The sequence below is a fragment of the Nonomuraea sp. 3-1Str genome (genome assembly GCF_031570565.1).
Classification (GTDB): Bacteria; Actinomycetota; Actinomycetes; order Streptosporangiales; family Streptosporangiaceae; genus Nonomuraea.
The window spans coordinates 1-113,806 of the sequence record NZ_JALHBK010000029.1 but is presented as its reverse complement, the minus strand read 5'-3'; the positions used below and the strand labels follow the sequence as shown (position 1 = coordinate 113,806).

103 protein-coding genes, 1 tRNA gene and 5 pseudogenes (1 of these 109 cut by a window edge) are annotated in these 113,806 nt (G+C 70.1%); 54 read left to right on the top strand and 55 right to left on the bottom strand.

Annotation, left to right across the window (positions count from 1 at the left end; genetic code table 11):
* Both MTP10_RS34000 and MTP10_RS33995 read left to right on the top strand, forming a co-directional pair.
* Window positions 1-443 carry the 3' end of a sensor histidine kinase gene (locus tag MTP10_RS34000; RefSeq protein WP_310714772.1) on the top strand. The gene continues 712 nt to the left of window position 1, outside the view, so only the last 443 of its 1,155 coding nucleotides appear in the window; its start codon lies off the left edge, out of view; it ends in the stop codon at window positions 441-443.
* Window positions 440-1,099, top strand: coding sequence for a response regulator transcription factor (locus MTP10_RS33995; protein WP_310714771.1), 660 nt, complete (start codon window positions 440-442; stop codon window positions 1,097-1,099). Before MTP10_RS34000 ends, MTP10_RS33995 begins: the two co-directional genes overlap by 4 nt.
* Window positions 1,100-1,172: 73 nt before the next feature.
* Here MTP10_RS33995 and MTP10_RS33990 read toward each other — a convergent pair whose 3' ends face one another.
* A complete protein-coding gene (locus MTP10_RS33990; protein ID WP_310714770.1) occupies window positions 1,173-1,625 on the bottom strand; it encodes a MarR family transcriptional regulator in 453 nt (150 codons plus the stop codon).
* Window positions 1,626-1,813: 188 nt separating this feature from the next.
* On the opposite strand from MTP10_RS33990, the gene MTP10_RS33985 reads away from it, so the two are divergent.
* The 3 genes from MTP10_RS33985 to MTP10_RS33975 all read left to right on the top strand — a co-directional run bounded on the left by MTP10_RS33985 (window position 1,814) and on the right by MTP10_RS33975 (window position 4,583).
* Window positions 1,814-2,236: a VOC family protein gene (locus MTP10_RS33985; protein ID WP_310714768.1), complete on the top strand. Its 423-nt coding sequence runs from the start codon at window positions 1,814-1,816 to the stop codon at window positions 2,234-2,236.
* Window positions 2,237-2,425: 189 nt separating this feature from the next.
* On the top strand, window positions 2,426-3,352 hold the full coding sequence (locus MTP10_RS33980; RefSeq protein WP_310714765.1) for a zinc-binding alcohol dehydrogenase family protein: 927 nt from the start codon (window positions 2,426-2,428) through the stop codon (window positions 3,350-3,352).
* 10 nt (window positions 3,353-3,362) lie between these two features.
* Window positions 3,363-4,583 carry an FAD-dependent monooxygenase gene (locus MTP10_RS33975; protein ID WP_310714763.1) on the top strand — a complete coding sequence of 407 codons (1,221 nt, stop codon included), beginning with the start codon at window positions 3,363-3,365 and terminating at the stop codon, window positions 4,581-4,583.
* Between the two features lie 127 nt (window positions 4,584-4,710).
* On the opposite strand, the gene MTP10_RS33970 is transcribed toward MTP10_RS33975, so the two are convergent.
* From MTP10_RS33970 to MTP10_RS33955, 4 genes are all read right to left on the bottom strand, one after another.
* Window positions 4,711-5,601 carry a GntR family transcriptional regulator gene (locus MTP10_RS33970; RefSeq protein WP_310714762.1) on the bottom strand — a complete coding sequence of 297 codons (891 nt, stop codon included), beginning with the start codon at window positions 5,599-5,601 and terminating at the stop codon, window positions 4,711-4,713.
* A gap of 11 nt (window positions 5,602-5,612) precedes the next feature.
* Window positions 5,613-6,872, bottom strand: coding sequence for a carotenoid oxygenase family protein (locus tag MTP10_RS33965; RefSeq protein ID WP_310714760.1), 1,260 nt, complete (start codon window positions 6,870-6,872; stop codon window positions 5,613-5,615).
* Between the two features lie 519 nt (window positions 6,873-7,391).
* Complete coding sequence (locus tag MTP10_RS33960; protein WP_310714758.1) at window positions 7,392-8,231, bottom strand: hypothetical protein; 840 nt, start codon at window positions 8,229-8,231, stop codon at window positions 7,392-7,394.
* Complete coding sequence (locus MTP10_RS33955; protein ID WP_310714756.1) at window positions 8,228-8,806, bottom strand: RNA polymerase sigma factor; 579 nt, start codon at window positions 8,804-8,806, stop codon at window positions 8,228-8,230. Before MTP10_RS33955 ends, MTP10_RS33960 begins: the two co-directional genes overlap by 4 nt.
* A gap of 372 nt (window positions 8,807-9,178) precedes the next feature.
* Between MTP10_RS33955 and MTP10_RS33950 the strand changes: the two genes are divergently transcribed.
* Window positions 9,179-9,577 (top strand): hypothetical protein, encoded by a 399-nt coding sequence (locus MTP10_RS33950; protein ID WP_310714753.1) that lies wholly within the window; start codon window positions 9,179-9,181, stop codon window positions 9,575-9,577.
* A gap of 146 nt (window positions 9,578-9,723) precedes the next feature.
* Here MTP10_RS33950 and MTP10_RS33945 read toward each other — a convergent pair whose 3' ends face one another.
* Genes MTP10_RS33945 through MTP10_RS33930 form a run of 4 tightly spaced genes read right to left on the bottom strand, consistent with a single transcriptional unit; the run spans window position 9,724 to window position 15,252 of the window.
* Entirely contained in the window at window positions 9,724-11,112 is a 1,389-nt protein-coding gene (locus tag MTP10_RS33945) for a glycoside hydrolase family 43 protein (protein ID WP_310714751.1), read from the bottom strand.
* Window positions 11,113-11,143: 31 nt separating this feature from the next.
* Window positions 11,144-12,697, bottom strand: coding sequence for a lectin (locus MTP10_RS33940; protein WP_310714749.1), 1,554 nt, complete (start codon window positions 12,695-12,697; stop codon window positions 11,144-11,146).
* 50 nt (window positions 12,698-12,747) lie between these two features.
* Window positions 12,748-13,869 (bottom strand): lectin, encoded by a 1,122-nt coding sequence (locus MTP10_RS33935; RefSeq protein WP_310714791.1) that lies wholly within the window; start codon window positions 13,867-13,869, stop codon window positions 12,748-12,750.
* A 51-nt stretch (window positions 13,870-13,920) separates the two neighbouring features.
* Window positions 13,921-15,252, bottom strand: coding sequence for a PHB depolymerase family esterase (locus tag MTP10_RS33930; RefSeq protein WP_310714747.1), 1,332 nt, complete (start codon window positions 15,250-15,252; stop codon window positions 13,921-13,923).
* A 460-nt stretch (window positions 15,253-15,712) separates the two neighbouring features.
* Between MTP10_RS33930 and MTP10_RS33925 the strand changes: the two genes are divergently transcribed.
* The 7 genes from MTP10_RS33925 (at window position 15,713) to MTP10_RS33895 (ending at window position 27,868) form a co-directional block, all read left to right on the top strand.
* Window positions 15,713-17,173 carry an endo-1,4-beta-xylanase gene (locus tag MTP10_RS33925; protein ID WP_310714746.1) on the top strand — a complete coding sequence of 487 codons (1,461 nt, stop codon included), beginning with the start codon at window positions 15,713-15,715 and terminating at the stop codon, window positions 17,171-17,173.
* Between the two features lie 431 nt (window positions 17,174-17,604).
* Window positions 17,605-20,331: a beta-L-arabinofuranosidase domain-containing protein gene (locus tag MTP10_RS33920; RefSeq protein ID WP_310714744.1), complete on the top strand. Its 2,727-nt coding sequence runs from the start codon at window positions 17,605-17,607 to the stop codon at window positions 20,329-20,331.
* The gene (locus MTP10_RS33915; RefSeq protein WP_310714742.1) at window positions 20,328-22,352 is read left to right on the top strand and encodes a family 43 glycosylhydrolase; all 2,025 of its coding nucleotides are present in this window, start codon (window positions 20,328-20,330) and stop codon (window positions 22,350-22,352) included. Before MTP10_RS33920 ends, MTP10_RS33915 begins: the two co-directional genes overlap by 4 nt.
* A 29-nt stretch (window positions 22,353-22,381) precedes the next feature.
* Window positions 22,382-23,830 (top strand): non-reducing end alpha-L-arabinofuranosidase family hydrolase, encoded by a 1,449-nt coding sequence (locus MTP10_RS33910; protein WP_310714741.1) that lies wholly within the window; start codon window positions 22,382-22,384, stop codon window positions 23,828-23,830.
* Window positions 23,831-23,937: 107 nt separating this feature from the next.
* Window positions 23,938-24,960, top strand: a complete 1,023-nt coding sequence (locus tag MTP10_RS33905; RefSeq protein ID WP_310714740.1) for a LacI family DNA-binding transcriptional regulator — start codon at window positions 23,938-23,940, stop codon at window positions 24,958-24,960.
* Window positions 24,961-25,151: 191 nt separating this feature from the next.
* Window positions 25,152-27,083 (top strand): endo-1,3-alpha-glucanase family glycosylhydrolase, encoded by a 1,932-nt coding sequence (locus MTP10_RS33900; RefSeq protein ID WP_310714739.1) that lies wholly within the window; start codon window positions 25,152-25,154, stop codon window positions 27,081-27,083.
* 152 nt (window positions 27,084-27,235) lie between these two features.
* Window positions 27,236-27,868, top strand: coding sequence for a hypothetical protein (locus MTP10_RS33895; protein ID WP_310714738.1), 633 nt, complete (start codon window positions 27,236-27,238; stop codon window positions 27,866-27,868).
* Window positions 27,869-27,873: 5 nt separating this feature from the next.
* Here MTP10_RS33895 and MTP10_RS42140 read toward each other — a convergent pair.
* Window positions 27,874-28,164: pseudogene (locus tag MTP10_RS42140) on the bottom strand (nuclear transport factor 2 family protein); the annotation flags it as partial.
* A 145-nt stretch (window positions 28,165-28,309) separates the two neighbouring features.
* Here MTP10_RS42140 and MTP10_RS33885 point away from each other — a divergent pair.
* Window positions 28,310-28,909 carry a TetR/AcrR family transcriptional regulator gene (locus tag MTP10_RS33885; RefSeq protein ID WP_310714736.1) on the top strand — a complete coding sequence of 200 codons (600 nt, stop codon included), beginning with the start codon at window positions 28,310-28,312 and terminating at the stop codon, window positions 28,907-28,909.
* Here MTP10_RS33885 and MTP10_RS33880 read toward each other — a convergent pair.
* Window positions 28,889-29,206 carry a hypothetical protein gene (locus MTP10_RS33880; RefSeq protein WP_310714735.1) on the bottom strand — a complete coding sequence of 106 codons (318 nt, stop codon included), beginning with the start codon at window positions 29,204-29,206 and terminating at the stop codon, window positions 28,889-28,891. The two genes, MTP10_RS33885 and MTP10_RS33880, sit on opposite strands and share 21 nt — an antisense overlap.
* A gap of 269 nt (window positions 29,207-29,475) precedes the next feature.
* Between MTP10_RS33880 and MTP10_RS33875 the strand changes: the two genes are divergently transcribed.
* The 4 genes from MTP10_RS33875 to MTP10_RS33860 are packed head-to-tail and all read left to right on the top strand — an operon-like array spanning window position 29,476 to window position 33,475.
* A complete protein-coding gene (locus tag MTP10_RS33875) occupies window positions 29,476-30,123 on the top strand; it encodes a TetR family transcriptional regulator (protein WP_310714734.1) in 648 nt (215 codons plus the stop codon).
* A complete protein-coding gene (locus MTP10_RS33870) occupies window positions 30,116-31,036 on the top strand; it encodes an ABC transporter ATP-binding protein (protein WP_310714732.1) in 921 nt (306 codons plus the stop codon). The genes MTP10_RS33875 and MTP10_RS33870 overlap by 8 nt, the downstream gene beginning before the upstream one ends.
* A complete protein-coding gene (locus MTP10_RS33865) occupies window positions 31,033-32,628 on the top strand; it encodes an ABC transporter permease (protein ID WP_310714730.1) in 1,596 nt (531 codons plus the stop codon). The genes MTP10_RS33870 and MTP10_RS33865 overlap by 4 nt, the downstream gene beginning before the upstream one ends.
* A gap of 25 nt (window positions 32,629-32,653) precedes the next feature.
* The gene (locus MTP10_RS33860; protein ID WP_310714728.1) at window positions 32,654-33,475 is read left to right on the top strand and encodes a class I SAM-dependent methyltransferase; all 822 of its coding nucleotides are present in this window, start codon (window positions 32,654-32,656) and stop codon (window positions 33,473-33,475) included.
* A 114-nt stretch (window positions 33,476-33,589) separates the two neighbouring features.
* On the opposite strand, the gene MTP10_RS33855 is transcribed toward MTP10_RS33860, so the two are convergent.
* The 3 genes from MTP10_RS33855 to MTP10_RS33845 all read right to left on the bottom strand — a co-directional run bounded on the left by MTP10_RS33855 (window position 33,590) and on the right by MTP10_RS33845 (window position 41,089).
* Complete coding sequence (locus tag MTP10_RS33855; protein WP_310714726.1) at window positions 33,590-37,444, bottom strand: S8 family serine peptidase; 3,855 nt, start codon at window positions 37,442-37,444, stop codon at window positions 33,590-33,592.
* A 180-nt stretch (window positions 37,445-37,624) separates the two neighbouring features.
* Window positions 37,625-40,504, bottom strand: a complete 2,880-nt coding sequence (locus MTP10_RS33850; RefSeq protein ID WP_310714723.1) for an AAA family ATPase — start codon at window positions 40,502-40,504, stop codon at window positions 37,625-37,627.
* Between the two features lie 90 nt (window positions 40,505-40,594).
* On the bottom strand, window positions 40,595-41,089 hold the full coding sequence (locus MTP10_RS33845) for a hypothetical protein (protein ID WP_310714722.1): 495 nt from the start codon (window positions 41,087-41,089) through the stop codon (window positions 40,595-40,597).
* A gap of 178 nt (window positions 41,090-41,267) precedes the next feature.
* Between MTP10_RS33845 and MTP10_RS33840 the strand changes: the two genes are divergently transcribed.
* Complete coding sequence (locus MTP10_RS33840; RefSeq protein ID WP_310714720.1) at window positions 41,268-42,182, top strand: YihY/virulence factor BrkB family protein; 915 nt, start codon at window positions 41,268-41,270, stop codon at window positions 42,180-42,182.
* Between the two features lie 16 nt (window positions 42,183-42,198).
* Here the strand turns inward: MTP10_RS33840 and MTP10_RS33835 are convergent, their stop codons facing one another.
* A complete protein-coding gene (locus MTP10_RS33835) occupies window positions 42,199-43,203 on the bottom strand; it encodes a LacI family DNA-binding transcriptional regulator (RefSeq protein ID WP_310714717.1) in 1,005 nt (334 codons plus the stop codon).
* 248 nt (window positions 43,204-43,451) lie between these two features.
* Here MTP10_RS33835 and MTP10_RS33830 point away from each other — a divergent pair, with 248 nt between their 5' ends.
* The 4 genes from MTP10_RS33830 to MTP10_RS33815 all read left to right on the top strand — a co-directional run bounded on the left by MTP10_RS33830 (window position 43,452) and on the right by MTP10_RS33815 (window position 47,947).
* Complete coding sequence (locus tag MTP10_RS33830; protein ID WP_310714715.1) at window positions 43,452-44,729, top strand: ABC transporter substrate-binding protein; 1,278 nt, start codon at window positions 43,452-43,454, stop codon at window positions 44,727-44,729.
* Between the two features lie 80 nt (window positions 44,730-44,809).
* Window positions 44,810-45,736, top strand: a complete 927-nt coding sequence (locus MTP10_RS33825; protein ID WP_310714714.1) for a sugar ABC transporter permease — start codon at window positions 44,810-44,812, stop codon at window positions 45,734-45,736.
* 1 nt (window position 45,737) lies between these two features.
* Complete coding sequence (locus MTP10_RS33820; RefSeq protein ID WP_310714713.1) at window positions 45,738-46,589, top strand: carbohydrate ABC transporter permease; 852 nt, start codon at window positions 45,738-45,740, stop codon at window positions 46,587-46,589.
* On the top strand, window positions 46,586-47,947 hold the full coding sequence (locus MTP10_RS33815; protein ID WP_310714711.1) for a GH1 family beta-glucosidase: 1,362 nt from the start codon (window positions 46,586-46,588) through the stop codon (window positions 47,945-47,947). Before MTP10_RS33820 ends, MTP10_RS33815 begins: the two co-directional genes overlap by 4 nt.
* A 100-nt stretch (window positions 47,948-48,047) precedes the next feature.
* On the opposite strand, the gene MTP10_RS33810 is transcribed toward MTP10_RS33815, so the two are convergent.
* On the bottom strand, window positions 48,048-48,695 hold the full coding sequence (locus MTP10_RS33810; protein WP_310714710.1) for a hypothetical protein: 648 nt from the start codon (window positions 48,693-48,695) through the stop codon (window positions 48,048-48,050).
* A 432-nt stretch (window positions 48,696-49,127) separates the two neighbouring features.
* Here MTP10_RS33810 and MTP10_RS33805 point away from each other — a divergent pair, with 432 nt between their 5' ends.
* Together MTP10_RS33805 and MTP10_RS33800 are read left to right on the top strand one after the other, a co-directional pair.
* The gene (locus MTP10_RS33805; RefSeq protein WP_310714708.1) at window positions 49,128-49,637 is read left to right on the top strand and encodes a hypothetical protein; all 510 of its coding nucleotides are present in this window, start codon (window positions 49,128-49,130) and stop codon (window positions 49,635-49,637) included.
* A 405-nt stretch (window positions 49,638-50,042) separates the two neighbouring features.
* Window positions 50,043-50,813 (top strand): transposase family protein, encoded by a 771-nt coding sequence (locus MTP10_RS33800; protein WP_310714707.1) that lies wholly within the window; start codon window positions 50,043-50,045, stop codon window positions 50,811-50,813.
* A 108-nt stretch (window positions 50,814-50,921) separates the two neighbouring features.
* Here MTP10_RS33800 and MTP10_RS33795 read toward each other — a convergent pair whose 3' ends face one another.
* Window positions 50,922-51,650 (bottom strand): endonuclease/exonuclease/phosphatase family protein, encoded by a 729-nt coding sequence (locus tag MTP10_RS33795; protein WP_310714706.1) that lies wholly within the window; start codon window positions 51,648-51,650, stop codon window positions 50,922-50,924.
* 665 nt (window positions 51,651-52,315) lie between these two features.
* Between MTP10_RS33795 and MTP10_RS33790 the strand changes: the two genes are divergently transcribed.
* From MTP10_RS33790 to MTP10_RS33780, 3 genes are all read left to right on the top strand, one after another.
* The gene (locus tag MTP10_RS33790) at window positions 52,316-52,468 is read left to right on the top strand and encodes a hypothetical protein (protein ID WP_310714704.1); all 153 of its coding nucleotides are present in this window, start codon (window positions 52,316-52,318) and stop codon (window positions 52,466-52,468) included.
* Between the two features lie 153 nt (window positions 52,469-52,621).
* On the top strand, window positions 52,622-53,359 hold the full coding sequence (locus tag MTP10_RS33785) for a DUF899 domain-containing protein (protein WP_310714702.1): 738 nt from the start codon (window positions 52,622-52,624) through the stop codon (window positions 53,357-53,359).
* 35 nt (window positions 53,360-53,394) lie between these two features.
* Window positions 53,395-54,021, top strand: a complete 627-nt coding sequence (locus MTP10_RS33780) for a DUF5134 domain-containing protein (protein ID WP_310714700.1) — start codon at window positions 53,395-53,397, stop codon at window positions 54,019-54,021.
* A 109-nt stretch (window positions 54,022-54,130) separates the two neighbouring features.
* Here the strand turns inward: MTP10_RS33780 and MTP10_RS33775 are convergent, their stop codons facing one another.
* Window positions 54,131-54,358: a hypothetical protein gene (locus MTP10_RS33775; RefSeq protein ID WP_310714698.1), complete on the bottom strand. Its 228-nt coding sequence runs from the start codon at window positions 54,356-54,358 to the stop codon at window positions 54,131-54,133.
* Between the two features lie 238 nt (window positions 54,359-54,596).
* Between MTP10_RS33775 and MTP10_RS33770 the strand changes: the two genes are divergently transcribed.
* Window positions 54,597-55,346 (top strand): SDR family oxidoreductase, encoded by a 750-nt coding sequence (locus tag MTP10_RS33770; RefSeq protein WP_310714697.1) that lies wholly within the window; start codon window positions 54,597-54,599, stop codon window positions 55,344-55,346.
* A gap of 15 nt (window positions 55,347-55,361) precedes the next feature.
* Window positions 55,362-56,522 (top strand): epoxide hydrolase, encoded by a 1,161-nt coding sequence (locus MTP10_RS33765; protein WP_310714695.1) that lies wholly within the window; start codon window positions 55,362-55,364, stop codon window positions 56,520-56,522.
* A gap of 438 nt (window positions 56,523-56,960) precedes the next feature.
* Here MTP10_RS33765 and MTP10_RS33760 read toward each other — a convergent pair whose 3' ends face one another.
* From MTP10_RS33760 to MTP10_RS33740, 5 genes are all read right to left on the bottom strand, one after another.
* Window positions 56,961-57,557, bottom strand: coding sequence for a TIGR03086 family metal-binding protein (locus tag MTP10_RS33760; protein WP_310714693.1), 597 nt, complete (start codon window positions 57,555-57,557; stop codon window positions 56,961-56,963).
* Complete coding sequence (locus MTP10_RS33755) at window positions 57,548-58,546, bottom strand: sigma-70 family RNA polymerase sigma factor (protein ID WP_310714692.1); 999 nt, start codon at window positions 58,544-58,546, stop codon at window positions 57,548-57,550. The genes MTP10_RS33760 and MTP10_RS33755 overlap by 10 nt, the downstream gene beginning before the upstream one ends.
* Before the next feature lie 608 nt (window positions 58,547-59,154).
* Complete coding sequence (locus MTP10_RS33750; protein WP_310714690.1) at window positions 59,155-60,732, bottom strand: hypothetical protein; 1,578 nt, start codon at window positions 60,730-60,732, stop codon at window positions 59,155-59,157.
* A 189-nt stretch (window positions 60,733-60,921) separates the two neighbouring features.
* Window positions 60,922-61,515, bottom strand: coding sequence for a hypothetical protein (locus MTP10_RS33745; RefSeq protein WP_310714688.1), 594 nt, complete (start codon window positions 61,513-61,515; stop codon window positions 60,922-60,924).
* A gap of 93 nt (window positions 61,516-61,608) precedes the next feature.
* Window positions 61,609-62,034, bottom strand: coding sequence for a helix-turn-helix domain-containing protein (locus MTP10_RS33740; protein WP_310714686.1), 426 nt, complete (start codon window positions 62,032-62,034; stop codon window positions 61,609-61,611).
* A gap of 117 nt (window positions 62,035-62,151) precedes the next feature.
* Here MTP10_RS33740 and MTP10_RS33735 point away from each other — a divergent pair, with 117 nt between their 5' ends.
* Window positions 62,152-62,778, top strand: a complete 627-nt coding sequence (locus MTP10_RS33735; protein WP_310714684.1) for a lactate utilization protein — start codon at window positions 62,152-62,154, stop codon at window positions 62,776-62,778.
* Between the two features lie 126 nt (window positions 62,779-62,904).
* On the opposite strand, the gene MTP10_RS33730 is transcribed toward MTP10_RS33735, so the two are convergent.
* Complete coding sequence (locus MTP10_RS33730; protein ID WP_310714682.1) at window positions 62,905-63,144, bottom strand: hypothetical protein; 240 nt, start codon at window positions 63,142-63,144, stop codon at window positions 62,905-62,907.
* Between the two features lie 208 nt (window positions 63,145-63,352).
* Here MTP10_RS33730 and MTP10_RS33725 point away from each other — a divergent pair, with 208 nt between their 5' ends.
* The 3 genes from MTP10_RS33725 to MTP10_RS33715 are packed head-to-tail and all read left to right on the top strand — an operon-like array spanning window position 63,353 to window position 66,963.
* Window positions 63,353-64,231, top strand: a complete 879-nt coding sequence (locus MTP10_RS33725) for an ABC transporter permease subunit (protein WP_310714681.1) — start codon at window positions 63,353-63,355, stop codon at window positions 64,229-64,231.
* Window positions 64,232-64,262: 31 nt separating this feature from the next.
* Window positions 64,263-65,297 carry a glycine betaine ABC transporter substrate-binding protein gene (locus tag MTP10_RS33720; protein ID WP_310714679.1) on the top strand — a complete coding sequence of 345 codons (1,035 nt, stop codon included), beginning with the start codon at window positions 64,263-64,265 and terminating at the stop codon, window positions 65,295-65,297.
* Window positions 65,281-66,963 carry a TauD/TfdA family dioxygenase gene (locus tag MTP10_RS33715; protein ID WP_310714678.1) on the top strand — a complete coding sequence of 561 codons (1,683 nt, stop codon included), beginning with the start codon at window positions 65,281-65,283 and terminating at the stop codon, window positions 66,961-66,963. Before MTP10_RS33720 ends, MTP10_RS33715 begins: the two co-directional genes overlap by 17 nt.
* A 180-nt stretch (window positions 66,964-67,143) precedes the next feature.
* Here the strand turns inward: MTP10_RS33715 and MTP10_RS33710 are convergent, their stop codons facing one another.
* From MTP10_RS33710 to MTP10_RS33700, 3 genes and pseudogenes are all read right to left on the bottom strand, one after another.
* Entirely contained in the window at window positions 67,144-68,247 is a 1,104-nt protein-coding gene (locus tag MTP10_RS33710; protein ID WP_310714675.1) for an LLM class flavin-dependent oxidoreductase, read from the bottom strand.
* Between the two features lie 122 nt (window positions 68,248-68,369).
* A complete protein-coding gene (locus MTP10_RS33705) occupies window positions 68,370-68,579 on the bottom strand; it encodes a hypothetical protein (protein ID WP_310714798.1) in 210 nt (69 codons plus the stop codon).
* Between the two features lie 70 nt (window positions 68,580-68,649).
* Window positions 68,650-68,859, bottom strand: a pseudogene (locus MTP10_RS33700) (FAD-dependent oxidoreductase); the annotation flags it as partial.
* Between the two features lie 82 nt (window positions 68,860-68,941).
* Between MTP10_RS33700 and MTP10_RS42135 the strand changes: the two are divergent.
* On the top strand, window positions 68,942-69,022 hold the full coding sequence (locus MTP10_RS42135; protein ID WP_355451062.1) for a putative leader peptide: 81 nt from the start codon (window positions 68,942-68,944) through the stop codon (window positions 69,020-69,022).
* A gap of 65 nt (window positions 69,023-69,087) precedes the next feature.
* The gene (locus MTP10_RS33695) at window positions 69,088-70,044 is read left to right on the top strand and encodes a TauD/TfdA family dioxygenase (RefSeq protein ID WP_310714673.1); all 957 of its coding nucleotides are present in this window, start codon (window positions 69,088-69,090) and stop codon (window positions 70,042-70,044) included.
* Between the two features lie 111 nt (window positions 70,045-70,155).
* Here MTP10_RS33695 and MTP10_RS33690 read toward each other — a convergent pair.
* From MTP10_RS33690 to MTP10_RS33680, 3 genes and pseudogenes are all read right to left on the bottom strand, one after another.
* Window positions 70,156-70,353: pseudogene (locus tag MTP10_RS33690) on the bottom strand (F420-dependent methylene-tetrahydromethanopterin reductase); the annotation flags it as partial.
* Between the two features lie 72 nt (window positions 70,354-70,425).
* Window positions 70,426-70,794, bottom strand: a complete 369-nt coding sequence (locus MTP10_RS33685; RefSeq protein ID WP_310714671.1) for an Mth938-like domain-containing protein — start codon at window positions 70,792-70,794, stop codon at window positions 70,426-70,428.
* Window positions 70,795-71,208: 414 nt separating this feature from the next.
* Entirely contained in the window at window positions 71,209-71,916 is a 708-nt protein-coding gene (locus MTP10_RS33680) for an SDR family oxidoreductase (RefSeq protein WP_310714670.1), read from the bottom strand.
* Between the two features lie 58 nt (window positions 71,917-71,974).
* On the opposite strand from MTP10_RS33680, the gene MTP10_RS33675 reads away from it, so the two are divergent.
* The gene (locus MTP10_RS33675; RefSeq protein ID WP_310714668.1) at window positions 71,975-72,382 is read left to right on the top strand and encodes a MerR family transcriptional regulator; all 408 of its coding nucleotides are present in this window, start codon (window positions 71,975-71,977) and stop codon (window positions 72,380-72,382) included.
* Window positions 72,383-72,664: 282 nt separating this feature from the next.
* Here the strand turns inward: MTP10_RS33675 and MTP10_RS33670 are convergent, their stop codons facing one another.
* Window positions 72,665-73,060 (bottom strand): hypothetical protein, encoded by a 396-nt coding sequence (locus tag MTP10_RS33670; RefSeq protein WP_310714796.1) that lies wholly within the window; start codon window positions 73,058-73,060, stop codon window positions 72,665-72,667.
* On the opposite strand from MTP10_RS33670, the gene MTP10_RS33665 reads away from it, so the two are divergent.
* Complete coding sequence (locus tag MTP10_RS33665) at window positions 72,978-73,922, top strand: GntR family transcriptional regulator (RefSeq protein WP_310714789.1); 945 nt, start codon at window positions 72,978-72,980, stop codon at window positions 73,920-73,922. The genes MTP10_RS33670 and MTP10_RS33665 overlap by 83 nt on opposite strands.
* 9 nt (window positions 73,923-73,931) lie before the next feature.
* On the opposite strand, the gene MTP10_RS33660 is transcribed toward MTP10_RS33665, so the two are convergent.
* Window positions 73,932-74,312, bottom strand: coding sequence for a hypothetical protein (locus tag MTP10_RS33660; RefSeq protein ID WP_310714667.1), 381 nt, complete (start codon window positions 74,310-74,312; stop codon window positions 73,932-73,934).
* Window positions 74,313-74,380: 68 nt separating this feature from the next.
* Here MTP10_RS33660 and MTP10_RS33655 point away from each other — a divergent pair, with 68 nt between their 5' ends.
* Both MTP10_RS33655 and MTP10_RS33650 read left to right on the top strand, forming a co-directional pair.
* A complete protein-coding gene (locus tag MTP10_RS33655) occupies window positions 74,381-74,530 on the top strand; it encodes a hypothetical protein (RefSeq protein WP_310714666.1) in 150 nt (49 codons plus the stop codon).
* 229 nt (window positions 74,531-74,759) lie between these two features.
* The gene (locus MTP10_RS33650) at window positions 74,760-76,049 is read left to right on the top strand and encodes an FAD-dependent monooxygenase (protein ID WP_310714665.1); all 1,290 of its coding nucleotides are present in this window, start codon (window positions 74,760-74,762) and stop codon (window positions 76,047-76,049) included.
* Window positions 76,050-76,640: 591 nt separating this feature from the next.
* Here MTP10_RS33650 and MTP10_RS33645 read toward each other — a convergent pair.
* The 4 genes from MTP10_RS33645 to MTP10_RS33630 all read right to left on the bottom strand — a co-directional run bounded on the left by MTP10_RS33645 (window position 76,641) and on the right by MTP10_RS33630 (window position 84,220).
* Window positions 76,641-80,636, bottom strand: a complete 3,996-nt coding sequence (locus tag MTP10_RS33645) for a S8 family serine peptidase (RefSeq protein ID WP_310714664.1) — start codon at window positions 80,634-80,636, stop codon at window positions 76,641-76,643.
* A 93-nt stretch (window positions 80,637-80,729) separates the two neighbouring features.
* Window positions 80,730-80,855, bottom strand: a complete 126-nt coding sequence (locus MTP10_RS33640; protein ID WP_310714662.1) for a hypothetical protein — start codon at window positions 80,853-80,855, stop codon at window positions 80,730-80,732.
* A 73-nt stretch (window positions 80,856-80,928) separates the two neighbouring features.
* Window positions 80,929-83,787, bottom strand: a complete 2,859-nt coding sequence (locus MTP10_RS33635) for an AAA family ATPase (RefSeq protein WP_310714661.1) — start codon at window positions 83,785-83,787, stop codon at window positions 80,929-80,931.
* Window positions 83,788-84,031: 244 nt separating this feature from the next.
* Entirely contained in the window at window positions 84,032-84,220 is a 189-nt protein-coding gene (locus tag MTP10_RS33630; protein WP_310714659.1) for a hypothetical protein, read from the bottom strand.
* Between the two features lie 107 nt (window positions 84,221-84,327).
* Between MTP10_RS33630 and MTP10_RS33625 the strand changes: the two are divergent.
* A pseudogene (locus MTP10_RS33625) lies at window positions 84,328-84,450 on the top strand (hypothetical protein); the annotation flags it as partial.
* Between the two features lie 67 nt (window positions 84,451-84,517).
* Here the strand turns inward: MTP10_RS33625 and MTP10_RS33620 are convergent.
* On the bottom strand, window positions 84,518-85,156 hold the full coding sequence (locus MTP10_RS33620; RefSeq protein WP_310714658.1) for a TetR/AcrR family transcriptional regulator C-terminal domain-containing protein: 639 nt from the start codon (window positions 85,154-85,156) through the stop codon (window positions 84,518-84,520).
* A 69-nt stretch (window positions 85,157-85,225) separates the two neighbouring features.
* Between MTP10_RS33620 and MTP10_RS33615 the strand changes: the two genes are divergently transcribed.
* From MTP10_RS33615 to MTP10_RS33600, 4 genes are all read left to right on the top strand, one after another.
* On the top strand, window positions 85,226-86,185 hold the full coding sequence (locus MTP10_RS33615; protein ID WP_310714657.1) for a zinc-binding alcohol dehydrogenase family protein: 960 nt from the start codon (window positions 85,226-85,228) through the stop codon (window positions 86,183-86,185).
* A 34-nt stretch (window positions 86,186-86,219) separates the two neighbouring features.
* The gene (locus MTP10_RS33610; RefSeq protein ID WP_310714654.1) at window positions 86,220-86,429 is read left to right on the top strand and encodes a hypothetical protein; all 210 of its coding nucleotides are present in this window, start codon (window positions 86,220-86,222) and stop codon (window positions 86,427-86,429) included.
* A complete protein-coding gene (locus tag MTP10_RS33605; RefSeq protein WP_310714653.1) occupies window positions 86,426-87,787 on the top strand; it encodes a carotenoid oxygenase family protein in 1,362 nt (453 codons plus the stop codon). The genes MTP10_RS33610 and MTP10_RS33605 overlap by 4 nt, the downstream gene beginning before the upstream one ends.
* A gap of 234 nt (window positions 87,788-88,021) precedes the next feature.
* Entirely contained in the window at window positions 88,022-88,222 is a 201-nt protein-coding gene (locus tag MTP10_RS33600) for a hypothetical protein (RefSeq protein ID WP_310714652.1), read from the top strand.
* On the opposite strand, the pseudogene MTP10_RS33595 reads toward MTP10_RS33600, so the two are convergent.
* Together MTP10_RS33595 and MTP10_RS33590 are read right to left on the bottom strand one after the other, a co-directional pair.
* Window positions 88,199-89,257, bottom strand: a pseudogene (locus tag MTP10_RS33595) (IS1380 family transposase); the annotation flags it as partial. The gene MTP10_RS33600 and the pseudogene MTP10_RS33595 sit on opposite strands and share 24 nt — an antisense overlap.
* Before the next feature lie 193 nt (window positions 89,258-89,450).
* Complete coding sequence (locus MTP10_RS33590; RefSeq protein WP_310714650.1) at window positions 89,451-90,290, bottom strand: SDR family NAD(P)-dependent oxidoreductase; 840 nt, start codon at window positions 90,288-90,290, stop codon at window positions 89,451-89,453.
* Here MTP10_RS33590 and MTP10_RS33585 point away from each other — a divergent pair.
* Window positions 90,281-91,150 carry a LysR family transcriptional regulator gene (locus MTP10_RS33585; RefSeq protein WP_310714649.1) on the top strand — a complete coding sequence of 290 codons (870 nt, stop codon included), beginning with the start codon at window positions 90,281-90,283 and terminating at the stop codon, window positions 91,148-91,150. The genes MTP10_RS33590 and MTP10_RS33585 overlap by 10 nt on opposite strands.
* A 192-nt stretch (window positions 91,151-91,342) precedes the next feature.
* Here the strand turns inward: MTP10_RS33585 and MTP10_RS33580 are convergent, their stop codons facing one another.
* The 3 genes from MTP10_RS33580 to MTP10_RS33570 form a co-directional block, all read right to left on the bottom strand.
* Window positions 91,343-91,708, bottom strand: a complete 366-nt coding sequence (locus MTP10_RS33580; protein ID WP_310714648.1) for a hypothetical protein — start codon at window positions 91,706-91,708, stop codon at window positions 91,343-91,345.
* 243 nt (window positions 91,709-91,951) lie between these two features.
* Window positions 91,952-92,431 carry a deaminase gene (locus MTP10_RS33575; RefSeq protein WP_310714647.1) on the bottom strand — a complete coding sequence of 160 codons (480 nt, stop codon included), beginning with the start codon at window positions 92,429-92,431 and terminating at the stop codon, window positions 91,952-91,954.
* Window positions 92,428-92,961, bottom strand: coding sequence for a dihydrofolate reductase family protein (locus MTP10_RS33570; RefSeq protein WP_310714645.1), 534 nt, complete (start codon window positions 92,959-92,961; stop codon window positions 92,428-92,430). Before MTP10_RS33570 ends, MTP10_RS33575 begins: the two co-directional genes overlap by 4 nt.
* Window positions 92,962-93,030: 69 nt before the next feature.
* On the opposite strand from MTP10_RS33570, the gene MTP10_RS33565 reads away from it, so the two are divergent.
* Window positions 93,031-93,300 carry a hypothetical protein gene (locus MTP10_RS33565; protein ID WP_310714643.1) on the top strand — a complete coding sequence of 90 codons (270 nt, stop codon included), beginning with the start codon at window positions 93,031-93,033 and terminating at the stop codon, window positions 93,298-93,300.
* Between the two features lie 222 nt (window positions 93,301-93,522).
* On the opposite strand, the gene MTP10_RS33560 is transcribed toward MTP10_RS33565, so the two are convergent.
* Window positions 93,523-93,596, bottom strand: a tRNA-Arg gene (locus MTP10_RS33560).
* A gap of 142 nt (window positions 93,597-93,738) precedes the next feature.
* On the opposite strand from MTP10_RS33560, the gene MTP10_RS33555 reads away from it, so the two are divergent.
* Both MTP10_RS33555 and MTP10_RS33550 read left to right on the top strand, forming a co-directional pair.
* A complete protein-coding gene (locus MTP10_RS33555; RefSeq protein WP_310714641.1) occupies window positions 93,739-94,521 on the top strand; it encodes a phosphotransferase in 783 nt (260 codons plus the stop codon).
* A gap of 162 nt (window positions 94,522-94,683) precedes the next feature.
* Window positions 94,684-95,739 (top strand): cobalamin biosynthesis protein, encoded by a 1,056-nt coding sequence (locus MTP10_RS33550; protein ID WP_397334560.1) that lies wholly within the window; start codon window positions 94,684-94,686, stop codon window positions 95,737-95,739.
* A 15-nt stretch (window positions 95,740-95,754) separates the two neighbouring features.
* On the opposite strand, the gene MTP10_RS33545 is transcribed toward MTP10_RS33550, so the two are convergent.
* Window positions 95,755-95,991 carry a hypothetical protein gene (locus tag MTP10_RS33545; protein WP_310714636.1) on the bottom strand — a complete coding sequence of 79 codons (237 nt, stop codon included), beginning with the start codon at window positions 95,989-95,991 and terminating at the stop codon, window positions 95,755-95,757.
* A gap of 101 nt (window positions 95,992-96,092) precedes the next feature.
* Complete coding sequence (locus MTP10_RS33540) at window positions 96,093-96,749, bottom strand: hypothetical protein (RefSeq protein ID WP_310714787.1); 657 nt, start codon at window positions 96,747-96,749, stop codon at window positions 96,093-96,095.
* Window positions 96,750-96,769: 20 nt separating this feature from the next.
* Between MTP10_RS33540 and MTP10_RS33535 the strand changes: the two genes are divergently transcribed.
* Window positions 96,770-96,934 carry a hypothetical protein gene (locus MTP10_RS33535; protein WP_310714794.1) on the top strand — a complete coding sequence of 55 codons (165 nt, stop codon included), beginning with the start codon at window positions 96,770-96,772 and terminating at the stop codon, window positions 96,932-96,934.
* A gap of 4 nt (window positions 96,935-96,938) precedes the next feature.
* Here the strand turns inward: MTP10_RS33535 and MTP10_RS33530 are convergent, their stop codons facing one another.
* On the bottom strand, window positions 96,939-98,507 hold the full coding sequence (locus MTP10_RS33530; RefSeq protein ID WP_310714633.1) for an ABC transporter substrate-binding protein: 1,569 nt from the start codon (window positions 98,505-98,507) through the stop codon (window positions 96,939-96,941).
* Between the two features lie 162 nt (window positions 98,508-98,669).
* On the opposite strand from MTP10_RS33530, the gene MTP10_RS33525 reads away from it, so the two are divergent.
* Both MTP10_RS33525 and MTP10_RS33520 read left to right on the top strand, forming a co-directional pair.
* On the top strand, window positions 98,670-100,598 hold the full coding sequence (locus tag MTP10_RS33525; RefSeq protein WP_310714631.1) for a nitrate- and nitrite sensing domain-containing protein: 1,929 nt from the start codon (window positions 98,670-98,672) through the stop codon (window positions 100,596-100,598).
* Complete coding sequence (locus MTP10_RS33520) at window positions 100,591-100,947, top strand: DUF742 domain-containing protein (RefSeq protein WP_310714629.1); 357 nt, start codon at window positions 100,591-100,593, stop codon at window positions 100,945-100,947. Before MTP10_RS33525 ends, MTP10_RS33520 begins: the two co-directional genes overlap by 8 nt.
* Here the strand turns inward: MTP10_RS33520 and MTP10_RS33515 are convergent.
* On the bottom strand, window positions 100,925-102,328 hold the full coding sequence (locus tag MTP10_RS33515) for an MFS transporter (protein WP_310714627.1): 1,404 nt from the start codon (window positions 102,326-102,328) through the stop codon (window positions 100,925-100,927). The two genes, MTP10_RS33520 and MTP10_RS33515, sit on opposite strands and share 23 nt — an antisense overlap.
* Before the next feature lie 69 nt (window positions 102,329-102,397).
* Between MTP10_RS33515 and MTP10_RS33510 the strand changes: the two genes are divergently transcribed.
* Window positions 102,398-102,871: a MarR family transcriptional regulator gene (locus MTP10_RS33510; protein ID WP_310714626.1), complete on the top strand. Its 474-nt coding sequence runs from the start codon at window positions 102,398-102,400 to the stop codon at window positions 102,869-102,871.
* Window positions 102,872-102,885: 14 nt separating this feature from the next.
* Here the strand turns inward: MTP10_RS33510 and MTP10_RS33505 are convergent, their stop codons facing one another.
* From MTP10_RS33505 to MTP10_RS33470, 8 genes are all read right to left on the bottom strand, one after another.
* Window positions 102,886-103,758: an ABC transporter ATP-binding protein gene (locus tag MTP10_RS33505; RefSeq protein WP_310714624.1), complete on the bottom strand. Its 873-nt coding sequence runs from the start codon at window positions 103,756-103,758 to the stop codon at window positions 102,886-102,888.
* Window positions 103,755-104,492 carry an ABC transporter ATP-binding protein gene (locus MTP10_RS33500; RefSeq protein WP_310714622.1) on the bottom strand — a complete coding sequence of 246 codons (738 nt, stop codon included), beginning with the start codon at window positions 104,490-104,492 and terminating at the stop codon, window positions 103,755-103,757. The genes MTP10_RS33505 and MTP10_RS33500 overlap by 4 nt, the downstream gene beginning before the upstream one ends.
* Entirely contained in the window at window positions 104,489-105,340 is an 852-nt protein-coding gene (locus tag MTP10_RS33495; protein ID WP_310714620.1) for an ABC transporter permease, read from the bottom strand. Before MTP10_RS33495 ends, MTP10_RS33500 begins: the two co-directional genes overlap by 4 nt.
* Window positions 105,337-106,353 carry an ABC transporter permease gene (locus MTP10_RS33490; protein WP_310714618.1) on the bottom strand — a complete coding sequence of 339 codons (1,017 nt, stop codon included), beginning with the start codon at window positions 106,351-106,353 and terminating at the stop codon, window positions 105,337-105,339. The genes MTP10_RS33495 and MTP10_RS33490 overlap by 4 nt, the downstream gene beginning before the upstream one ends.
* Window positions 106,354-106,357: 4 nt before the next feature.
* Window positions 106,358-107,992, bottom strand: coding sequence for an ABC transporter substrate-binding protein (locus MTP10_RS33485; RefSeq protein WP_310714616.1), 1,635 nt, complete (start codon window positions 107,990-107,992; stop codon window positions 106,358-106,360).
* A gap of 24 nt (window positions 107,993-108,016) precedes the next feature.
* On the bottom strand, window positions 108,017-109,591 hold the full coding sequence (locus MTP10_RS33480; protein ID WP_310714614.1) for a hydantoinase/oxoprolinase family protein: 1,575 nt from the start codon (window positions 109,589-109,591) through the stop codon (window positions 108,017-108,019).
* Window positions 109,584-110,702, bottom strand: coding sequence for a DUF917 domain-containing protein (locus MTP10_RS33475; protein ID WP_310714612.1), 1,119 nt, complete (start codon window positions 110,700-110,702; stop codon window positions 109,584-109,586). The genes MTP10_RS33480 and MTP10_RS33475 overlap by 8 nt, the downstream gene beginning before the upstream one ends.
* 69 nt (window positions 110,703-110,771) lie before the next feature.
* Window positions 110,772-111,206: an RpiB/LacA/LacB family sugar-phosphate isomerase gene (locus MTP10_RS33470; protein ID WP_310714610.1), complete on the bottom strand. Its 435-nt coding sequence runs from the start codon at window positions 111,204-111,206 to the stop codon at window positions 110,772-110,774.
* Window positions 111,207-111,384: 178 nt separating this feature from the next.
* Between MTP10_RS33470 and MTP10_RS33465 the strand changes: the two genes are divergently transcribed.
* A complete protein-coding gene (locus MTP10_RS33465; RefSeq protein WP_310714609.1) occupies window positions 111,385-113,781 on the top strand; it encodes a Tex family protein in 2,397 nt (798 codons plus the stop codon).
* Window positions 113,782-113,806 lie beyond the last annotated feature (25 nt).

Genomic DNA, 113,806 nt, shown 5'->3' with positions numbered 1-113,806 from the left:
TGCGGCACATGCTCGACCTGCTCAAAGCCGATCACGACACCGACGTCAGCGTGCCCTCCGCCGGCGAGCTGCACACACTCGTGGAGCAGACCCGCCAGGCCGGGCAGCCGGTGGAGTTCGCCGAGGAGGGCAGTCCGGCGGAATCGGCGGGCAGCGCCGAGTTCGTGACCTATAGGGTCGTCCAGGAGGCCCTGACGAACGCCCTCAAACACGCCCACGGCACCCGCACAGTGGTCCGGGTGCGTTACGGCGAGAAGGAGATCAGCGTGGAGGTCAGCACCGACGGCGCCGGCTCCCGGGCCGTCTCTCCCGGCGGGAGCGGGCGGGGGCTGGCCGGGCTCCGCGAGCGGGTGGACGCCCTGGGCGGCGAGTTCAGCGCCGGCCGGCAAGCGGGTGGCGGCTTCGTCGTACGGGCCCGCATCCCCGCGGAGAGCCCGTCGTGACGGCGCCGGTCCGGGTCCTGGTCTGCGATGACCAGGCGCTGATCCGCACCGGGTTCGCGACGATCATCGATGCGCAGCCGGACCTGGAGGTGGTGGGCGAGTGCGGCGACGGCCGTGCCGCGGTGGACCTGGCCCGCCGGCTGAGCCCCGACATCGTGGTGATGGACGTGCGGATGCCGGTGCTCGACGGCATCGACGCGACCCGCCTGCTGGCCGGCGCCGGGGTGGAGCATCCGGTCAAGGTGCTCGTGGTGACGACGTTCAACCTGGACGAGTACGTCTACGAGGCGCTGCGGGCCGGCGCGAGCGGGTTCCTGCTCAAGGACGCCCCACCGGCGCAGCTGCTGCACGGCATCCGCACCGTCGCGGCGGGCGCCGCGCTGCTGGCGCCCGAGGTGACGCGGCAGCTCGTCGGCAGGTACGCGTCCCGCATCCGCCCCTCCCGCGACAGGCCGGACGACACCGCGCTGACGCCGCGCGAGCTGGAGGTGCTGCGCCTGATCGCCGACGGCCTGTCCAACAGCGAGATCGCCGCCACTCTGGTGATCAGCCAGGAGACGGTCAAGACGTACGTGTCGCGCATCCTCACCAAGCTCGGCCTGCGTGACCGCGTGCAGGCGGTGGTCTACGCCTACCGCAGGGGCCTGGTGACCTGAGGCGCTCGGCCCGGCCACCTCGATGGGGCGAACGCCGCAGACATCAGGAACCGTACGTGGCCCTGTGCGACCATCAGCGCTCGGCCGTCGGCCCCTCCACGGCCTGTGCGGGCGACGAGCGGGCCGAGACGACGTCGAGCAGGCTGACGAGCCGATCGAGCTGTTCCGGATTCAGGCGGCCGGTCGCTGGCGTCAGGGCACGCCGGATGTCGTCCTCCACGCGTTCGGCGAGTTCGTGCCCGGCAGGGGTCATGTAGACCTCGACGACCCGGCCGTCATAGGGGTTCTTGCCGCGCGTCAGCAGCCCCCGGCGCTGGGCGCGGTCGATGAGGCCGGACATCGTGGACTTGTCCAGGCCGAGGTAGTCGGCCAGCTCGGTGATGCGGGCCCGGCGGTCGCGGAGGATGCCGAGCACCCGTAGCTGGGTGAGCGACAGATCATGCTCGCCGCCGATGCGGGTCAGCACGCCCGCCACCTCGAAGGTGGTCCGGACGAGGGCGTCCATGGCATCGTCGGCGGTCCTCATGCCGTCATGCTAGCCCGGCATGGTTGGCAATACCAACCATGCCGGGGCGAGGGCATCCTGGTCGTCGACCAGCGTGTTCCCGGCACGTTTTCCGCTCTCCCGCAGTAGCGGCCACTTCCTGACCCCTACCCCTGTGACTGTTGCCCCGTGCGAGGCGCTGCACAGCGTCCAGAACCGATAGGAGCGACATGTCCGTCCAGTCCGTCACTCATCTGAACTTCCGGGGCGACGCCCGCGCGGCGCTGGAGTTCTACCAGTCCGTCTTCGGCGGTCACCTGTCCGTCGTCACGTACAAGGACGCCGGGAACCCGCAGGACGCGGCCGAGGCTGACCAGGTGATGTGGGGCCAGGTGGTCTCGGACCGCGGCTTCCACGTGATGGCCTATGACGTGCCCTCGCGGCTGCCGTGGGACCGGGGTGAGAACTCGTTCTTCCTGTCCGTGCGCGGCGACGGCGCGGAGGAGATCACCGCCTACTGGGAGAAGCTCTCCGAGGGGGCGAGCATCGCGCAGCCGCTCGGACCCGCGCAGTGGGCTCCGCTCTACGGCATGCTGACCGACCGCTTCGGCGTCGTCTGGGTCGTGGACGTCGCGAGCGAGTACAACGGCTGAGCAGCGGCAGCGACCAGCCCTGCGGCGGACTGGGATCCAGGTCCGCCCATGCCGCCTGCCGCACGGGAGGCGACTCCGCAGGGGGCGTGATCGACGGATACGGCATCGAGCACGCCGCAGCGGTTGACAAGGTTTGTATTACCAACAATCATAGGAGTAGTTGGTAAAACAAACTTTCTGGAGATCACCATGCACGCTGCCGTCATCCAGGCCGCCGACGCCCTGCCGGTCTATCGCGACCACCCCGACCCCAGGCCACGCCACGGCGACGAGATGGTCGTCGAGGTCCTCGCGACCGGCCTGCACCATCTGACCAGGGCCAAGGCGAACGGCTCGCACTACTCCGCCGACGGCGTGTACCCGCTGGTCCCCGGCGTCGACGGCGTCGTACGGGACGAGGAGGGCAACATCCGCTACGTGGTCGTGGACGACACCCCGCTGGGGACGTTCGCCGATCGCACCCTCATCGACCCTCGCCGCAGCGTGGTCCTGCCCGGCGACATCGACCCCGTGCGGATCGCCGCCGCGATGAACCCGGCCATGTCGTCCTGGATCGCGCTGCGCCGGCGCGTCGACTTCCAGGCCGGCCGGCGCGTCCTCGTCCTGGGCGCCACCGGCAACGCCGGACGGATGGCGGTCCAGATCGCCAAGCTGTTCGGCGCCGCCCAGGTCATCGCCGCCGGCCGTGACACCACCCGCCTGAGCGCGCTGACCGCGCTCGGCGCCGACGAGACGATCACGTTCGACCAGATCGGCCGCGCGGCCGACGTCGATGTGGTCATCGACTACGTGTGGGGTGAGCGGGCCGCCGGCGCCATGATGACGATGCTCACCGCCCGCGCCGACCGCTCCGCCCCGCTGGCCTGGATCCAGATCGGATCCATCGCCGGCCAGAGCGCGCCGATCCCCTCCGTGGCGCTGCGCTCCGCCCGCCTGCAGATCGTCGGCAGCGGCATCGGCTCGGTCCCCGCCCGGGACATCCTCGCCGAACTGCCGGAACTGGCCTCAGCGGTCGCCGCGGGCGCGATCGACGTACAGGCCCGCGCCGTCCCCCTCGCCCAGGTCACGCAGGCGTGGACCGCCGAGACCGACGACCGCGTCGTCTTCGTCCCCTGAGGAGCGAGCCATGACCTCGTTGAGCAGCAGCAGGAAACGGGCCCTGGTCGTCGGCCTCGGCGTCAGCGGCATCGCCACGGCGATCGGCCTGCGGCGCATCGGCTGGGAGCCGGTGATCGTGGAGAGAGCGCCGGGCCGCCGATCGGGCGGCTACTTCGTCGGGTTGTTCGGCGCCGGCCAGGCCGCCGCGCGGCGACTCGGCATTCTCGACGCCCTCCCCGACCGATCGCCGCCCGGAGGCATCACCTACACGGTGGATCGCGCCGGCGTCCGCAGGCCCGGCGTGGGGTTCGGGGACCTGCCGGTCTCACCGCGCACGATGCTGCGCGGCGACGTGGAACGGGCCGCCTTCGCCGCGCTCCCGCACGACGTGGAGATCCGTTACGCGACGACCCCCACCCACATCGAGCAGGACGCCTCCGGCGCCGAGGTGACCCTCGAACACGACGGTGGATCCGTGACCGAGCGATACGACCTCGTCGTGGGCGCCGACGGGTTGCGGTCCACGGTCCGGCGTCTCGTCTTCGGCCCGCACGACAGATATCTGCACCGGCTGGGCTACATGATCGCGGCGACGATGCTGCCGGGTCCGGTCGGCGGGCTCTCCCCGCACGAGGGAGCGAGCCTCCTTGAGCCGGGCCGGGCCATGTGGGTCTTCCCGTTCGCCGATCACCCGCCCACCGTGCTCTTCTCCTACCGCACCGACGACGTCGACGCCGAGTTCACCGGCCGGCCCGCCGAACGGGTCCGCGCCGCGTACGGACCTCAGCCCACGGGCCGGCTGCTCGGCGAGGCGCTCGACACGCTGGACTCCGCCGACGAGTTCCTGTTCGACTCGGTGGAGCAATCCCGCATGGACGCCTGGTCGCACGGCCGGGTCGTGCTGGTCGGCGACTCCGCGTGGTGCCCCAGCCTCTACGCCGCCATGGGGATCTCCGCCGGGCTCGCCGGAGCCGACCTGCTCGCCGGCATGCTGCACCGCCACCCCGGCGACATCCGCGGCGCTCTGCGCGCCTGGGAGGCACAACTCCGCCCGCACATGACCTACTACCAGGCCGACGGCGTCGAACAGCGGTATTTCTTCACCCCGGACAACCAGCGGCAGGTCGCCCTCCGGCCCCTCATGGGGCACAGCCTCCGGCTTCCGGTGATCGGCAACGCCTTGCGCTCCCTGCGAAGCGGCAGCAAGTCCATCCGGGAACGGGAACGGGACATCGCCCACGCCGGCTGACAAGAGCCCGGTCCGCGGGCTCGCACTCGGACGATCAGGCCAGTCCGGCCCTCTGCGCGTCCGTACCACTGTTCGTGGCCACCAGTCGGCAACGAGCAGCCCGCGTCCCGGCGGCTTCCGCCTGCGCTCACCGGCGGATCTCCCGGGGCGCGATCACGGTGGCCAGGCCGTCCAGCAGGCGTTCGAGGCCGAAGGTGAACAGTGATTCCAGGTCGAGCTCCGCGCCCGGCTCCGCGACCTGGGCGATCAGCGGCCCGTCAACGGACAGCTTGGCCTTGCCCCACTGCCTGCTGGTCATCCCCGTGTCCAGCTCGGCGATGGCCTCGCTCTCGATGTTGATCGCCGTCCCCCGGACGTAGTTCACCATCGTGCCGTAGACGTGCACGCGGGTGATCGGGTCCAGGCCGAGGCCGTCGAGCGCGCGCAGGGCCCATACCCCGTACGCGAGCTGCCCGGGCAGCGTGGCCGGCCGGGTGATGGACACGAGCCGTGGCAGCCAGGGATGGCGCTGGTAGGCCGCCCACTGCAGCTGGGCGGCCACCCGCAGGTGGGTACGCCATCCCGGCGGCGGCTCCGGATATTCGATCTCGGCGAACGCGGCGTCGGCGATCAGCTGGGTGAGCTCGGCCTTGGCCTCGAGGTGCCGGTAGAGGGCCATGGTGGCGACGCCGAGCTTGGCCGCCACCGCCCGCATGGACAGTGCGGCCAGGCCGTCGGCGTCGGCGATCTCCATGGCCACGCGGACGACGCGGTCGCGTTCGAGACCCCCGGCCGAACGCGAGGGCAGTCTCCGGGGAGCGACCACGGCGCCGACCCGAGACACCGACTCGATGGCGCCTGCCTGCTTGAGCGCGGCCAGCGCCTTGGTGGCCGTCGCCATCGCGACGCCCCACTCGCGCATGATCGCCCTGGTCGTCGGAACGGGAGCGCCGGGCTGCAACTCCCCGTCGGCGATGCGCCGCTCGATGGCGGCGACGATCCGGAGGTACGGCGGTTGCGGATCGTTCACGACGGCCATGCTGCCACGTCTCAGCGGTCAGGCAGCCAGTTGCCGTGCAGACCGAGCGGCACTCTGACAGGGAGGTGGACGCGCGCGACGGGCTCACCGGTGAAGTCCTGGGCTGAGAGGATCACCAGGTCGCTGGCGCTTCGGCGAGGATTGTGCACGTATGTGAGCAGGTACCCCTCGTCCTCCCCTTGCCCCGCGGCGGCGAACACGGCCTCTCCGACCGCCTCGTCCCTGCCGAACCCGTGTACTTCTTTCGTCCCTCGTACCAGGTCGTGCTTGACCAGGGCGTTGGTGAAAGCGTCGTCCGGCGCGATGCCCTCGGGCGCGAACGGAATCCCGTACAGGGCTGTCGCGGCCGAGTAGCCGTATCGGTACGGGCGGGTGGTACGTGCCTCGTTCACACGCGGGAAATCCTGTGGCCGGTCGTCGATGCGCTGCTGGCGGATCTTGTCCGGTGTGATCGTCCAGCGGTCCAGCGTGGGCCGGATCGCTCCGGGGTCGGCGGGATCGAACGGCCCCTCGGCCGTGATCAGGTCGACCACGATCGCGTCGCCGTCGTCGTAGGCGTTGAGCGTGTGGCTGACATGGATCGGGTCGATGTCGAGCCAGCGCACCTCACCACCGGTCCGCGGCATGACCCCGACGCGCGTCGGGTGCCCCGGCAGCCACCGGCACTCGAACCCGTCGAAACCCAGCGGCGTGTCCCACAGCACCACGTGCTTCTCGGTGAGCGCGAAGTCGTGCATGAACGGCGTCCGCGCCATGGGGACGGTGGTGGTCTGGACGACGCTTCCTTCGGGGTCGGTCACGATGTACTGGACGTAGTCGCGGCCCGGCATGTACGACAGCGAATGCAACTCGCCGGTGAGCGGGTCGTGCTTGGAGTGCGCCCCCGCCGTGAACCCCTCCGCGGTCCCACCCAGCTCACACACGCCCACGGTGTTCAGCTCCTCGTCCAACTCGGCGGGCGGCAGGCCACCCTCCGCCAAGGCGAAGGTGCGCTGAGCGTGCTCGATCACGTGCACCATGGGCGCGAAGCCCGGTGTGCGCACGAAGCGGTTGCGGTACCACTCGGCCCGGCCGTCACGCAGCCGCACCCCGTGCACCATGCCCTGGCCCATGCCCCAGATGTGCACGACGGGGTCTTCCACGCCCAGCGGGTTGGGCCCGTTGCGCAGGTAGCGGCCGTTGAGCTCGGCCGGGATCCGCCCGGTGACAGGCAGGTCGTAGGCGGTGACTTCTTCAGTAAGGGGCGCAAAAGGCCCTTCCAGATACTTCATGTGGACACCGTACGCAGGAGAACGCCTGATCCCACGGCAGCAGCGGGAAATGCCCTACTGTGCACTAGTGCAACAGCACGAGCCCACCCGAAAGGAACCCTCGCAGCGTCGCGGTTCCGGGCACCGGATCGAGGGCACCACCCGCCAGGACAATCTCGCCATGCGGGCCGTCCTGCGCAAGAGCGGGTTCGTCAAGGAGGCCCATTACCGGGAGGCGTGGCCCGCCGGCGACGGAACGCGCCGCGCGCCGACCTCGGCAAGGTCGTCAAGGGGATCCAGGTCAAGTAGCCCTGCTGGCCTGGATCGACCGGGCCTGACCGAGGCTCAGCCCGGCGGCCGCCGCTGGTGTGACCTGCAACGTACCTCGGCCGGGGATCTGCACCATTATTTGGCCGGATGTCACTCGTAGTGACGGGCTCCCGAGCCAGATCACGTCAGGTGGAACGTGACCGCGGCGGCCGGCGTACGTATGGCGCCGCACCTTCTGCTGCGGCGCCATAGGCGCTCATGCGGGGGCGGTCAGCCTTGTGGGCATCCGGCCATCTTCTTCTTCACGTCCGCGATCAGCTCGGGAGTGAACTTCACTCGCTCCGGCTGCGCCCAGACGAGCACCTGCCCCGGGGCCGTCGGCACCGCGTCCTTGACGAACCAGTTCCCCGGCACCTGCTGAGCGCGGTCCGACCTCTTGCCGACTCTGAACTCCTCGATCGAGCCGTCCCGCTCGGCCAGCACGGCCCGTACCTCGTCCACGGTCATGCCGCGATACGGGACGCAGTGCAGCAGCTCACCGGTGGCATCGACGTCACCGGCCGATTCGTACCGCTCGCCGGGACGGGCCGGACGGGCGAACCAGATCGCCGCGCTGCCCTTGAAGTCCGCGGGAATGCGGAACGCGACCGCGCACCGGCCACCGGGGGACTCGCACTCCGCCGACTCCTCCTCGATCCGAGCTCCCTCCGAATTCTCCCCGCCCGTGACATGGCCGACCGCGCTCGGCGAGCCTGGGGCGATCGACAGCCGGATGTCGAGCCCGCGGGCCTTGAACTCGGACGCGAAGCGTTCAGGGTCGGCGTAGAGGTCCTTGACGGTGACGATCCAGTCGTCGCCCGAGCGCTGGAACGCCAGCGCGGCGGACGGCGCGATGCCACTCGGCGCGTCGGCGGGGAGGAAGGCCACGCCCAGGACGGCCGCCGCCGCCAGCACCGCGGCGACGGGGAACAGCACCGGCCAGCGCGCCCTGCGACGTGCCTTGATCGGCGTCTCGATGATCTCGTGGAGCAACTCCCGCGCGCCCTGCCCCTGTTCCGGCGCGTGGGGAGCGGGGTCGATGGCGGCCACCATCCGGCCGATCTTGATCACAGGGTCTCCCCTCTCAGTTCCGCGATCGCCTGGTCTTCTTCCGTGAGCCCCAGCGCCTTGGCCAGCCGCTTGCGTGCACGGTGCAGTCTGATCCGTGCCGCGGTCGCCGTACAGCCGAGCACTTTGCCGATCTCCGGGCCGGTCAGGTCTTCCCAGAAGGCCAGCGCGAGCACCTCGCGGTCACGGGCGGGCAGGTCATCGAATGCCTCCCGCACCCGGTCGGGCCCGGCCGGCTCGGACGGCCGAGTGGCCGACAACTCGTCCTTGAGCCGTTCAGCCAGCCCGGTCCTGCGGGACTGGCCGCGCCGGTGGTTGGCCAGGACACGACGGGCCACGCCGTACAGCCACAAGCGGGCGGCATCGCCGTCGGGGACGTCGGCAATGCGCCGCCACGCGGTGAGGAACGTCTCAGAAATCACGTCCGCCGTGTCGTCGGGCGAGTCCGTACGGCGGGCGGCGTACTGGTGGATGGCCGGGTAGTGCGCGTTGTAGATCGCTTCTAAGCGGTCTCGCGCTCCCGGGGAATGGCTCACGGATGGCTCTCCTCGTGCCAAGGTGTCGGACATCTCGTACATGTCCGGCACCTTTTCCGAGTGTTTCACCCTGTCGTCCTGGACCGCCGTTCGCAGGGGCCTCCCCGTTCGGTCGCACGTAGCGTGGCCCGTCGATGCCGACAAGCCCGATCCGAGGGATTCCGCAAGCCAGGTCACGACGTCTACTGGTGCCGGCTGACGCGACCTGGCTCAGCCCCCGCTCGTCCGAATCCATGCTTTCGAGGCGAGCCGCTGCTGGCATGGCCGGCCAGGCGCGCGCACGCGTGGGGTGCCCGGAAAGTCTGGAGACTCGCGGTGAGATCTCACGGTGAGATGGGGCTTTCGTCGCCCGCCGCGGTGCGCGCCGGCGCGCGACGAATCCCGGCGAGCCGGGCAGCACCGATGATGAGGTGTATGACTGCTGTCACACGTCTGGTGACGTTCGTCGATGTCGATGATCAGGCGGCTGACACCATCTCGGTGTCGGCGCGTCACGAAGCGGAGCTCGTCGACGGAACCCGCGTGCTGCTGCTGAATGACCGAGGTTGGGGCTCATCGCAAGGCTGGGCCGCGACATCGGCAGCAGAGATACAAGAGACGACACGGGCGGTGGTCGGGCCCGATGAGCCGTTCGATGGCCGTTCCCAGGAAGCCATGGAAGCAGACCATTGGGACGCGCTCCAGCAGATCGCCCAGCGGCACGGAGTCGTTGTCGACGCGGCCGCGCTCAGGCGGCTGCCGCACGACGTCGTGCTCAGCCAGCAGGTGCTCGCACGCATCGGCGGCAACCCGGACACCGGCGCCTCCGGCTGAGCCGGGCAGACCTGCTCACGCCATCGCCGGCCAGATGCGCGAGCACGACGACCGCGACCAGTTCGTCACCGGCATCGCCGCTCTCCAGCCACCCAGGTGCGGGCCGTCCTCAGGGATCGGTCCTGAGGACGGCCCGCACCTCGGCTTCAGCTGAACTGCCACCAGTCCACGTTGAACAGGTAACCGCTTCCGCCGGTGAACTTCAGGTACAGATCGCGGGTGCCGGTCGCGCCGGTGACCGAACAGGAGACGGTGGTCCAGGTCTGCCAGCCGCCTGTGCCCGGGACGGTGCACGTCCCGGCCGCCGCGCCGTTGACGCCGTCCAGGCGTAGTTCGAGCCTGCCGCCGCTGGACGCCGCAGCGACCCGCGCGGTGAAGGTCCTGGCGCCGGCCCCGAACGCGACGCCCTTGACCTTGACGTAGTCGCCGTTCTCGATCCAGCCGACGTTCATCCCGCCTTCGCTGGAGGTCTCGGTCTCGACTCCGGACGCCCAGGCGATCGTCTCGGCCTCCTGGCGGACGTACGGGTTGAGGGTGCCCACCTGCGGCGCCCCGGACGTGGTCATGTTGATCGTCGGGATCGTGCCGCCGGAGCCGTAGGTGAACTTCTCCACAGCCACCGAACGGGTGAAGCCGCCGCCACCCGTCAGTGCGCCGTTGTGGTAGAAGAAGTACGAGCCGCCCTGGTAGTCGACGATGCCCACGTGGTTGGTGAAGCTGCTGCCCTGCGTAGGCATGATCGTCCCTCGGTAGGTCCAGGGCCCGGTAGGACTGGTGGCCGTCGAGTAGGCGATGAACTCCGAGCAGCACTTGGCCGCGAATACGATGTAGTACAGGCCGTTCCGCTTGTAGACCCAGGGCCCCTCTTCGAACAGCGTCGGACGGTTGGCATCACCCGTCCGGGTGCCGAACCCCGCCGTGGTGAGCGGGATCTGCGTCGCGCTCCCCGAGTACGAGATCATGTCGGCGTTCAGCTTCACGTACCACAGATTCGGGTTGCCCCAGTACAGATAGGCCTGCCCGTCGTCGTCGATGAAGACCGTGGGGTCGATCTCGCCGTTCTCGACCAGTGGCCGTCCGAGCGCGTCCTTGAACGGCCCGGTCGGACTGTCGGAGACGGCCACCCCGATGGCCATCCGGCCGGTCGCCCGGTTGGTCGTGGGCACGTACCAGTAGAACTTGCCGTTCCGGCGGATGGCCTGCCCCGCCCAGGCGTCGGACTTCGCCCAGCTGAAGGTGGTCAGGCTCAGCGGGGAGCCGTGGTCGGTCCAGTTCACCATGTCGGTGGAGGACCAGACCCGCCACTCCTTCATGGTGAACCACGTCGAGCCGTCCTCGTCGTGGCCGGTGTAGAGGTACACCCGGCCGTTGTGCACCAGCGGAGCCGGGTCGGCGGTGTAGATGGTCTGGATGATCGGATTGTCGGCCCTGGCCGCGTGGGCGGGCAGGAACGCCACGAGGCCGAGCAGGACCAGCACCCCCGCGATTGCGCGTCCGGCTCTTGCGGTGGCCGGCAACCGTAATGCCACTCTCACGATCGCTCCCGAGGTGATGCGGCGGATGGGGTCAGGTACGGGTCCAGCGTTGGTTGGCGTCGCCGTTGCACGACCAGATGGTCAGCTTGGTGCCGTTGGCGGTGGCGTTGTTCGGCACGTCCAGGCACTTGTTCGCCCCGACGGCGGTGATGGTGCCGTCGGCGTTGAAGCGCCACTGCTGGTTGCTCTGGCCGTTGCAGTCCCAGATGATGACGTTGGTGCCGTCGGCGGTTCCCCGGTTGTACACGTCCAGGCACTTGCCGCCGTAGACCCGCAGCTCCCCGCTCGCGGAGGGCGTCCATTGCTGGTTGGGCTGGCCGTTGCAGTCCCAGATCTGCGCCTGGGTGCCGTTGGCCTGCGCGGCGCCGGTGACGTCGAGGCACCTGCCCGAGCCCACTCCCTTGATCGCGACCGTGGTGGGCTGGACGATGCCGCCTCCGGTCACGACGTACATGGCCGCCCCGTGCCCGGGGACCGACGCGCTGATCGTCCCGGAGGAGGACGACGTCGTGTGCGCCCACAGGTCACGTACCGAGTAGGAGGACGCCGAGCCCAGCCCCAGGGCCGCGGCGGTGGTGGAGACGGTCGAGGTCGAGGTGCCCCGGTTGAGCAGGACGACCGCGACCGAGCCGTTCTTCATCGGCTTGCGCCAGACCTCCAGGTTGCCGTTGTCGCTGATCTTGTGGCCCTGCCGGCCGCCCCAGTCCTGGTTGACCGCGATGACCTCGGTGTTGGTGAGGATGGTGCGCGTGTCGGCGCTCATCGTACGCAGGTCGTTGCCGGCGATGAGCGGAGCGTTCAGCAGCGACCACAGGCTGAAGTGCGCGCGGCCCTCGGTCCCCGTCACCCCGCCGACACCCACTTCCAGCATGTCGGGGTCGTTCCACCCGCCCGGGCCCGAGTACGACTCCAGCCCGACCTGCTGGTCCAGGATGCCCATGATGGAGCTCCAGTTGGCCGCGATGTCGCCGGTGTTGCGCCAGGAGTTGCCCACCGGCATCCCCCACGTCCACACGCTCTCCTGGCCCCAGTTGCACAGGCTGTACACGATCGGACGGCCGGTGGCGGCCAGCGCGTCCCGCATGGCCGTGTACCGCTGCTGTCCGTTCATGCCCAGGTGGTCGCCGCAGTTGTCGTACTTCAGGTAGTCGATCCCCCAGGACGCCCAGAGAGCCGCGTCCCGCCGCTCGTTGCCCAGGCTGGCCGGGTAGCCGGCGCACGTCGTGGTGCCGGCGGAGGAGTAGATGCCGAGCTTGAGCCCTTTGGAGTGGATGTAGTCGGCCAGGGCCTTGATGCCGTTGGGGAACTTCTGCGGGTCGGGCACCAGGTCGCCGTTGGCGTTGCGGCTCTTGGTGGACCAGCAGTCGTCGATGTTGACGTAGGTGTAGCCCGCCGCCGCCATGCCGCTGGAGACCATGGCGTCGGCCGTCTGACGGATCAGGCCGTCGTTGACGTTGCAGCCGAAGCTGTTCCAGTCGTTCCAGCCCATCTGGGGTGTGCGGGCCAGGCCGTTGTCCAGGGCGAGGGCCGGTGACGTGGCACCGCCGATCGCGACGAGGGAGCCGGCCGCAAGTAACGCGGCCATCGTCAGGCCAAGGATTCTGCGCATCTGATTCTCCACCTGCCGAAGTGATGTCATGAGCCGGTGCGGGTCCAGCGCTGGTTGGCGGCGCCGCTGCACGACCAGATCTGGAGCTTGACGCCGTTGGCCGTGGAGTGGTCGGGCACGTCCAGGCACTTGTTCGCGCCTACCGCGGTGATGGTGCCGTCGGCGTTGAAGCGCCACTGCTGGTTGGACTGGCCGTTGCAGTCCCAGATGACGACGCCGGCGCCGTCGGCGGTGCTCCGGTTGGACACGTCCAGGCACTTGCCGCCGTAGACCCGCAGCTCCCCGCTCGCGGAGGGCGTCCATTGCTGGTTGGACTGGCCGTTGCAGTCCCAGATCTGCGCCTGCGCACCGTTCGCCTGTGACGCGCCGGAGACGTCCAGGCACCGGCCCGAGCCCACGCCTCTGATCGCGATCCCGCTGGAGGTGCCGCCCCCCGGCTGGCCGATGCTGCCCGCGACCGACTGCAGCGCCGCGTACCAGGCGGCGGCCATCTTGTCGTAACCGCCGGCGGTCGGGTGGATGCCGTCGATCAGGTCGGAGGTGGTCAACCTGCTGTGCATGTCGACCAGGTGAACGTGCTTGCCGCTGTTCACCTTGCTCTGGACGATGCCGGGGATCGCCGCGTTGAAGGTGCGGGCGGCGGACTCCTGGCCGGAGTTGGACAGCGGGATGATGGTCGCGACGAAGACGTCCGCGTCGGGCACGGCCGTGGTGATGTGGTCGATCAGCGTGGACAGCCGTTGCGGGGCGCCGGCCACGTTGTAGTTCTGCAGGATGTCGTTGGTGCCCAAGTGGAGGAGCAGCGTGCGCGGTGTGTACGTACGCAGCCAGCCGGTGATGTTCGCGTCGATCTGGTCGATCCGCCAGCCCGGATGGCCCTCGTGGTCGTGATCGCCCAGGCTGCCGGGCCCGTTGAACTGCGAACCGACGAAGTCGGCTGTGTAGCGGCCGCCGATCAGGCGCTGCCACAAGCCGATCCGGTACCCGCCCGGCACCTGCGTGCCCTCGGTGATCGAGTCGCCGAGCGGCATGACCCGGACCCCGCCGTTCGACTCGGCCTCGGCGACCCCCGTCCCCATCGCCGTGCCGGCCGCCAGTAACGCCACCGCCGTGAGCACGGCGGCCCACCCTTGCCTCCAGGTACGCATGGTGGACACCAGGACCTCCCTGTGGTCATGTTCGGAAGCGACGCCACCGGCTCAGGAGCGGGTCCAGCGCTGGTTGGCGCCGCCGTGGCAGGAGTAGAGCTGGAGCCGGGTGCCGTTGGCGGTGCCCTGGCCCACGGCGTCCAGGCACAGCCCCGACTGCGCCCCGGTGATGCTGCCGTCGGCGTTCAGGCGCCATTTCTGGTTGGCGCCGCCATGGCAGGCGTAGATCTGGACGCCGGCGCCGTTGCCGGTGCCGGCCGCGTCGAGGCATTTGTTGCCGTAGACCCTGAGCTCATCGGCCGAGGTGGCGGCCCACTGCTGGTTGGCACGCCCGTTGCAGTCCCACAACTGCACCGCGGTGCCGTCGGCGGTGGCGGCGCCGGGCACGTCGAGGCAACGCCCCGAGCCGACTCCCTTGATCTGCCCGGCGGTCGGTGGGGTCGGTGTCGTGGTGGACGAGCCGCCGTCCAGGCCGAAGAAGCGGATGGCGTAGGCGGCCATCCCGGGGTGGGGCAGGTCGTGGCCGGCGCCGCTGATGGTGTACGCCTCGACCTGCCCGGACCCGAAGACCCGACGGGTCCAGCCGGATTGCGGGCTGTCGGTGGAGGCGGGGGTCTGGCTCAGTCCGTGCACGTTGGTCCACTGGTCGACCTCTTCCTGCAACATCGTGTACGGCAGGACGGAGTCGGCGGTGCCGTGCCAGGCCATGACGCGCGGCCGGGGTCCGGTGTAGCCGGGGTAGGCGTTCCTGGCCAGGTCACCCCACTGCTGCGGCGTCTTGTCGCCGCAGCCCGCGGGGCCCAGGCAACCGTAGGGAACCCCCGAGAACGGCGCGCCGGCCCGGAACACGTCCGGATACGTGGCGAGCAGGTTGAGGGTCTCCATCGCGCCGGAGGAGAACCCGGTGGCGAACACCCGTTGCGGGTCGCCGTCGTAGCGTTGCAACACGTAGTCGGTCATGGAGACGATCGACACCGGGTCGCTGCCGCCGCCGTGGCGCAGGGCCTCGTTCGACCAGACGTCGAAGCAGTTCGACATGCCGTTGGCGCTCTTGTTCGCCTGCGGATAGATGACGATGAAGCCGTACCGGTCGGCCAGCGAGGCGAACTCCGTGCCCTGGTGGAAGCCGGGAGCCCATCCGTTGCAGCCATGCATGGCCACGAGGACCCCGGGCCGGGGCGCCACCCTGTCGGGGACGTAGAGGTACATCCGCAGACCGCCGGGATTGGCGCCGAAGCTCGTCACTTCGGTCAGGACCGCCGCCGACGCTCCCGGCACAGCCGTGAGGAACACGGACAGAGCGGTGGCCACCGCCGTGATCACAGCCGCCAGGGCGGCTCCGATGCCCGCGTACCTTCTCGTACGCGGTTCGCCTCGCTTCATTGCTCCGCCTCTCCGCTGTTAGCGTTAACAATCCGCTGACCAGTCGAACTGCCTCGGGCCGGTGGAAGTGGTGGCAGGTCGGAGCAAATATGAGGCAGAAAGGTACTGTCAAGAGCGCCTTAGCTTGCTGCGGGCCGGAGGGGCGCCGACCGAACGCGTTCACCTCGGATTATTCGATCTGGACGCGACGACGCAGCGAGAGCGTCGCCATGAAACTTTCACATGGCCCCAGCTACCAGGCCCGATCGAAACATTTCAAGGCCACCGCCAGTACAGCAGACACAGGCGGGCCGGGCATCTCCGAAAGTTTTCATGGCATTCTTGACAACTTTCGGCGAGATTCACACACTGAGTGCCCGAAGGTGAGCTCCCCTGCCGGCTCCGGCGCCGGTGGAGCGCGCACCACCGGGGGTGTGCCCCGCACGATCCCTCCCCACGATTCGCCGATGGAGGCTCAAGCATGCGTGTCAACGCCATGTCCCCACCGACCACCAGGCGGCCGCTCGGCGCGCGCCGCCGGGCGCTGATCACCGGCGCGCTCGGCGCACTCGGCCTGATCACGGCACTGGCGACGGCGATTCCGGCCGATGCCGCGGCGAGCACGCTCGGCGCGGCCGCCGCGCAGAGCGGCCGCTACTTCGGCACCGCCATCGCCTCGGGCAAGCTCGGCGACTCCGCCTACACGACGATCGCCAATCGCGAGTTCAACATGGTGACGGCCGAGAACGAGATGAAGATCGACGCCACCGAGCCGAACCGGGGGCAGTTCAACTTCACCAGCGGGGACCGGGTCTACAACTGGGCCGTGCAGAACGGCAAGCGGGTGCGGGGGCACACCCTGGCCTGGCACTCCCAGCAGCCGGGCTGGATGCAGTCGCTGTCGGGCAGCTCGCTGCGCCAGGCGATGATCGACCACATCAACGGCGTCATGGGCCACTACAAGGGCAAGATCTACGCCTGGGACGTGGTGAACGAGGCCTACGCCGACAGCGGCGGCGGCCGCCGCGACTCCAACCTCCAGCGCACCGGCAACGACTGGATCGAGGTGGCGTTCCGCACCGCGCGCGCCGCCGACCCGGCCGCCAAGCTGTGCTACAACGACTACAACATCGACAACTGGACCTGGGCCAAGACGCAGGGCGTCTACAACATGGTCAGGGACTTCAAGTCCCGAGGCGTGCCGATCGACTGCGTCGGCCTGCAGTCGCACTTCAACGGCAACAGCCCCTACAACAGCAACTACCGCACGACCATCCAGAGCTTCGCCGCGCTGGGGGTCGACGTGCAGATCACCGAGCTGGACATCCAGGGCGGATCGGCCACCACGTACGCCAACGTCGTCAACGACTGCATGGCGGTGCCGCGTTGTGCCGGCATCACGACGTGGGGCGTCCGCGACAGCGACTCCTGGCTGGGCGCGAACGCCGCCCCGCTGCTCTTCGACGGCAACGGCAACAAGAAGGCCGCCTACACCGCGGTACTCAACGCGCTCAACGGCGGCAGCACGACGCCGCCGCCCGGCGGGGGCGATGCGGGGCAGATCAAGGGCGTGACCTCCGGCCGCTGCGTGGACGTGCCCAACGCCGGCACCACCGACGGCACCGCGGTGCAACTGTGGGACTGCAATGGTCAGAGCAACCAGCAGTGGACGCAGACCTCGGCAGGGGAGCTGAAGGTGTACGGCAACAAGTGCCTGGACGCCGGGGGCACGGGCAACGGCGCCCGGATCCAGATCTACTCCTGCTGGGGCGGCGACAACCAGAAATGGCGCGTCAACTCCGACGGCACGATCGTCGGTGTGCAGTCCGGGCTGTGCCTCGACGCCGTCGGCAGCGGCACCGGCAACGGCACGGGGCTGCAGCTGTACAGCTGCTGGGGCGGCAGCAACCAGAAGTGGACCTACAACGCGGGCACCGCGTGAGCTGCACCTGCTGATCCGGTGCGCCCTCCCCCAGCCTGGCGAAAAGGCCGGGGGAGGGCGAGCCGCGCCCGCCCGTGCGACAGCAACTTAACCAGCACTCTGTCGCAATTTACGGTCTTGCCAGTCGGTAACTTATGTGAAACTTTCACATGCACGAGCAGTGCGGCGCGATCTCCTAGGACAGAGAACTCCAGGAGGAATGGCGTTCCGATGGCGACACCCAGGCCGGCGCGGGGCCCCTTTCGTTGACGGCGAGCGGGCCGTCGGATGTACTCCGCGACAAGACGCTCCACGGAGGAGGCCAAGACAGCTCCACAGGATGTGATGTTAACGCTAACAATCGACCGGAGAGCGGCCTCTCCAAGGCCTGACCTGCTGAACACGTGACCGGCTGCGGCCGGTCACCGCCCCCCACCCCCAAGGAGCTCCGCATGTCCTTGAGCCGTCGTCAGCTCTTCCAAGCCACAGGCGCGACCGCCGCGCTCTCGGTCGTCGGCCGGACAGCCGGCGCATCCCCCGCTCCGGCCGCACTCCCCTGGGCCAGACCCGACATCGGCGTCTCGGCCTACGAGTTCGACCTCGGCCAGGTCCGGCTGACCTCCGGCCGCCTGCTGGACAACCAGAACCGCACCCTCACCTACCTGCGCTTCGTCGATGTCGACCGGTTGTTGTACGTCTTCCGGGCCAACCACCGGCTGTCCACCGAAGGCGCGGCCGCCGACGGCGGCTGGGACGCGCCCAGCTTCCCGTTCCGGTCGCACGCGCAGGGCCATTTCCTGACGGCGTGGGCGCAGGCCTACGCCGTGCTCGGCGACACCACCTGCCGGGAGAAGGCCGACCACATGGTCGCCGAGCTGGCCAGATGCCAGGCCAACAACGGCGCCGCCGGATTCACCACCGGCTACCTGTCCGGCTTCCCCGAGTCGGACATCACCGCCCTGGAGAACCGCACCCTGACCAACGGCAACGTGCCGTACTACTGCATCCACAAGACCCTGGCCGGACTGCTGGACGTCTGGCGGCTGATCGGCAACACCCAGGCCAGGACCGTGCTGCTGGCTCTGGCGGGGTGGGTGGACACCCGCACGTCGCGACTCGGCTCCAGCCAGATGCAGGCCATGCTCGGCACCGAGTTCGGCGGCATGAACGCCGTGCTGACGGACCTGTACCAGATGACCGGCGACTCCCGCTGGCTGACCACGGCCCAGCGGTTCGACCACGCGGCCGTGTTCAACCCGCTGGCCGCGAACCAGGACCAGCTCAACGGGTTGCACGCCAACACCCAGGTGCCCAAGTGGATCGGGGCGGCCCGCGAGTACAAGGCGACGGGCACCACCCGCTACCGCGACATCGCGGCCAACGCCTGGTCCATCACCGTCGGCGCGCACACGTACGCGAACGGCTCCAACAGTCAGGCCGAGCACTTCCGCGCCCCCGGCGCGATCGCCTCCTACCTGACCAGGGACACCGGCGAGGCGTGCAACACCTACAACATGCTCAAGCTGACCCGGGAACTGTGGACGCTGTCACCGACCCGGGCCGACTACTTCGACTACTACGAGAACGCCCTGCTCAACCATCTGCTCGGGCAGCAGCACCCCACCGACGCACATGGGCACGTCACCTACTTCACCCCGCTCAACCCCGGCGGACGCAGGGGCGTCGGCCCGGCCTGGGGCGGCGGCACCTGGAGCACGGACTACAACTCGTTCTGGTGCTGCCAGGGCACCGGGATCGAGACCAACACCAAGCTGATGGACTCCATCTACTTCCACAACGGCACGACCCTGTTCGTGAACCTGTTCGTGCCCTCCACGCTCGACTGGAGCCGGCGCGGCATCACGGTCACCCAGACGACCTCCTACCCCGTCGGCGACACCACCTCGCTGCGGGTCACCGGCAACGCGAGCGGATCGTGGACGATGCGCATCCGCATCCCCGCCTGGACCCAGGGCGCGACGATCAGCGTCAACGGGGTCGGGCAGGACATCGCCACCGCGCCGGGCTCCTACGCCGAGCTCACCAGGTCGTGGACCTCGGACGACACCGTGACCGTACGGCTGCCCATGCGGGTGGTCATGAAGGCCGCCAACGACAACCCCGACGTACAAGCCGTCACCTACGGCCCGGTCGTGTTGTCGGGCGACTACGGCGAGACCAGCCTGTCAACGGCCCCCGCCCTGACCCCGTCCTCGATCACCCGGACCAGCACCTCCTCCCTGGCCTTCACGGCCACGGCCAACGGAGCGTCGGTGCGGCTGGGGCCGTTCTACGACGCGCACGACCACAACTACGTCGTCTACTGGAACACCGGTGGCCAGAGCGGCGCAGGCCCGGCGAGCTTCCGGCTGGTCAACGCGGCCACCGGGCTGGTCCTCGGCATCCAGAACATGTCCACCGCCGACGGCGGCCTGGCCCTCCAGTGGACCGACAACGGCACCGACGACCACGACTGGGTCCCGGTGGTCGACGGCGGTGCCCTGCGGCTCCGCAACGTGCACAGCGGCAAGGTGCTCGGCGTCGAGAACATGTCGACCGCCGACAACGCCAGGGTGCTCCAGTGGGGCGACACCGGCACCGCCGACCACCGCTGGACGATCACCGACGCCGGCGACGGCTCCGTCAAGATCCGTAACGTCAACAGCTCCAAGCTGCTGGCCGTCCAGAACGGCTCGGCCGCCGAGGGCGCCCAGGTGGTCCAGGACTCCGACAACGGCAGCCCGGACAACCAGTGGCGGTTCGTGCCGAACGGCGCGCGGCGTATCCAGAACGTGGGCTCCGGCCTGGTGCTCGGCGTCACCGACATGTCGACGGCCGACGGCGCGCTCGTCGTGCAGTGGGGCGACACCGGCACCGCCGACCACCTGTGGACGGCGATCGCCGACACCGGCGGGTACCTGCGGCTGCGCAACGCCAACAGCCAGAAGGTGCTGGGCGTGACGAACATGGGCACCGCTGCCGGGTCGCGTGTCGTGCAGTGGGCCGACAACGGCACCGCCGACCATCGCTGGCGGCTGCGCTACGGGTCAGGCGCCGCCTTCCGCATCCAGTGCGCCAACGGCGGCCGGGTCCTCGGCCTCGCCGGCACGTCGCAGGGGGCTCAGGCCGTCCTCGCCGACGACAACGGCGCGAACGACAACCTCTGGAGGTTCCTGTGAGGCGCGTGCTCGCGGCTCTGTCGGCCCTGCTCCTGGTGGGCGTGTTACTCACGGCCCAGGAGGCGTCGGCCGCGACGGTCGACACCAACACGTGGTACGTGCTGGTCAACCGCAACAGCGGCAAGGCCCTGGACGTCTACAACCTGTCCACCGCCGACGGCGGCCGCATCACCCAATGGACCCGTAACGACGGCAACCAGCAGCAATGGCAGTTCGTCGACTCCGGCGGCGGCTACTACCGGCTCAAGTCCCGCCACTCCGGCAAGGTCCTGGACGTCTACAACTTCTCCACCGCCAACGGCGGCGCGATCGTGCAGTGGGCCGACGGCAACGGCACCAACCAGCAGTGGAAACTCTCCGACTCCGACGGCGGCTACATACGCCTGATCAACCGCAACAGCTCCAAAGCCCTCGAAGTACAGGGCGCCTCCACCGCCGACGGCGCCAACATCGTCCAGTACGACGACTGGGGCGGCACCAACCAGCAGTGGCAGCTCGTCCCCATCGGCGGCACCCCGAATCCGGGCGGCACCTACACCAACCCGGTCGTCTGGCAGGACTTCGCCGACGGCGACATCATCCGGGTCGGCGACGCCTACTACTACTCGGCCTCGACGATGCACTACTCGCCGGGCGCGCCGATCCTGCGCTCCTACAACCTGGTCGACTGGGAGTACGCCGGGCATTCGGTCCCGAGGCTCGACTTCAACTCCAGCGCCTACGACCTCAACGGCGGCCGGGCGTACGTGAAGGGCATCTGGGCCTCGGCCCTGAACTACCGGCCCAGCAACAGCACCTACTACTGGATCGGCTGCGTCGAGTTCAACCGGACCTACGTCTACACCGCCTCCGCCGTCGACGGCACGTGGACCAAACGCTCGCAGATCAACAACTGCTACTACGACGCTGGCCTGCTGGTCGACACCGACGACACCATGTACGTCGCCTACGGCAACAGCACCATCAGCGTCGCCCAGCTCTCGGCCGACGGGCTCAGCCAGGTGCGCGCCCAGCAGGTGTTCCAGACCCCGAGCAGCGTCGGCACCCTGGAGGGCTCCCGCTTCTACAAGCGCGGCGGCTACTACTACATCTGGCTGACCCGCCCCGCCAACGGCCAGTACGTGCTGCGCTCCACCTCGCCGTGGGGCCCGTACGAGATGCGCCAGGTCCTGCTCGACATGCCCGGCCCCGTCTCCGGCGGCGGGGTCCCGCACCAGGGCGGGCTCGTCCAGACCCAGAACGGCGACTGGTACTACATGTCGTTCGTCGACGCCTACCCCGGCGGCCGTGTCCCGGCGCTCGCGCCGATCACCTGGACCGGCGACTGGCCGACCGTGCAGACCGTCAACGGCGGCTGGGGCGTCAACTACCCGCGCCCGAACATCCAGACCAGCCGGACCGTCGCGTCCATGATCGGCCCGGACACCTTCACCTCGGGCACGCTGGGCCCCCGCTGGGAGTGGAACCACAACCCCGACACCAGCCGCTTCTCCACCGGCAACGGCCTGCGCCTGCAGACCGCGACCGTCACCGGCGACCTCTACAACGCCCGCAACACCCTGACCCACCGCATCCAGGGCCCGTCCTCGACGGCGACGATCGAGCTCGACTACTCGCAGATGGCCAACGGCGACCGCGCCGGGCTGGCGATGCTGCGCGACCAGTCGGCCTGGATCGGCGTCAAACGCGACAACGGCGTCAACCGGGTCGTGATGACCAACGGCCTGACCATGAACACCTCGTGGCAGACCACCGGCACCGGCACCGAGGCGGCGAGCGCGAACATCTCGGGCGGCCGGCTCTGGTTGCGGGTCAGCGCCGACATCCGGCCGGGTTCCGGCAGGCAGGCCCGCTTCTCCTACAGCACCGACGGCAGCACCTTCGTGAGCCTCGGCCCGGCCTTCACGTTGAACAACGCCTGGCAGTTCTTCATGGGCTACCGCTACGGGATCTTCAACTACGCCACCCAGTCCCTCGGCGGCGCGGTGACCGTCCGCCGCTTCGACCTCACGACCCCGTGACGACCCGACCCTACGAATCGGAGCACATCGTGAAACCCAGATTGCCGGCCGTCCTCGTGACGGTGGCCACCTTACTGGTGAGCCTGTTCGTCGCCGTCCAGTCCGCCCACGCGGCCACCATCGACACCAACGCCTGGTACGTGCTGGTCAACCGCAACAGCGGCAAGGCCCTGGACGTCTACAACCTGTCCACCGCCGACGGCGGCCGCATCACCCAGTGGACCCGTAACGACGGCAACCAGCAACAGTGGCAGTTCGTCGACTCCGGCGGCGGCTACTACCGGCTCAAGTCCCGCCACTCCGGCAAGGTGCTGGACGTCTACAACTTCTCCACCGCCAACGGCGGCGCGATCGTGCAGTGGGCCGACGGCAACGGCACCAACCAGCAGTGGAAACTCTCCGACTCCGACAGCGGCTACGTGAGATTCATCAACCGCAACAGCTCCAAAGCCCTCGAAGTACAGGGCGCCTCCACCGCCGACGGCGCCAACATCGTCCAGTACGACGACTGGGGCGGCGCCAACCAGCAATGGCAGCTCGTCCCCGTCGGCGGCGGCGGCAACCCCGGCACGTGCGCCCTTCCGTCGACGTACCGCTGGACCTCGACGGGCTCGCTGGCGAACCCGAAGTCGGGGTGGGTCTCGCTCAAGGACTTCACCGTCGCGCCCTACAACGGCCGGCATCTCGTCTACGCCACGACGCACGACACGGGGACGAAGTGGGGTTCGATGAGCTTCAGCCCCTTCACCAACTGGTCCGACATGGCCTCGGCCGGACAGAACACGATGTCGTCCGCCGCTGTCGCACCGACGCTCTTCTACTTCGCCCCGAAGAACGTCTGGGTGCTCGCCTACCAGTGGGGTGGGACCGCCTTCTCCTACCGCACCTCCAGCGACCCCACCAACCCCAACGGCTGGTCGGCGCAGCAGACGCTCTTCTCCGGCAGCATCTCCGGCTCCGGTACGGGCCCCATCGACCAGACGGTCATCGGTGACGGCACGAACATGTACCTGTTCTTCGCCGGCGACAACGGCAAGATCTACCGCGCCAGCATGCCCATCGGGAACTTCCCCGGCAGCTTCGGCACGACATCGACGGTGGTCATGAGCGACACGACGAACAACCTGTTCGAAGCCGTCCAGGTCTACAAGCTCCAGGGCCAGAACCAGTACCTCATGCTCGTCGAGGCGATCGGCTCGCAGGGCCGCTACTTCCGCTCGTTCACGGCCACCAGCCTGAACGGTTCGTGGACACCCCAGGCCGCCACCGAGGGCAACCCCTTCGCCGGCAAGGCCAACAGCGGCGCCACCTGGACCAACGACATCAGCCACGGCGAGCTGATCCGCACCAGCGCCGATCAGACCATGACCGTCGACCCCTGCAACCTGCAGTTGCTCTACCAGGGCCGCAGCCCCAGCTCCGGCGGCGACTACGGCCTCCTGCCCTACCGGCCGGGCCTGCTGACGCTGCAGCACTGAGGGCGTTGACAGGCGGCCCGGCGGGCCCGGGCCGCCTGTCGAACGGCGCTCGATCCCGGCAGGACGGGACCGCCCGTCTTCCCGCGCCCCGTGGCTAGACTGCCGCCATGACCACGGAGTCGTCCGCTCTCACCATCGCCCAGCTCGCCGAGCTGGCCGGTGTCTCCACCGCGACGGTCTCCAAGGTCGTGAACGGCCGTTCCGAAGTGTCGTCCGAAACCCGCGCCGCCATCGAAGAGCTCATCCGCCGGCACGGCTACCGGCGCCAACGCCGCCGCTCCACGCCGACGGCCCTGGTGGAGCTGGTCTTCCACGCGCTGGAGGGCGACTATCCCGTCGAGATCACCAAAGGAGTGGCGGAGGTCGCGCGCGAGCACGGCCTCATGGTCGGGATATCGGACCTGGGCCATGACCGCACCGCCGGGGACGCCTGGCTTGAGGACGTGCTGCGGCGCCGCCCGAGCGGCGTGATCGCGGTGTTCTCGGGCCTGACCGAGGCCCAGCACGAACAGCTCGCCTGCCGCGAGATCCCGCTGGTTCTGCTGGATCCGGCCGACGCTCCCGCGAGGAACATCCCGTCGGTCGGCGCCGGCAACTGGAACGGCGGGCTCACGGCCACCCGCCACCTCCTGGAGCTCGGGCACCGCCGCATCGCCATCATCACCGGGCCCGACTCCGCGCTGTCCAGCCGGGCCCGCCTCGACGGCTACCGCACCGCTCTCGACATGGCCGGGGTGCCCGTCGACCCGGAGCTGATCGGCCGGGGAGACTTCTACATCGAGGGCGGTCTGGCCGAGGCACACCGCCTGCTGCGCCTGCCCCACCGGCCAACCGCGATCTTCGCCACGAACGACGGCCAGGCCATCGGCGTCTACCACGCGGCCCACCAGCTCGGCCTGCGCATTCCGGACGATCTCAGTGTGATCGGCTTCGACGACATGCCGTCGGTGAGATGGGCCATCCCACCGCTGACCACCATCCGCCAGCCCTTCACCGAGATGGCCGCCGCGGCCACCTCGATGCTGCTGAGACTGGCCCATGGCGAGCCACCGCCACAGAGCCGCGTCGAGCTGGCCACCGAACTCGTCGTACGCGAAAGCACCGCGCCTCCCCCACCTCCGGCCGCCTGAGCCGAAACAGCGAGAAGAGACGTCGCGGTGACGCGTTATGGAAAGATCACCAATCACAGCGGCGTGCCAGGCCGCGCCTGAGAACGACGCAGAACGTCTTTCCCCGTCCTGGGTCGCACCCACGCGCCAGGAGCATGGCCATACCCGAAGACAGAGGAGTCTCTTTGTTCCACCGATATCGGTCCTTATTCGTGGCGGTGGTGGCCCTCACCACGTTGGGGTCCGTCACCGTCACCGCCTCCCAGGCGTCGGCCGCAACGCCGGTCAGCGTGACCTTCGCCGCCGCGGAGGACGTGTTCGTCAGCCAGGCCGAGCCGGCCAAGAGCTTCGCCACCGCGACGTGGCTGAGCGTCTGCGGCTCCGGCTGCGGCGGCGCCGGCGCGGGACAGCGCCTGGCCCTGACCCGCTTCAAGGTCACCGGGATCCCGGAGGACGCCGAGGACCTCAAGGTCACCCTGGACGTCGTCTCGGCCCGGACGACCGACACCACCATCTCCGCCCATCAGGTGACCGGTACGTGGTCGGAGGCGGCGACCACCTGGAGCAACCGGCCGGCGGTCGACGGGACGGCGATCGGCTCGAAGACCGGCTTCACGACCGGTTCGACGACCCGGCTGGACGTCTCCTCCGCCGTCAAGGGCGACGGCACCTACGCGTTCGCCCTCACCGGAACGTCCGACACGACCACGGTGCTGATGTCCTCACGCGAAAGCGGGAACCGCGGCCCGAAGCTGACCGTCACCTACACCGAGGGAGCCGGCGGGCAGGAGCAGACCGACGGGCCCCTGCCCTTCACCCTGGCCGGCACGGCGGCGCTGCGGGCGTCGGGCAAGAAGGTGTTCGCGCACTACTTCACCCCGTACCCGGTCTCGCTGGACAACCAGGCGCCCGCCGGCGACTACTACGCCAGGAACTACCTGAAGCCGGAGGGCGAGAGCGGCAAGCATGCCGCCTACGGCGGGCTGCTGCGCGACCGGCCGATCGGCCGCGCGCCGCTCAGCGGCGACTACGCGCTGGCCGACTTCAAGACCGAGGTCAAGCAGGCCATCGCCGCCGGGCTGGACGGCTTCACCGTCGACATCCTGTCGGTGACCAGCGCGCACTGGACGCGGGTGCAGAACCTCATCAAGGCCGCCGAAGCGGTCGACCCCGGCTTCAAGATCGTGCTCATGCCGGACACCAACGGGCTGGCCTCGGTCGACAGCGCCACCTTTGCCTCCTCGATCGCCAAGCTGGCCGCCTCGAAGTCGGTCTACCGGCTGGCCGACAACCGCCTGGTCGTGGCGCCGTTCAAGGCCGAAGGCCGCACCGCGGCCTGGTGGGCCGACTGGATGAAGACCATGGAGACGAAGCACGGCATCAAGGTCGCCCTGGTGCCGACGTTCCTGGACTTCAACAAGAACCGCGCGGCCTTCGCCTCCATCAGCTACGGCTTCTCCAACTGGGGCAACCGCAACCCGGCGGGCAACGCTTCGCTGACCGCCAACATCACCACCGCGCACGACATGGACAAGATCTGGATGCAGCCGGTGTCGGTCCAGGACGAGCGGCCCAACCAGGGCATCTTCGACGAGGCCGGCAACACCGAGAACCTGCGCGCCTCCTGGAAGGGCGCGATCGACGGCAAGGCGGACTGGGTCCAGCTCACCACCTGGAACGACTACTCCGAGAACACCCAGTTCGCCCCCTCCGCCAATGCCGGGTGGACCTATCTGGACATCAACGCCTACTACCTGACCTGCTACAAGCTCGGCTGCCCGAAGATCACCAACGATGTGGCCTACCTCACCCACCGGATCCAGCCGGTCGCGGCCACGCCGACGTACGCGCAGACCAAGCTGATGAAGCTGCGCGGCGGCAGCACGGCGGCCCGTGACACGGTCGAGGTGCTCAGCATGCTCACCGCGGCCGGCAAGGTGTCGGTCACGATCGGCGGCACGACGCAGACCTACGACGCCCCCGCCGGAGTGTCGGCCAAGACGTTCCCGCTCAAGGCGGGCACCGCCTCGGCCACCGTGACCAGGAACGCCGCCACGACGGCGAAGGTCGTCTCGCCCTACCCGATCACCACCACACCGCACGTGCAGGACCTGCACTACCGCGCGGCCTCCAGCGACCGCTGATCAGAACGCCGGGTCCCTGAGCCCCAGGGACCCGGCTTCGCCCGGAGCCTGCATCGAAGTCCGCCGTGGGGTGACTCCATCCCCTGCGAGGCGAAGAGCATGGTGCAAGAACGTCCAATATTCACTCGGCGCGGCTTTCCTACCGTGGTGGCATGACCTCCCGGAATGAACGCCTGCCTTTGGACCTTCCGCCCGGCACATCCGAAGCTCTCGGCAGGCAGGCCCTCGATTTCGTCGTCCGGCAGCTCGGCGAGCTGCCGGACGCGCCGGCCAGCGACTACCGGGCCCCCGCCCGTCTGTCGGCGCGGCTACGCCGCCCGCCCGCCGACGACCCCGGCGACTTCGCCGCGTTGCTGGAGGTCTTCCGCCAGGCCGCCGCACAGGGCGTGAACACCGCAGGCGCGGGCTACCTCGCCTACTTCCCCGCTGGAGGTCTCGTCTCCTCCGCCCTGGCCGAGCTGCTGGCTCAGGTCGCCAACCGCTACACCGGCGTGGCGCAGACCGCCCCCGCGCTGGTGGAGATGGAGGAGGGCGTTCTCGCCTGGCTGGCCGGCCGGTTCGGCGCTGCACATCATGCGATCCGCCTGCTGAGCGGTGGCGCGATGCGGGGTTTGCCGGCCGGTCATGCTCCGGGTTCGCCGAGCCTCTGGGCGCCGGCCTCGGAGTGGCCCGCCTCCACCAGACGCCGACTGGCCCGTTGCCACGTCAGAGTGTCCTCCAGGATCAGGTCCTCCACCACCTTGCCCCACCGCATGGTGAGGAACTGGGCGAACTGGTTCTGGTAGGGCTCGCCGAGGACGGTACTGCGAATGATCACGTGTGCGGCCAAGCGCTGGTTCCACAGGGGGCCACCGACGACGAGGCGTCGGATCTCGAAGCGTGGATTCGGAAGCAGTCGTCCGAACCGCTCGAACCAGCGTCGCAGGTCGGCGCGAGTGGAGAGACGGGCACCGAGCGCCGTGTCACTGATGAAGATCAGCTCACAGTCGGCCCGGAAATTCGCGAGAAGGGTGTCGATGTCGCCTTTCTCGACCGCGGCCAGCCCGCGCCGGTAGACCGCCGCCGCGATGCGGCCGATCATCTGACGTTCCGCTGCCGTGCTGCGAAGGTGCTCATCATCGGGGTCCTCCGTTAGATTGACAGTGTCAATCTAACGGAGTTGGACAGTGTCAATCAAGCATGATTCGCAAGCTGATAATCGTCCGGCGCGCGCTCGCAACGTCGGCGTGCACTTCGACGGAGACCTCCGCCACGCCTTGATCCAGGCCGCCGTGACCGCTCTGGACGAGGTCGGCGCCGACCACCTCAGCCTTCGCGACGTCGCACGACGCATCGGGGTGTCGCACACCGCACCGGCCCACCATTTCACCGACAAGGCCGGGCTGCTGACCGCCGTCGCCGTCGAGGGGTTCCATCTGTTCGCCGAGCATCTGGGCGAGGCGCTCGCGGCCACGCGCGACGGGCAGCCGCTCGACCAGCTTCCCGCCCTCGCCCGCGCCTATGCCGAGTTCGCCGAGCGGCATCCCGGCCGGTTCGAGGTGATGTTCCGCCCTGCGCTCATCCGTCCCGATGACCCTGACTATCAGCGCGCCGGCGATGCGGCCTTCGCGGCCCTGCGCGAGCACATCGGCCTGTGTCAGCGCCAGGGGTGGCGGCCTGACGTCCCCACCGCGACCCTGGCCGCCGCCACCTGGGCGTTCAGCCACGGCATCGCCACCTTGCGCATGCACGGCGCTCTGGCCCGGCACCATCTCGACTCATCCCTCGACGGCGTGGAACTCCTGGTCACCACCATGCTGGGGCGATCAGGGCAGGGTCCTGCGTGATCCTTCGACGTCTTCGCCATGCTGAGCCGTAGGCCGCGGCGGGCCTGATCGCGGCCGGGATCGCTCCCACTGGACGACGTAGGCGTGCGGCGGCAGCCCGTAGGCGCGACGGAACGAGCGGAGCAGCGCGAACGGCGTGATGCCCGCTGCCGCGGCCGGCTCCTGCAGATCCGGCGGGTCGGTCCAGGACGCGTGCAGCAGCTCGCACGCCCTGGCGGCGGCGCCGGAGCCGGCCTCTGCTGCACGGGCCGGAGACCGGCGGTTGCCGTAAGCGCCGATCAGCCGGGCCAGCAGCACGCGCAGCAGGGAATCCGCCGCCAGTCGCTGCCCCCGCTCCGCCGCGCGGTGGGCGGACAGCAGGAGCCGGGCGGCGTGCTCGTCGGGTGCGGACCTGCGGCGGAAGGATGGCGGTCCACCGTTGGTGCCGGCGTCGCCGGCGATGGCTTGGAGCTGTTCGGGAGCGGCCAGAGGCCCGGCGACGCACTACGCCGGATCGCCTACACATTTGTGTAGTACCTTGGCCATATGAATAGTCAAATACATGATCGTGTAGGGAGCCGGGAGTCGTGACGACGCCTCTTCCCGACCCGGAAGACCTCACCGCGCGGGCCCGCATCCGTGACGCGGCTGCCTGGCATTTCGGTGAGTCCGGGTTCGAAGGCGCCACCATCAGGGGCATCGCCGAGACCGCCGGCGTCTCCTCGGGTCTGCTACGCCACCACTTCGGCTCGAAGCAAGCCCTGCGGGAAGCGTGCGACGAGCACCTGGTCAAGCTCATCCGCAGGCTCGACGACAGCGCCCGGGCCGACCCGGTGCCCGGCATGAACCCGCTGGCCGCCGTCCGCCTCGCGATGGGCCCGTACCAGCGCTACCTCACCCGGGCGCTGACCGAGGGGTGGGCGGCGCCGGTGTTCGACCAGATGGTCGAGGTGGGCGAGACATGGCTCACCGAAGCCGACAGCAAGCGCCCCGACCAGCCCTACGCCGACCGGCGGGTGCGGGCGGCACTGATCGTCGCCATGGCACTCGCGGTACCGGTCCTGCACCAGCACCTGTCACGCGTCCTGGGCATCGACGCGCTCGGCGCCGAAGGCGACGCGACACTCGCCAGAGCCCTGCTCGACATCTACTCCCACCCCATGCTCAGCCCGGACGAGGCCGCCACCCACCTCGACCTCCTGAACGCGACCGTCAAGGAGTACGACCATGACTGACGCCATCGCCGTGGCCGACCTGGTCAAGAACTTCGGGTCCACCCGGGCCCTGGACGGGCTCGACCTGACCGTGCGCACGGGCGAGGTGCACGGCTTCCTCGGCCCCAACGGCGCGGGCAAGAGCACCACCATCCGCATCCTGCTGGGACTCATGCGGGCCGATGCCGGCACAGTCCGACTGCTCGGCGGCGATCCGTGGGCCGAGGCGACCACGCTGCACCGCAGGCTCGCCTACGTCCCCGGCGACGTGACGTTGTGGCCCAACCTGTCCGGCGGCGAGGTGATCGACCTGCTGGGCCGGTTACGCGGCGGCTTCGACCGGGCCCGCGCCGATGAGCTGCTGGAGCGCTTCGACCTCGATCCCCGCAAGAAGGGCCGCGCCTACTCCAAGGGCAACCGGCAGAAGGTCGCCCTGGTCGCCGCGCTGGCCTCCGACGCGGAGCTGCTCGTCCTCGACGAGCCCACCTCCGGCCTGGACCCGCTCATGGAGGAGGTGTTCCGGCAGGCGGTGGGCGAGGAGAAGCAGCGCGGGCGGACGGTGCTGCTGTCCAGCCACATCCTGTCGGAGGTGGAAGCCCTGTGCGACCGGGTCACCATCGTCAGGGACGGCCGTGCGGTGGAGACCGGCACCCTGGCCGGACTACGTCACCTGACCCGCACCGTCATCACCGCCGAGCTGGCCGGCCCCGCCGACGAGCTGGCCGGACTGCCCGGAGTGCACGATCTGCGCGTCGAAGGCGAGCAGGTGCGCTTCGCCGTCGACACTGCCGCCCTGAACTCCGCTCTGAGCCGGCTCACCGCGATCGGCGTGCGCGGTCTCACCAGCCGGCCCCCCACGCTGGAGGAGCTGTTCCTGCGGCACTACGAACGCACCGGCGCGGGGCAGGGACGGCACGCGGAGGCGGCGAGATGAGCGCCCTGACCGGCATGGGAATGATGATCCGCCTCGCCTTGCGGCGCGACCGCGTCGTGCTGCCGCTGTGGACCCTCCTGCCCGCCCTGTTCCCGGTCGCGTTCGTCACCGCGTTCACCACCGGCTACCCCACGGCGCAGGCCCGGCAGGAGTACGCCGAGACGAGCGTCCACAACGTCGCCTTCACCGTCGTCTACGGCGCCCTGCACGGCTCCAGCCTCGGCGAGCTGGTCACCTGGCGCGCCGGCTTCATCCCCGTCGTGGTGGGACTGTCCGCCCTGCTGACCGTCATCCGGCACACCCGCACCGAGGAGGAGCAGGGCCGGCGCGAGCTGCTCGGCGCGACCGCGCTGGCGCGCCACGCCGGCCTGGCCGCCGCGCTGATCATCGCCGCGTGCGGCAGCGCGGTGCTCGGCCTGCTGTCCGCGCTGCTGCTGATCGGCCAGGGCCTGCCCGCCGCCGGCGCCCTGGCCTACGGCTGCCGGCTGTTGATCGCCGGATGCGTCTTCGCCGCGGTGGGAGCGGTCGCCGCCCAGCTGACCACCAGCGCGGCCGCCGCCCGCGCTCTGGGCATCGTCGCCCTGGCCGGCGCGTTCCTGCTGCGCGGCATCGGTGACGGCGGCGGTTCCGAGTGGCCGGCCTGGCTGTCGCCGTTCGGCTGGGCCGGTCGGCTCCAGCCGTTCGGCGGTGAACGCTGGTGGGTGCTGGCCCTGCCCGCCGTCGCGTCCGCCGCGCTCGTCGTCCTGGCCGTGGTCCTGTCGCAACGGCGCGACCTCGGCGGCGGTCTCCTGCCCGAGCGGCGAGGTCCCGCCGGTGCGGCGTCCGGACTCCGCAGCCCTCTGGCTCTGGCCTGGCGGTTGCACCGCGGCTCGCTGGCCGGACGGACCGGCGGCCTGGCGCTGGTCGGGCTGGCGCTGGGCGGCATCACCGAGAGCCTGGGCGAGCTGATGAACAACAGCACCCCGGCCGCCCGCGAGGCGCTGGCCCGGCTGGGCGGTCCCGGCACCGTCGTCGACCAGTTCCTGGTGGGCATGATGACGCTGCTCGGCGTGGTCTGCGCCGGCTTCGCCATCCAGACCGTGCTGCGGCTGCGCGCCGAGGAGAGCGGCGGACGGGCCGAACCGGTGCTGGCCACCCCCGTCGACCGGTCGCGCTGGGCGGGCAGCCATCTGGTCCTGGCACTGGCCGGCCCGGCCGCCGGGCTGGTCGTCTTCGGAGCTGCCCTCGGTCTCGCCCATGGTCTCGGCACCGGCGACCTGTCCGGTCAGCTGCCCCGGGTACTGGGCGCCGCCCTCATCCAGCTGCCCGCGGTATGGGTGTTCACCGGTCTGGCCTTCGCCCTGTTCGGGCTGCTGCCCCGCTGGGCGGCCACCGCCCTCGCCATCCTCGTGGCCAGCCTGCTGTGCGGCTGGGCCGCCGAAGAACTGCGGCTCAGCCCCTGGGTGACCGACCTGTCGGTGTTCGCCCACCTGCCGCGCCTGCCCGGCGCCGACGTCACGCCGCTGCCGCTGATCGTGCTGACAGCGCTGGCGCTGGCCCTCGCCGCCGCGGGCTGGGCGGGCCTGCGGCGGCGCGACATACCGATCAGCTGATCCCCATGATGGAGGAGACCCACCCATGGACAAGATCCCGGCTCATCTCACCGGCGTGCCCGCCACCGCGCTGCTGGAGCAGTACCTGCGCGCCCTCGACAGCGACGCCCGGCACCCCATCCTCGCCGACCCGTGGGCGCCCAAGGCCGTACGGCGGTTGGACTACGACTTCGCCTCGTTCCGATCGGCCGCCATGGGACGGTTCGCGGTCGCCCTGCGCAGCCGGGTCATGGATCTCTGGATCACCAGATACCTGGCGCGCCATCCGGACGCCACCGTCGTGGACCTCGGGAGCGGTCTGGACAACCGGTCCTTCCGCGTCGACCCGCCGCCCGGCCACCTCTGGTTCGACCTGGACTTCCCGGACGTCATCGACCTCGCCCGCCGGCTCTACCCCGAACGCCCCGGCCGTACCGGCATCGGCGCCTCCGTCCTCGACCCGGACTGGCTGAAGCAGATCCCCGGCGACAGGCCCGTGGTGGTCGTCGCCGACGGCCTGTTCGGCTTCCTCGCCGAAGAGGAGGTCCGGGAGGTATTCCGGCGGATCGTGGACCACTTCCCCACCGGCGAGATCGTCTTCAACGACATCTCCACCAGAGCCCGGGACCGGCACGCGAAGCAGCCGCCCGCGCTCTTCGAGAGGCTCGGCATCGAGGAGAAATGGGCGCTGCAGGACGCGCGGGCGGCCGAGAGGCTGGACGAGCGGCTGCTCCTCGTGGAGAAGCTGGACCAGACCGACATGCCGCTGCTCGCGCTGAGCCCGCCGCACTACCGGCTGCTGTGCTCGTTGATCACCATGGTGCCGGCCTGGAGGGAGAGCGGCTGGATCCTGCGCCATCGCTTCTGACGCGCACCGCGCGCGGAGCCGCCGATGCGCCCGGCAAGCGGTGGCACGGCGAGGGCGCCTTGAGACGCGGAGATGTCGGGAGCGCGATACGCTCCCGACACCTCCGTGGCGGGACTAGCTCAGCGTGAACGCCCGGGCCGTGGTCTGCTCGACCTTGTTGCCGTCGGCGTCCCACGCCTCGGCCCTGAGGCTGACGGCCCCCTTGGTACGGGCGAGCGCGGGGTAGGTGAGCGTGGTGGTGTACGCCCCGTCCCGGCCCTTCCTGACCGTGGCGTTCTGCCAGGTCCGGCCGTCATCGGTGCTGTAGGAGAGCTTCAGCCCGGCGATGGCCGGCAGCCTCTCGGTGGAGGGCGCGTGGCTCACGTCGATCTCGAACGTGTGCCGGCGCCCGGCCGGGACGCTGTTGTCCAGCGCCTGCGTGTCCCCCAGGTCGTAGCCGACGAACACCAGCGGCTGGGGCCCGCACGCGCCGGTCAGCTGCGGCAGGGACAGGCAGATGTGGGTGCCGGTGACGGTGTCCGTCGGACGGCCCTTGGACCGGAACGTCCAGACGTTGGTGTTGCCGCGAGCAGTCTGTTCGAGCCGGTAGACGCCTTCCTCCTTCGGCAGGCTGTACATCGGGTACGGGCTGCCCTGGTGGCGCGGGAGTTCCTTGGCGTCCTTGTACAACTTCGCGAGGCCGCTGAGATAGGTGTCTTCTCGTCCCTGCCGTCCGTTGCCGTTCACGAGGCTGAAAGAGGCCAGGAAGACATCGCCGGCCCGGCACATCGGACATTCCAGCCGGTAGTTGATCCCGGGCAGCGAGGGCATGATCTGGCTTCCGGGGGTGAGCACGCCCGCATTCCAGTTCCGCGTCTCCCTGCCGGCCTTCTCGACCGTCGTGGCGATCCTGGCGGATTCGGTGCTGCCGGCGTCCACGGTGCCCAACCGGAGCGTGTCCGTGGAGAACCCGCCGAAGTACTCGGGCCGCTGGGCAGGTCCGGCGAAGCCGAAGGCGGCCGAGAACGACACCATCTCCAGCGGCTTGAAGCTGTGCCAGACCTCGAGCTGCCGGCCAGGGCCGTCCGGGCCGTGGAAGCCGGTGTCCACGGTGCGCAGCCGGTTCTGGGAGTAGCGGTAGGTGAGGTCGGCGGGGATCCTGCCTTCCTCGTACTCCTGCAGCTGGTAGGTGTAGTCGATGGTGGGAGTACTGGTGACCTCGAGGGTGAGGGGGCCGCGGGCCAGCTGTGCACGCAGCTTCTCACCGGCTGTCCTGAGTATCTGCGCCACCGGGAGCTCCGCCGTGCCGGCACCATGCGTCGAGGTGGGGACCTGGCACTGGGGGGCCGAGCCGTTGGGGAACAGCACGATGCCCACGGCGCCGGCGGCCTTCAACCGCCGGACGCGCTCGATGTCGATCTCGCACGCCTGGGGCGGGCCGACGACGAGCAGCGCGAGTTTCCCGCGAAGGTCGGTGGCGGCGATCTCCTCGGGACTGGCGGCGCCGACGTAGGCCGGTTTGTAGCTGCGGGTCCCGGGCGGGAAGGGGATGTCCTCCACTCCCATGCTCTGTCCCTTGTCGAAGTACTCGTTCGTCCAGGATCCGATGGGGTACTTCTGGGGGGCCACGGCGCGCACGGCCAGCTGCTCGTTGAACGCGGTGAGCCGGGTCGAGAACAGGAACTTCCCCTTGGTGACCTTCTGGGTGGGGCTGACATACCGGTCTCCGCCGGCGATGAGGCCCATCTCTCCCGAGGCCACCGGCATGCCGTCCCATGCCGTGCGCACAGACGTGATGGCGCCGACGGCGTGTCCCAGGTCGATCGGCTTCGGGGTCTCGTAGCGAAGGAGGACGGCCTTGCGGGCGTCCAGGGTGATCTCGCGCCCGCCCTCCGGCACGACGACCTCGGGATCCATCAGTGTGGCCGTCGGGCCGGCTCCGCCGTCGACCGGCTGGTGCACGATTCCGGCGGAGACGGCGTAGGTGCCGGGCTCGACCATGTACCGATAGGTCCCGTCACCGAGGTAGGAGGCCCCCTTGACGCCGTAGGTGCCGGGGACGTCGACCGCGGTCGCCGCGACGTAGAACTCCAGGGGCCCCGGCGCCTGACCGTACCTGTTGATGGTGTGGATGGTCAGCGGGACCCGCTTGGGCCCGCGTACCAGGCCGATCGGGGTGGTGACGTGCGCACCCGCGGCGTCGGTGGCCACCAGGGCGCCGGTGTAGGCGCCTCTGGCGAGACTCTCCGGGTGCAGGGTGACGGTGGCCGAGGCGGTCCCGCCCGCCGGGACGGTCACCGTCGGGGCGCTGACCGTCAGCGCGTCCGCCGTGTCCTTCATGGTGGCGTCGAGCGTCAGGGTCACCTCGGCGTCGCCGTCGTTGGCGTAGGTGACGGTCCTGTCCACGGTGTCGTTCTGGCCGACCGCGATGGAACCGAAGTCGGCGTTGGGGGTGGTGGCGCTCACCTTCTGGGAGATGGCCCGGGCCACGTCCACCCGGCCGGCGCCCTGCTGGTAGACGGTGTGCCCGGCGTCCTTGGCGGTCGACATGAGGGCCGCCTTGAGCCGTTCGCCGCGCCAGTCGGGGTGTTCCTGGGCGAGGATGGCCGCGGCCCCGGCGACGTGCGGGGTGGCCATGGAGGTGCCCGAGAGCGTGGTGTGGAGGTCGTCGACGGGGGTGCCCAGGCTGGTGCCGGCCGCGCGGGCGGCGATGATGCCCACGCCCGGTGCGGCGATGTCCGGCTTGAGCGCGCCGTCGGAGACGCGCGGACCCCGGCTGGAGAAGCTCGCCAGTGCGTCGGACTTGTCGGTGGCGGCCACGGTCAGCGCCGACGCCGCGGCGCCGGGTGTGCCGACGGTCTCCTTCTCCGGCCCCGAGTTGCCGGCGGCGATCACGAACAGCGCGCCGGTCGATTCGCTGAGCTCGTTGACGGCCTGCGAGAGCACGTCCGTGCCGTCGGTGGGGTCACCGCCGATGCTCATCGAGACGATCTTCGCTTTGGCCTCGCCGACGGCCCACTCCATGCCGGCGATGATGGCGGAGCTGTCACCGGATCCGGCGTTGCCGAGAACCTTGCCGATGGCGAGCTTGGCGCCGGGTGCGACGCCCTTGCGGGAGCCGCCGGAAGCGGCGCCGGAGCCGGCGACGGTGGCGGCCACGTGGGTGCCGTGGCCGTGGCCGTCGGCCACTTCCTCGCCGGGGACGAAGCTGCGGCTGGTGACGATCTTTCCGGCCAGGTCGGGATGGGCGGCGTCGACCCCGGTGTCGAGGACGGCGACGGTGGTGCCGGAGCCGTCGAACCCGGCCTTCCACGCCTCCGGCGCGCCGATCAGCGGCACGCTCTCCGCGAGGTCGACCTTGACCTTGGCGTCCAGCCACACCTTCCCGATTCCGCCGGTCAGCGACGTGAGCTGCTTGTCCGGTGTCGCGGCGCTCCGGCCGCGCAGGGTGGACCAGAAGTCCAGCGCGCCGTCCTTGTCCACCGCCACCGCGGCGCCGTGGATGCTGGGCAGCGAGCGCTGGGCGGTGCTGGCGGGCAGTGCCTGCGCGGTGGCCGCGACCGAGGCCTGCGGAGCGCTGCCCTGGTACTGCACGATCAGCGGCAGTTGCCTGGCCGCGTCGTCGGCGAAGCCGTTGGTCGCCAGGTACCGCACGTCGAACAGGCGGCGCTCCAGGACCCCCGCCTCGATGGCGGGCCGCGCGTCATCCGGGATCACGAAGATCCCTTCCGGGCTCGCCTCGCTCCGGAACATCGGCGTGCTGCCGTCCGGGCGGCGGACGGCCTCAGGGGTCGCGGTGTAGCGGCCGCTGCCGTCCCGGGTGAGCCGGACGGTGTCACCGGTGATCAGAGTGACGTTCCACCGGCCACCGCCGGAACCGGCCGGCGTGACGACGTCGCCGTCATCCCCGGAGGCGGCGCTCGCGGCCGCCGTCGTGAGCAGTCCGGCGACCAGCGCCGTGACGACGGCTCCGGCTAACAGTCTGGGCATGCTGCGTTCCTGCCTTCTTGCGGGATGGGGGACGGGGCAGCGCTACGGGCGCGCCTCATGCGTCGACCCAGCTGTCGTCGAGCTCCGGCGCCGGTGTGCCGTCGGCACCCTGCTGGTCATCGTCCTTGTCTTCGGGAGCATGGTCGGGCATGCGACAAGGGTCGAGGCTCCGGCCGCGGGTTACCTATGGGGCGAATGCCCCATTTGTTGTACGTCGGCCAGACGGTTGGCGATCGCGGCACGCGAGTGCAGGCCCAGTTTGCGCATCGCGGCGCCCAGATGCTTGTCGACGGTCTTCGCCGACACGAAGAGCTGCCTGGCGATCTCCTTGTTGGTCAAGCCGGTGGCCGCCAGCCTGGCCACCGCGCTCTCCCTCGGCGACAGCTCGGAGCCGTAACCGCGGGGGCCGCCCCGATGGCGGGCCGGTGAGGACAGGCCCCACTGCCTGCCCGCTCGGGTGGCGCGATCGAGATCCCAGCGGGCGCCCAGCCTGCCGTACCCCTCGATGGAGACCGCCAGGAGGTTGGCGGCCCGCTCGTCACCCACGGCGAGCAGTCGCGTGGCGGCCTGCTCGCGCGCCTGCGCCGCCTCGTAGGGCGCGGGAAGCCGGTCATAGGCGGCCGCGGCGGCCGTGAACCGTTCGGCGTCGCCTGTCAGGAAACCTCTGGCGTGCTCGAGCGCCGCCGGCGCGAGAGGGGCGTCCAGCTCGGCGAGCTCACGATCGAGACGCGTCACCAGCTCGGCGGCCTCGTCGGCGCGGCCCACACTGACCAGAGCCTCGGCCAAGGCCGGAACCGCCCGCACGCCGACCGGCCACAATCCCTTGTCCGCCCACAGGGCGAACGTCGCGGCGGTGCCCGCCACCGCGGCGCTCGCCCCGCCCCGGGCCGTGGCGAGCCGGAGCAGCGCGCTCACCGGCAGCGGCAACATGTCCACGGCGCCCGTCTCGAGGTTCTCGCGCACCAGGTCGTCGAAGCGGATGCCGTCGAGCCTGCCCTGGGCGAGTGCCAGGCACGCCGCGACGGTCTCGGCCAGGACGTGGTAGGTCCGCTGCCCGGCGAACAGGTCCAGCAGGACCTCGACCTCTTCCCTCAGCCCCTGCCACGAACCGCTGCAGTAGGCGTGGACGGCCAGATCCACCCGGCACCTGAACTCGGTCAGGCGCGTGACGTCGTGCCTGACGGCCTCCGCGAGAGCGGTGTCCAGCAGTTCCTTCGCGGTGTCATGGTGTCCGGCGAGTGCGGCGATCGCGCCGACGGAGTCGTAGGCCACCACCTCCCACCGATTGACCGGACGGTTCCCGGTCTGCTCCAGCATCTGCCCGGTCAGCGCGGCCCGGCGCGGGTCGCCGATGGAGGTCAGGACCATGGCGGCCTTGCCGAGGACGGAGACCCTCCGCTCGGGTTCGTCGATGGCCGGGATCAGGGCGAGTGCCCGGTCGAGCCACGACAGATGCTCGGCGAGCGGGATGCCGGGGCCGTTCGGAATGCTCAGCCCCACCATCGCCGAGGCTGCCAGAAAGGGGTTGTCCAGCAGCTCGGGAACGGCATCGGCGATCTGGCGGAAGCGTTCCCGCAGTGCGCCCGATCTTTCGAGCTGCAGGCCGATGAGGAAGTTCAGCTCACCGCGCACTGGGCCTGCCGGCTGCCGTTCCGCGGCCTCGCGCAGCAGGTCGATGACCTCGCCCGCGGACAGCGCGTAGCCGGCCGCCCATCCCAGCCGCACCGCGATCCGGCCCTGCCGGACCGGATCCAGGGGCGCGTGCCGAAGCACCGCTTCCAGCAGGCGCTCCGCCTCGGCGTCGTTGGCCAGCGCCACCGCCTGGGCCGCGGCCTTCTCCGCGGCCTCTACCCACGCGTCGTGGTCGCCGGCGTGGCGGAGATGGTGGGCGATCTGCCCCAGAGGCTCGGGACGCTGCCGCGACACGGCCGCCGCGGCGCGCGCGTGCAGCGACTGCCGTCTGGGCAGCGGGACGCTCTCGTACACCGCCTGAACGGCCAGCATGTGCCGGAACCCGGCGGCCCCCGCGCCTTCGGTGAACAGGCCGCGCTCCAGCAGCTCGTCCAGGCCCGCGCGGGCGTCCTGCGCCCGCGCGTGGCAGGTGGCCACGAGTACGGACACCGGCACGGGCACCTGCAGCACGGCCGCGGCCTCCGCCATCGCCTGCGCGCTCGCGCTCAGGCCACGCACGCGCTCCAGCACCGAGTCACGCACCCCGGCGGGGACGTCCAGCGCGTCGAGTGCCTTGCGGGCCCACCCGGTGCCGCGCTGGACCAGCATGCCGCGTCCGCGCAGCAGCGCGACCAGCTCCTGGATGGCGTACGGCAGCCCGGAGGTCCGCTCGCACAGGTAGGCGGCGAACTCCTCCGACACCTGCGCGGTGCCCAGGATCGAGGCGGTCAGCTCGTTGGTCTGGGCCACGTTCAGCGGCGGCAGGACGATGTGGGCCCGTGTGACCTCGGCGCGGTGCCGGGTCATGAGCGCCCTGATGCCCGGGTCTACCTCCTCGCCGCGGAAGGTCAGCACGAGCGCGAGCCCGGCCGGCGGGTCGGCCAGCAGGTACCCGAGGAACGCCACCGTCTGCTCGTCGGCCCAGTGCATGTCCTCCAGCACCAGCACCACCGGGCCCAGCGCCCTGAGCAGCTCCGCCAGCCCGCGGAACACCCGATGCCGCCGGCCGGCGGGATCGTCGAGCGGCTCGGGCGCCGGCGGCAGGCAGGGAGCCAGCTCGGGAAGCAGCGGACGCAGGGCGCCGGTCACCGGTGACAGGAGCGCCTTGTCCAGGTGCTCCCCGGTGCCGCGCAGCGCGTCGAGGAGGGGACCGAGAGGGAACGGCTCGCGGATCTGCACGCATCCACCGACGAGCAGCAGGTGAGCGCCGAGTTCCGGCTCCGAGGCGAGCTCCCCGGCGAGCCGCGTCTTGCCGATCCCCGCCTCGCCCTCGATCAGGGCGACGGAAGGCGCGCGCGCCACCACAGCCAGCAGGCGCCGCAGCTCCGCGGCCCGCCCCACGAGGACCGGAGAGATCACCCGGTCTCCGGTCACATCAGCGTCGTCCATGGTCAGTGCTATTGAAGCGGCCCTTATGCGGGTTTGTCACCTCAGGCGCCCGCCTTCGACCCGCCTGGAGATCGGAAGTCCACCCAGGCCCTACGATCCCCTGACCTCCCACCAGCCGCGCGTGCATGACCACTTGCCCGCGGCCTTCACGCATGCGCGGAACTTGCGGCCCCCCGGGGCGTCCACCGCGAACGACGTGGCGCTGCGGCCTCCCCTGCCCACGACCGCGTGGCAGGCGTGGTAGGTGCGGCCTCCGTCGTCCGTCCAGTCGACGGAGACCCTGTCGCCGGCGCGCAGACCGGTGCCCCATGCCCACCACACGTCACGGCCTCTGTAGACACCGTTGGCCTCGTACAGGTAGACCGCGCCGCGGCGCCCCGACGCCCCTGCCATGCGCTGCCATGTGCTCCTGGGCACGTCGCGACTCACCCTCAGCCGCGCCCCGCACGAGTAGTTGATCGGTCCCGCGGCCTGGGTGTGCGACACCTGACGGGCGTCCTGCACGGAGGCGCCGGCGGGCGAGGCGGCGGTCAGGACACTGCCGGCCACCATCGCGGCGACCGCCAGAGCTTGGAGGTTACGCATGTGCTCTCCCTGGTTGCGGAATCTGTTGACCGCAGAGTAGGAGCGCCTTCGTTGAGAATCCGTTGAGCATGCGTTGACCGGCTGTTCCAGGGCAAGAGCTGTGCGCGCGTTCGTCGCGGTACGGTGAGCACCCGGCGGCGTACGGCCACCAGGACGGAAGCGAAGGGAACCTCGCGCCATGAACGCCACCGGACCGTTCAAGGGCCTGGTGGCGACCTGGCGGCGGGCCCGCGACCGGCACGGCTGGCTCGACCATCTGTCCCGCGCCGTGGTGCGCTACGACAAGGCCGACGGCGGCCGGCTGTCGGCGGCCCTCACCTACTACTCCTTCTTCGCCACCTTCGCCCTGGCCCTGCTGGCCTTCGGCATCCTCGGCCACGTCATGGACGACCCGACGGTCCTCGCCACGGTCCAGCAGTACCTGAGCGAGAACTTCCCGCGCCTCGACGTCCAGGCGCTGCGGGAGGCCGGGGGCACGGCCGGCGCGGTGGCCTTCGTCGCGCTGCCGGTGACCGGGCTGTTCTGGATGGACACCCTGCGCTCGGCCAGCCGGGCGATCTGGCGGCTGGAGGAGTACCCGGGCAACTTCTTCCTGCGCCAGCTCATCGACCTGAGCGTGATGGCCGGGCTGGGGCTGCTGCTCGCCCTGTCGCTCGCCGTCGCCTTCGCCGCCGAACGGCTGCTGACGTGGCTGGCCGTGCTCACCGTGGGCGTGGAGGCCCTCCCGGCCCAGTGGGTGCTCACCGCGGCCGGGATCGTGCTCGGCCTCGGCGTGAACACGCTGCTGGCCATGGCGCTGCTGACCGCGCCGCCCCGGTTACGGATGCCGCTGCGCCGCGTGATGGGCCCGGCGCTGGTCATCACCGCCGGGCTGGAGATCCTCAAGACGCTCGGCCAGGTCTACGTCAACCTCACCGCGGCCAACCCCGCCTACCGGGTCGTCGCGGGCGCGGCGGGCATGCTGCTGTTCCTGAAGGTGCTCAACCAGCTCATCCTGTTCGCCACCGCCCTGACGGCCACCGGGACGGCGGGCGAGGTCAAGGATCTGGCCGTCCGGAAAGGCGGCATCGACGACCGCGCCGCCCACCTGTGACCCGGAGGATTCCGGTCTACCCGGTGGAGCCGCGGACGACCAACGGGGTGGGCAGGATCCGCGGGAGAGGGGTGACGCCTTCGTTGATCATCGTGATGACCGCCGCGGCCGCCACCATACCGAAGCCCGCCTTGTCCTGGGCCAGCGTCGTCAGTCCCGGCGGCACCAGCGCGGCCAGCTCGATGTCGTCGAACCCGACCAGCGCGATGTCGTCGGGCACCTTCAATCCCGCCTCCGTCACGGCCCGCAGCGCGCCGATCGCCATCTCGTCGCCTGCGACGAACACCGCGTCCGGCCGCTCCTCCAGCTCCAGCAGCGTACGCATCGCGGCATGACCACCGGACAAGTAGAAGTCGCCCTCGACGACCAGCTCCGGCCGATGTGCCAGACCGAGCGCGGCCAGCTCCTCCAGGTAGCCGCGCAGCCGCTCCGCGCCCGGCCCGGTGCGGACCGGGCCGGTGATGGTGGCGATGACCCGGCGCCCGGTCGCGTGCAGGTGGCGGACCGCCTCGCGCGCCCCGCCCACGTTGTCGGAGGTCACGTAAGTGGTCCACGGCCCCTGGACGGGCCGGTCGAGGGAGACGCACGGCACCTCTGATCCTGCCAGCGGCTGGAGCGAGGGGTCGGCCCTGCCGTTGTCTATGAAGACCACGCCGTCGAGGTTGTGCCTGCGTACGGCGCGGAGATAGCTGTCGGGCGTGCCGTCCTCGCTGGTGGCGAGCATGAGCAGGTGGTAGCCGCGCTCGCTCAGCGCGGTCTTCAGCCCGATGAGGATGTCCTGGAAGAACGGGTGCCGCCAACCGGGGCGGCGGTGGTCGGTGTCCCAGATCAGGCCGACCATGTGGGACCTCTTGGTGGCCAGAGTGCGGGCCGACTCGTTGGGCGAGTATCCGATGCGTGTCGCGGTGCTGAGAATGAGCTCGCGGGTCTGGGCGTTCACCACCTCGGGGCTGTTGAACACGCGGGAGACAGTCGCCGGCGAAACCCCGCAAAGGCGCGCCAGCTCACGAATCGTTGCCACGGACTTACGTTATCGCACCTCGCTGAAACCGGTTTCATGTAACCGGTTACCGGGAAAGTATGGGAGAGCTGACAGCGTGTCAACCAACACCGCCAATTTCTTTTGCGTGACGTTTCTGTGACTTGACAGAGAATGGTGGAGTTATATGGGATGTCGCACTGACAGGCCGATGCCGCACCGTTGCCGCGGGGCTCGGCCTGCTCATCGCATCTCGCAGTCACCCTTCCTCTCCTTCGAAGGAGTCCCAGGTGTCTGCTGGACGAATCCGTATCGCCGCCGGAGTGCTCGCTCTCGGCATGCTCGCCACCGGTTGCGGCGGCTCCCCCTCCACCGGCTCCACTCCGGCCGAGGGCAAGATCACCCTGACCCTCAACCTGTTCGGGAACATGGGCTTCAAGGAGCTCTACGCCAAGTACGAGGCCGCCCACCCCAATATCAAGATCGTCGAAAGGACGTCGGCGTACAACGACCACCACCGCAACCTCGCGGCGCACCTGGCCACCGGCAGCGGCACCGCCGACGTCGAGGCGATCGACACCGGCTTCATCGCCCAGTTCAGGAACCAGCCCCAGCACTTCGCCGACTTACGCCAGCATGGCGCCGACCAGCTCAAGGATCGCTGGCTGCCGTGGAAGTGGGAGGCGTCGCTGGCCAAGTCGGGGGCCCAGATCGGCTACGGCACCGACGTGGGCGGCCTGGCCATGTGCTACCGCCGCGACCTGTTCGAGAAGGCCGGGCTGCCCACCGACCGTGACGAGGTCGCCAAGCTCTGGCCCGACTGGACGTCCTACTTCGAGACCGGCAAGCGCTACACCGCCAAGAAGCCCGAAGGCGCCGCGTTCTTCGACGGCGGCCCCCAGGTGTTCAACGCGATGGTCGGCCAGGCCGAGACCGGCTACTACGACACCCAGGACAAGGTCGTGGTCGCCACCAACCCGGCCATCCGCTCCGCCTACGACGAGGTGCTCAAGGCCGTGGCCGACGGCCAGTCGGCCAAGCTCGTCGGCAGCTCGCCCGCCTGGAACACCGGCTTCGCCAAGAGCCAGTTCGCCACCATCGCCTGCCCCGCCTGGATGCTCGCCAAGATCCAGGACCAGGGCAAGGACTTCGCCGGCCAGTGGGACGTGACCGCCATCCCCGGCGGCGGCGGCAACTGGGGCGGCTCCTACCTGACCGTCCCGGCCAAGGGCAAGCACGTGAAGGAGGCCGTGGAGCTGATCGCCTGGCTGACAGCGCCCGAACAGCAGATCGAGGTGTTCACCAAGCACGGCATCCTGCCCTCCACCGTCGCCACCTACGACAAGCCCGAGGTGACCGGGCTCAAGCATGAGTTCTTCAACAACGCGCCGATCGGGCAGATCTTCACCACCGCCGCCCGCAACCTCAAGCCCCAGTACCAGGGCCCGAGGGCCGGCGACATCCAGACCGCCATCCGCGACGCGATCAACCGCGTGGAGGAGGGCAAGCAGAGCGCCGCCGAGGCGTGGACGCAGATGCTCGGGGACGTCGAGCGCATCAGCAAGTGATGCGCGTCGATCCGTGAGAGCCGGGCGACGGCGGGCGGTCAGGACCCGCCGTCGCCACCCTTCCCCCCGAGGAGCCGACCATGACCTCCGTCAGATCAGGGCCTCGGCGCCGCTGGGCCTACCAGCTCGACGTCAAGGGCTCGCCGTACCTCTACATCGCCCCGTTCTTCCTGCTGTTCGGCGTGCTGGGCATGTTCCCGCTGCTGTACACCGCGTACGTCTCTCTCACCGACTGGAACCTGCTGGACCCGGACCGCGAATGGGTGGGGCTGGCCAACTACGCCGAGCTGCTGGCCGACGACTACTTCTGGAACGCGCTGTTCAACACCGTCAGCATCTGGCTGTTGTCCACCGTGCCGCAACTGCTGGCCGCGCTGTTCATCGCGCACATGCTCAACCGCCGGCTGCGCGCCCGCACGCTGTTCCGGATGGGCGTGCTGCTGCCCAACGTGACCTCGATCGTCGCGGTCACGATCATCTTCGCCCAGCTCTTCGGCCGCGACTTCGGCATGGTCAACTGGGCCCTCGACCTGGTGGGCCTGGATCCCATCGACTGGCAGGCCGGCACGCTCTCCTCGCACGTCGCGATCTCGATGATCGTCATCTGGCGGTGGACCGGCTACAACGCCCTCATCTACCTGGCCGCCATGCAGACCATCCCCGAGGGCCTGTACGAGGCGGCCCGGCTGGACGGGGCGAACCAGCTCACCCAGTTCCGGAAGATCACCGTGCCGATGCTCCGCCCCACGATCATCTTCACCGCCGTCGTGTCCACCATCGGCGGCTTCCAGATCATCGCCGAGCCGCTGCTGTTCCAGGCCGGCACCGGCAACCCGACCGGCGGCTCGGACCGCCAGTTCCAGACCGTCGGCCTCTACCTCTACGAGCAGGGCTTCAGCTTGTACGAGTTCGGCTACGCCTCGGCGATCGCCTGGACCCTCTGCATGATCATCGTGGTCATGGCGCTCGTCAACTTCGCCGTCACGCGCAGGATCAGGAGCAGCTGACATGGCAACCGTCACCGCGGTCCGACGCCGCCTGAACCCCCGGGGAGCAGGGTTCTGGACCTACGCCGCGCTCGTCGCCGTGCTGCTCGGCTCGCTGTTCCCCATCTACTGGTCGCTGGTCGTGGCCTCCCATGACAACGACGCCATCGCCAGCGTGCCGCCGGTCCTCACCCCCGGGGGCCACCTGTTCGAGAACATCGCCCGGGTCTTCGACACCACCCCGTTCGGCCAGGCGATGCTCAACTCCGTCCTCGTGTCGGGCACGGTCACCGTCTCGGTCGTGCTGTTCTCCACGCTGGCCGGCTTCGCCTTCGCCAAGCTGCGCTTCCGCGGGCGCAACGTACTGCTCCTCCTGGCCATCGCCACCACGACAGTGCCGCAGCAGCTCGGCATCATCCCGCTGTACATCCTCATGGCGGAGTTCGGCTGGACCGGCAGGCTCGAGGCGGTGATCGTGCCCGGCCTCGTCACCGCGTTCGGCGTGTTCCTCATGACCCAGTACCTCTCCAGCGCCATCCCGGACGAGCTGCTGGAGGCCGGTCGCATCGACGGGTGCAGCACACTGCGGCTGTTCTGGCACGTCGTGCTGCCCGCCGCCCGCCCGGCCGCCGCCGTGCTCGGCCTGTTCACCTTCATGCACGCCTGGAACGACTTCTTCTGGCCGCTGGTCGTCCTCACGCCGGAGAACCCGACCGTCCAGCTCGCCCTCTCCAGCCTGGCCAGCGGCTACACCACCGACTACGCGCTCGTGCTCACCGGCACCGTGCTCGCCATCGTGCCGATCGTGGCGGTCTTCGCCGCGCTGGGCCGTCAGATCATCGGGGGAATCATGTCAGGAGCGATCAAGGGATGACCCAGGAACATAACGCCTTTCCCCCCGGGTTCGTGTGGGGGACGGCCACCGCCGCGTACCAGATCGAGGGCGCCGTGGACGCCGACGGGCGCGGGCCCTCCATCTGGGACACGTTCTGTCGCATCCCCGGCGCGGTGGCCATGGGCCAGAGCGGCGAGCACGCCTGCGACCACTACCACCGCTGGCAGGAGGACGTGGAGCTGATGGACCGGCTCGGCACCGGCGCCTACCGCTTCTCGCTGGCGTGGCCCAGGATCATGCCCGACGGCGACGGCCGGGTGAACCAGCGCGGCCTCGACTTCTACCGGCGGCTCGCCGACGCCCTGCGCGGGCGCGGCATCGAGCCGTACGTCACCCTCTACCACTGGGACCTGCCCCAGGCGCTGGAGGACCGCGGCGGCTGGCGCGAGCGCGACACCGCCGAGCGCTTCGCCGACTACGCCGAGGTCGCCCACGAGGCGCTGGGCGACACGGTGTCCCAGTGGATCACGCTGAACGAGCCGTACTGCTCGTCCATCGTCGGCTACGCCGAAGGCCGCCACGCACCCGGCGCACGCGAGGGTCACGGCGCGCTGGCCGCCGCCCACCACCTGCTGGTGGGCCACGGCTTGGCGGCGGCCAGGCTGCGGGCACGGGCGCGGCCGGGACAGCGGGTCGGCATCACGCTCAACATGTCGCCCACGGTGCCCGCGACCGGCTCGGCGGCCGACGCCGACGCGGCACGCAGGATGGACCTGCTGGTCAACCGCCAGTTCACCGACCCGCTGCTGCTCGGCGTCTACGCCTCCGACATGGTGGAGACCTTCGGGGCGATCAGCGACTTCTCCTTCCGCCGCGAGGGCGACCTGAAGGTCATCGGCGCTCCGTTGGACTTCCTGGGCGTCAACTACTACTACCGCATCCACGCTGCCGCGGCGCCGTACGAGCAGGCGGATCCCGCGCTGCGCACCGCCTTCGACCTCGGGGTGCGCAGCGTCACCCCGGACGGCGCGGCGACCAGCGGGCTGGGCTGGCCGGTGGAGCCGCAAGGGCTCCACCAGACTCTCCTCGGCCTGGCCGGGCGCTACCCCGCGGTCCCGCCGATCTTCATCACCGAGAACGGCTACGGCGACGACGGGACTCTCGACGACACCGGTCGCGTCGGCTTCCTGCGCGACCACCTGGCCGCCATCCGCGCCGCGATGACCGACGGTGTGGACGTGCGCGGCTACTTCTGCTGGTCGCTGCTGGACAACTTCGAGTGGGCCCGCGGGTACGCCGCCCGGTTCGGACTCGTCCACGTCGACTACGAAACCCAGGCCCGCACCGAGAAGGCGAGCTTCCACTGGCTGCGCGAGTTCATCGGGAAACAGGGATGAGGACCCTGGCACCCGACCTCGACACCTCATCGGTACGAGCACCGCTCCATGAGACCGTCGCCGACCGGGCATGATCCGAGCGGCGCGCCCGGCCAGATCACTAGGGATCCGGGTGAGCTGTCCTGAGTTCCCCGCGCAGCCGGGCCGGGTCGACTTCGGTCGCGGCCGTCTTCCCGTCCAGTCGCCAGCCCTTCCCGTACGCCGCGGCGAAGGCTTCCTCGCCCAGCACGGCCCGCCCTCGGCGGGTGAGCTCGCGGACCTGCCGATCGGTGTGGTCGTGGGCGCCGCGCAGCCTGGACGCGGCGCCGAGCAGGACGGCCGACTCGTGATGCCGTCCGCGCGCCTCGGCGAACGCGGCGGCGTTCACCGCCACCAGCGACAGGATCGGTAGGTCCCGGGTCTCCAACGCCGCCGCGTACGCCTTCTCCAGCGCCTTCTCCGCGCCGGCCAGGTCACCGGTCTCCAAGCAGAGCGAGGCCCGTGCGCTGCCGATCAGCGTCCGCACGTGGTCACCGGCGAACGTGGTGTCGCCGTCAAGATCCCGTTCGGCGTTGTCCAGCAGTGCGCGCGCCCGGTCCAGGTCGCCGAGCCGCACCCGGAAGCCGGCCTCCCACGCGTCGAACAGAACCAGCAGCTCCTTCGAGGTCGCCCGCCGCGCCCGCTCGCGGGCCGATTCGGTCAGCGCGATCGCCAGGACGGTGTCGCCGCGCCGCAGGTGCAGGTCGATCCAGCGCAGGTCGCTGAACACCTGGTCGCCGAGGCTGAGCGAGCCGAACTCGCCGGCCAGCGACCGGGCCTCGCGCAGGTCGGCCAGCGCGCCGTCGAGGTCCGTGACGCACCCGAGCAGGTAATCGCTCGCCTCGGCGGCCGACGGGAGGACTTCACGCCCGGCCCATTCCCCGGCAACCCCGACAAGTTCCCATTCCCCGGCGACCCGTGGTCACGGGGCTGGACGGTGCGTTCACCCTTCTTGCGGCCGACCCACGGGGTCAAGGTGGAGCCCCAACTGGAGGAACGACCTTGGCCCCGTGGTCCTGGCCCGCTTGGCTTGTCCCGGGTCGATGGCGGACGGGATGATCAGCTCCCCACCTCAGCGATCTACGGACCTCAGACCCGCTCGGCGATCATCCCGGAGCTGGAGTCCCCGCCGGAGGCGCGTTCTTAAGGGAGGATGATTGCTGTGTCTGACCTGCTGTGGGAGGACGTGAAGGTCCTATTCGACCCTGAGGTCAATGGAGCCTTGCCTGACGTGGTTGTGGAGGGGACGACTGTTGAGGACTGGCAGGTGCTGCTGGATCTCGTTCGGGCCCAGGGTTGGCAGTACGCCTATTCGGTAGGTGGAGAGCCGATGGAGCTGACGTCTGCTGCTGACATGGCCGAAGCCGCCTATGCCGGCGGCGCGCCTGAACTGCGAGTCATGCCCGAACTGAGAGTCTGGCCGATCTCCGACGTGCTGATCATCTTCCGCATGTATCAGATCGAGTCGATCGACTTCGATGTCGATCTCAGAGAGTTGCAGGGGCAGGAGCGGTTGGATGTCTTCGTGGACTTCTTCTGCCTGATTGGACGGCGTCTTGGGAAGGCCGTGTTGATGAGTGCGGAGGGATTTCCTGGCTATCCGGATATGGGGTTCGATGTCGACGCTGACCGGGTGGTGCTGATGGTGGATCCGGACGATCCGCGCCGTTGAAGGGCTTGAGGCCGGAGCATCCCATCCGGCGCGGCCCGCACGCTCGGGCCGCGCGGCGGCGCGTGCGCCGCCGCCATGATTCTTATAAGAACAATTCTGCAAAGCCAAGTTCCGCCAGGCATCCGCTTCCAAGGAGACATCCTTCTGGGAGCGGGCAAGCCGGCTCCGGCGCGGTTCCCTCGCAGGTCGGGGTGTATTTCCTGCCGGCGATGCGCCTGTTCCCAGAGGTCGGCTACCGCTCGTTTCGGACAAGATGACCAGCGCCTTGACTGGGCTGTTTTCATTCTCGGTGGGCGCCTGCTGATCACAGCATGATCGCGAGTCCGGCGTTCGCCTGATGACGCGAAGAACCCCTGGTAGACGGGTGGATCACCACAATCAACGCCGTCACCACCAGGGGCTCGGATGCTTTTCTATCGTGCTGCCGTCGATTTGTCGCGCCCAACGCTGAACTACGTGGCCGGCATCATCCGCCGCCACCGCAAGGCCATCGGCTCCGTCTGGCGGCGGCTCAACCCCGCCCAGCAGGCCTTGCTGGTCCTGATCTACCTGCGCAAAGGCGAGACGTACAACGAGCTCGCCTCTGGGTTCGGCGTATCGGTGGCCACCGCCTGGCGGTACGTGGAAGAGACCGTAGCCCTGCTGCGCGCCCGCGCCCCCAAGCTTGACCGCGCCTTACGCAACGCCGCGCGAGACGGCCTGCACTACCTGGTGCTGGACGGCATGCTCATCCCCATCGACCGCGTGCGCGCCGACCGGCCGTACTACTCGGCCAAGCACCGCATGCATGGGATGAACATCCAGGTCATTGCCTCTCCAGACGGCACGATCATCTGGACCTCCGGCTCGCTGCCGGGCAGCACCCACGACCTGACCGCCGCCCGCATCTGGGCCGTCCTCCGCGCGCTGGCGCAGGCTGGCATGCTGACCCTGGCCGACAAGGGCTACCAAGGCGCCGAAGGCCCGGTGGCCACACCGTACAAGGGCCGCAACAAGCCCCTGTCACAAAAGGCGGCCAATCGCTCCCACGCCCGGCTCCGCGGGCCCGGGGAACGCGCTAACGCCCAGCTCAAAGGCTGGCGCATCCTCCGCAAGCTTCGCTGCTGCCCGCACAAGGCAGGACAGCTATGCAAGGCGATCGCCGTCCTGCAAAACTACGAGCTCACCCACGGATGAAACGCCTCAGTGAGGGCGCATCCCAATTCGTCCCTGGCCGGCAGCGTGGATGCGCAAAATTCGGGTTTCGCTGGTAGGGCATGACGAACAACCTGGTGCTGGGCCAGCTCAACGTGGTGCAGGCGGCGTTGAGCCTGCTCTCACCCAGGCGTGTAGCGGGACGTGATCAGACCACGTGCTCCGGGCGTAATCGACGAAGCATTTCCGTACGCGGCCCTCGCCGGCGAACACGTAATCAATCTTCCGCTTGCGGGTCACGTAGGTCCAGCGCCGGCGCGGGTCGCATTCGTCGCGGCCCTTGTAGGCCGCGGCGGCGTCGCGCGGCACCAGGTTGAGATCGCCACCGATCACACCCCGGCCGAGCTTGAACAGCTCGCGCAACTGGATGTGGCGGTAGGGCCTGCCCTTCTGCCTGTCGTCGTAGCTCGATCCCGACGAGAAGTGCGCGGTGCAGAACGTCCGGTCGGCCGTGCAGACGGCGTACCTGCGGGCTCCCCACGGCGGCGAGGTCAGCGCGTGCACGACGAGGCCGGTGTCCGTTCCGGCCACGGCCAGGGTGACGCTCAGCACCCCGCGTGGCCTGCCGTTTCTGTCGGGCAGGCACTGGTACGGAGAACCGTCCGAATACATCAGCCCCGCCGACCGGACGCTCCAATTCCGGCCGGTACGGCGTTCGAGCTCGTGTTCCAGGTCGGCGTCGGCGCCCGTGCAGAACTCCTGGAGGAAGACCACGTCCGCCTCGGTCGCCAGCACTGCCACGTGCCAGGCCAGCTCGGCGTTCGAGCGGCGGAAGAGCGCGCACCCGGCGTTGGTGCCCGCACAGACGTTCCACGTCATCACGTGGAGGAGAGGTGGCTGTGCCTGTACGGACAGGTTCGGTAACAACAGTCCGGCGATCAAGAGCTGGCTGATCATCATCACCGAGATCCCTCCACACATGATCCGAGCCGTCAAAAGACCGCTCAACCAGCACATCTGGCAACCAGGAGCCTATGGGTCTTCATGGGGTCAGACCCGGGCGTACGAGCTGCCAAGAGCCTCTTCTCATGCCAACCCGTCCCGGTTCTCTCTTGCTGATCAGTCCGATCAGGTTGGAAAAGCCTCACTGGGCTGCGAGCTGTGGCTTCGCCGACCGCCAAGACGTTGTGCGGCAGCCAGTGACGCCAGGGGTTTGGTTCGGCCGGCCCATGACGGCTATCCCCACTGGAGCTGATGACCCTCATGGAGACCGGAACTCGGACGCTGATCGGCGCCGTCTTCCGGCCCACCGTCACGGGCGAGACCGACACTGCTGCACCTGCTGAGGCCGAGCATGCTGGTGCTGTGAGACAAGGGCTTTGACGGCAACGACTTCCTCGCTGCGGTGACGGGCACCGGAGCCCAGATCCTGGGCCGGCTGCGCAGCAACCGCCCCGCGCAGAGCCTGTCCCGCCGGGCGACGGCTCTCCTACCTGTCAACGATCGGCACGGTCAAAGCGCGGATCAACGACGCCCAGATCGCCGTGACCTGCGCCGACGGCACCGCCTTCACCGGAACGGTCGACAACCTCACCACCCACCGGCGCTTCGGGCTTGAGCCGACGACTTTCGCACAGTTCGCCCGCCACAACGCCGCCATGTTCCGCGGCGACGCCGAATACCGTGTCACCCCCTGAGCAGGGCCGCTGCCGCATCACCCGCATGCCCGCCCGAGATTGCTACGGACCCGGCGATGAATCCCGTCTCCCAACCAGGTCTATATACGTACACAGGCCAATCGGCCCGGCCGGTACGTACATTCCGAGCGATTCTTATGGCAAGGAGAACCCATGGATCTGCCGCAGATAGTTTCCCGCGAAGAATGGCTGGTGGCCCGCAAGAGGCTGCTGGAGAAGGAGAAAGAGTTCAGCCGGACGCAGGATGTCCTCAGCACCGAGCGCCGCGCGCTGCCGATGGTGGAAATCGACAAGGACTACATCTTCGAAGGCCCCCAGGGCAAAGTGCGCCTGATCGACATGTTCGAGGGCCGCGAACAGCTCATCGTCTACCACTTCATGTGGCTGCACGACATCGACCAGGGCTGCCACAGCTGCTCCTTCCACGTCGACAACGTTCCCGACCTGACCCACCTGCACGGTGCCGGGACCACCCTGGCGCTGATCTCCCGTGCGCCGCTGGCCAGCATCGAGCGACACAGGCAGCGCATGGGCTGGACCCTGCCGTGGTACTCCTCCTACGGCAACGACTTCAACTACGACTTCCACGTCTCCAACGACGAATCCCGCTTTCCCATTCAGTACAACTACATGGACAAGGCCACCCTGGAGGAGAAGGGCCTGCAGTTCTACACCCGCGACAACGGCGACGGACAGGGCATCAGCGTCTTCGTCCGCGACGGCGAGCGGGTGTTCAACACCTACTCCACCTACGGGCGCGGAGCCGACCCCATGCTGACCACCTACAACTATCTCGACCTGACACCCCTCGGCCGGCAGAGGCACGTCAGCCAGATGCCCTACCACGACGAGTACGGCCAGCCCGTGGACCACTCCCACCACCACCACTGAAGTCCCGGCGGCGTCCGGCCGCCCGACGGAGCAGCATGATCGACTCCCTTGCCCTCCGCTGGGCGCTCACCGTGATCCTCACCGCCGCCACATTGGGTTCGATATCCGGCGGGGGCCGCTCCCGTACCGGCAGGGCGCCGGGCACCACCACCTTGCGGATCTCCAGTGCCGCCCACGCCTTCATGGGCGTGGCGATGATCACCATGCTCTGGCCGGGGGGGACGGTGATGCCCGGCGGGCTTGAGGCCATCGTGTTCGCGGTGACGGCGGGCTGGTTCTTCAGGCTCGCCTCGGGCGTACGACCGCCGGGCTCCGCGCCGCGCTGGCCGGATCTGCATCACGCGCTCATGGCGGTGGCCATGATCTGGATGGCCCTCGCCATGCCCGTGGCGCTTCCGACCACGGGCATGGCAGGGCACCAGCACAGCCCGCACGGCGATACGTCCGCACCTATGGGCATGCCTGCCCTCCTCCTGATCGCAGGCGTCGTCCTTGCCGGGTATTTCCTGCTCGCGGTGGTGCTGTGGCTCTCGCACGCGGGACTGGGCCTGCACATCACGAGCGTTGCGGGCGCGCCCCGCCGTAGCCGCCGCGCCTTCGAGGCCGCGAGCCACGCCGTGTCGAGCGCGGTCATGAGTGTCATCGTCCTCGGAGCTCTATAACTCGCGGCTGTGGGCGGCTTTACGACGCAAGACCCTGTAATAGGGCACAGCGCTCGGAATCCGGCACCACTGGGCTCGACACCACCGCTGCGGGCAGCCGGCCAGTCTTCTACGTGTTCGCCGCGCCGACGGAGTTCATTCGCGAGTTCCTCGCGATCGATTTGGTGCCCTTCTTGATCGCCGTGGTGTCATGGGCGATGAGCACCGCATCGGGCCGCCCCGAATGCTCTATCACGTAGCCGCGGACCTCGTCGCGCAGCAGGTCTGCACCCCATTTCGCGCGGGCGAACAGGTGCTCGAACCGGTTGGCGTCCGGATGGCCGATGTGGCCCGACAACTGTCAGGAGTTCTTGCGACACCTCGCCGAGGAACGCCCGCACCTGGTCACCGAAGACGGTACGCGGCTCCTACGTTCCGTGTTCCCTGCGAATACCAAGGTCTACAAACGTAGTACCTGGGACCTGATTTACGACGCGCGCCGATGAGATGAATCCGCCGATGAATGCGGCTCGGAATCGAAGTCTTTATTCATGGCGCCTCCACCGCAGGAGGCACAGCCACAAGGAGCCGTTTCGATGTCAGTCCAAGATCTGTCCGGGACCACAGCGGTGGTCACCGGCGCAAGCCGCGGCTTCGGACGCGGGATCGCCACCGCGCTCGTCCACGCGGGGGCGCAGGTCGTAGCCGTCGCGCGGGACGGCGTCGCCCTGGAAGAGCTGCGCGGCAAACTGGGCGAGGCGATCATCCCGGTCGTCGCCGACGCCGCCGACCCCGCTCTCGCGGGGCAGCTGATCGACCAATACGTGCCGCACACCCTGGTGCTCAACGCGGGCGCGAGCCCGCTGATGCGGCCCATCCAGTCGCACACCTGGGAGACCTTCAGCCGCAACTGGGAGATGGATGCCAGGCAGGTGTTCAACTGGGTCCGCGAGGCGCTGCTCGGCCCGCTGGCGCCGGGCAGCACGGTCGTGTCGATGTCCAGCGGCGCGGCCGTCGGCGGCTCGCCGCTCAGCGGCGGCTACGCCCCGGCCAAGGCCGCGGTCCGTTTCATCTCCGCCTACGCGGCGGGCGAGTCGGCCCGACAGGGCCTCGGCATCCGCTTCGTCTCGGTGCTACCCAAGCTGACCCCGGCCACCAGCCTGGGCGAGGCCGGCGTGGCCGCCTACGCGGCTCAGCAGGGCGTGGACGTGGCGACCTTCCTGCGCGCCCTGGGACCTGCGCTCACCCCGGAGCGGGTGGGCGAGGAGCTGACCGCGCTGGCCGCCGATCTCGGCATGGACGGCCTGGCCTACCTGCTCACCGCCGACGGCCTCGACAAGCTCTGATCAAGGAATGATGACATGAAGTCTTTTCGCATTGACATTCCCCAGGCGCAGCTCAACGACCTGCGCCGCCGGTTGGGCGACACCCGCTGGCCCAGTGAGGTGCCCGGAGTCGGGTGGAGCCGGGGCGTGCCGCTGGACTACCTGAAGGACCTGGCGGAGTACTGGCGCACCGAGTTCGACTGGCGGGCCGCCGAGGCCAGGCTGAACCAGTATCCGCAGTTCATCACCGAGATCGACGGAACGAGCGTGCACTTTCTGCATGTGCGCTCACCCGAACTGGAGGCCACACCGCTCATCCTCACACACGGCTGGCCCGGCTCGGTCTCGCAGTTCCTGGAGGTCATCGGCCCGCTGACCGACCCTGTCGCTCATGGTGGCGACCCCGCCGACGCCTTCCACGTGGTCGTCCCCTCGATTCCCGGGTTCGGCTTCTCTGGGCCTACGCGGGAGCCCGGCTGGAGCCTCGGGCGGGTCGCGGGCGCGTGGAAGCAGTTGATGGCCAGGCTCGGCTACGAACGGTACATCGCGCAGGGCGGCGACTTCGGGGCCGTCATCTCGCAGATTTTGGGCGGGATCGATGGCGAGCATGTGGCGGGCGTGCATCTGAACTTCCTGCCTGCGGCGGGGGCCGGGAGCCCCGAGCAGATGGCGGCGCTCGGTGAGGCCGACAGAGAGAGGTTCGGCCGGATGATGCGGTTCGTGGGTGATCAGTCGGGTTCGATGAAGCTGCAGTCGACGCGGCCGCAGACGGTGTCGTACGGACTGACCGACTCACCGGTCGGGCAGCTTGCCTGGATCATCGAGAAGTTCAAGGAGTGGACGGACTCCGACAAGGTGCCCGAGGACGCCGTCAGCCGGGAGAATCTGCTCACCAACGTCAGCATCTACTGGCTGACCGCGACCGCGAGCTCGGCCGCCCAGATGTACTACGAGGACGCGGCCCTGCTCCCGACCGCGCCCACCCCGCCGCCCCCGCCCGCGCCGCTGGCGACGCCCCTGGCGGTGGCGGTCTTCCCGCACGAGATCATCCTGCCCATCCGCGCCATCGCCGACCAGCTCTTCCCGAACATCGTTCAGTGGACGGAGTTCGAGCACGGCGGCCATTTCGCCGCCCTTGAGCAGCCGGGTCTCCTCGTGGAGGACATCCGGTCCTTCGCGAGGAGGCTGAAGGGCTGACGCTTTCCCGCCTGGCCCGCCTGCTGATCGTCGCAGGCGGGCTTTCCGGATGCGAGCTCGGTTTCTGCTGGCGCGGGTGGCTGCGCAGCGTGATCGGAGACGCTGGTTGGCCGGTTGCGGAAGCCCTACGCGCAGCGGGCTTCGAGACGTGGTCGGCGCACCAGGCGTTTAAGGCGTGCAAGGCGTGCAGGCGGTGACTGATCTGCGAGCGGACCGGGTCGGTGCGGGCCAGGGCGAGCAGCCGGCGCAGTTTCTCCTTGGCGTGCCAGCCGGCCAGGATGTGCCGCCCACAGGTGCCGATCCTGGTCAGGTCGCGTTCCAGGACGGTCCGCTGCTCGTCGGTGAGGTCTTCGGCGGCCGAGGACTTCGACGGCGTAGGCGCGTAGTTCACGCATCGCCACCGGCCAGGAGACCCGATGGTCGCCGGCCAGGCTGTCTCTATGCCCCCGGGCTGCGTCCGAGGAAGGCGACGAGGCGATCGCTGGGGCTGGCCAGTGGCGGCACCGGTACGGGCGCGGCGAACATCGGGTGCCGCATGCCGTCGTGGACCACGAGCGGGGACAGCGTCAGCAGGTCGATGGCCAGCGCCGCCGGAATCGGCCGTTGTCTGCCACAGGCCATGGAGACGTCCCATCCGTGCACCGCGATCTCGACGGCGCTGATGATGGCCATGAGCTCGGCCGCCATCGGATGCCCGGCTATGGCGACCAGGTGACCGTCATGTTCGGCCGCGGTCCAGGCCCGCATGAGCCGTCGCGTACCGTCCTGGAAGGTCGCCACCAGGGCCGCTGCCGAATCACCGTCCGCGTGCCCGTACCCGTCCTCAGCCTCATCCGGGAACAGGCCGACGGAGCCGGAGTCGATCCCCTGCCCGAGCACCTCGATCGAATCGTTGACGTGCCGCAGCAGCGCGTGCAGATCCCAGTCCGCGCAGGGCGTCGGACGAGGCAGGGAACCCGTCGTGACTGCTTTCACGCTCTCCAGGCCGTAACAAACGGCCCGTTCCAGCAGGTCAGCCGACCCGGTCAGCGCCATGAGCCGACCGGCGTACGGGCGGAGCCGAGGCTTGAGGGCAGCTCGAAGGCGGCGAACAGGCCCGGATCGTTGAACGAGACGATCCGCGAAATCCCGGTCCCGGTGACGGTGAGCACCTGCACCGCATGCGCATGATGAACGCCGTCGTCCCCGCGCAGGTACGCCGCCAACGCGGGCCGCCCGTTGGCTGTGATGGCGACCATCCGGGCCACGCCGGGCCCGGCGAAGACGTGCGCGGCGATGAAGCGCCCGACGGCCTCACGGCCGGCGAACCAGGTCCGGTACGGAGGCATCTCCAAGGCGATGTCCTCGCGCAGCAGTCGCAGCAGCGCGGCGATGTCGGCGTTCTCGAAGGCCGTCATGTACTGGTCGAGCAGGGCCCGGTGGCCTGGCTCGTCGGGCTCGGCGAGCTCCTCCTCGGCGGGAGCGACCCGTTCGAGGTGAGCCCGCGCGCGTTGCAGCGCGCTGTTGACCGCGGCCGGAGTCGTCTCAAGCAGGTCGGCGACCTCGACCGCCCGCCAGGCCAGCACGTCACGCAGGATCAGCACCACCCGCTGCTTGGCGGGCAGGTGCTGCAGGGCGGCGATCAGCGCGAGCCGTACGCTGCCCCGCAACGCGACGATCGCGGCCGGGTCGGTCGTCGCCGGGTCGTCGGCCGGACCGGGCAGGGGCTGCATCCAATCGGTTCCCGGCGGCGCGAGCAGCACAGGCCGATCCGGGTCGTCGCTCGCCGCGCCGAGCCCGGACGGCAGCAGGCGGCGGCTGCGGTGCTCCAACGCGGTCAGACACACGCTCGTGGCGATCCGGTAGAGCCAGAAACGCAACGAGCAACGTCCTTCGAAATTGCCGTACGCGCGCCATGCCCGCAGGTAGGTCTCCTGCACCAGATCCTCGGCATCATGGATCGAGCCGAGCATGCGGTAGCAGTGGACCAGCAACTCCTGCCGGAACGGGTCGGTCAGCCGAGTGAACTCATCGGTCTCCGGCATCACCGCCCCCTCTCCGCGGCCGATGCCACACCGATGGTCCCCCTGCCTGCGCCCCGCTCACCTGAACGGATCTCCTCCGCCATCACCGCTCCCCCGCATTTCTGCACAACCGAGCCCATGAGATAAAGACCCCGCCGATGACGGAAATTCATCGCCATCACCACCCAGGTCATGACTCTGCGAGGGCTTCGCATGGCGGCGCGAGCTATGGCCACTCAGGAGACGGAACCAATTGCGGCAGGATGGTCGGCCGCGCGCCTTCGCCTGGCCTACCTCACCATCGCCAACACTTCCGCCGCGTTGCGGTTGCTGCCCATGAGTGATCGGGACAAGGATGTCGAGATTCGCGCCCGAGGACCGGGCCTTCCTCTCCGCTCTCCTGGCCTCGCTGCCCCGCGAGGTTCTGTGCCGACTGCGGCTTCTCGTCCAACCGGACACCGTTCTAACCTTCACGCGGCCACCGCCTATGCCGCCGACCACGGCCAGCCCGACGGTCGCGGTGCCCATGAGAGCCGCCAGCACTGATAAGGCTGTTGCCGCATTTCTCTTCGAGAGCACCGCAGACCTTATGTCTCAGCCTCAGAGGTTACGCCGGGCGGCGTCGCGGGTCAGTCGTTCGGCTTTTCGACGGTGACGATTTGGCTGGCGTCCGCTGGTCCGGTCCGGGCGTCGCCAGCCCACCGTACGGTGTAGGTGTACTCCCCCGCTTCCGGCGTGTCGGTGAACCAGTACGACCCGAAGTCGCCGATCCACGCCCGCCACTCGGCGGCGTCGCCACCGTCGGCGTTGCGAATGCGCTGGACGGTGATCCAGACTCTCCTCGGCGGAGTGGTGCCATCGGCCTGCGACGTTCCGCTGAAGACCAGTGTCGTGCCAGCGACCGCGTTGGTCGGCCCCGTCAGCGTGAGCCCGGCCTTGTATCTGACCGCCGTGGTGACCGAAGCCTTGCTCCAGCGGTGCTCACCGTCACCCTTCCAGAGCACGGTGTAGGTGGTCTGCCCGCCGGTCGGGGGCGTGTCGTTGAGGGTGAAGGTTCCGTCCGCGGCGGTCGTCACGCCGGGCAGTTCCGCAGCGGTGCCGTCGGGCAGCTTGCGGGTCACGACGAGGGGCTGCACGCCCGGGGCCGTTTCGTCGGCGAACGTCAGTCGCCCCGTCATGGTGAGCGGTTGTTGGGCTGTCCCGCCGGGCTCCGCCGTCAACGTCAGCGTGCTCGCCGGCAGGGTCACGTCGTGGAGCCGCCACAGGTAGAGGTGGCCGGTGTCCGACTTCACCAGGCTGTAGACGTCCCGGCCGGCGTACGCGGCGCTTCCGCTCACCATTTCGCCTTGTGGGGGGTTCGTGGCGTAGACCGTGGTGCCCGAGGCCCTGTCGTACAGCGTCATCCCGACGCCCCCCGTGCGTCCGCCCGCGATGTAGGTGCCGTCCGGGCTGACGGCGACGGAGCGCGGGTATCCCTCGGCCTCGGGCCCCTTCTCGTAGTCGCGCACCTTGGCCAAGGTGGTGGCGTCCCACATGGTGAAGGCGTCCGGGAGGGCGAATGCCGAGATGATGTGCGAGCCGTCCGGGGTGACCACGATGTCTTCCAGCCCGTAGTTGCTGTAGGTGTGTCCGTCGATCTCGCCGCGCAGGACGGGAGCGGCCCCGCTCACGTCGTAGACGAACAGGTCGGCCGGGCTGCCCGTGAATTCGCCGACCACCAGCGTGTCTCCAGCTGCCGCGATGTACGGGGACGACTTGAGCAGGGAGGTGTCGGCCACTGCCGGCTGGGACGTCGGTGCGGACAGATCGAAGCCGAGGACGCCGGTGGCGTCGCAGCCGTAGCCGATCCACAGCCGTTCGCCGGTGAGTGCCAGACTGAAGGGGCATCCGTAGGCGGCGAGGTCGATGCGGCGTGTGATCTCCCGCGTAGCGGTGTCGATCTCGGCCACTTCCTTGGAGCCCTGCAGCGCCGCGTACACGCGGGTGCCGTCGGCCGTCATGGCCAGGCCGGAGGCGCCGGACACGCCGGTGATGGTCCCCTGGACCTCGCCGGCGGTGTCGGCGACAACGATGCGATTGTCGATGGACACGGCTATCTTGTCGCCTCCGACCACCAGGTCGCCGCCATAGGCGAAGGCCCCGAGGTCGGTCATGGAATCCTCGGCCGAGGCCGTGGGGGCCAGGGTGACGAGGAGACCGGCGGTCAAGGCCAGAACGCCACCGAGCGCGGCCGGCCATGATGCGGTGGACCTGCGACGTATCGCGGGTAAGAGGCGCACGTGGATCTCCGCTCATGAGAGGTGAAGAAGACGAAACGCCCTGATCAAGCCAGATGGGGACATCTCAGGTCAATATCGACGATCAGTAGTCACCAATGATCATCGACGCGATGTCAGTCACCTACGGTGATCGCGGCAGGTCGAGAGTCTGGTAAGTGGCATCAAATCGTGACCACGGGTGGGTGGGACTGCGGTGGGCAGGCGCTTCGACTGCGCGCGGGAGTGCCGGATGAGTGAGCGCGCGTCACTGCCGCATCGTGTGATGATCACCTCTGAAGAGGCGGGCGGCCAGCTGTTGTTCTGGTGGTATCGCGGCTTGACCGTCGCTCCTACGATGGCGCCTATAGAGCGCGCGGGGGTGGCGGAGGTCCTGCGGCAGGCCTCGCAGTGGCAGCTTGCGGAGGAGCGCTGGGGCCAGATCGACAGGGGGGGGATCAGGACCAGGCTGGGTGACCCGCCGTGGTGGGCGGCACCCGGATGGGCGGCGAGCAGCCGTTGGACGCCTGTGCCGAGCAGCCGCTCGCGCTGCTTGGAGTCCTCATAGGTGGTGCGGTAGCGGCCTCTGCGATCATCGTGCCAGTCAGCCCGTGGTGGCAGCGTCAGGTCGTCCTCCCGCCGCCAGGTGGCCGCCGGCCACTCCGCACCGCGCCGCGCGTCCTCCAGGTACGCCTCTTGCCCGGTGGCGGCGGCCAGATCCAGCAAGAACAGCACGACCCCGGCCGCTCCCGAGTTCAGGGACCGGGGCACGAGCGCTCATGGGGCGAATCTCGGCCAAGCTCATGGCCGGGACTATGGCACTTCCGATTATTTTAGTAGGTTTCGTTGGAACCCGTCAGGCGCGCGCCGGGCATCGTAGCGGCCGCGGGCACCCTCGATGTCGTCGTGGTGCTCAACGGCCCAGTCGATCAGTCCCCAGACCCGCTCGAGCAACGTGCGGCCGAGCGGCGTCAGTTCGTAGTCGACGCGGGGCGGCACTTCGGCGTACACGCTGCGGGTGACCAGCCCGTCGCGTTCGAGCACGCGCAGAGTGGCGGTCAGCATGCGCTGGCTGATGCCGGGAACGGTGCGCCTGAGCTCGTTGAAGCGGCGCGGGCCGGCTCCGAGCTCGTTGACGACCGCCAGGGTCCACTTGTCCCCCACACGGTTCAGGACGTCGCGTACCTGGCAGGTCGTCTCGTCACGCGCCTTGAGCACGGAGCTCGCGCCGCTGGCGGGTCCGTCGGCGTTCATGGGTTCCCTCCGCTTCACTGAGGCAGGAAAAAGTGCCTACTTCCGGTAGGGATTCAGCGTTACTCAGAATGGTGCCAGTTACCAGTCGGAACCATCTCTCATCTCAGGGGATACATCATGTCCGTGCAAACTGTCGTGCCCGACGAGACGTTCGCCGCCCCCGCGCCCGCCGAGCAACTGGACCGCGCGACCGCCGCGTTGCGCGACAACGGCTTCATCGTGCACGTCGTGGACAGCGCCGCCGAGGCCCGCGAGCTCGTCACCGGGCTGATCCCCGGCGGCGAGAGCGTCTTCACCGCCTCCAGCGAGACGCTCCGGCTGTCCGGCATCGCCGCCGACCTCGACGAGTCGGGCCGGTTCGCCTCCGTCCGGTCCGGGGCCGATGACCCCAAGGGCGACGTGCAGGCGGTCGTCCGCCTCGGCGCCACGGCCGAGTACGTCGTGGGCAGCGTGCACGCGGTGACGGAGGAGGGCCACCTGGTCATCGCCTCGGCCAGCGGCAGCCAGCTCGCGCCGTACGCGTCGGGAGCGCGCAAGGTCGTCTGGGTGGCCGGCGCCCAGAAGGTGGTGCCGGACCTGGAGACGGCGCTGCGGCGGGTCCGCTCGTACAGCTTGCCGCGCGAGCACCGGCGCCTCCAGGAGTTCGGGCAGTCGTCCTTCATCGGCAAGATCCTCATCGTCGAGCGCGAGGCCCTGCCGGAGCGGGCCACGGTCGTGCTGGTGCGTGAGCCGATCGGCTTCTGAGCGGGTGCACCGGGACGCCGCTCTCGCCCGGCTGCTGGGCCCTGGGGTCGTGTTCGGCGCGCACGTCCACCTCGAGCGCGTCCAGGGGCACCTCCAGCTCGGCCGCCTTGATGAGGAAGATGTGGGTCACGCAGCTCCCGAGCACGCCGGCCTGCAGTTGGGCGAGGCGGTGCCGAGGTCGTAGCCGGCGACGTCGGGGCCGCTGTCACTGATGAGCTGGCGGCCCCTGATCCTGATGCGCCGGATTCCGCTGCGGCCCTCCGCGGTGACGTGGGCGTGCAGCGGTACCGGCCCGGACGCGGGGGCCGCGCGGCGGGCCATCAGCGCGGTGCGCTTGTGCGACAGGTATTCGCGAAGGGTGGTCATGATCACCTCAGGGTCATGTGGCCGAGCGGGGTGCCGAGCACGGCGCCGTCTCGGGCCCCGGTGAGACGTCGAGCCGGACGCCGAGGGCGGCCAGGTCGCAATGACCTCGCTGCTCTCGTAGTCGTTGACGATCCACAGCTCGCGGTATAACCCATAAAACTAGTAGGAAATGTTGACTTTAGCGAGGTGCCGCCGTAGCTTCGTGGTCATGAGCCCGTCTGAGACGGTGGCCTCGTCCACCTCGACGGCCGCCCCCTCGACCGCCGTTCCCGACGGCGGACCGGAGTCCGCCACCCGGCGACGGCGACCGGCGACACGCAGGATCGTGGTGCGCGTGCTCGCCGCGGCCGCACTCCTCGGCTTGTGGCAGCTCGCCGCGACCGCGGCGGCCAACCCCTCCTTCATCCCCTCCCCCGGCGCCGTGTGGGAGCAGCTCCTGCGGTTGTCCACGACGCACGACGGCATCCGCGGCTACAGCGGCAGCCTGCTCGTCGAGCACCTCGGGATCAGCCTGCGGCGCATCCTCATCGGATCCGCGATCGGCGTGGCAGGCGGGCTCGTCGTGGGCGTCGTGCTCGGCACCGTGCCGTGGATCCGCGTCGTGGCCGAGCCGGTGGTCACGTTCGTGCGGGCGCTACCACCGCTGGCGTACTTCAGCCTGCTCATCATCTGGTTCGGCATCGACGAGACGCCCAAGCTGTGGCTGCTGGCGATCGCGGCGCTACCGCCGGCGGCGGTGGCCACCGCCGCCGCGGTGCACGGCGCGCCGTCCGACCTGGTCGAGGCCGCCAGGGCGCTGGGCGCCAGGCGGCGCGACGTCATCCGGGACGTGGTGCTGCCCAACGCCCTGCCGGAGATCTTCACCGGCGTGCGCCTGGCCGTCGGCATCGCGTACTCGTCCGTGGTCGCCGCCGAGACGGTCAACGGCGTGCCCGGCATCGGCGGCATGGTGCGGGACGCCCAGCGTTACCTGCAGACCGACGTCGTGGTGCTGGGACTGCTGGCCATCGGCCTGTCGGGCCTGCTCATCGACGGCCTTTTGCGGGTCGCGGAGAAACGGCTCATCCCCTGGCGGGGCCGCTCGTGACCCGCCGCACGTCCCTCATGAGGAAGCCGCCATGCGTCTGAGATTCCTGCTGTCCTTCGTGCTGATCACGGTCCTGGCCGCCTGCGGTGACGGCACCGCGTCCCGGGGAGGCGGTGACGACGCGGCGGCCAACCGCATCCGCCTCGCCTACCAGGCGTTCCCCAGCGGCGACCTCATCGTCAAGAACAAGAGGTGGCTGGAGGAGGCGCTGCCCGGCTACCGGATCCAGTGGACGAAGTTCGACTCCGGCGCCAGCATCAACACCGCCTTCGTGGCCGGCAGCGTGGACATAGCCGCGATCGGCTCCAGCCCCGTGGCCCGCGGACTGTCGGCCCCGCTGAACATCCCGTACCAGGTGGCGTTCGTGCTCGACGTGGCCGGCGACAACGAGGCCCTGGTCGTCAGGAACGACAGCGGCGTGTCGGCGATCGAGGGCCTGCGCGGCAAGAAGGTCGCCACGTCGTTCGCCTCGACCTCCCACTACAGCCTGCTGGCCGCGCTCGACCGGGCGGGGGTGCGCGAGTCGGAGCTGACCATCGTCGACCTCGAACCGCAGGACATCCTCGCCTCCTGGACGCGCGGCGACATCGACGCCGCCTACACCTGGCTGCCCACCCTGAAGGAGCTGGAGAAGGACGGCAAGGTCCTGGTCACCAGCCGGGAGCTGGCCACGGCCGGCAAGCCCACGCTGGACCTCGGGGTGGTGTCCACCACGTTCCTCAAGGCGCACCCGGACGCGGTGGACGCCTGGCGCAAGGCCGAGGCGAGGGCTCTACAGCTCATCACCGACAACCGCGCCGAGGCCGCCGCGGCCGTCGCCGCCGAGCTCAACCTGACCAAGGAGGACGCCGGGGATCAGCTCACCCAGGGCGTCTTCCTCAAGCCCGCCGACCTGGCCTCCGCCGCATGGCTCGGCACGCCGGAGCGGCCGGGCGCGCTGGCCGAGAACCTCGTCAGCGCCGCGCAGTTCCTCAAGGACCTGCAGAAGATCGAAGCCGTCCCCGAGCTGGCGACCGTGCGGAACGCCATCTACAACAAGGGCCTGCCCGATGTCCTCACCCCTTGAGCTCGGTACGGAAACCGCCGTCCACGTGGAGGAGGTCGTGCACGTGTACGGGACGGGTGCGGACGCCGTGACGGCGCTCGGCCCGATCTCGCTGGACGTCCCCCGGGGCTCGTTCCTCGTGATCGTCGGGGCGTCCGGCTCCGGCAAGAGCACGCTGCTGCGCCTGATCGCCGGCTTCGAGCGGCCCACCGCCGGCGTCGTCCGCACCGCCGGAGCTCTGCCGGTGCCCGGCGCCGGCGCCGGGATCGTGTTCCAGCAGCCCCGGCTGTTCCCTTGGAAGAGCGTGGGCGGCAACGTCGGGCTCGCGCTGCGCTACGCCGGCGTCCCCCGCGAGGAACGCGCCCGCCGGGTGCCGGAGCTCCTGGAACGGGTCGGCCTGCACGACGTGGCCCACCGCCGGACCTGGCAGCTCTCCGGTGGTCAGCAACAGCGCGTGGCCATCGCCAGGGCGCTGGCGGGCGACAATCCGCTGCTGCTGCTCGACGAGCCGTTCGCGGCCCTGGACGCGCTCACCCGCGAGCGGCTGCAGGAGGACCTGCGCCGGGTCAGTGAGCAGACGGGCCGCACCTCCGTGTTCGTCACCCACAGCGTCGAAGAGGCGGTCTTCCTCGGCAGCCGCGTCGTCGTGCTCACCAGCAGGCCCGGCCAGATCGCCCTCGACCTCGACGTCCCTCTGCCCCGCACCGGCCTGGAGCCCGACGAGCTCCGCCCCTCCCCGAGTACACGGCCCTGCGTGCCACCGTCAGTCATGCCGTACGCGACGCCGCCGGATGACCACCACAGAACAGGAGCGCACATGTCCACACCCCTGGCCGCCAAGCTCACCCTGCGCCCGCTCGGACCGCACTTCGGCGCTCAGATAGAAGGGCTCGACCTGGCGACCGCCGCCGACGAGGAGCTGGCCGCGGTACGAGCCGCGCTCGTCCAGCGGAAGGTGCTCTTCTTCTCCGGGCAGACCCTCGACGAGGACGGACAGGTCACCCTGGGCCGCCGCCTCGGCGAGCTGACCGCATCCCACCCCGTCGTCGGCGGCGTGGACGAGGCGCACCCGGAGATCTACGCGCTCGACAGCGCCGACAACGGCTTCGCCGACGTCTGGCACACCGACGTCACCTTCATGCCCCGCCCACCGCTCGGCTCGATCCTGCGTGCCGTGATCCTGCCTCCCACCGGCGGGGACACGAGCTGGGCCGACAGCCAGCTCGCCTACGACTCCCTTGCCGCGCCCGTACGGGAACTGGCCGACCAGCTCACCGCGGTGCACGACGGCAACCGGGAGTTCGGCTACTACCTGGCCCAGCGGCGCGGCGGCAAGGGCAGCGTCTGGGACGGCGAGGTCGTCACCCGGCTGGACCCGGTGGAGCACCCCGTCGTACGCGTCCACCCCGAGACCGGACGCAAGGGCCTGTTCGTCAACCCCGGCTTCACCTCGCACGTCGTCGGCGTCTCCGAGGCTGAGAGCCGTCACATCCTCGACCTGCTCTACGCTCACCTGACCAAGCCGGAGCACATCATCCGCCACCGCTGGAGCCTCGGCGACGTGGCCATGTGGGACAACCGCAGCACATCCCACTACGCCAACCGCGACTACGGCACCGCCCACCGGGTCATGCACCGCATCACTCTGCGCGGCGACCGCCCGTTGGGGCCATCGTCCCCCCGCTGAAGGGAACGGCCCATCCCCTGCCTGCCGGAGGCGGTGGACGGGCTGGGCCATCTCGGCGAGCGCCGAGCCCGGCGCGACGAAGTCCTCCAGGTCGTCGTAGGGGAAGCGGTTACGCGCCGCGGCCGGTTGCCGCCGGAACCGCTCGAACGCCGACCGGAGCCGCCGATATGGGGCGCGCGGTCATGGCGCGACCCGGCTCAGCGGTGCCCGCTGCCGCTCCCGTTCGGCGACCCCCTCACGGACCAGCGGGATCACATGCCGCCCGAAGTCGATGACGTCGTCCAGGATGTCGTAGCCACGGGCCGAGAGGATCTCGACGCCCAGGTCGTAGTAGTCCAGCAGGGCCTCGGCGACGGTCTCGGGGGTGCCGACGAGCGCCGTCGAGTTGCCCGCACCCTGCGTGGCCGCGGCGGTCGGCGTCCACAACGCTCGGTCGTGCCGTTCCCCCTTGGCCGCGATCTCGAGCAGCCGCTGCGAGCCGGCGTTCTGCGGCGGGCCGGACAACCGGCGCCGGTTCGCCCCCACCCTGTGCAGATCCCCCAGGATGCGCCGGGCCTTCTCCCAGGCCAGCTCCTCGGTCGGCGCTATGATCGGCCGGAACGCCACCTGGAACTTGGGCACGTCACTTCGCCCCGCTCGCAACGCCGCCTGCTTCACCGAGGCGATCTGCTGTGCTGTCTCGGCCAGCGGCTCCCCCCACAGGCAGTAGATGTCGGCCTCCGCCCCGCCCGCCGCGTAGGCGGCCTCCGACGATCCACCGAAGGACACCCTGGGCCGCGGCTGCTGCAGCGGGAACACGTCCGAGACGAAATCCCTGAACGAGTAGTGCTCGCCCTCGTGGTCGAACGGCTCCCTCGACGTCCAGCCCTTCTTGACGATCTGGATGTACTCCCTGGTCCGGGAGTAACGCTCGTCCTTGGTCAGGACGTCGCCCTCCCTGCCCTGCTCGTGGTCGTTACCGCCGGTGATGAAGTGCACCGTCAGCCGCCCGTCGCTGATCTGGTCGAGGGTGGCGAAGGTCTTGAGCGCGTACGTCGGGTAGGACACGTTCGGCCGGTGCGCCAGCAGGATCTGCAGGTCTTCGACCCTGGTCGCCACGTAGGCGGCCACCTGCGCCGGATCGGGGGAGCCCGAGCCGTAGGCGAACAGCACCCGATTCCAGCCGTACTCCTGGTGGGCGCGCGCGAGCCGCAGCGTGTACTGCTTGTCGAAGGAGGAACCCGAGCGCGGAGAGGTCTCCGAGCCGTCATTGGTCCCGCCGATGCCGAGAAACTCCACAGGCATGAGCCGAAACCTTTCCGAGGTTCGTCAGCGAATGGTCTTGTCGTGCGTGGCCGGGAAGGCGGCACTCAGACCAAGGACACAGCCGTACGGCTGCCGCCGGCTACGGCGTGGACGCCGCCGCGTCACGAGATGATCACCTGCGACGCCGCGGGCAGCACCGGCCCGATCGGCCGCCGCGCGCCCGGGGTGCGCCCGTACCCCCAGCCGATCTGCGCGCGGTAACCGCCCAGCAATCCCCGCTCGGCCAGTTCCGTCGCATCGGGCGGCTCCGGGAGCGGGTGCGCGACCGGCGCCACGTAGAGGGCGTCCACCGGGCAGTACGCCTCGCACATGAAGCACGCCTGGCAGTCGCCCTGCCGCGCAGCAGCTCCGGTCGGCGAGGTAGCCGCCCAGGGCCTCCCTGGAGGCCATCGCCTCCTCGCGCGCCGCAGGGTCGGGATCGACGTACCACACGCCGGTGCCGGCGGCGGCCGTGGCACCGCTCGTGCCGAGATAGCCCTTGTCCACCAGGACGACGTCGGCACCCGCCTCGGCGGCCTTGATCGCGGCCCGCGCGCCCGCGGGCCCGCCGCCCGCGACCAGGACGTCGGCCGTGACATCGAGATCGGTCATGCCACGAAGCTAAGAGCAGGGATGTCTAAAGTCAACATTTCCTACTTGACATACATGAATTTCTGCATGCACGATCTGGTTTGTGAAGAGCAGCGAGCTTCTGGTGGCTCGCCTCCACGTCGATCTCAGACGGCAGGCGAGCGCGCTCTGTGCCATGCGGTGACCTCCGGGTCCCGCCATCCCCGTTTCCGCTCGAACACCCGTCAAAGCTTCAGGGAGCACTTCACCATGTCATCCTCGTCCATCCTCGCCATCAAACGCGTCGCCGGGCACATCGGCGCCGAGATCGCCGGCGTCGACCTCGCCCACCCCCTCGACCCCACCACGGTCGAGGAGATCCGCCAGGCCCTGCTCGCCCACAAGGTGGTCTTCTTCCGCGGACAGAACCTCGACCACGCCGCCCAGATCGCCTTCGCCCGCCAGTTCGGCGAGCTCACCCACGCCCACCCGCACGAGGACGCCCCGCCGGAGGAGTTCCCGCAGATCCTCACCATCGACCCGCGCCGCTACGAGGAACGGTACGGCGCGAACTACCGCGAGCTGTACCGCAAGCGGCAGTACTCCTACTACTCCGGCTGGCACACCGACGTCACCGCCGCCGTCAACCCGCCCGCCGCCTCGATCCTGCGCGCCGAGACCGTCCCCGAGTTCGGCGGCGACACCCAGTGGACCAACCTGGTCGCCGCCTACGAGGGCCTGTCGGCGCCACTACGCGACTTCGTGGACGGCCTGCGCGCCGAGCACCGCTTCCTCGCCGGCCACCAGACCACCGACGAGGACGGCAAACTGGTCAAGCGGATCAACGACAACCTGCTGGTCTCCGTGCATCCGGTGGTGCGGGTGCATCCCGACACCGGTGAGCGGGCGCTGTTCGTCAACCCGGGCTTCACCGACCACATCGTCGGCCTCTCGGCTCTGGAGAGCCGTCGCGTCCTGGAGTTGCTGTACGAGCAGATCACCCGTCCCGAGTACACCGTCCGCTTCCGCTGGCAGCCGGGTAGCGTCGCCTTCTGGGACAACCGGGCCACCGCTCACCTCGCCCCGTCCGACCTCGACCACCTCGATGTGCAGCGCACCCTGCACCGGGTCACCCTGATCGGTGACCGCCCCGTCGGCCCCGACGGGTTCGTCTCCGAAATCGTCGCCGGCCGCGAGTTCAGGGCCGAGGCCCTCGTCGTCGCCTGACGACCCGAGATCGTGCGGGCGGGGTTGGGGGTCTCCGCCCGCACCGCGGCGTGCGCGACATTCCGAGCGTCACCATGTTCCAACTGCCGGCAGCGCCCCAGCCCTGGTCCATCACCCAAGCGGCTCCTCGGCGTCGCCCAGCGCGAACGTCGCGCCGGGCATGATCTTCAACTGGTGCGGCTCGCGACCATACCTGGCCAGGCGGCGCTTGACGTCGGCGTAGAAGCGCTTGCCATCCTCCAGCCCGCCGTGCGGTGTGACGATCACATCGGCGTTGGCGGCGGCGAACTCGCGGCCCTCGTCGGAGTCGCCCGCCTGATGAAGGAGTCAGCGAGCCATTCCACGTATGTTCCGGACCTTGTGGAGGGGGAATGCCGCTGATCAACAAGTGGAGTGGATCAACCCGCCCACGGGGGTGGTCTCCGCCAGAGCGTTGTAACGCTCGACGGCGGCCGTCGTCTCCTCCACATAGATCTCGACGCCTTTCTCCATCAAGAGGTCCAGCGTCTCGGGGCAGGTCTGAAGGACCAGCCGCATGCCACGGGAGAGAACGATCGCTTGGCTGCCGTTGTGGAGGAGTTCTTGGACGTCTGCAGGCTGGATGCCGGGAGTGTGCCGTGTGCCGGTCTCGTTCCAGTCCCAGGGCCGTCCACCACCGGGGTAGAGCTTGAAGTCCTTGCCTTCGCCCAGACCCTCGACCACCGTATGGCCCCAGGAGATCTGTGTGATCAGCGGTGATCGACGCTCCATACGGCGAGACTACTTGTCGCCATGTCGCAGGCATAAGCCTGGCCCCGCCTGATCGTCTCGTCGCCGTCGTCCCACCCGTCAGGGAAGCGGGCCAAGGGCGGGAGGCGAAGGTGGAGCTCCCCACTGGAAGAACGACCTTCACCTCTGGCCCCTGGTCTGCTCGGCTCGTCCCGGGCGACGGTGGCGGGAAGAGCAGGCTTCCACCTCAGCCACTGTTCTCCTGGCCCGGTGGCGATCATTCCGAACCCTGAGGCTCCCCGCCGGAGGCATATGTGAGATAACCCCAGAGTTCGTTGAGTGGTCGGGCGTGGCCATAGCCGCAGGACCTGGGCTTACTTCCTGGGTCCCTGGTTCTTTCGACATCGCGCCTGTACGGTCACGGCCGCGGGCGCCGTGACCTACAGGCGCAGCATGTCAGACCGTGAGGGCGGCCGCCGCTTCACGGTAGATGACATTCGGGTCCTCGGACAGCCATGCCTTCACCTGACGGCTCCAGTCGTCGGCGAGCACCTCAGGCCGGTGTGCCTCAAGGCCGTCGAGGGCCGCCGCGACGATCGCCTCGGGGGCGCTCTTGTCGCCGTTGTACCAGGCCATCATGTCGGTGTCCGCAGCGCCCAGGTGCAGGCCCGTCACCAGCGTGCGCTGGTGGGCCAACTCCAAGCGCACGCTGTTGGTGAGCGCCCACTCGGCGGCCTTCGCCGCGTGGTACGCGCCCGCGCCGTCGAAGGCGAGCCACGAGATCGCGGACAGAACGTTGAGGATCGCGCCGTCGGCCAGCTGGGGCGCGAAGGCACGGATAACATTGAGGGTGCCATAGAAGTGGGTGTCCATCTCGCGGCGAATCGTGTCCAGGTCCCCGGTGACCAGATTCGCCCCGGTAGAGATTCCCGCGTTGTTGATGACGATCTTGACTTCAGGTGCCGCTGCCGCTGCGGCGGCGACCGATGCCGGATCCGTGATGTCGAGGCGCAGCGGGACGACCCCGGGTACGTCGATGAGCTCCGGGCGGCGGGCGGTGGCGTACACCTTGCCTGCGCCGCGGTCGAGGAGAGACTGGACGAATTGCCGTCCCAGGCCCCGGTTGGCTCCGGTCACCAGCACATGTGCTCCGTTGATCTGCATGCGGCTAGGCTAAAACCTGACGTTGACGTCAGAGGCAAGTCTTGTGGTGGAGGTCACGGTGCGCATCGGCGAGTTGGCGGCAAGGTCGGGCGTCAGCCCGCGGGCCCTGCGCTACTACGAAGAGCAGGGACTGTTGGACGCATACCGGAGCGACTCCGGGCAGCGCCACTACCCCGAGTCGGCGGCCGACCGTGTCCAGCTGATCCAGATGCTTTACGCGGCCGGCCTGTCCAGCCGGACCATCGCCGAACTGCTGCCCTGCTGCGAGGCCAAGGTCAGTACTCCGCAGTCGCGTGCCCGGCTCGCCGCCGAGCGCGATCGCATCGATGCCCAGATCGCCGCGTTGACCCGTACCCGTGACCGCCTGGACGCGGTCATCCGGGTCTCCGGAAGCCCGGACAGCGGCTGCACGTGGATCGCGGACCAGGACGTCGCCGCGGAGGCGGGTCTCTCCGCGACGCCGTGATCGCCATAGCCAGGTCGGACTCGATGCCAAGACCGCGGTCCGTTACACAGAGAACGCCCGAGCACTCCTGACGACCGCCGCAGAGCAACAAGATCCCGCCGGTTCCCGCGAACCCAAGGCTCCGAATCACTCATGAAGCGTGCAGACCCATGGGTTTATCGTGAAGACCCTTCGGTTCGCACGAACTTTGGGACTTCAAGGGGCCCCGGTAACAATCGCCGAATTCCAATGCCGCAGGTAGGAGTCTGGCGGACTGCCATAAGTCCCAGGCATGTCGGGTCGCTATCGTCCCTGCTGCGCCAGTAGGGCATGCTCCTCGGTTGGGGAGAAACCATTCCACAGGGATGGCTCGCCGCGCTCGCGGTCCCAGGCCAAGACGTCGGCCGCCGTCACCTCTAGCGGGGTCGCGGGCATGCCCGCCATTGACGAGCGCCCCGGCGCGTTCAACGCGGTGGGTCCTGCTGAGCCGCCCACGCTCGGAGCACTCATCGAGACCTGTGCGCTCGTGGCGGGCACTGAAGTCGAGATCGTGCCGGTGTCACCCGACGTGGTGCCAAGCAACTGCACCACCAGGCGCGCCAAGTCGCGCGAGTCGATGATCTGCACCGGCTGTTCGGGGTCTGCCGGCAGCGCCACCGGCCCGCCGTGCGAGGCCCGTCGAACCCAGTACGTGAACATGTCCGATGGGTCGTGTGGCCCGGCCACCTTTCCCGGCCGCTCGCGTTCACCGAAGTGGCGTGGACAGGCGGCGTCGGCCAGGATACGCTCGAGCTTGGTAAAACAACCTGTCGGGTGTTGGACGGTCAGAATGTCGCTAGAGTCCGTGCCGCCGAAGTATGCGCAGCTTGTGCAGGCCCTTCAACGGCGTATCGAGGCGGGAACCTACCCGCCCGGCTCCATGCTCCCCAGTGAGCACCAGCTCATCCAGGAGTTCGGCGTCTCCCGGCCCACCGTCGTGGCGGCGCTTCGGGTGCTGCGCGAGCAGGGCTGGATCGAGTCCCAGCAGGGCAAGGGCCGCTTCGTGCGCGGCCGTCCCGCGATGGCGTCGGTGGAGTCCAACCGCACAGGTCAGGCGTACCTGACCAGTCCGGAGACGGACGCTCCCGGTGAGCTGGTCGAGGCCGGCGCCATGGCGCTCCCCAACCGGGTGGCGGTGCTGCTGGATGCGCAGCCCAAGAGCAAGGCGTTCCTGCGCCGGCGACTGGTCACCCGTGAGGGCGAGCCGAGTGAGCTGGTCTCACTGTGGCTGCCCCTGGAACTGTCCGAAGGCACCGACCTGACCAGCGGCGAGGCGTTGCCGCAGGGCATCCGGCAGCATCTCCAGTCACGCAAGGGCGTCCGCTTCGATCACATCGTGGAGCAGATCACCGCGCGCATGCCCACCGCCCTGGAGGGCAAGCAGCTCGGCATGCCGAAGAACGTGCCACTGCTGGCCGTCTTCGGGGCTGTCCGTGATGCTTCGGGTCGCCCGCTGGTCGTGGTGGAGGTGTTGCTTCCGGCCGACCGTCACGAACTGGAGGACGCCTACCCAGTGGCGTGATGGTCCTCTCTATGTGCAGCGCCAGTCCCAGTCGCTGCCATGCCTGTCGTGGACCTCGACAATCACCCGGCGGCCTGCCGCGTCTCCTGAGCCTTCGAAGGACAAGGAGATCGTCGCGTTCTCCTCGGCTCCTTTGATGGTGGCCTTGCGGTAGTACTTCCGGATCTCCTCCTGCGTACGTTTGGTCTGCAGAACGATCCTGATCCGGTAGTCGCAGTAGTCACCGTTGCCTCCGAAGAGGGTCCGCCCGAAGTCCGTCTCACGCTGGTCGGAAAGCTCGCTGGTCTCTGGCGGGAGCGGATAGGTCACTACCCGCTCCAGCAGAGCATCCAGGCGGTCGTTGTCACGCCAGACGGGCGGCATGACGAACGCGAGCACCAGGACGAGCACGCCGATGAGGGGTAGGACTAAGCATCCCCACGTCCACCGCGTCATGATCGTGACCATAGGGCACAGTCGTGGAGGCCCGCGACAAGCAGACCGGTGAGCTGGTCTGGCAGCTCGCGGTCATGGACGGTGACCCGACCCTCAAGCCCGCCCAGGAGACCGTCGCGGTCAAGATCCTCAGCCCGGTGCAGCCGGTCCCGCCCATGCCGGGGCTGATGTGAGCGTCATCGGAGTTGGCGTTTCTCATCAATGTCTGCCGAGGCCGAGGCGATCATGACCATGCCCGTCGCACGCACATGCCGAGTTCAGGGTGTTCGCGGGAGCGTGGACGCGATTCCGGTCGTGCCGATGAGTTTTGTGCGGATCCGTGGTCGATACGGCTGGACACACTGACAGCGGTGGGCCTGTGCTGGGAACGTCCAGCGCGGGAGGAAGCACATGGAGGTAGTGATGAGCGTCGACGACTCCAAGCAGGAGCACACCATCCGGGCTGGCGAGCAGGGGTCGCGGGTGAGCGGTCCCAGGGTGTTGGTGGCGGGGGCGAGCATCGCGGGACCCGCGCTGGCCCACTGGCTGCGCCGGCGGGGGGCCGAGGTGACCGTGGTGGAGCGGGCTCCTGAGCTGCGTCCCGGCGGGCAGGCGGTGGACGCGCGCGGGGTCGCCAAGGAGGTCATCCGGCGTATGGGGCTGGACGCGGCGGTGCGCGCGGCGTGCACCGACACCGCCGGCGCGCACACCGTGGACGCGGACGGCAAAGTGCTGGAGACCTTCCGTGCCGACGACGACGGTGGCGACGGGTTCATCGCGGACATCGAGATCCTGCGCGGGGACCTGTCCCAAGTGCTTTACGACGACACCCGCGACGGCGTCGAGTACGTCTTCGGCGACCGGATCGCGGGGCTCGCCCAGGACGCGGACGGGGTCGACGTGGACTTCGCGGGCGGCGACCGGCGGCGCTTCGACCTGGTGGTCGGGGCCGACGGGTTGCACTCGGCGCTGCGAGCGATGGTCTTCGGGCCGCATGAGCGATTCCTCCGCCACCTCGGGCACGTGCTGGCCTTCTACAGTGTGCCCAACGAGTTCGGGCTGGACCGCTGGCTGTTCGAGCACCAGGACCAGGAGTCCGGGCGCTCTGCCCTCCTGCGGCCCATCCAGGACGCCACCCGGGCGATGGCCATGTTCTCCTTCGCCTCGGCCGACTTCGACGTCGACTACCGTGACGTCGCGGCCCAGAAGGTCCTGCTGCGTGAGCGGATGGCGGGCCTGGGCTGGTTGGCCCCGGACATCCTGGCGCACCTGGACGACACCCCGGACTTCTACCTCGATCAGGTCGCCCAGGTGGTGATGGACCGCTGGTCGAGTGGACGGGTGGGGCTGCTCGGGGACGCGGCGTTCAGCTCCTCGCCGATGTCGGGGCAGGGCACCGGGCTGGCGCTGGTCGGCGCCTACCTGCTGGCCGGAGAGCTGGCCGCCGCCGGCTGGGACCCCGACGCCGGGTTCGCCCGCTACGAGGCGCGGATGCGCTCGTTCGTCGAGGCCAACCAGGAGATCGGCCGGTTGAACGCGCGCAGCCGCGGCGTCCCCGGGCCTGAGGCCGAGCCGCTCCCCGATTTCGCCGGCGAATGGTTCACCGAGCTGGTCGGGCGCGCGATCAACGGCGTCGAGCTGCCCGACTACGCGGGGGTGCCGGACTCCGCGGCCCCGGCCGGATCGCCGATCACCTCGTCGGCCAAGCCGTAGGTGTCACATGACGTGTCGAGAGGGACCACGCTTCGGTGGGACACCGCCGGACGACCTCCGCTCATGCCGCGTAGTGCGCGTTGGAGCGCCCGTTCGGCGGCCACGCCACGTTCCGATGAGGCGGTGTCGACTCGGATAACTGACCAGTCCACGAGAACGAATCCGTCCAAGGTGTTCCCAGGCAACTGGAATGCGCAACCCGGTAGCCCGCAACGCGTGCGTCTGGAGCGGCTTTACAAGGGGGCGAAGGCGCCTGACGGCAGGACGTGGTATTCGAAGAACGTCGCCGAGAAGGACCGTATCTGCGAGCAGGATTTCCCGAATGCGGCGGCGCAGGGCAAAGAATGCGATGAGTTCCCATTCGCAGTGGCATATGAGGGTGCAGGGAAGGGAGACGGAAACTACTCCATTCTCGCTCTCGACAGCAGCCATAATTCCAGTGAAGGCCGGCATCGCGCCGTCTTCTTCGCTCGATACAGAGTAGGAGGCGGAAACCCTACGGACAAGCCAGCGACTTCTTCGGCCCGGAGCGCCGACCGCCGGATGTCGGGGAAGGTCCCCGGCATCCGGCAGCGGCCGATCAGATCAGGCTCAGCGCAGGTTGAACAGGCGGGTGCTGGTCTGCTTGAGGCGGTTGCCCTGGGTGTCCCAGGCTTCCACCTTCAGGCTGACCGCGCCCTTGGTGTCGCGGAGCGACGGGTAGCGGGTGGTGGCGGTGTAGGCGCCGGAACGGTCGCGCTTGACCGAGACGGGCGTCCACCGGGCGCCGTCGTCGGTGCTCATCCACAGCTTGAGTCCGGCGATCTCGGGCATCTTCGCCGCGGACGGCGAGTGGTAGGCCTCGACGGTGAAGGTGTGGGATCGGCCGGCGCGGACGGTGTTGTCCAGCGCCAGGCTGTCGTCCAGGTCGTAGCCGGCGAAGACGACAGGTGTCGGCCGGCACTGCTCGGTGACGCCCTCGACGACCCAGTACTTGCAGAACGATCCCGGCAGCACCTGGTCCTTGGCCGGCGGAGCGCGGAACGTCCACTCGGTGTCGTGCTGGGCGTTCTTCGCGGTCAGCCGGTAGGTGCCGGAGCCCTCGGGCAGGGTGAACGCCGGCATGTTGTCCAAATAGGGCGCCTTGACGCGCGGGATCTCCGTGCCGTCCCGGTAGAGGTGGAGGTCGTAGTCCGGGGTGAGATAGGCCTCGCCCTTCCAGAAGCTGCTGCTGGTCGGCTGCTTGTCGGGCGTGCCCGCCGGGGCGAACTCGGCCCAGAGCGTGTCACCCTGCACGCAGATCGTGCACACCAGGTCGATGCCCCGGGTGGACAGGGGCGGCGCGTCCTTGTCGGCGAGGGCGTAGACCTTCTCCGCCGCGGTCTGGGCGCCCGGCGTCAGGCCCGCGGTGAACCACTGCTGCCGGGTCCGGCCGGGCCGGTCGAACACCTCTACGCGGAAGCGGGTGTCGTAGAAGACCGTCGCGTCGAGGCTGGCCGAGGACATGCCGTGGGAGTGGATGACCTGGGGATCGAGGGGCCCGACCCATTCGGTCTGTCTGGCCGGTCCGACGAAGCCCGTCGGCGCCCAGAGAGAGGTGGCCGTCGTCGTGTCCGTGACGTCGTCCTGCTTGTACATCGATCGGTAGCTGTTGAAGCTGGTCGGCTGGGAGGCGTGCACGTCCATGTCGATCTGGGCGAGCTGCTTGCTGGTGAAGGTGTAGTGCAGGGACTTCGGCACGCTGCCCTCGGAGTACGGCTTGAGGACGTAGGTGTAAGGCGTGAGCGGTGTGCCGGTCACCTGGACCGAGACCGGTTCGCTCGCGATCCGCGTACGCAGGCTCTGCCCTTCCTTGCTCGACAGGGAGACGTTCGGGATGCTGATGGGCTTGGGGTCGCCGGTGTTGATCTCCTGATAGACGCCGATCGGCAGGGAGCAGCGGCTGCTCGTCGACGGGAAGACCGCCACTCCGGCCGCACCGGCCTCCCGCAGGCGGATGATCTGGCTGATCATCACGTAGCAGTTCGCGGCGCCGTCGGACGCGAGCCCCGTGTCCATGAGCGCCAGTTTGCCACGCAGGTCCTTCCCGGCGATGTCCTCGGGCCGGGCTGTGCCGACGTCGACGACCGGCAGGTTCTGCGTCCCGGTGAACGGCTTCCAGTCGGGCTGGTTGTTCTGGCGGGGCGCGTTGTCGAAGCCGATGTGCTGGGGGGCGACGGGGTTCAGGGTGATCGGCTTGCGCCCGCCCGTGGTCATCGTGACCTGGGCCTGCCCCAGCGTCCATTGGCCGGCGAAGCGGAACTTGCCGGTGGTGACCGGCTTGGTGGGGATGGCCCACACCTCCGCCCACGCGCTGGTCTCGAAGCCCGGAGTCACGGTGGTGCCGTACGTCTGGCCGTTGGCGATGGTCCGCTCGGTGCCGACGACCCAGATGTTGTTCAGCGGCTCGGCCGGCTTCGGGGTGCTGAAGCGGAACTGGGAGGCCTGCCGGGCGTCGAGCGTGATCTCGGTGTCACCGGTGACGGTGATCTCCGGGTTCATCAGGAACGTCTCGTTGTCCCGGTCGTCCTCGTCCACCGTGCTCAGCAACTGCAGCACCGAGATCGTGCCGGCCGGAACCCGGGTGATCGTGATCCCCGTGGACGACACCACGGTGTCGTCCAGGAACTTCTTGTCGCCACCGACGTCGAGGGTCTGCTGGAACCACGGTGTGGCGGGCCGGCCGTCCCTGCCGATGGTGTGGACGGTGAGCTGGAACAGCGGCGCCTCGCGCACCACGCCCACGGGGGTGGTCAGCTGGACGCCGTCGGCCGCGGCCGTCACGGCACCGGGGTAGGTGCCGAACTCCAGGCCGGTCGTGTCGAGGGTGACGGTCGTCGTGGCGGTGCCGTTCGCGGGTACGGTGAGGGTCGGATCGGCGCTCAGCCTTCCCTCCACCGCCTTCCCGCCGGCGGTGCGCAGGGCGGGAGTGAGCGTGAGGGTGACCGGCTGGTCGGTGAGGTTGGTGTAGGACAGCTCCCGCCGCAGGGGCTCGCCGTCCTCGGTCAGCGAGCCGAAGTCGATCCCGGCGGTGGTGGCGAAGACCCGCTGGGTGTACGCCTTGGCCAGGTCCACCCGGCCGGCGCCCTGCTCGTAGGCGCTGAAGCCGTCGTCCTTGGCGGTGGACATCAGCGCGGTCTTGAGCAGCGGCCCCTTCCAGTCGGGGTGCAACTGGGCCATGATCGCCGCGGCGCCGGCGACGTGCGGCGTGGCCATCGAGGTGCCGGACGCGCTGGTGTAGTGCTCGTCGAGGGGCGTGCCCATCGTGGTGCCGGCGGCACGCGCGGCGGTGATGTTCACGCCGGGCGCGGCGATGTCGGGCTTGAGCCCCGAGTCGCCGAATCGCGGCCCTCGGCCAGAGAAGTCGGCCAGTTGATCCTTCTTGTCGACCGCGGCGACGGTGAGCGCGGCTTCGGCGGCCCCGGGCATGGACACGGTCCCTGCCCCGGGACCGGAGTTGCCCGCGGCGATGACGAACAGCGTCCCGGTGGTGGTGCTCAGGTCGTCGACCGCCTGGCTGATCGGGTCGGTGCCGTCGCTGGGACCGGCGCCCAGGCTCATGCTGACGACCTTGGCGCCGCTGGTGGCGGCCCACTCCATGCCTTCGATGATCCAGGAGTCGAGGCCGCTGCCGGCGTCGTCCAGCACCTTGCCGACAACCAGTCGCGCGCCCGGCGCCACGCCCTTGCGCGTGCCGCCGGCCGCCGCTCCGGAGCCTGCGATGGTGGAGGCCACGTGGGTGCCGTGGCCATGGCCGTCCTTGACCGACGGTGAGTCGGGGACGAAGGACTTGGAGTCGGCGATCTTCCCGTCGAGGTCGGGGTGGGTGGCGTCGATGCCGGTGTCCAGCACCGCGACCTTCACGCCGGTGCCGTCGTGGCCCCCGGCCCAGGCCGTCGGCGCGCCGATCATGGCGACGCTCTCGTCCAGGATGGCCTTGACCTTGCCGTCCAGCCACAGCTTGGCGATCCCACCACTCAGCGTGTCCGCCGCTTTCAGTCCGGCCGAGGGCGCGGTCCGTACGGCGTTCCAGAACGCCCCCGCCTCCGCCTTGGTGACGCTCACGGCCGAGGCGTGGATGCTGTCCAGGCTGTGGGTGGGGACGCTGGCCGGGATCGCGTCGGCGGCCCGCTTGAGCGCCGTGGCCTCCCGGTCCGCCGGGTACTGCACGATCACCGGGACCTGCTTGGTCCGGTCGTCGGCGTAGCCGTTCTCCGCCAGATACTTGACGTCGAACAGCCGCCGGTCCAGCCGCCCCGCCTGGATGGCGGGCATCGCGTCGTCGGGAAGGACGAAGACGCTCTCGGGAGTGGTCTGGGTGATCAGCCGCGGCCGGTGGCCGTCCTGGCGGGTGGCGGGCTCGGTCTTCACCTCGTAGCGGCCGCCGGCGGACTGGGAGAGGGTGACCTTGTCCCCGCTGACCAGGGTGATGGCGTGCGGGCCCGGCCCCACCCCGCTCAGGGTGACGGGGGCGGCGGGCGGCGGTGCGGCGGCCGCTCCCGCCGCGATCGGCGGCAGCGTAGCCGCGGCCAGCGCGAGGGCCGACGTCACCAGGATGGCGCGTCTCACGCGGTCCTCCCTGGAGCGGACGGCCGGAATCTGTGCTTGAGCATGGCGGAGGGAGGCCTTTCTACACGATCGTGGTGACGGGGTGGAGCGGGGTCACAGAGGCTCGAAGCCGTCCGGCATCTGGGCCTCTTCGGTGACCGCTCCGATCGGCTCCTCGGGCCGCGGGCAGTGAGCGGGCTCCTCGTCCGGCGGAGGCTCGGGTGCGTCCTGGTCAGACATGTGCCAAGTATCGGCGCGTCCCTATCCCCGGGATATGGGGGATATATGGGGAAAAGCTCCCCAACTTTCCTGCTCAGCCCTCTGGGGTGGGAGCCAGATGACGGGCGAGCTCCCGGCGGGAAGCCGCGCCGACCTTGCGCATTGCCGCGCTGAGATGCTTGTCGACCGTCTTCGGCGACAGGAAAAGCTCTTTGGCGATCTCCTGGTTGGTCAGCCCCTGCGCGGCCAACCGCGCCACCTGCTGCTGCCGCGCGGACAGCGCGTCGCCCGCCTCCCCGCGCACCGCGGCGGGGGCGGACGGGCGGACCCCCCACCGTCGTGCCAGCCGCGTGGCGCGATCCAGGTCCCATCGGGCGCCCACCCCGGCGTACGCGCTGACGGCGGCCGTGAGAGTGCCGGCCGCGGCCGGGTCTCCCAGGGCGAACAGGCAGGCCGCCGCCTGCTCGTTCGCCTGCGCCTGCTCGTACGGCGCCGACAACCCGCCGAAGGCGACGGCGGCGGCCGTGAAGTGCGCCACGGCCTCGTCCCACCGCTGCTCCGCCGCGGCCATGAGGCCGCGGGCCTGCCGAAGCGCCGCCGGTGCCAGCGGCGCGTCCAGCCCCGGCAACCGCGACTCGTACCGGTCCACCAGCTCCCGCGCCCGCTCCGGATCGCCCGCCGCCAGCATCGCCTCGGCCAGCGCCGGCACCGCACGGACCCCGACCGGCCAGAAACCCCTGACCTCCCACATGGCGACGGCCGGTTCGACCTCCACGACGGCCGCGGCGGCCTCACCCCGCGCGGTGGCCACCCGCAACAGGACGCTCACCAGGAACGGGAGCAGATCGGCGTCCCCCATCAGCCGCACCCGCCGGACGACCGCACGCAGGAGATCCTGAGCGGCGTCGAGACGGCCGGAAGCGGGCGCGAGGCAGGCCGCGAGGGCGTCCAGGGTGACCAGCTCGGTGGGGCGGTCGCTGCGCCCCTGACGGAGCGAGTCGATCGCCTCGCCCAGACCGTCCCAGGCGCCCTGGCAGTAGGCCGCCACCGCGAGTGAGGCCCGGCAGCGGAACTCCGCGCCACCGGTGATGTCAGAGCCGGGCGCACTGTTCAACGCCAAAGTCAGCAACCGCTGCCCGACCTCGTGATGCCCGCTGAAACAGGCTTCCTCGCCGATGGAGCGGTAGGCGTTGACCTCCCTGCGGCGCTCGGCGAGCCCGCCGGTCTCCCGGATGACGCGGTCGGTCAGCTCAGCCCAGCGCGGATCGCCGACCACCGTGAACACCATCGCCACCTTGCTCAGGACGAGCAGGCGGATCTCGGCGTCGCCGACCTCGGTCAGCGTCTCCAGCGCGCCCTCCAGCCACCTCAGCTGCGCGCCGGACGACGCGTCCAGAGTGGTCTGCATCCCCAGGGCCACCATGGTCCAGGCCGCCAGCTCCGGCCGGTCGGCCAGGTCCTCCAGCGCGTCGACGAACGTCCGGGTCCGGCGAGCCGGGTCCGTTCTGGTCACTTCCAGCTGCATCCCCAGCAGGAACCTCAGCTCACCGCGGACCGGCCCGGGAGGCAGGCGATCGAGCGCCCGGACCAGCAAATCGGTGACGTCCGGCAGGTGCAGCAACTCCGAGGCAGCCCACCCCAGCCTGATCGTCATGGCCGCCCGGCGCTCGGGGTCGAGCTCCGCCCGGCGCAGCACGTCTTCGAGGAGCCGCGCCGCCTCGGCGATGTCACCCAGCTCGAAAGCCTGGTCGGCGGCCTGTACGGTCGCCTCCACCCAGTCCCCGACGCGACCGGCCTGCCGGAGATGGTAGGCCACCCGCCCCAGCGGCACCGGGCGCAGGCCCCGTACGACGGTCGCGGCGGCGGCGTGCAGCGTCTGCCTGCGCCCCAGCGCGATCCCCTCGTGCACGGCCTGGGCCGCCAGCACGTGCCGGAACCGCACCATCCCGTCCCGCTCGACGAACAGGCCGGCGTCCAGCACCTCGTCCACGCCGTCGGCCGTGTCCGGCTCCGACAGGCCGGTCACGCCGGTCAGCACCGCGACGGGCGAAGCCAGCTGGAGTACGGCGGCCGCCTCCGCCACCACCCGCGCCGCGGGCGACAGCCGGCCCACCCGCTCCTGCACCGAGGCGCGCACCCCGCTCGGCACGTCCAGTGTGTCCAGAGTCCGGCGCGCCCACCCTCCGGCCCATGGGATCACCGCCCCGCGTGAGCGCAGCAGCGCCAACAACTCCTGGATCGCCAGCGGTAACCCTGAGGCCCGCGCGCACAGATGGGCGGCGAACTCCGCGGAGACGTCCGCGCTGCCCAGGATCGCGCCCGCCAGCTCGCGGGTCTGGTCCTCATCCAGCGGAGCCAGCACGATGTGCTCATGGGTGAGCGCGTCGGCGGGGCGCGCGGTCAGCGCCCGCACGCCGGTCGGCGCCTCCTCGCCCCGGTAGGTCAGGACGACCGACAGCGCACCGGGCGGATTGGCCAGCAAGTACGCCAAGAACTCGGCCGTCTGCTCGTCTGCCCAGTGCAGGTCCTCCACGACCAGCAGCACGGGGCCCAGCGCGGTCAGCACCTCGCTCAGTCCGCGGAACAGCCGGTGCCGCTCGACCGCCCGATCCTCCAGCGCCTCGGGCTGCGGCGGAAGCACGTGCGCCAGCTCGGGAAGCAGCGTCCGCAACGCACCCGCCACCGGCGACAGCTCCGCGCCGGCCAGGTCCGCGGCCCTGGTCCGCAGCGCCTCGACGACCGGCCCCAGCGGGAACGGCTCCCGGATCTGGCCACACCCGGCGTGCAGGATCCACCGTCCGGAGAGCTCCGGGCGGCTCAGCAGCTCGGCCACCAGGCGGGACTTGCCGATCCCTGCCTCACCCTCGACCACGACCACCGAGGGCGGCACCGTCACGGCGGTGATCAGCCGCCGCAACTCCGCGTCGCGCGCCACCAGAATCGGAGAGACCACCCGGCCCAGAGTCTTGCGCCCATCCGTGCTCATCCGCCTCGCATCCGGTCACCGACCTCAGCCGGTCGGCCCCCGGTCGTGGTGACGACATTCAATCCCCTTGCTTGACGAATGTCACCTATCGCACCGAACGCGACCTCTGCCTACGACGTCACGGTCCCGGCCAGTACGGGCTGAACAGGGCGAACCGGTTCGGCAGACCCAGCCAGCGACGAGCCTACGAACAGCAAGATCAGCCGTTACGTCACGGCTTCACCTCCGTTCTGCTGGGCGCACGAATAGCCGAGGTTGGACGACGAACCTGACGGCGCAGCACGGCGACCTCGTGCCGCAGTACGAGGATCTCCATGTTCTTGGACGCGTCGCTACGAGCCAGCAGCGTCAGCCAGCCCACGATGCGGCAGAAGATCAGGTAGAAGAGACGGAGCGTCACGAGCCTCGAGCATGCCGGACCCAGGCCACTGCTCCGACCAGGAAGACGAGACAAACCCGCAGCTCACGGCCGTGAACGCGGAGTATTGACACCCTTCAGGGTGGCAGAACTGGTCGACGGTCTCTGTTGGTGCGAGCGGGGTGAGGGGAGTGCGCGACGTGTACCTGACGTTCAAAAGCGGCCAGCTCTGGGACTTCATCAACATCAGCTGGTTCCGCTTCGGCCACTGACGTCGGGCCCGTGGTGAGGGAATCGGCCGGTCCCGAGGAAGCTCCTAACCTCTCTCTGTAGCGGCTGTCAGCTGCGCAGACGGGCCGCGAGCCCGTCGAGGACGATGCCGAGCTGCCGTTCGAACCGCGGGTCACCGTCGTCGCGGAGGTGCCCGGCGGCCTTGACCAGATCGGCGCCTTCGCCCAGCCACGCGTCGCGCTCGGCGAGCGAGTACCGGGCCGGGTCTGCGCCGGCGGACTGGCTGCGCTCCTGCTCCTCGATCACGAAGCCGACCACGAACGCGGTGACCAGGTCGATGGCGTCGTCCGCCTCGGCCAGGGAGAATCCGGCCGCGGTCAAGCGCGCGAGCCAGGACTCCTTCGCCTTCACCACGTCGGGGTCGGAGAAGCGCGTGCCGCTGAAGATGCGCGCTCCGTCCCGGTGGCGCAGGTACTCCGAGCGCAGGACGCGGGCGTAGGCGGCTACGTCGTCACGCCAGCCGGCGCTGGGAGCGATCGCTGAGAGGGCGTCGGTGACGCGGCGCATGACGGACGTGCTCATCTCGTCGAGCAGTTCCTGCTTGTTGCGGACGTGCCAGTACAGCGCGGGGGCTCCCACGCCGAGCCGGGAAGCGAGCGCACGGACGGTGAGAGCGTCCATGCCCTTCTCATCGAGCAGCTCGAGTGCCACCGCGACGATCCGCTCTCGCGTGATGCCCTTCGCCACGGTTGACAGCTTAACAAAGTTCAGGAATGGTGGGCGACACCAAAAACGAACTTAGTTCAGGAGCGTGTCATGCGTGCTGCGGTCGTCAACACTCCAGAATCGACACCCGTCTGCGCGGACTTCCCCGACCCGGAACAACGGCCGGGCCGGGCACCGCTGAGACTCGTGGGCGCGGGTCTGCACCACGTCGTCCGCGGGCTGGCTGCTGGCCGCCACTACGGCAGCCACCAGGCCTACCCCCTCGTGCCGGGCGTCGACGCCGTGGCCCGGACCGATGACGGGCGGCTGGTCTACACGGGCCTTGCCCGGTCGCCGTGGGGAACGATGGCCGAATGGCTGGTCACCCCGTTCGAGGTGGAGCTGCCCGCCGGGGCCGATCCGCTCGCGGTCGCCGCCGGCATGAACCCCGCCATGGCGGGCTGGATACCGCTGATCACCCACCACAAGGAGGTGGGCGAGCTCGGCACCGTGCTGGTGCTCGGGGCGACCGGCATGTCGGGCAGCCTGGCCGTGCGGGCGGCACTGTCCCTCGGCGCGAAACAGGTCATCGCGGCCGGGCGCGATCACGAGGCGCTGGAGCGGCTGCGCGGCCTCGGCGCCGTCACCGTTCCGCTCGCGGCCGCGGCACCCGACGCCAGGGCGACCGCCCTCGCCGCCACCGTCGCCGAGGCGCAGCCCACGCTCGTGCTCGACTTCGTGTGGGGCCCCGTCGCCGAGGCCACCTTCGCCGCACTGGGAAAGACCGGCACGGACGACGACAGCGCGGCCATCGACTACGTGCAGATCGGCTCACTCGCCGGAACCGAGGCGGCGCTGCCCGCGGCACTGCTGCGCAGCCGGCGGATCCGGATCAGCGGTAGTGGCACGGGCTCGGTCTCCAAGGCCGAGATGATCGCCGAGTTCCCCGAGATCATCGCCCGGTTCGCCGACGGCACCTTCCACGCGCCATACACCGACTACCCGCTCAGCCGCGTCGGCGAGGCCTGGGCGCACCAGGGCCGCACCCGCGCCGTCATCGTCCCGGACTGATCGGACCGACTCGAGGAGCACGGAGGACGGCATCGTGCAGAAGCGCGCATTGGTCGTCGGGCTGGGGATCGCGGGCATGTCTGCGGCGATCGGGCTGCGGCAGTTGAGTTATTTCGAGGAGGCCGACGCGTCGGCGCGCTTCCGGCTGCTCTGCACCTCGGTGCTCACGCCGTTCCTGACCACGACACCACGACCGTTCCCGTCCGGACCACGACAAGAGACGGGCGAAAGGGAAACGACATGACCACCACCCCGTTCACCGGCGGCTTCACCCCCGTCACCGAGGAGATCACGGCCTTCGACCTGGAGGTCACCGGTCGCATTCCGGCCGAGCTGACCGGCCGCTATCTGCGTAACGGCCCCAACCCGCTCGGCCTCGACGACCCCACCGCCAGCCACCTGCTCACCGGCGAAGGCATGGTGCACGGCCTGCGGCTGCGCGACGGCCGCGCCGAGTGGTACCGCAACCGGTGGGTGCGCAGCGCGGCCGTCGCGCGGCGGCTCGGCGAGGAACCGCGTCCCGGGCCGGTGCACGCCGGCATGGACTTCTCCCCCAACACCCATGTGATTGGGCTGGCCGGGCGCACCTTCGCGACGCAGGAAGGGGGAGCGCGTCCATACGAGCTGAGCTACGAGCTCGACACGATCGGCGTGTGCGACTTCGGCGGCGCACTGCCCGGGGGGTACACCGGCCACGCCCACCTCGACCCGGTCAGCGGCGAGCTGCACGCGATCTCGAACTTCTGGGGCTGGGACTATCACCAGCACATCGTCATCGACCCCAAGGGCGTGGTGACGCAGGTGACGAACATCCCGGTCCCCGACGGGCCGATGGTGCACGACTTCGCGCTCACCGAGCGGTACGTGGTGATCTATGACCTGCCGGTGACGTTCAGCATGGCGCACGCGCAGAAGGGCTCGCCGCTGCCGGTCGCGTGGAACGAGGCACATACGCCGCGGCTCGGCCTTCTGTCGCGCAGCACCGGCGAAGTGCGCTGGTTTGAGGTGGAGCCGTGCTGGGTGTTCCACACGCTCAACGCCTACGAGGACGGCGACGAGGTGGTCGTGGATGTGGTGCGCTACCCCAAGCGGTTCGTGGAGGGCCGGCTGGACCTCGGGGGCTCGCCCACGCTCGACCGCTGGCGCGTTAACTTGCGTACCGGCCGCGTCGCGCAGACCCGGCTGGACGACCGGGCGCAGGAGTTCCCGCGCATGGACGAGCGCCGCACCGGCCGGCCGTACCGCTACGGCTACACCACCGCCACCCTCGACGTGGAAAACGTCTTTTACCCCGGCGACACCCAGCTGGAGGACATGCCCGACGAGGCGTTCGACAACACCTTGATCAAGCACGATCTTCAGGGCGGCACGCACGAGACCCGGCGGATGGGGCGCAAGGCGTACGTGGGCGAACCGCTCTTCATCGCCGCCGGCGAGGAAGAGGACGACGGCTACGTGTTCTCCTACGTCAACAACCCCGACCGGGGAGCGGCCGACCTGGTGATCCTCTCCGCGCAGGACTTCACCGGCGAGCCTCTCGCCACCGTGCACCTGCCCGTCCGCATCCCGCTCGGCTTCCACGGAAGCTGGATCGCCGACTGAACCGGAATGCTGTGAGCTGGTCACGTGTGTTCGAGGGGGGCGGGTCGCCTGCACGAAGGTGACCCGGCCGAACCTGTGGTCGGCGTGCGCGACCTCTCGGGCGTCGCCGAACCCGGCCTCGGCTAGCAGCGCAACGATGCCGTCGCCATGGTTGCGGGCCATGACTGGGCTGTGCGCCACGCGGGAACGGATGAGGCGGGGCAGGTGCTGGAGGGCGTGGGCCAGGCCGTGGCCATGACTGTGCGTGGGGTGGCCAGCGTCCGCGATGTTGGACGCTGGGCCGCCGAAGTCGACGACGGTGACTCTCCCTCCGGGCCGCAGGGCATGCAGTGCGTCGCGCGCGAACGCGGTCCGGCCGCCGTCATCGACGCTGACCCGCGCCCGGCTGAGGCGATCGAGCACGCCGAAGGCGCGGGCGCGGCGGCGGTGGCGTAGTTCCAGGTCGGCGAGCTGGCCGCCGGGGGTGCCGGTGACGAAGCAGGTGAAGCGGTGTCCGTCGAGGTCGGTGAAGCGCAGTTGGGCGCCGGGGTGCGGGCGTTCTTTGCGGACGATGACGCGCATGCCCTTGGGCCATCCGGTCAGTTCCAGCAGGCCGGTGAGCTCGGCGACCCACGCGCCGGGGCGTGGCTGGCGGTCGGCGTTGTAGGCGGGGGTCCAGGCGGTGGCCGGGAGCTTGAGAATGGCCTGCGCGATGTAGTCGGTGATGGTGAAGCCGATGGAGTACTTCAGCCATCGTCCTGGGCGGGTGAGCCAGGCGAGGAACTCGTGGGTGCCGCCGCCGGAGTCGGTGCGGATGAGGACGTTGCGTCGCAGGTGTTTGGGAAGCTGGGCCAGGGCGAGGCGGGTGGTCTGGATGTGGTCGGCGGCGGTGTTGGAGCCGGCGTTGCCGGGTCGCAGCATCAGGGCCAGGGGCTCGCCGCCGCTGTCGCCCTGGTGGTCGGCGAAGGCGGTCATCGGGTGGAAGCCGTAGCTTTTCTTCCATGTGGGGGTCGCGTGCTGCTTGTCGGAGTGCGAGATCACGATGGTGGCGTCGAGGTCGACGATCACGGGCTGGCCATCTGTTCCGGGGGCGTGAGCACCGGCCAGGTGCCAGGCGCGCCGGCGTGCGGTGGCGCGGGCGGCGCGGATGGCCTTCAGCGCGCGGGCCTCATCGGCGGCGAGCCGGTCGATCAGGCGCGAGACGGTCGGGTCGGAGGCGACGGGGCCGAACAGCTCAGGCTGGAAGCGCAGCACGGCGATGTCGGCCAGGCAGTCCCCGCCGAGCGCCAGGGTGAGAGCCAGGTCGGTGATGATCTTTGCAGGGTCGTGCACCGCTCGGCCGGGTCGCCACCGTTCCAGCTGCTGGGACAGGTTCTTGTCCAGTCCGGTGATGCGTAGCGTCTGCATCAGCAGCAGACCACCGCCATGGGAGACCAGCCCGCGGCCATCGGCAGACACGGTGATCTTGCGGCGAGAAGCGATAGAGTTCACTCGGAAAGTGCCTTCTGATCTGGGATGGGCGGGGCCTTAGACAAGTCCGATCCTCCCAGCTCAAGAGCACTTTTCTTATGTGAATGATCAGGTCGGCTCAAATTCGCCGTGAAAGCCGCAGGTTAATGCGAACAAGGCTGGATAGCCCTATGGTCGACAGGCGCCGCGAGCTGTGATCGGTGGGCGCGGCCAGTCACCAGCGGAGGGTGCCGTTGTCGTCGAAGAATCCGCCGGTGGGACCGTCGTCCGCCAGTGTGGCGAGCCTGACGGCGATGGCGGCACCGTCGTCGGCGGTGCGGGTGAGCGGCAGTCCGAGATGCTTGGTGAAGTCCGTCGCGCAAGGGCCCGGCGAGCAGGCGTTCACCAGAATTCCCGCGCCGCGCAGTTCCTTGGCGTACTGGACGGTCAGGGAGTTCAGAGCCGTCTTCGAGGGCGGGTAGGCGGCCTGCGCCGGCAGCTTCGACATGTAGTGATTCGGGTCGGACATGGAGGCCAGCGACCCGATCTCGCTGGACATGTTGACGATCCGGGCCGCGCGGGACCGCCGTAGAAGCGGCAGCATCGCGTTCGTCACCGCGACGACTCCGAAGAAGTTGGTCTCGAACACTGCCCGCACCACGTCGAGGTCGGCGCCGGAAGGCGTCAGCGGCGACGGGACCCCGGAAACACCGGCGTTGTTGACCAGCACGTCGAGCCGACCGTACATGTCCTCGACGGTCTTGGCCGCGTCGTTCACGCTGGCCTGGTCGGTCACGTCGATGGTGATCGGGACCACGTCTCCGCCCACGTCCCGCAGCGCGCGCGCCGCGTCAGCACTGCGTCTCGGATCACGCGAGCCGAGAAGCACCGTCATTCCGAGAGCGGCCAGCCGCCCGGCGATCGCGTTGCCGATCCCTCTGTTGGCTCCCGTGATCAGAGCGATGGAAGGCACGTTGTCGGTGATGTCAGTCATGACATCGAACACCATCATCGGCAGGACCGCTGAGCAATGACAGGCGGAAGAACAATCAGTACCTTCAAGGTATGGATCCACTGCAGACGCGGGCGTTGACCTATTTCCTGACTTTGGCCGAAGAGTTGCACTTCGGCCGTGCGGCGGACCGCCTGGGAATCGCCCAGCCCCCGCTGTCGAGGTCGATCCGCAGCCTGGAGACTCAGCTCGGCGTCACGCTTCTGGAACGCACCAGCCGGCGGGTGAGGCTGACCCCCGCTGGAGAAGTCCTGCGCGACGAAGGACGGCTGGCACTGCAGGCCATGGCCGCGGCGGCTCATCGGGCCCAGCGAGCTGGTCGACTCGATCCCGGCCTGACCCTGGTGATGAAGCCCGGAGGCGACGGGGGTCTGCTGCCCGCCATCTTGGCGGCCTACGAGTCACGGCCGGGGGCGCGCCCGGTAGACGTCGTCGTCTGCGCGATCCACGAGCGCGCCACGATGCTCCGCGACGGCCGGGCCGACGTCGGACTGCTGCACAGTCCGAGTCCACACTGCGATCTGCGCGGCCTGGACTCCGAGGAACTGCTGGTCGAACGCCAGGTCGTGGTCGTGGGCGCTCGGCACCAGCTGGCTCAGCGGTTTAGCGTGCGGCTTGCCGACCTCGCAGGCGAGACGCTCGCCACCCATGAGGCGGCGGCAGCGGGCGAGGCCAGCGTCCGCGACATCGATCAGTTGATGCAGCTGATTGCGCTGGGGCGGGCGGTCGCCCTGGCCCCGGAGTCGGTCCGTGGCCAGCTTCGGCCGGACTTGGTCTGCGTCCCGGTGCTCGATGCCCCGCTCATCTCGGTCCTTCTTGCCTGGCCGCAGCAGCACCGATCCCTCGCGGTGGCGGAACTGATCCGCACGGCCGTGGATGTCGCCGAAAGTCATCGCGCACAGCCACAGGAGGCATCGGGATGACTACGTCCCTGTGACGAAATGCCGGGGCTAAAACGCCATCGGTTGGTCAACAAGTCGCACGCGGGTCGGCTCGGACAGCGAAGCCGGGCCACAGCTGCTGGATGCCCTCGCGCGCGGTTGCCTGGTCCGCCTGACGCCCCGTGAGAAACTGAGCCCTGTGGATCGGGCCTTCCTGCCTATCGCTGCACCGCCTTAGTTGGTTGAGGGCGGTGGGGGTGTGGTGTGAGCGTCGGGGTCAGCAAAATGGAGGGCGCACGCACAGTCGAGGACTTCCTCGGGTGAGCCTGAAGGGTAGCCGCTGGGCAGGAGGCTGTCCTGGTAGATGCCCTCGCAAGGAAGGTAGATTGCGAAGGCCCAGATGTGCGGGAGGCCTTGGAAGCGCAGGCGGCACAGCCGCGCGTAGGCACCGCCGTGCAGGCGCGCTTCGACATAAGCGAATCCGCCGCGGAAACGCACGTCGATCCCGGACAGCTGCCAGCGCGAACGAGCGTGGTCGTTCAGGCGCTGACGCAAGTGATGCTTCATCGACTCAGGCGGATTCTTCGGCATGCCGCTCATCGTGCCCTCCAAGAGATCAACCACGCTGCTCGGTGAGCCAGGGTGAGGAACGAACCCGGTCCGGGCGTTCGGTTGGTACGGCGGTGCTGGGGTGCGGTGCCCGGCCCGGTGTCCCGCCGCCGTCCGGGACCGGCCCCCGGGCCGCACGCCCGGACGGCGGGCGGGCGGAGGGCCGGGGGTACGGCGGCGCGCCGCGCCGCCGCTTGATCACCTATGAGAACAATTCGGCAAGTCCCTCGGGCACTATGAGCCCTGGTCCCCGAGCAGATGCGTATTGGCGGCACGCGCGGCATCGGCGAGTTCTGGCAAGGTGATGACCGTGACTCCGGCGGCGGTCAGGGCCTCGGTGCCGTTGGCGTCGATGACGAAGGTTGGCGGTTCCTTCCAGGCGGTCACTACGCGAGGGATGCCGGCGTCAAGGATGAGCTGGGTGCAGGTTCTCGGACGGGACCGGCGTTGAGTGCAGGGCTCCAGGGAGCTGTAGAGGGTGGCTGTCTTGAGGCGTGGATCGTCGGCGGCAACCTTGGACAGAGCCGACTCCTCCGCGTGGACGTGTGCGTCCGTCTCACGCGAGTAGCCGCGGCTGATCTCGTTGCCGTGCTCGTCGACGATGACCGCGCCGACCGAGAAGGCCGTCTGTGATGGCGGGCACTGGTGGGAGAGGTCGATCGCGGTGAGCAGCCATCGGCGGTCTTGTTCGGTGCAGGCGCTGGGGCCGGTCATGAGGTCTTACTACCCGAGGATTCTTTCGGCAGATAGCGCAGGAGCACGACGTCGTCCACGGCCCGTACTTCGGCAAGTGCCATGCGGTGGCCGACGCCGCCGGGGAAGTCGCCGGGATTGACGAAGCGGGGCGGGTTGCCGTCGCCGACGAAGATAGGAGCGATGGCGAGGTGGATCTCGTCAGCCAGCCCTTGGGTGAGGAACTGGGTGTGGATGGTGCCGCCGCCCTCCACCATGAGCCGGCGGATGCCGTGCTGGCTGAGATCGTCAAGCATGCGACCGAGGTCCACGGCGGGACCGAGGCTGACCACGCCGGCCAGGTCGCCGAGGGCTTCGCGGAGCTTTGCGGCGGCGGAGTCGGGACAGTAGACAACCTTCTCTCCGCCGTGGTGCCAGAACTTCAAGTCGGGGTCGAGGTCGCCGCTGTTGGTGATAGTGACCTTGAGCGGGTACGGGGGAAGGCCCTGGGCGGCACGCTCGGCTCGGCGGGCCTCGGAGTTGACCAGGAGGCGGGGGTTGTCGCGGCGCATCGTCGTCGCGCCGATGAGGATGGCGTCGCTCTCGGCCCGGACCTGCTTTTCCGCACTCGCACAGGCGGCGTGATCTCGGGATCGGCGTACGCGAAGGTCTGGCAGGAGGCTCGCACGTATGCCTTCACGCCCGATCAGGTCGCCTCTCCGCTGGCGGGCAGGTCATACGACCTTCGGCACGCGGCCGTCTCGCTCTGGCTCAACGCGGGCGTGCACGCTCCGGAAGCGGCCGAACGGGCAGGGCACGGCGTGGACGTGATGCTCCGCGTCTACGCCAAGTGCATCGACGGCCAACGAGACGTCGCCAACCGGCGCATCTTGGAAGCACTCACGGCGTGACCCACCACGCCCAACAGGACCCCGGGACACCTCGGGGTCCTTTCGCCGTTCCGGGGCCCGAAACCGCCGCGCCGACCTGGGGAAACGCTCCTGCGCGCATTCCGCGTATGTTCCGCGACCACTGGCACAGGGCTGCTCACGGCGGCCTCCCGCTGCCTGCCGCCCCACAACGCCGATCATGCAAAAGACCAGCTCAGACGGTGTTTGAGCTGGTCTGGTAAGCGCGCCCTGCAGGATTCGAACCTGCGACCGTCGGATTAGAAGTCCGGTGCTCTATCCAGCTGAGCTAAGGGCGCTCCTGCCTTATTGTGCATGATCCTGGGACCTGTCATGCACACGTTTTCCCCGTGTTCGTCCACCCAACCTGGCGGCCCTGGGGGATGTTGCCGACCGAAATGGCAGGCGTGGGGCGTACAAATGGGTCTAAGCTGTCGTGGCATGGTCGCGACGCTCCTGCACGAGATCCCCTTGCAGGGCGGGGACGTGACCGACGGGGTGGTGCGCGTCGGGGACACCGTGCGCAGGCCCGCCGGATCGTTCACCCCCGCCGTCCACTCTCTCCTGCGCCATCTTGAGGCCGTAGGGTTCGCGGGAGCGCCGCGGGTCGTGGGGATGGACGGGCTGGGGCGGGAGATCCTCACCTACGTCCCGGGGACGACCGGGTTGAACGCCGTGACCGCCACCGATGAGGCTCTGGTCGGGGTGGCCGGGCTCTTACGGGAGCTGCACGACGCGACCGCCGGGTTCCCGTTGGGCACGCGCGGGTGGCAGGCCGGGTCGAACGACGACGCCGCCCCCGAGATCGTCGGGCACTGTGACGTGACGCCCGACAACGTGGTCTTCCGCGACGGGTGCCCGCGGGCCTTCATCGACTTCGAGCTGGCGCGGCCCACGACACGGCTGTTCGACGTCGTCACCACGCTCCGCCACTGGGCGCCGATCGCCGATCCGGTGGACACTCCCCCGCTGCTGCACGGGCTGGACGTGGGTGGGCGGTTGCGGCTGTTCTGCGACGCGTACGGCCTGCCGGCCCGCGAGCGGCGGCGGCTGCTGGACCTGGCCCGGCTGCGGTTCCACCGGTCGTACGAGGTGATGCGCGCACGGGCCGCGACCGGCGGCGGATGGGCGCGCATGTGGGCCGGAGGGGCCGGCGAGCGCATCCGCCGGGCGGCGGCCTGGCTGGACGCCCACGAGGATCAGCTGCGCAGTCATCTGGTCTAGTCTCCGGTCTCCGTCTGCTGGTTCACGGCCGACCGGTGTCCGGTGGTTCCGGGTTCCGGGTGGCTGCCCCTGGGTGCGTCGGGGTGTCCGGTGCTGCCCCACTACGCGCCGGGTCCGGGCAGTGGGACAGTGATGGGTTCACATGTGTGAGAGGGCGGGGTTATGGGTGGGGTCGGTCGTGCGGGCTCGGGCCGGGGACGGGCGAACACGCGGGCGAGCGGGTGGGCTCGGGTGGGCGGGGTCGCCGCCGGGGTTGTCGTCGACGCTCTGGTCGGTGACCCGCGTGCCGGGCATCCCGTCGCGTTGTTCGGGCGGGCCGCCGCCGCGTTGGAGCGCCGCCTGTACGGCGACGCGCGCGTGAACGGCGTCGCCCACGTCGCCGTCTGCGTCGGCGGCGCCGTCGCGCTCGGGGTCGCGGCCGAGCGGGTGTCGCATCCGGCGGCGCGGGCCGTTCTGACGGCCGCCGCCACCTGGGCCGTGCTCGGCGGCACCACGCTGGCGCGTGAGGGAGAGCTCATGGCCGACGCGCTGGAGGACGGCGATTTGCAGAGGGCCCGCGAGCGGCTGCCGCACCTGTGCGGGCGCGACCCGTCGGAGCTGGAGGCGCCCGAGCTGGCCCGCGCCACGGTGGAGTCGCTGGCCGAGAACACCTCCGACGCCGTCGTGGCCCCGCTCTTCTGGGGGGCCGTCGCCGGGGTTCCGGGGCTGCTGGCGTACCGGGTGGTCAACACGCTGGACGCGATGGTGGGGCATCGCTCCCCGCGGTACGAGCGGTTCGGGTGGGCGGCGGCGCGGCTCGACGACGTGGCCAACTACGTGCCGGCCAGGATCACGGGACTGCTCACCGTGCTCGCCGCTCCGGCGCCGGGCCGGGCGTTGGCGGTCCTGCTGCGGGACGGCCATCGGCATCCGAGTCCGAACGCGGGACGCTGCGAGGCGGCCTTCGCCGGGGCGCTCGGCGTCACGCTCGGCGGGGCGAACGTCTACGGCGGCAGGACCGAGCACCGTCCCACGATGGGCGACGGCCGCAAGCCCGCGGTGGGGGACGTGCGCCGGGCTGTCCGGCTCGCCCGCTCCGTCGGCGTGGCCGCCTCGGCCCTCACCCTCGTGGCGGTTTCGGCGATCGCCCTCCGATCTGGATCAGGAAAAGCCTCCCTCCGATCCGGAGGAGCCCTGCTCCGACTGAACGGATCGGGCAGATCAGTCGAAAGTGCTTAAATACGGCACCGGCGGCTAGATCAGGCGGCTCGCGTTCGTGAGGAACCAGAAGACCACCGTGATGATCAACGCGATTCCGATCACCACTTTCAGCGTGCCGCCGCTCGACTGTCTTTTGACGGGGACGGCTCTCATCGAGTCGCGCCATGCCTGACGTGCGGAGACGATCGACTGGAAGCGCCGGCCCGCCACGAACAGGGCCAGCGCGATGATGATCAATAAGATGACGACCCGGCCGTCGGAAGTGTCCACGCAGCGGTCCCTCTCAGCGTTCAAGAAGAAATGCCCCCGCACATGTGGGCCCCACAATACTCAGATAATGAGCGTTGGGAAGTTATTTAGTTCGCCGCCATTTACCGGGTATTCGACTGGTCGGAGCGCTCGACGCCGACCGTGATCTCCTTGCCCAGCCGGTGGCCGCCCAGCAGGCCGAGGTCGTCGCCGCTCCAGAACCTGCCCGGGTCGTACCAGTTCGGCCGCCGTCCGGCGGGCAGCAGCCCCATCTCCTGGTACGTCACGGCCACGACCTCGGCGCAGTACGCGCTCTCCAGTGCCCGCTCCCCCCGGACCCGATCCCGCAGCAGGCGCGGCAGGCGCGGCAGCCGGCCGCGGGCCCAGCGGCCGGCGAGCCGGGCGGTGCTGGGGAACGGCGTGCCGTCGAGCCGGGCCACCGTGCGCAGCGCCGCGTCCTCCATCTCGGGTGTCGCCTCGGGTTCGAGCTGCCGCAGCCAGGGGCGCTGGCCGTACCGGTCGGCCCAGACCGTGACGGCGGCGCGCAGGTCGTGGAGCTGCACCCCGCGCTGGTGGGTTCCCGACCACAGGTCGGGCAGGGACCTGCCGAGCTCGGCGTGCCACATCATCGGCGGCATGTCCTCCACGACGATCGCCATGCCGACGTGGTTGACGGGACTGTTGGTCATGGTCTGGATGGCGCGGTCGGGCACCGACCGGCCGCGGAAGACCCACAGATCGCCTGTCCTGGTGAGGTCGACGGCCTCGTCGAGAGTCAGCACATCGCTAGCCTAGGCACATGCGCTGGTGGAAGATACTCGGGCTGGCCGGGGTCGCGGGGGTCGCGGCCACGGGGGTGGCGATCACGCGGGCGGAGCGGCGGCGCCGCGCCTACACCCCGGAGGAGATCAGGCGACGACTGCGCGAGCGCATCGAAAAGGGCGAGCCGGTCGAAGAGACCTGAGCCGTCAGCCGGAGGGCCGCAGGTCGTGGACGAAGGCCACATCCGGGTAGGCGGGGTTGTCGTCGTAGCCCTGGATGCCGCCGAGGTAGGCGCGCTGGTAGGTGACGACCCACGGCAGCGCGGCGGCGGCGTGCCGGTCGAGGATGCGGGCGGTGGCCTGCCGGAAGGCGCGCTGGGCGCCCGCCCGGTTGGTGACGGTGAGCCGCGGCAGCGTGTCGAGCAGCGCGTCGGTCTGCGAGTCGTCGAGGTAGGTGAGGTTGAACACGGTGGGGTTCTCGCCGTGGAAGACGTTGCCGAACCAGGAGTAGCCGTCGGCGTAGTCGGGCCACCAGTACATGACCAGGATGTCCTGGCCGCGTTTCTTGCCGAGGTCCCACTGGGCGTTCCACTGCATGGCCTTGGCGTCGACCGTCACGTTGAGCGGCTTGAGCGTGTCCGCGAGCCGGGTGGCGAGCAGCTTCTCGTCGGAGTCGCCCTCGGCGTAGGTGAGCGAGAGCCGCAGCGGCCGGCCGCCGGGGCCGTAGCCGGCCTGCCGCAGCAGCTCGGTCGCGGCCGGCAGGTCCTGGCGGGGCTCGCGGCCGGGGACGTGCCCGGGCAGCCCCTTGGGGACGATGCCGCTCAAGGGTGAGCCGGCGCCCTTGAGCGCCCTGATGATGCCCCGGTAGTCGACGGCCTTCTGCACGGCGCGCCGTACGCGCACGTCGGCCATCGGCCCCCCGGCGGTGTTGAAGAGCATCATCATCGTCTGGAACGACGGGCTGCGCGAGGTGCGCACGCCCGGGGTGGTCCTGGCGCGGGCGTACAGGCGGGGGTCGAGCCGCTCGACGAAGCTGGCCTCGCCACGCAGCAGCATCCGCCAGGCGTGGTCGGGGTCGGGCACGACGCGGTACTTGACCGTGCGGTAGTGCGGGCCCGTCCAGCCTCCCCAGTAGCCGTCGTACGCGGTGAGCGTGAGCTCCTCCTCCTTGCCCTTGCGCCAGGTCTTCACGGTGTACGGGCCGGAGCCGGCGTCCTTGCCGTCGCGCAGCCAGGCGCGCAGGTCGGTCGCGGCCTTGGTGTCGTAGACGTAGGCGGCGTAGCCGGAGGAGGCGACGAGGTCGAGCGGCACGGGGTACTTGAGGCTGAAGGTGACGGTCAGCGCGTCGTCGGCCCTGATGGCCTCGACGGCGTCCCAGATGTAGGAGGCGCCCTGGCCGAGCTTCATGGTCCGGTCGATCGACGCCTTGACGGCCTGGGCGTCGACGGGCCTGCCGGTGTGGAAGGTCACGCCGGGGCGCAGCTTGAACGTCCACGTGCGGCCGTCCACGGACGAGACCCAGGAGGTGGCGAGGCGGGGGGCGGCCTTGGCGGTCACCGGGTTCCACATCGTGAGGGTCTCGTACACGTTCTGGAAGGCGATGATCTCGTTGGAGTACGAGCTGGCGGGGTCCCACTCGGTGATCACGTCGAGGTTCTGCACGTGCACGAAGGCGGAGTCCCCACGCGGTGTCTGCCGGACGGCCACCTCGGCGGGGATCGAGCACGCCGCGATGGACAGCAGCAGGGCGGTGGCCGCTGCGAGACGACGGCGCAACGCATCTCCCTCTGTGACCCGGTCTACGGCGAAACCTACTGCAAGATCATCATAGACTGTCCAAAAGTCCCGAAAAATTAGGACTTCGAGAGATCGAATTGCTATTCTCATGCGTTGTCCCGTCCGGGGTTCACCAGCAGGGGACCGACCGGAAGAGGTGCCATGGGTCGCAGACGCACGATCCGCCTGAAGATCATCGGCCTGCTGCTGGTTCCGCTCGCCTCGATGGTGGTGCTGTGGGGAGTCATCACCGCTGTGACCGCCACCGAGAGCCTGGAGCTGCGGCAGTACAAGACGCTCTGGACCAATCTGCGCCTCCCGGCCTACCAGCTCACCACCGAGCTCCAGCGGGAGCGCCTGGCCTCGGCGCGGCTGCTACGCCTCAAGACCAACTCCACCGAGTCGGACGTGGTCGCGCAGCGCTCGCGCACCGACGCGGCCAAGGAGCGGTTCAAGCAGCTCTCCAGCGCGCCCATGAACACCTCTGACCGGATCCACGCCCAGGTCGAGGCGGTCCTCGCGCAGCTCGGCCGGCTGGAGCCGATCCGGGGCGAGATCGACGCCGGCCTGGCCGCCCGGCTGCACGTGGTGGAGACGTACAACGGGATCACCGACGCCCTGTTCGGCCTGCACCGCAACGTCGCCTTCGTCGACGACATCCCGATCTACGAGCAGTCCCGGGTCATCGTGGACGTCGGCTACGCCCGCGAGCTGCTGACCAGGGAGCAGGCCCTGGCCGCCGGTCCGACCACGACCGCCGAGCGGCGGCTGTTCACCCAGATCGTCGGCAACCGCCGCTTCCTGCTGGACCAGGCGCTCGGGGAGCTGGACGCGGGCCTGCGCGAGACGCAGGTCTCGCTGATCACCTCTCCGGCGTACCAGCGGATGCGCATCATGGAGGACCAGATCATCGCGGGCGACGCGCCGGCGGGCTGGCTGAGCACCACCGAGACGCTCAACAAGTCCTTCCAGGACGCCCAGTTGCAGGCCAGCAGCCTGCTGTCCGAGCGGGCCGAGCCGGTCGCCGACTCGGTGCTGCAGCGGGCGTTCCTGCTGGCCGGCACCTGCTTCGTGCTGGTGATCGTGTCGATCGGGTTCTCCCTGCGGATGGGCAACCGGCTGTCGCGGGAGCTGGCCGCGCTGCGGCAGGCCGCGCTGGAGGTCTCGCGGGAGCGGCTGCCGCAGGTCGTGGAGAAGCTGCGCCGGGGCGAGACGGTCGAGGTGCCCGCGCTCTCGGTCACCAGCACCACGACCGAGATCGGGGACGTCGGCGAGGCGTTCTCCACGGTCCAGCAGACGGCCGTGGAGGCCGCAGTGGGCCAGGCGCAGCTTCGCGACGGCGTCGGCCACGTCTTCCGCAACCTGGCCCGCCGCAGCCAGACCCTGCTGCACCGCCAGCGCATCCAGCTGGCGGACATGCAGCACCGGGCCACCGAGCCGGAGGCCCTGGACGACCTGTTCCGCCTCGACCACCTGACCACCCGCATGCGCCGCCACGCGGAGGGCCTGATCATCCTGTCCGGCGCGACGCCGGGCCGCGGGTGGAGCAAGCCCGTGCCGCTGATCGACGTCGTGCGCGGCGCCGCGGCGGAGGTCGAGGACTACCAGCGGGTCATCGTCGAGCCGATGCCGGGCCAGCGCCTGGCGGGGCCGGTCGTCGGTGACGTGATCCACCTGATCGCCGAGCTCATCGAGAACGCCACCGTCTACTCGCCGCCGCACACGCCGGTCCAGGTACGCGGTGAGGTGGCGGCCCGCGGCTTCGCCCTGGAGGTGGAGGACCGCGGTCTCGGCATGAGCCCGGAGGACATGGCCGAGCTCAACGCGAGGCTGGCCAGCCCGCCCGAGTTCGACCTGGCCGACAGTGACCAGCTCGGCCTCTTCGTCGTTTCCCGCCTGGCCGCCAGGCATGACATCCGCGTGACGTTGCGCGGTTCACCATATGGAGGGACCACCGCCATCGTGCTGATCCCGGCAGAACACGTGAGCGACCCGCCGGCCGAGCCGGAGGAGAGCGCCACGGAGAAGGAACCCGCCTCGGAGCCCGCCAGGGAAGGCGCTCGTTCGATCCGGGTGGTGCAGAGTGACTGACGAGCGCTGGCTGGACGAGGACGCTGGCCCGATCGTCCCGGCCTACCTGCTGACCAAGGGCCGTACGGTGCCCGCGAGCGAGGCCATCGACCTCATCGCGGTGATCATCACGGCCGGTGGCCTGGCTCCGCCCGTCGGGCTCGGCCCGGAGCATCTGATCATCATGCAGAAGTGCACGACGCCCACCCGCCTCGTGGACGTGGCGGCGGAGCTGGGCCTGCCCATCGGTGTGGTCCGCGTGCTGGTGGGCGACCTGCACGCGCAGCAGCTCGTGCAGGTCGAGCACCCGCCGCCCGCGCCGGACGCCAGCGTGCTGCTGGAGGTGATCAACGGCCTGCGGGCGCTGTGACCAGGAGAGCCCGGCGGTTCAGCAGCCCGAACACGGCCGCGAAGAGCGCCGCCACCAGGCTCCCCGCGGCGGCCGTCGCGAACACCCACTGGTAGCCGTGCTCGCCGGGCAGCGCGGCCAGGATCGCGGCGATGACCGCGCCGGCCGTGCTCCCGCCGACGATCCGCACCAGCGCGTTCACGCCCGCCGCGGCGGCCGTCCTGGCCGGCTCCACGTGCTCCACGGCCATCGTGCCGAGCGCGGCGTAGCCGACGCCGAGGCCCACGCCGAGCAGCGAGGTGGCCACGTAGACGTCCACGGGCGCGCCGTGCCTGACGACCAGCCACAGGCCCGCCAGGCCGACGGCCGCCGAGCCGGCCGCGACCATCGAGGACGCGGAGAAGCGGCGCATGAACCGGCCGGCGAACAGCGAGATCACCAGCATGATGACGGTGCTGGGCAGCAGGTAGAGGCCGACCTGGAGGGTCGAGGCGCCGAAGCCGACGCCGGGGGCCTGGGTGAACCCCGAGATGCCGGTCATGCAGGTGAAGAAGGCGAACCCGAGGAGCATGGAGGCGACCGTCGCGCCGACCGTGGTGCGCTGGGTCAGCATCGCCATGTCCACCAGCGGCTCGCGCACGCGCCGCTCGACGACCACCCAGGTCACCACGGTCACCAGCGCGACGGCGAACAGGCCCAGCACGCCGGGCGAGGTCCAGCCCCACGAGCCGCCCTCGCTGATGCCGAGCAGCAGCGCGACGAGCCACACGGTCAGCAGCGCGGCGCCGAGCAGGTCGGGGCGTCCCCCGCCGGCGGGCGCGGTGTCCCGCACCAGGATCGCCACCAGGGCGCCGGCGACCACGGCGATCGCCCCGGTCACCCAGAACAGCACGTGGTAGTCGCCGGCCACAAGCCCGGCCAGGATCATGCCGCCGCCGCTGCCGAAGCCCATGGTGGCGCTCAGGACGCCGATGCCGGTGGCCAGCTGTCTCCTCGGCAACGTCTCGCGGACCACCCCGATCGACAGCGGCACCAGCGCGGTCACGAACCCCTGCAGGATCCTGGCCACGATCAGCCAGGTCAACGAGGTGGCCAGCGCTCCCAGGATCGATCCGGCCACCAGCAGGCCGATCGCGCCGAGGATCATCGGCCGCCGGCCGTACATGTCGCCGAATCTGGATAGCAGCGGGGTGGCCACCGCGCTCACCAGCAGACTGATCGTCAAGGTCCAGCTCACGGCCGTCAATGAGGCGTGCAGCTCGCGCTGGAGCACGGGCAGCAGCGGGACGACGGCGGTGTTCTGCAGGGCCGCGATGGACGCCGCGAAGGCCAGCGCGACCACGGCGGGCCACGGGTTGCGTGTGGCCTTCTCGTGGGACGGGGGTGCGACGACTGTCGCCATGAGGGCTCCTTTGGATAACTTGGGTAAGTAACCAAGGAGCGAGCATACATACGTAAGTTAGGTAAGTAAATGTCGAAGGACGCAGATCTGCTGACGACCGTGGCGTCGTTCCGGCGGCTCGTGACCACGCTCAACCGCGCCAAGACGCACGAGCGGCTGACCGAGGCCGCCGGCGTCCGGCTGGACAGGCCGGACGTGCAGATCCTCGTCTACCTGCTCGACGCGGGTGAGCCGCGCCGGATCGGGGCCATCGCCGAAGGGCTCCAGGTGGAGAGCCCGCACGTGACCCGGCACGTGTCCGCGCTGGAGAAGCGCGAGCTGCTGGAGCGGGTGCGCGACCCCGAGGACGGGCGCGCCTGGCGCATCGCGCTCACCCCCACCGGGGCCAAGGCCGCGGAGAGCTGCCGCCAGGTCACGATGGACTGGTTCTCCATCGCGCTCGCCGACTGGCCGGAGGACGACCGCGCCGAGCTGGCGCGGCTGATCTCCCGGCTCTCGGAGGACGTGAGCGAGCGCCTGGTCAACCACACGGCCGCCAAGTAGGCGGCCCCGCCCCATCAGACGAGCAGCTCCTCGGCACGGTGGCAGGCCGCCCGGCGGCCCTCCCCCACGTCCCGGAGCTCCGGCGCCCGCTCACAGGCGGGCACGGCCAGGGGGCAGCGCAGCCGGAACGGGCACCCGGTCGCGGCCGGCCTCGCCTCGGTGCGCCCGCGCGCCGTGGGCGGCTCGCCGCCCAGCCTGGGCACGGCGTCGCGCAGGGCCAGCGTGTACGGGTGGGCCGGGCGCTCCAGCAGCTCGGCCGTGGGCCCCGACTCGACGACTCTCCCGGCGAACAGCACGTGCGCGGTACGGCAGAGCCGGCCCACCACGGCCAGGTTGTGGGTGATGAGCAGCCGCTCGGTGCCCAGCCCGGCGAGCAGGTCGAGGATCCTGGCCTGCACGGTCACGTCGAGGGCGCTGGTGGGCTCGTCGAGGATGAGCAGGCGGGGCGAGACGGCGAGCGCGCGGGCGATGACCACGCGCTGGCGCTGGCCGCCGGAGAGCTGGTGCGGCCTGCGCTCGGCCACGTCGGCGGGCAGCCCCACCTTCTCCAGCAGGGCGGGGACGCGGTCCCGCTCCTTGCGGGGCAGCGCCTCGGCGACCGAGGCGCCGACGCGCATGCGGGGGTCGAGGGCCTCGGCCTGGAAGACCGGCTGGACGTCCCTCCGAAAGCGCCTCATATCCGCTTTTTTCAGGTTCTGGGCGCCGTACCAGATGTGGCCGGACATGGGGGTCAGGAGACCCAGGAACGCGCGCGCCAGTGTGGTCTTGCCCGACCCGCTCTCCCCGATCAGCCCCACCCCGCCCTCGGTGACGTCCAGGCTGACCTCGTGGACGACGGCCGTGCGGCCGTACCCGAGGGTCACGGCCTCCGCCCTCAGCACGGTCATGGCAGCGCCTCCAGCAGCTCGCGCGTGTACGGGTGGGACGGCGCGGACAGCACCCGGCCGGCCGGGCCGCTCTCCACGACCTCGCCGTCCTTCATGACCAGCACCCGGTCGGCGATCGTGGAGACCAGGGCCAGATCGTGGGAGACGAGCAGCAGCGCCAGCCCCCGCTCCTCGCGCAGCCGGCGCAGCACGCCGACCACCTCGGCCTGCACGGTCACGTCGAGGGCACTGGTCGGCTCGTCGGCCAGGACGACCTCCGCGCCGAGCGCGATGGCCAGCGCGATGGCGAACCGCTGCGCCTGCCCGCCCGAGACCTCGTGCGGGTAGCGGCGCAGGATCGCGGGGTCCAGCAGCACCGCCTCCACGGCCTCCGCCATGGCCTGATCCGTCGCCGCCACGCCGTGCAGCCGCAGCGCGCGCCGCATGAGGACGCCCAGGCGGGTGGCCGGGCTGAGCGCGGCCTGCGGCGACTGCATGACCAGCGCCACCCGGGCGCCGCGGATCTCCCGGAGCCGGCGCGGCGGGGCCGTCAGTACGTCCACGCCGCAGACCCGTACCCGCCCGGACACCTCGGCGCCCTCGGTCAGCCCGAGCAGCGACAGCAGCGTGGTGGACTTGCCGGAACCGCTCTCCCCCACGATGGCCACGCACTCCCCCGCGCCCACGTCCAGCTCGGGCACGTGCGCGACCGTCCGCGTCCCGTACCTGACCCGCAGCTCCCGCACCTCGATCATCGGACGACCCTTCGCGGATCCAGGGCCGCCCGCAGCCCCTCCCCGAGCAGGTTGAAGGCGAAGGCCGTCACCAGGATCGCCAGGCCGGGGAAGGTGACGGCCCACCAGTCGGTGGTGAAGTACGTCTGGCTCTGCTGCACCATCAGCCCCCACTCGGCCACCGGCTCCTGCGCGCCCAGCCCCAGGTAGGACAGGGCGGCGCCGGTGAGGATGACGCCGCCCGCGTCGAGCGAGACCTGGACGAGGACGGGGGTGAGCGAGTTCGGCAGGACGTGCCGGAGCACGATGAGCGGCGCGGGCACGCCCAGGCACCGGGCGGCGTCCACGTACGGCCGGGTGGCGATCGAGGCGGCGACGGAGGCCGCGAGCCGCGCGTACCAGGGCCACCACGTGGCCGCGATGGCCACGATGACCGTGGTGACGCTCGGCTGGAGCACCACCGCGAGGGCCAGCGACAGCAGCAGCGCCGGAAAGGCCAGGAACACGTCCGTGACCCGCATGATCACGTCCCGCACCCAGCCGCCCGCGTACCCGGCCACGACGCCCAGCGTCACGCCCACCACCGCCGAGACGGCCAGCACGGCGACGACGATGGTCAGCGAGGTGCGTCCGCCGTACAGGACCTGGGTCAGCACGTCGCGGCCCGCGCCGTCGGTGCCGAACCAGTGCGCGCCGCCCGGCGGCTGGAGGCTGTGCACGGGGTCGGGCGTGTTCTCCGGGTACGGCGCCAGCCACGGCGCGAGCACCGCCGACAGCACGATCACCACGACGATCGCGGCCCCCAGGACGGCCAGCCGGTCCACGCCGCCGCGGCCCTTGACGGAGGCGACGGCGGAGACGGCGGTCACCGGAGCCTCGCCCTCGGGTCCACCACGCCCTGCAGCAGGTCCACGACCAGGTTGGCCAGCACGTACACCAGCGCCACCAGCAGCGTGACCCCGGCGATGGCGGGCGTGTCCAGGCTGCGGATCGCGTCGACCGCGTACCGGCCGAGCCCCGGCCAGTTGAACACCGCCTCGACCAGGAACCCGTTGACGATCGCGTACGCGAACACCAGGGCGATGAGCGACAGCACCGGGTTGAGCGCCGGCCGCAGGGCGAACCGGACCAGGATGGACGTCTCGCCGAACCCGAGGGCCCGCTCCAGCCGCGTGTGGTCCTGGCCGGCCTCCTCGATCAGCGCGGCCCGGGTCATCTGCGCGATCACCCCCGTCGGGTAGGCGGCCACGACGATCGCGGGCAGCACCAGGTGTTCGAGAGTGCTGGTGAGGATGGGCCAGTTGCCGGTGATGAGCGCGTCCACGACCGTGATGTTCGTCCAGAGCGTGAGCGGGCTGGTGGTGTCGAGCGCGGAGTCGTACTCGCCGGCGACCGGGAACCAGTCCAGGTTGCTGGCGAAGACCGTCTGCAGCGCCAGCGCGAGCCAGAACACCGGCACCGAGACCGACAGCATGCCGCCCACCCGTACCCCGAGGTCGGGGAGCCGGCTCCGGTGGCGGGCGGCGAGCACGCCCGCCGGCACGCCCACGAGGACGGCCGTCAGCAGCGCCGCGCCGACCAGCTCGAGCGAGGCCGGGAACGCCACGTACAGGTCGGACAGGACGGGCCGGCGGGTCCGCAGGCTGGTCCCCCAGTCGCCGGTCGCCAGGTCCCTGACGTAGTTCCAGAGCTGCGCGGGCAGCGGGTCGTCGAGGCCGAAGCGCGCCCGCGCCTCGGCGAGCTGCTGCGGCGTGGCCTTCGGCCCGGCGAACGCCACCGCCGGGTCGCCCGGCACGAGCCGCATCACGACGAACGTCAGCACCACCACGCCGGCCACGACCAGGATCGCCTGGCCGAGCCGGCGGGCCACGTAGCGCGGCACAGGGTCAGCCGGCGGGCTTGAGGTCGTAGAAGAAGACCACGTTCGGGTAGGCCGGGTTGTCGGCGTAGCCCTGGACCGTGGCGGACAGCGCGCGCTGGTAGGTCTGCACGTACGGCACGGCCACCGCGGCCTGGTCCTGGATGATCTTCTTCTGGAGGTCGGCGTACGCCTGGTCCGCGGCGAGCGCGTCCGTGGCCGAGAGCTGCGGCAGCGCGTCGATGGCCTTGTCGATCTCCGCGTTCTTCAGGTACGACAGGTTGAACTGCGGCTGGTCGGCGCTCTTGAACACGTTGAGGAACCACGAGTACGCGTCGGGGTAGTCCGGGTACCAGTACATGACGAACAGGTCCTGGCCCTTCTTCTTGCCGAGGTCCCACTGGGCGTTCCAGGCCATCGGCTTGGCCTGGAGGGTGACGTTGAGCCGCTTGAGCGTCGAGCTGAGCAGCGTGACCAGCAGCTTCTGGTCCTCGTCGCCCTGCGCGTAGGTCATCGTCAGCTTGAGCTCCTCCAGGTCGGGCCCGTAGCCGGCCGCGTTGAGCAGCTCCTGCGCCCGGGCCAGGTCCTGCTTGGGCTCCATGCCGGCGACGTGGCCGAGCAGCCCGTCCGGCACCAGGCCCGACGCCTTGGTGCCCGCGCCCTTGAGGGCGGCGACCAGGCCGTCGTAGTCGATCGCGAGCTGGAGCGCCTGCCGGACCTTGACGTCCTTGGCGGGGCCGGTCGCGGTGTTGAAGAGCACGAGCAGGTTCTGGAAAGACGGCTTCTGCGAGCTCTGCACGCCCTCCGTCATGCCGGCCTGCTCGAACAGCTGCGGGTTGAGCCGCGGGATGAAGCTCACCTCGCCCTTCTGCAGGAGCTGCCAGGCCGTGGTGATCTCCGGGGTGACGCGGAAGGCCACCTTCTTGTACTGCTCCGGCTTCCAGCCGCCCCAGTAACCCTCGAACGCCTTGAGCGTGAGCTCGGTCTCCTTGCCCTTCTGCCAGGTGTCGACGGTGTACGGGCCGGTGCCGGCGTCGGCCTTGCCGTCCTTGAGCCGGTCCGCGACGGCCGTGTCGTAGATGTAGGCGGCGTAGCCGGAGGAGGCGACGAGGTCGAGCGGGGCGGCGTACTTGAGGGTGAACCTCAGCGTCGAGGCGTCGACCGCGTCGATCGTCTTGACCGCGCCCCAGATGTACGCCGCACCGGAGTTGATCTTCATCGTGCGCTCGATGGCCTTCTTGGCCGCCTCGGCGTCGAGCGGCGCGCCGGTGTGGAACTTCACGCCCTGCCGCAGCTTGAAGGTCCACTCCTTGCCGCCGGCCGCCGACGTCCACTCCGTGGCCAGGCGCGGCACCGGCTTGCGCGCGTCGGCGTCGTACCGGGTGAGCCCCTCGTAGATGTTCGACATGGCGATGATCTCGTTGGAGTACGAGCTCGCCGGGTCCCAGTCGGTGACCACGTCGAGGTTCGGGGCGTAGACGAACGTGGCGTCGTTGGCCTGCCCGGCCGGTCGGCCGGTGCCCGGGCCGGCGCTCGCGCCCGTGCTCGGGCCCGGCTCGGGAGTGCCGCCGGCGCCGCGAACCTGGCCGCCCGCGCACGCGGACGCGGTCATGGCGACGACTCCGGCTACTCCGGCGACGAGCAGCCGCTTGTGCCAGCGCATGGTGGGGGGATCCTTTCGGTTACGTCACCGGGCGAGAGGTCCGGCGGCTTTCACGTGTACGCGCACGGCGGGCTCGGAGAGGTAGCTCAGGGGCACCTCCAGCAGGTCCACGATCTCGACCCGCGAGGAGTCCGCGCCCGCGGCGACGGCTCGCGCGGCCGCCTCCTCCTTGACCCTTTCGATCGCTTTCGACCGGCTTTCGCCCGCAGGCAAGATCGTATCCACTCTGCCGCTCGCCAGCGCGATCGCGGCCCCCACGGCGTTGGCCACCTCGGCGTGGCGGGGCCGCACCACGCCGCTCACCCCGGCGACGCGCGGCGGCAGCAGGAACGCGCCGCCCCCCACCGCCACCAGCGGCCGGTCGGCCCGCCCGAGCGACATCCGGTCCACGGCGTCGGCCACCATCGCGTCGGCGACCGCCACGGCTCTTTCCAGGCCGTCCCGTCGCGCCCTGTCGCCCAGCCGGGCACGCCAGTCGTCGGCTCCCGGAGGGGTACGGCCGGCGGCCACCGCCGCGTCGGTCATGGTGACCGTGGAGCCGCCGAAGACCAGCGCCTCCTCGGTGATGCGGTATCCCACCGAGTCGGGCCCGACCTCCTCGCCCCGGACCACGGTCCCGCCGCCCAGCGCGATGGCCAGGATGTCCGGCATGCGGAAGTTGGTGAGCACCCCGCCGATCTCCACGGCCGCCGCCGACTCCCTCGGGAACCCGCCGGTCAGCACGCCGAGGTCCGTGGAGGTGCCGCCCACGTCGGCCACGACCGCCTCGGCCACGCCCGACAGGAACGCGGCGCCGCGCAGCGAGTTGGCCGGGCCGGAGCCGATGGTCGACACCGGCAGCCGCGCCGCGTGCTCGGTGGTCATCAGCGTGCCGTCGTTCTGCGCCAGGTACGGCGTGGCGGTCAGCCCGTGCTCGGCCAGGGCCCCGGCCAGCGCGCCCGTGACGTGCCCGGCCACGCCGTACAGGGCGGCGTTGAGCACGGTCGCGTTCTCGCGCTCCAGCAGGCCCAGCGAGCCGATCTCGTGGCTGACCGACACGGGCAGCCCGTACTCGGCCGCCACCAGCTCCGCGACCGCCCGCTCGTGGTCGGCCGTGGCCGGGCTGAACACGCCCGTCACCGCCACCGCGTCCACCCTGGCCCCGCCCTTCCGCAGCCCGTCGAGGAACCGGCGGATCGCGTCGCGGTCGAGCGGGCCGATCTCGCGGCCGTCCACGTAGTGACCGCCGGGCAGCACGGCCTCACCGGCGGAGACGGCGGCGCGCAGGGCGGCGGGCCAGTCGGACAGCGGCGGCACGGACGTCGTGGCGGGCGCGCCCAGCCGCACCACCGCCACCCGGCCGAGACCGCGGCGCTCCAGGATGGCGTTCGTGGCGTGCGTGGTCCCCAGCATGACGCGGGTCACGCGGCCCTCCGCGTGCTGGTCCAGCTCGGCCAGGACCGCGCCGAGCGCCGCCCGCAGGCCGCTCGTCACGTCGGGCGTGGTCGGCCGCTTGGCCTTGGCGATCACCCGGTCGGCGGCGTCGAGCACCACCGCGTCGGTGTTCGTCCCGCCCACGTCGATCCCGACGCGCAGGGCTCCCCGAGCTCCGTCAACCACGCGGCCCCTCCTTCACCGGCTCCTCCTTCACCGGCTCCTCCGCCGGGTCCTTCGCCAGGTCTTCGACCGGGGTGTAGTCGAGGTCGTAGCCGAAGGCCCGGGGACCGGCCGTCTCCAGGCCCCTCGGGGTGCGCCAGAGCGGGTCGCACGGCCAGGCCAGCACCGTGACGCGCTGGCCGTACCGGAGCGACTCGGTCTGGATGGCGGCGGCCGTCTCGGTGTCGACCACCGTGATGAGGTCGGGCACCATGGCCATGATCCGGCCGCCGGCCGTGGCGACGAGGTTCTCGTTCTGCAGCTCCAGGGTCAAGGACCGGCCGCGGTCGGCTCCGGTGCCCTCGACCGTCGCCGTGCCCCGCACGAACCCGCCCGTGGTGCGCCGCTCCACGTCCGCCAGCTTGCCGGTGATCAGCTCGTACGCCCCCAGCTCGCTCCGCAGCGCCTCCAGCGGGTCGCCCGTCCCCCCGGTGGCCCGGCCGACGGCCAGGGCCCGCGTGACCGTGCCCTCGATGACGGCGCCCCGCGCGCCCTCGGCGGTGAGCACGTAGTCGGCCATGAGCGCGTGCGACCCGGCCGCCACGCAGACCGCGCGGGCCAGCCGCTCCGACCACAGGCCGTCCACCGGCCTGATCGTGACGACGTTGCCGACGATGTCCGCCATGATCACCAGATCGGCCGGCAGCCCCGCCACGTACATGGAGACCATCTGCACCTCGGGGAACGCCCGGCCCATGCCGTCGGCGTCCAGCAGCGGCAGGCCGAGCTGCGCCGCCCAGGCGACGGGCGCGACCCCGTTGGCCCCGCCGATCTCCGACGACATGACCGCGGACGGCGGCCGGCCGAAGATCCGCTCGATCTCCCGGGCGATCCGCCGGGGCTCGTCCTCGCCGTGGATCATCTCGTGGCTGACCGTGGGCGCGCCGATGCCGGACAGCGGCACCACCAGGGCGTCATCGGGTAAGTCCGCCAGCCCGACGAGCGGCACGTCGCCGTACTCCTGGATCGCCCGCCGCGCCGCCAGCGCCCCGGTACGCACGTCGCCCCCGCCACCGGTGCCCAGCACGGCGCAGCCGCGGGCGAGAGCCGCGACGTCAGTCAGTTGAATCTTCATGAGGCGTCACAACCAAGCACATGGCACCACGTTGCCGCCAGTCCGAAACGCCCTATACGCGAGGAGAAGTCAGATTTCGTCGAGGTGGGAGACGTTCGAGCGGTCGGCGTCGTCCGTGCTGGGCTCGCCCGCGAACCACGCCTCCAGGATCTCGCCGAGCACCACCTCCGAGGTGAGGCGCAGGCTGAGGGCCAGCACGTTCGCGTCGTTCCACCTGCGGGCCCCATCCGCGGTGTACGCGTCGGCGCACAGCGCCGCCCGGACGCCCGGCACCTTGTTGGCCGCGATGGACGCGCCCGTGCCGGTCCAGCAGCACACCACGGCCTGGTCGGCCCGCCCCTCGCCGACGTCGCGCGCCGCCGCCTCCGACGCCCACGCCCAGTCGTCGCGCCCGCCCGGGTCGAGCGCCCCGTGGACGATCACCTCGTGCCCGCGTCCGCGCAGCTCCTCCACCACCCGCTCCGCCACGCCGTCCAGGCTGTCGGCCGCCACCGAGATCCGCATCCCCCAGGTCTACCACCCGAGCCCCGTTTGATTCGGCTCGCCGCTGATCCGCGGGAAATCGTCGGTGCCTGCCTCTAGGGTGCTGGACGACGACCGGCGCGCCCTGGCGGCCCGCGCGGTCCCGGGGGACGGCCCCTTCCTGCACAATTGACCGGCGGGACCATCGAAAGGCAGGCAAGTGCTCTCTATTCACCAGCGGATCGCGGCTGAGCTCGGCGTGCGCGACGGGCAGGTGCTCGCGGCCGTCGAGCTGCTCGACGGCGGCGCCACGGTGCCGTTCATCGCCCGATACCGCAAGGAGGTCACCGGCGCCCTCGACGACGCCCAGCTGCGCACCCTGGAGGAGCGGCTGCGCTACCTGCGCGAGCTGGAGGAGCGGCGGACGGCCATCCTGGAGTCCGTCGAGTCCCAGGGCAAGCTCGACGACGAGCTGCGCGCCCAGATCATGGCGGCCGAGACCAAGGCCCGGCTGGAGGACATCTACCTCCCGTACAAGCCCAAGCGGCGCACCAAGGCGCAGATCGCCCGCGAGCTGGGCCTGGAGCCGCTGGCCGACCGGCTGCTCGCCGACCCGTCGCTCGACCCGGCGGCCGAGGCCGAGGGGTTCGTCACCGAGGGCGTGGCCGACGCCGGTGCGGCGCTGGAGGGGGCGCGGGCCATCCTGATCGAGCGCTTCGCCGAGGACGCCGACCTCATCGGGTCCCTGCGCGAGCAGCTCTGGACCCGCGGCCGGCTGGTGTCCAAGGTCCGCGAGGGCAAGGAGGAGGCCGGGGCCAAGTTCTCCGACTACTTCGAGTTCGGCGAGCCGCTCACCAAGCTGCCCTCGCACCGCATCCTGGCGATGTTCCGGGGCGAGAAGGAGGAGGTGCTCAGCGTCACGCTGGAGCCCGACGACAGCCCCGACTACGAGGGCCGCATCGCCACCCGCTTCGGCGTCTCCGACCAGGGCCGGCCCGCCGACCGCTGGCTGAACGAGACCGTCCGCTGGGCCTGGCGCACCCGCATCCTCGTCCACCTCGGCCTGGACCTGCGGATGCGGCTCTGGCAGGCCGCCGAGGACGAGGCGGTCCGGGTGTTCGCCGCCAACCTGCGCGACCTGCTGCTCGCCGCCCCGGCCGGCACGCGCACCACGATGGGCCTCGACCCGGGCCTGCGCACCGGCGTCAAGGTGGCCGTGGTCGACGCCACCGGCAAGGTCGTCGAGACCGCCACCATCTACCCGCACGAGCCCAAGCGGCAGTGGGACCAGTCGCTCGCGGTGCTCGGCGCGCTGGTGCAGCGGCACGGCGTCGAGCTGATCGCCATCGGCAACGGCACGGCCTCCCGCGAGACCGACAAGCTGGCCGGCGAGCTGGTCAAGCACATGCCGTCGGTCACCAAGATCGTGGTGTCGGAGGCCGGCGCGTCGGTCTACTCGGCCTCCGCCTACGCCTCGCAGGAGCTGCCCGACCTCGACGTCTCGCTGCGCGGCGCCGTCTCGATCGCCCGCCGCCTCCAGGACCCGCTGGCCGAGCTGGTCAAGATCGACCCGAAGTCGATCGGCGTCGGCCAGTACCAGCACGACCTGGCCGAGACCAAGCTGTCCCGCTCGCTCGACGCGGTGGTCGAGGACTGCGTCAACGCCGTGGGCGTCGACGTCAACACCGCCTCCGCGCCGCTGCTCACCCGCGTGTCCGGCATCGGGTCCACGCTGGCCGAGAGCATCGTGCGCCACCGCGACGCCAACGGCCCGTTCCGCTCCCGTACGGCGCTGAAGGACGTCGCCCGGCTCGGGCCCAAGGCGTTCGAGCAGTGCGCGGGCTTCCTGCGGATCCCCGGCGGGGACGACCCGCTCGACGCCTCCAGCGTCCACCCCGAGGCGTACCCCGTGGTGCGGCGCATCCTCGGCTCGGTCCAGACCGACCTCAAGACGCTGATCGGCAACACCGCGGCGCTGCGCTCCATCAAGCCGCAGGAGTTCACCGACGACACGTTCGGCCTGCCGACGGTCACCGACATCCTGCGCGAGCTGGAGAAGCCCGGCCGTGACCCCCGACCGGCCTTCAAGACCGCCACGTTCAAGGAGGGCGTCGAGAAGATCTCCGACCTCCAGCCGGGGATGATCCTGGAAGGCGTGGTCACCAACGTGGCGGCGTTCGGCGCGTTCGTCGACGTGGGCGTCCACCAGGACGGCCTGGCCCACGTCTCGGCCCTGTCCCGCACGTTCGTCAAGGACCCGCGCGACGTGGTCAAGCCGGGCGACATCGTCCGGGTCAAGGTGCTGGACGTGGACATCCCGCGCAAGCGCATCTCCCTCACGCTCCGGCTGGAGGACGAGACGACCGCCTCCGGCGGCGAGTCCCGCGGCCCCCGTGGCCGCGCCGAGGGCGCACGGGGGGACGGGGGTGCCCGTGGTCAGGGTTCCGGTGGTCAGGGTTCCGGTGGCGAGAGTGCCGGTGGTGGGAGCGGTGGCCGGGGTGCCGGCGGTCGCGGCGGGGCCGTGCTGGGAGCGCTGCAGTGGGGCGTGGTGCACACGACGGACCTGCCGGAGGACCAGGTCCGGGCCGAGCTCCTCCGCGCCGCCCACGCGATCTGACGGAGCACCGTCCGACGGTACGGTC

Coding starts and splice junctions, on each gene's coding strand:
- MTP10_RS33990 (WP_310714770.1), bottom strand. CDS start 1,625: ATGAGGACCGCCGACGATGCCATGGACGCCCTCGTCCGGACCACCTTC.
- MTP10_RS33985 (WP_310714768.1), top strand. CDS start 1,814: ATGTCCGTCCAGTCCGTCACTCATCTGAACTTCCGGGGCGACGCCCGC.
- MTP10_RS33980 (WP_310714765.1), top strand. CDS start 2,426: ATGCACGCTGCCGTCATCCAGGCCGCCGACGCCCTGCCGGTCTATCGC.
- MTP10_RS33975 (WP_310714763.1), top strand. CDS start 3,363: ATGACCTCGTTGAGCAGCAGCAGGAAACGGGCCCTGGTCGTCGGCCTC.
- MTP10_RS33970 (WP_310714762.1), bottom strand. CDS start 5,601: ATGGCCGTCGTGAACGATCCGCAACCGCCGTACCTCCGGATCGTCGCC.
- MTP10_RS33965 (WP_310714760.1), bottom strand. CDS start 6,872: ATGAAGTATCTGGAAGGGCCTTTTGCGCCCCTTACTGAAGAAGTCACC.
- MTP10_RS33955 (WP_310714756.1), bottom strand. CDS start 8,806: ATGTACGAGATGTCCGACACCTTGGCACGAGGAGAGCCATCCGTGAGC.
- MTP10_RS33950 (WP_310714753.1), top strand. CDS start 9,179: ATGACTGCTGTCACACGTCTGGTGACGTTCGTCGATGTCGATGATCAG.
- MTP10_RS33940 (WP_310714749.1), bottom strand. CDS start 12,697: ATGGCCGCGTTACTTGCGGCCGGCTCCCTCGTCGCGATCGGCGGTGCC.
- MTP10_RS33935 (WP_310714791.1), bottom strand. CDS start 13,869: ATGCGTACCTGGAGGCAAGGGTGGGCCGCCGTGCTCACGGCGGTGGCG.
- MTP10_RS33930 (WP_310714747.1), bottom strand. CDS start 15,252: ATGAAGCGAGGCGAACCGCGTACGAGAAGGTACGCGGGCATCGGAGCC.
- MTP10_RS33925 (WP_310714746.1), top strand. CDS start 15,713: ATGCGTGTCAACGCCATGTCCCCACCGACCACCAGGCGGCCGCTCGGC.
- MTP10_RS33920 (WP_310714744.1), top strand. CDS start 17,605: ATGTCCTTGAGCCGTCGTCAGCTCTTCCAAGCCACAGGCGCGACCGCC.
- MTP10_RS33905 (WP_310714740.1), top strand. CDS start 23,938: ATGACCACGGAGTCGTCCGCTCTCACCATCGCCCAGCTCGCCGAGCTG.
- MTP10_RS33895 (WP_310714738.1), top strand. CDS start 27,236: ATGACCTCCCGGAATGAACGCCTGCCTTTGGACCTTCCGCCCGGCACA.
- MTP10_RS33870 (WP_310714732.1), top strand. CDS start 30,116: ATGACTGACGCCATCGCCGTGGCCGACCTGGTCAAGAACTTCGGGTCC.
- MTP10_RS33865 (WP_310714730.1), top strand. CDS start 31,033: ATGAGCGCCCTGACCGGCATGGGAATGATGATCCGCCTCGCCTTGCGG.
- MTP10_RS33860 (WP_310714728.1), top strand. CDS start 32,654: ATGGACAAGATCCCGGCTCATCTCACCGGCGTGCCCGCCACCGCGCTG.
- MTP10_RS33855 (WP_310714726.1), bottom strand. CDS start 37,444: ATGCCCAGACTGTTAGCCGGAGCCGTCGTCACGGCGCTGGTCGCCGGA.
- MTP10_RS33850 (WP_310714723.1), bottom strand. CDS start 40,504: ATGGACGACGCTGATGTGACCGGAGACCGGGTGATCTCTCCGGTCCTC.
- MTP10_RS33845 (WP_310714722.1), bottom strand. CDS start 41,089: ATGCGTAACCTCCAAGCTCTGGCGGTCGCCGCGATGGTGGCCGGCAGT.
- MTP10_RS33840 (WP_310714720.1), top strand. CDS start 41,268: ATGAACGCCACCGGACCGTTCAAGGGCCTGGTGGCGACCTGGCGGCGG.
- MTP10_RS33825 (WP_310714714.1), top strand. CDS start 44,810: ATGACCTCCGTCAGATCAGGGCCTCGGCGCCGCTGGGCCTACCAGCTC.
- MTP10_RS33820 (WP_310714713.1), top strand. CDS start 45,738: ATGGCAACCGTCACCGCGGTCCGACGCCGCCTGAACCCCCGGGGAGCA.
- MTP10_RS33815 (WP_310714711.1), top strand. CDS start 46,586: ATGACCCAGGAACATAACGCCTTTCCCCCCGGGTTCGTGTGGGGGACG.
- MTP10_RS33800 (WP_310714707.1), top strand. CDS start 50,043: ATGCTTTTCTATCGTGCTGCCGTCGATTTGTCGCGCCCAACGCTGAAC.
- MTP10_RS33795 (WP_310714706.1), bottom strand. CDS start 51,650: ATGACGTGGAACGTCTGTGCGGGCACCAACGCCGGGTGCGCGCTCTTC.
- MTP10_RS33785 (WP_310714702.1), top strand. CDS start 52,622: ATGGATCTGCCGCAGATAGTTTCCCGCGAAGAATGGCTGGTGGCCCGC.
- MTP10_RS33780 (WP_310714700.1), top strand. CDS start 53,395: ATGATCGACTCCCTTGCCCTCCGCTGGGCGCTCACCGTGATCCTCACC.
- MTP10_RS33770 (WP_310714697.1), top strand. CDS start 54,597: ATGTCAGTCCAAGATCTGTCCGGGACCACAGCGGTGGTCACCGGCGCA.
- MTP10_RS33765 (WP_310714695.1), top strand. CDS start 55,362: ATGAAGTCTTTTCGCATTGACATTCCCCAGGCGCAGCTCAACGACCTG.
- MTP10_RS33760 (WP_310714693.1), bottom strand. CDS start 57,557: ATGGCGCTGACCGGGTCGGCTGACCTGCTGGAACGGGCCGTTTGTTAC.
- MTP10_RS33755 (WP_310714692.1), bottom strand. CDS start 58,546: ATGCCGGAGACCGATGAGTTCACTCGGCTGACCGACCCGTTCCGGCAG.
- MTP10_RS33740 (WP_310714686.1), bottom strand. CDS start 62,034: ATGAACGCCGACGGACCCGCCAGCGGCGCGAGCTCCGTGCTCAAGGCG.
- MTP10_RS33735 (WP_310714684.1), top strand. CDS start 62,152: ATGTCCGTGCAAACTGTCGTGCCCGACGAGACGTTCGCCGCCCCCGCG.
- MTP10_RS33730 (WP_310714682.1), bottom strand. CDS start 63,144: ATGACCACCCTTCGCGAATACCTGTCGCACAAGCGCACCGCGCTGATG.
- MTP10_RS33725 (WP_310714681.1), top strand. CDS start 63,353: ATGAGCCCGTCTGAGACGGTGGCCTCGTCCACCTCGACGGCCGCCCCC.
- MTP10_RS33720 (WP_310714679.1), top strand. CDS start 64,263: ATGCGTCTGAGATTCCTGCTGTCCTTCGTGCTGATCACGGTCCTGGCC.
- MTP10_RS33715 (WP_310714678.1), top strand. CDS start 65,281: ATGTCCTCACCCCTTGAGCTCGGTACGGAAACCGCCGTCCACGTGGAG.
- MTP10_RS33710 (WP_310714675.1), bottom strand. CDS start 68,247: ATGCCTGTGGAGTTTCTCGGCATCGGCGGGACCAATGACGGCTCGGAG.
- MTP10_RS33705 (WP_310714798.1), bottom strand. CDS start 68,579: ATGTGCGAGGCGTACTGCCCGGTGGACGCCCTCTACGTGGCGCCGGTC.
- MTP10_RS33695 (WP_310714673.1), top strand. CDS start 69,088: ATGTCATCCTCGTCCATCCTCGCCATCAAACGCGTCGCCGGGCACATC.
- MTP10_RS33685 (WP_310714671.1), bottom strand. CDS start 70,794: ATGGAGCGTCGATCACCGCTGATCACACAGATCTCCTGGGGCCATACG.
- MTP10_RS33680 (WP_310714670.1), bottom strand. CDS start 71,916: ATGCAGATCAACGGAGCACATGTGCTGGTGACCGGAGCCAACCGGGGC.
- MTP10_RS33665 (WP_310714789.1), top strand. CDS start 72,978: ATGATCTGCACCGGCTGTTCGGGGTCTGCCGGCAGCGCCACCGGCCCG.
- MTP10_RS33670 (WP_310714796.1), bottom strand. CDS start 73,060: ATGTTCACGTACTGGGTTCGACGGGCCTCGCACGGCGGGCCGGTGGCG.
- MTP10_RS33650 (WP_310714665.1), top strand. CDS start 74,760: ATGAGCGTCGACGACTCCAAGCAGGAGCACACCATCCGGGCTGGCGAG.
- MTP10_RS33640 (WP_310714662.1), bottom strand. CDS start 80,855: ATGTCTGACCAGGACGCACCCGAGCCTCCGCCGGACGAGGAGCCCGCT.
- MTP10_RS33615 (WP_310714657.1), top strand. CDS start 85,226: ATGCGTGCTGCGGTCGTCAACACTCCAGAATCGACACCCGTCTGCGCG.
- MTP10_RS33605 (WP_310714653.1), top strand. CDS start 86,426: ATGACCACCACCCCGTTCACCGGCGGCTTCACCCCCGTCACCGAGGAG.
- MTP10_RS33600 (WP_310714652.1), top strand. CDS start 88,022: ATGACTGTGCGTGGGGTGGCCAGCGTCCGCGATGTTGGACGCTGGGCC.
- MTP10_RS33585 (WP_310714649.1), top strand. CDS start 90,281: ATGGATCCACTGCAGACGCGGGCGTTGACCTATTTCCTGACTTTGGCC.
- MTP10_RS33580 (WP_310714648.1), bottom strand. CDS start 91,708: ATGAGCGGCATGCCGAAGAATCCGCCTGAGTCGATGAAGCATCACTTG.
- MTP10_RS33575 (WP_310714647.1), bottom strand. CDS start 92,431: ATGACCGGCCCCAGCGCCTGCACCGAACAAGACCGCCGATGGCTGCTC.
- MTP10_RS33570 (WP_310714645.1), bottom strand. CDS start 92,961: ATGCGCCGCGACAACCCCCGCCTCCTGGTCAACTCCGAGGCCCGCCGA.
- MTP10_RS33555 (WP_310714641.1), top strand. CDS start 93,739: ATGGTCGCGACGCTCCTGCACGAGATCCCCTTGCAGGGCGGGGACGTG.
- MTP10_RS33550 (WP_397334560.1), top strand. CDS start 94,684: ATGGGTGGGGTCGGTCGTGCGGGCTCGGGCCGGGGACGGGCGAACACG.
- MTP10_RS33535 (WP_310714794.1), top strand. CDS start 96,770: ATGCGCTGGTGGAAGATACTCGGGCTGGCCGGGGTCGCGGGGGTCGCG.
- MTP10_RS33525 (WP_310714631.1), top strand. CDS start 98,670: ATGGGTCGCAGACGCACGATCCGCCTGAAGATCATCGGCCTGCTGCTG.
- MTP10_RS33515 (WP_310714627.1), bottom strand. CDS start 102,328: ATGGCGACAGTCGTCGCACCCCCGTCCCACGAGAAGGCCACACGCAAC.
- MTP10_RS33510 (WP_310714626.1), top strand. CDS start 102,398: ATGTCGAAGGACGCAGATCTGCTGACGACCGTGGCGTCGTTCCGGCGG.
- MTP10_RS33505 (WP_310714624.1), bottom strand. CDS start 103,758: ATGACCGTGCTGAGGGCGGAGGCCGTGACCCTCGGGTACGGCCGCACG.
- MTP10_RS33500 (WP_310714622.1), bottom strand. CDS start 104,492: ATGATCGAGGTGCGGGAGCTGCGGGTCAGGTACGGGACGCGGACGGTC.
- MTP10_RS33485 (WP_310714616.1), bottom strand. CDS start 107,992: ATGCGCTGGCACAAGCGGCTGCTCGTCGCCGGAGTAGCCGGAGTCGTC.
- MTP10_RS33475 (WP_310714612.1), bottom strand. CDS start 110,702: ATGAAGATTCAACTGACTGACGTCGCGGCTCTCGCCCGCGGCTGCGCC.
- MTP10_RS33470 (WP_310714610.1), bottom strand. CDS start 111,206: ATGCGGATCTCGGTGGCGGCCGACAGCCTGGACGGCGTGGCGGAGCGG.